General features: G+C 36.7%; 124 protein-coding genes, 1 tRNA gene, 2 pseudogenes and 1 other annotated feature. Of the genes and pseudogenes, 45 read left to right on the top strand and 82 right to left on the bottom strand.

Annotation, left to right across the window (positions count from 1 at the left end; genetic code table 11):
* Positions 1-39: 39 nt before the first annotated feature.
* The gene (locus BANA01_RS02480) at positions 40-822 is read left to right on the top strand and encodes a carbon-nitrogen family hydrolase (RefSeq protein ID WP_063251510.1); all 783 of its coding nucleotides are present in this window, start codon (positions 40-42) and stop codon (positions 820-822) included.
* 35 nt (positions 823-857) lie between these two features.
* Here BANA01_RS02480 and BANA01_RS02475 read toward each other — a convergent pair whose 3' ends face one another.
* From BANA01_RS02475 to BANA01_RS02465, 3 genes are all read right to left on the bottom strand, one after another.
* Positions 858-1910, bottom strand: coding sequence for an ATP-binding protein (locus tag BANA01_RS02475; RefSeq protein WP_063251509.1), 1053 nt, complete (start codon positions 1908-1910; stop codon positions 858-860).
* Positions 1911-2084: 174 nt separating this feature from the next.
* A complete protein-coding gene (locus tag BANA01_RS02470) occupies positions 2085-4379 on the bottom strand; it encodes a thiamine pyrophosphate-dependent enzyme (protein WP_063251508.1) in 2295 nt (764 codons plus the stop codon).
* On the bottom strand, positions 4379-5392 hold the full coding sequence (locus tag BANA01_RS02465) for a 2-oxoacid:acceptor oxidoreductase family protein (RefSeq protein WP_063251507.1): 1014 nt from the start codon (positions 5390-5392) through the stop codon (positions 4379-4381). The genes BANA01_RS02470 and BANA01_RS02465 overlap by 1 nt, the downstream gene beginning before the upstream one ends.
* A gap of 303 nt (positions 5393-5695) precedes the next feature.
* Here BANA01_RS02465 and BANA01_RS02460 point away from each other — a divergent pair, with 303 nt between their 5' ends.
* On the top strand, positions 5696-7438 hold the full coding sequence (locus BANA01_RS02460; RefSeq protein ID WP_063251506.1) for a B12-binding domain-containing radical SAM protein: 1743 nt from the start codon (positions 5696-5698) through the stop codon (positions 7436-7438).
* A gap of 24 nt (positions 7439-7462) precedes the next feature.
* Here BANA01_RS02460 and BANA01_RS30515 read toward each other — a convergent pair whose 3' ends face one another.
* Complete coding sequence (locus BANA01_RS30515; protein ID WP_268875047.1) at positions 7463-7597, bottom strand: hypothetical protein; 135 nt, start codon at positions 7595-7597, stop codon at positions 7463-7465.
* On the bottom strand, positions 7597-7758 hold the full coding sequence (locus BANA01_RS29805; protein ID WP_169803640.1) for a hypothetical protein: 162 nt from the start codon (positions 7756-7758) through the stop codon (positions 7597-7599). Before BANA01_RS29805 ends, BANA01_RS30515 begins: the two co-directional genes overlap by 1 nt.
* Positions 7759-7885: 127 nt before the next feature.
* Here BANA01_RS29805 and BANA01_RS02455 point away from each other — a divergent pair, with 127 nt between their 5' ends.
* Together BANA01_RS02455 and BANA01_RS02450 are read left to right on the top strand one after the other, a co-directional pair.
* Positions 7886-8236, top strand: coding sequence for a DUF3905 domain-containing protein (locus BANA01_RS02455; protein ID WP_063251505.1), 351 nt, complete (start codon positions 7886-7888; stop codon positions 8234-8236).
* Between the two features lie 116 nt (positions 8237-8352).
* Positions 8353-8550, top strand: coding sequence for an alpha/beta-type small acid-soluble spore protein (locus BANA01_RS02450; RefSeq protein ID WP_063251504.1), 198 nt, complete (start codon positions 8353-8355; stop codon positions 8548-8550).
* A 46-nt stretch (positions 8551-8596) separates the two neighbouring features.
* Here BANA01_RS02450 and BANA01_RS02445 read toward each other — a convergent pair whose 3' ends face one another.
* The 6 genes from BANA01_RS02445 to BANA01_RS02420 all read right to left on the bottom strand — a co-directional run bounded on the left by BANA01_RS02445 (position 8597) and on the right by BANA01_RS02420 (position 14929).
* Complete coding sequence (locus BANA01_RS02445; RefSeq protein ID WP_169803639.1) at positions 8597-9625, bottom strand: anti-sigma factor domain-containing protein; 1029 nt, start codon at positions 9623-9625, stop codon at positions 8597-8599.
* A gap of 14 nt (positions 9626-9639) precedes the next feature.
* Complete coding sequence (gene sigI, locus BANA01_RS02440) at positions 9640-10386, bottom strand: RNA polymerase sigma factor SigI (protein WP_063251502.1); 747 nt, start codon at positions 10384-10386, stop codon at positions 9640-9642.
* A gap of 128 nt (positions 10387-10514) precedes the next feature.
* Entirely contained in the window at positions 10515-11297 is a 783-nt protein-coding gene (locus tag BANA01_RS02435; RefSeq protein WP_268875048.1) for a DUF5667 domain-containing protein, read from the bottom strand.
* A gap of 237 nt (positions 11298-11534) precedes the next feature.
* Positions 11535-12008: a hypothetical protein gene (locus BANA01_RS02430; RefSeq protein ID WP_063251500.1), complete on the bottom strand. Its 474-nt coding sequence runs from the start codon at positions 12006-12008 to the stop codon at positions 11535-11537.
* 110 nt (positions 12009-12118) lie between these two features.
* Positions 12119-13216: an SDR family oxidoreductase gene (locus BANA01_RS02425; RefSeq protein WP_063251499.1), complete on the bottom strand. Its 1098-nt coding sequence runs from the start codon at positions 13214-13216 to the stop codon at positions 12119-12121.
* Between the two features lie 132 nt (positions 13217-13348).
* Positions 13349-14929, bottom strand: coding sequence for a peptide chain release factor 3 (locus BANA01_RS02420; protein ID WP_063251498.1), 1581 nt, complete (start codon positions 14927-14929; stop codon positions 13349-13351).
* A 184-nt stretch (positions 14930-15113) separates the two neighbouring features.
* Between BANA01_RS02420 and BANA01_RS02415 the strand changes: the two genes are divergently transcribed.
* Both BANA01_RS02415 and BANA01_RS02410 read left to right on the top strand, forming a co-directional pair.
* Positions 15114-16850, top strand: a complete 1737-nt coding sequence (locus BANA01_RS02415) for an AAA family ATPase (protein ID WP_235847043.1) — start codon at positions 15114-15116, stop codon at positions 16848-16850.
* A 62-nt stretch (positions 16851-16912) separates the two neighbouring features.
* Positions 16913-17335, top strand: coding sequence for a YkvA family protein (locus BANA01_RS02410; RefSeq protein WP_169803638.1), 423 nt, complete (start codon positions 16913-16915; stop codon positions 17333-17335).
* A gap of 27 nt (positions 17336-17362) precedes the next feature.
* Here the strand turns inward: BANA01_RS02410 and BANA01_RS28985 are convergent, their stop codons facing one another.
* The 8 genes from BANA01_RS28985 to phaQ form a co-directional block, all read right to left on the bottom strand.
* Positions 17363-17500: a YjcZ family sporulation protein gene (locus BANA01_RS28985; RefSeq protein ID WP_082799365.1), complete on the bottom strand. Its 138-nt coding sequence runs from the start codon at positions 17498-17500 to the stop codon at positions 17363-17365.
* Positions 17501-17520: 20 nt separating this feature from the next.
* A complete protein-coding gene (locus tag BANA01_RS28980) occupies positions 17521-17628 on the bottom strand; it encodes a YjcZ family sporulation protein (protein ID WP_082799364.1) in 108 nt (35 codons plus the stop codon).
* A gap of 126 nt (positions 17629-17754) precedes the next feature.
* On the bottom strand, positions 17755-18177 hold the full coding sequence (locus tag BANA01_RS02405; protein WP_063251495.1) for a CotY/CotZ family spore coat protein: 423 nt from the start codon (positions 18175-18177) through the stop codon (positions 17755-17757).
* Between the two features lie 23 nt (positions 18178-18200).
* Positions 18201-19421 carry an ATP-grasp domain-containing protein gene (locus BANA01_RS02400; RefSeq protein ID WP_063251494.1) on the bottom strand — a complete coding sequence of 407 codons (1221 nt, stop codon included), beginning with the start codon at positions 19419-19421 and terminating at the stop codon, positions 18201-18203.
* A gap of 310 nt (positions 19422-19731) precedes the next feature.
* Positions 19732-20565 (bottom strand): undecaprenyl-diphosphate phosphatase, encoded by an 834-nt coding sequence (locus BANA01_RS02395; protein ID WP_063251493.1) that lies wholly within the window; start codon positions 20563-20565, stop codon positions 19732-19734.
* A gap of 143 nt (positions 20566-20708) precedes the next feature.
* Positions 20709-21875 carry a C40 family peptidase gene (locus BANA01_RS02390; protein ID WP_063251492.1) on the bottom strand — a complete coding sequence of 389 codons (1167 nt, stop codon included), beginning with the start codon at positions 21873-21875 and terminating at the stop codon, positions 20709-20711.
* 273 nt (positions 21876-22148) lie between these two features.
* A complete protein-coding gene (locus BANA01_RS02385) occupies positions 22149-22763 on the bottom strand; it encodes a hypothetical protein (protein ID WP_063251491.1) in 615 nt (204 codons plus the stop codon).
* Positions 22744-23181, bottom strand: coding sequence for a poly-beta-hydroxybutyrate-responsive repressor (gene phaQ / locus BANA01_RS02380; RefSeq protein ID WP_063251490.1), 438 nt, complete (start codon positions 23179-23181; stop codon positions 22744-22746). The genes BANA01_RS02385 and phaQ overlap by 20 nt, the downstream gene beginning before the upstream one ends.
* Before the next feature lie 140 nt (positions 23182-23321).
* Between phaQ and BANA01_RS02375 the strand changes: the two genes are divergently transcribed.
* Positions 23322-24113, top strand: a complete 792-nt coding sequence (locus tag BANA01_RS02375) for an alpha/beta fold hydrolase (RefSeq protein WP_420884246.1) — start codon at positions 23322-23324, stop codon at positions 24111-24113.
* 51 nt (positions 24114-24164) lie between these two features.
* Here BANA01_RS02375 and BANA01_RS02370 read toward each other — a convergent pair whose 3' ends face one another.
* From BANA01_RS02370 to BANA01_RS02340, 8 genes and pseudogenes are all read right to left on the bottom strand, one after another.
* Entirely contained in the window at positions 24165-24740 is a 576-nt protein-coding gene (locus tag BANA01_RS02370; RefSeq protein ID WP_063251488.1) for a hypothetical protein, read from the bottom strand.
* A 19-nt stretch (positions 24741-24759) separates the two neighbouring features.
* Positions 24760-25443, bottom strand: coding sequence for a hypothetical protein (locus BANA01_RS02365; RefSeq protein WP_063251487.1), 684 nt, complete (start codon positions 25441-25443; stop codon positions 24760-24762).
* A gap of 99 nt (positions 25444-25542) precedes the next feature.
* On the bottom strand, positions 25543-25857 hold the full coding sequence (locus tag BANA01_RS30250; RefSeq protein ID WP_235847047.1) for an AMP-binding enzyme: 315 nt from the start codon (positions 25855-25857) through the stop codon (positions 25543-25545).
* Between the two features lie 171 nt (positions 25858-26028).
* Positions 26029-27166 (bottom strand): annotated as a pseudogene (locus BANA01_RS02360) (AMP-binding protein); the annotation flags it as partial.
* Positions 27167-27388: 222 nt separating this feature from the next.
* Entirely contained in the window at positions 27389-29989 is a 2601-nt protein-coding gene (gene adhE, locus BANA01_RS02355; protein ID WP_063251486.1) for a bifunctional acetaldehyde-CoA/alcohol dehydrogenase, read from the bottom strand.
* A 242-nt stretch (positions 29990-30231) separates the two neighbouring features.
* Positions 30232-32994, bottom strand: a complete 2763-nt coding sequence (gene ppc / locus BANA01_RS02350; protein WP_063251485.1) for a phosphoenolpyruvate carboxylase — start codon at positions 32992-32994, stop codon at positions 30232-30234.
* Positions 32995-33132: 138 nt separating this feature from the next.
* A complete protein-coding gene (locus BANA01_RS02345) occupies positions 33133-33582 on the bottom strand; it encodes an SRPBCC family protein (RefSeq protein ID WP_063251484.1) in 450 nt (149 codons plus the stop codon).
* Between the two features lie 106 nt (positions 33583-33688).
* On the bottom strand, positions 33689-34864 hold the full coding sequence (locus BANA01_RS02340) for an LL-diaminopimelate aminotransferase (RefSeq protein ID WP_063251483.1): 1176 nt from the start codon (positions 34862-34864) through the stop codon (positions 33689-33691).
* Between the two features lie 177 nt (positions 34865-35041).
* Here BANA01_RS02340 and BANA01_RS02335 point away from each other — a divergent pair, with 177 nt between their 5' ends.
* On the top strand, positions 35042-35686 hold the full coding sequence (locus tag BANA01_RS02335; protein ID WP_063251482.1) for a YczE/YyaS/YitT family protein: 645 nt from the start codon (positions 35042-35044) through the stop codon (positions 35684-35686).
* Between the two features lie 23 nt (positions 35687-35709).
* On the opposite strand, the gene BANA01_RS02330 is transcribed toward BANA01_RS02335, so the two are convergent.
* Positions 35710-36312: a hypothetical protein gene (locus BANA01_RS02330; protein ID WP_063251481.1), complete on the bottom strand. Its 603-nt coding sequence runs from the start codon at positions 36310-36312 to the stop codon at positions 35710-35712.
* Positions 36313-36601: 289 nt separating this feature from the next.
* On the opposite strand from BANA01_RS02330, the gene BANA01_RS02325 reads away from it, so the two are divergent.
* Positions 36602-37183 carry a hypothetical protein gene (locus BANA01_RS02325; protein ID WP_063251480.1) on the top strand — a complete coding sequence of 194 codons (582 nt, stop codon included), beginning with the start codon at positions 36602-36604 and terminating at the stop codon, positions 37181-37183.
* 31 nt (positions 37184-37214) lie between these two features.
* On the opposite strand, the gene pabA is transcribed toward BANA01_RS02325, so the two are convergent.
* Together pabA and BANA01_RS02315 are read right to left on the bottom strand one after the other, a co-directional pair.
* Positions 37215-37823, bottom strand: coding sequence for an aminodeoxychorismate/anthranilate synthase component II (gene pabA / locus BANA01_RS02320; RefSeq protein ID WP_063251479.1), 609 nt, complete (start codon positions 37821-37823; stop codon positions 37215-37217).
* A 134-nt stretch (positions 37824-37957) separates the two neighbouring features.
* Positions 37958-38152 carry an IDEAL domain-containing protein gene (locus BANA01_RS02315; protein WP_063251478.1) on the bottom strand — a complete coding sequence of 65 codons (195 nt, stop codon included), beginning with the start codon at positions 38150-38152 and terminating at the stop codon, positions 37958-37960.
* A gap of 204 nt (positions 38153-38356) precedes the next feature.
* Between BANA01_RS02315 and BANA01_RS02310 the strand changes: the two genes are divergently transcribed.
* Genes BANA01_RS02310 through BANA01_RS02290 form a run of 5 tightly spaced genes read left to right on the top strand, consistent with a single transcriptional unit; the run spans position 38357 to position 42850 of the window.
* Complete coding sequence (locus BANA01_RS02310) at positions 38357-39202, top strand: hypothetical protein (RefSeq protein WP_063251477.1); 846 nt, start codon at positions 38357-38359, stop codon at positions 39200-39202.
* 36 nt (positions 39203-39238) lie between these two features.
* Positions 39239-39943, top strand: coding sequence for an ABC transporter ATP-binding protein (locus tag BANA01_RS02305; protein WP_063251476.1), 705 nt, complete (start codon positions 39239-39241; stop codon positions 39941-39943).
* Entirely contained in the window at positions 39940-40677 is a 738-nt protein-coding gene (locus BANA01_RS02300; protein ID WP_063251475.1) for an ABC transporter permease subunit, read from the top strand. The genes BANA01_RS02305 and BANA01_RS02300 overlap by 4 nt, the downstream gene beginning before the upstream one ends.
* Before the next feature lie 17 nt (positions 40678-40694).
* Positions 40695-42167 carry a sensor histidine kinase gene (locus tag BANA01_RS02295; RefSeq protein ID WP_063251474.1) on the top strand — a complete coding sequence of 491 codons (1473 nt, stop codon included), beginning with the start codon at positions 40695-40697 and terminating at the stop codon, positions 42165-42167.
* Positions 42164-42850, top strand: a complete 687-nt coding sequence (locus BANA01_RS02290; protein WP_063251473.1) for a response regulator transcription factor — start codon at positions 42164-42166, stop codon at positions 42848-42850. Before BANA01_RS02295 ends, BANA01_RS02290 begins: the two co-directional genes overlap by 4 nt.
* Before the next feature lie 74 nt (positions 42851-42924).
* On the opposite strand, the gene BANA01_RS02285 is transcribed toward BANA01_RS02290, so the two are convergent.
* Both BANA01_RS02285 and BANA01_RS02280 read right to left on the bottom strand, forming a co-directional pair.
* Entirely contained in the window at positions 42925-43767 is an 843-nt protein-coding gene (locus BANA01_RS02285; protein WP_063251472.1) for an ABC transporter permease subunit, read from the bottom strand.
* Positions 43760-44674: an ABC transporter ATP-binding protein gene (locus BANA01_RS02280; protein ID WP_063251471.1), complete on the bottom strand. Its 915-nt coding sequence runs from the start codon at positions 44672-44674 to the stop codon at positions 43760-43762. Before BANA01_RS02280 ends, BANA01_RS02285 begins: the two co-directional genes overlap by 8 nt.
* 179 nt (positions 44675-44853) lie before the next feature.
* On the opposite strand from BANA01_RS02280, the gene BANA01_RS02275 reads away from it, so the two are divergent.
* From BANA01_RS02275 to BANA01_RS02255, 5 genes are all read left to right on the top strand, one after another.
* On the top strand, positions 44854-45567 hold the full coding sequence (locus BANA01_RS02275) for a response regulator transcription factor (RefSeq protein WP_063251470.1): 714 nt from the start codon (positions 44854-44856) through the stop codon (positions 45565-45567).
* A complete protein-coding gene (locus BANA01_RS02270; protein WP_063251469.1) occupies positions 45564-46925 on the top strand; it encodes a sensor histidine kinase in 1362 nt (453 codons plus the stop codon). Before BANA01_RS02275 ends, BANA01_RS02270 begins: the two co-directional genes overlap by 4 nt.
* 68 nt (positions 46926-46993) lie before the next feature.
* Positions 46994-47740: a PepSY domain-containing protein gene (locus tag BANA01_RS02265; RefSeq protein WP_063251468.1), complete on the top strand. Its 747-nt coding sequence runs from the start codon at positions 46994-46996 to the stop codon at positions 47738-47740.
* Positions 47741-47866: 126 nt separating this feature from the next.
* Positions 47867-48391, top strand: coding sequence for a PepSY domain-containing protein (locus tag BANA01_RS02260; RefSeq protein ID WP_063251467.1), 525 nt, complete (start codon positions 47867-47869; stop codon positions 48389-48391).
* Between the two features lie 182 nt (positions 48392-48573).
* Positions 48574-49368, top strand: coding sequence for an alpha/beta fold hydrolase (locus BANA01_RS02255; protein WP_235847042.1), 795 nt, complete (start codon positions 48574-48576; stop codon positions 49366-49368).
* A gap of 69 nt (positions 49369-49437) precedes the next feature.
* Here BANA01_RS02255 and BANA01_RS02250 read toward each other — a convergent pair whose 3' ends face one another.
* The 7 genes from BANA01_RS02250 to trpB all read right to left on the bottom strand — a co-directional run bounded on the left by BANA01_RS02250 (position 49438) and on the right by trpB (position 56232).
* On the bottom strand, positions 49438-50511 hold the full coding sequence (locus tag BANA01_RS02250) for an alpha/beta fold hydrolase (RefSeq protein ID WP_063251466.1): 1074 nt from the start codon (positions 50509-50511) through the stop codon (positions 49438-49440).
* 21 nt (positions 50512-50532) lie between these two features.
* Positions 50533-51099, bottom strand: a complete 567-nt coding sequence (locus BANA01_RS02245) for a hypothetical protein (RefSeq protein WP_063251465.1) — start codon at positions 51097-51099, stop codon at positions 50533-50535.
* A gap of 20 nt (positions 51100-51119) precedes the next feature.
* Positions 51120-51722, bottom strand: coding sequence for a hypothetical protein (locus tag BANA01_RS02240; protein WP_063251464.1), 603 nt, complete (start codon positions 51720-51722; stop codon positions 51120-51122).
* An 18-nt stretch (positions 51723-51740) separates the two neighbouring features.
* Positions 51741-52181, bottom strand: a complete 441-nt coding sequence (locus BANA01_RS02235; protein WP_063251463.1) for a hypothetical protein — start codon at positions 52179-52181, stop codon at positions 51741-51743.
* Between the two features lie 300 nt (positions 52182-52481).
* A complete protein-coding gene (locus BANA01_RS02230) occupies positions 52482-53099 on the bottom strand; it encodes a YitT family protein (protein WP_063251462.1) in 618 nt (205 codons plus the stop codon).
* 136 nt (positions 53100-53235) lie between these two features.
* Complete coding sequence (locus tag BANA01_RS02225; protein WP_063251461.1) at positions 53236-54918, bottom strand: ABC1 kinase family protein; 1683 nt, start codon at positions 54916-54918, stop codon at positions 53236-53238.
* Positions 54919-55062: 144 nt separating this feature from the next.
* Positions 55063-56232, bottom strand: coding sequence for a tryptophan synthase subunit beta (trpB, locus tag BANA01_RS02220; protein WP_063251460.1), 1170 nt, complete (start codon positions 56230-56232; stop codon positions 55063-55065).
* A gap of 207 nt (positions 56233-56439) precedes the next feature.
* Here trpB and BANA01_RS02215 point away from each other — a divergent pair, with 207 nt between their 5' ends.
* The gene (locus tag BANA01_RS02215) at positions 56440-56985 is read left to right on the top strand and encodes an NADPH-dependent FMN reductase (RefSeq protein ID WP_063251459.1); all 546 of its coding nucleotides are present in this window, start codon (positions 56440-56442) and stop codon (positions 56983-56985) included.
* A 50-nt stretch (positions 56986-57035) separates the two neighbouring features.
* Here BANA01_RS02215 and BANA01_RS02210 read toward each other — a convergent pair whose 3' ends face one another.
* Together BANA01_RS02210 and BANA01_RS02205 are read right to left on the bottom strand one after the other, a co-directional pair.
* Entirely contained in the window at positions 57036-57668 is a 633-nt protein-coding gene (locus BANA01_RS02210; protein ID WP_063251458.1) for a PspA/IM30 family protein, read from the bottom strand.
* A gap of 19 nt (positions 57669-57687) precedes the next feature.
* Positions 57688-58035: a lmo0954 family membrane protein gene (locus tag BANA01_RS02205; protein WP_063251457.1), complete on the bottom strand. Its 348-nt coding sequence runs from the start codon at positions 58033-58035 to the stop codon at positions 57688-57690.
* A 311-nt stretch (positions 58036-58346) separates the two neighbouring features.
* Here BANA01_RS02205 and BANA01_RS02200 point away from each other — a divergent pair, with 311 nt between their 5' ends.
* Positions 58347-58721, top strand: a complete 375-nt coding sequence (locus BANA01_RS02200) for a rhodanese-like domain-containing protein (protein ID WP_063251456.1) — start codon at positions 58347-58349, stop codon at positions 58719-58721.
* Positions 58722-59294: 573 nt separating this feature from the next.
* On the opposite strand, the pseudogene BANA01_RS02195 reads toward BANA01_RS02200, so the two are convergent.
* Both BANA01_RS02195 and BANA01_RS02190 read right to left on the bottom strand, forming a co-directional pair.
* A pseudogene (locus tag BANA01_RS02195) lies at positions 59295-61248 on the bottom strand (CoA-disulfide reductase).
* 221 nt (positions 61249-61469) lie between these two features.
* Positions 61470-61856 (bottom strand): YidH family protein, encoded by a 387-nt coding sequence (locus tag BANA01_RS02190; protein ID WP_063251455.1) that lies wholly within the window; start codon positions 61854-61856, stop codon positions 61470-61472.
* Between the two features lie 315 nt (positions 61857-62171).
* Between BANA01_RS02190 and BANA01_RS02185 the strand changes: the two genes are divergently transcribed.
* Together BANA01_RS02185 and BANA01_RS02180 are read left to right on the top strand one after the other, a co-directional pair.
* Complete coding sequence (locus BANA01_RS02185; protein ID WP_063251454.1) at positions 62172-63089, top strand: c-type cytochrome; 918 nt, start codon at positions 62172-62174, stop codon at positions 63087-63089.
* Between the two features lie 112 nt (positions 63090-63201).
* The gene (locus tag BANA01_RS02180; protein WP_063251453.1) at positions 63202-63903 is read left to right on the top strand and encodes a response regulator; all 702 of its coding nucleotides are present in this window, start codon (positions 63202-63204) and stop codon (positions 63901-63903) included.
* A gap of 240 nt (positions 63904-64143) precedes the next feature.
* Here the strand turns inward: BANA01_RS02180 and BANA01_RS02175 are convergent.
* Positions 64144-64216 (bottom strand) — tRNA-Val (locus BANA01_RS02175).
* Between the two features lie 147 nt (positions 64217-64363).
* Between BANA01_RS02175 and BANA01_RS02170 the strand changes: the two genes are divergently transcribed.
* From BANA01_RS02170 to BANA01_RS02150, 5 genes are all read left to right on the top strand, one after another.
* Positions 64364-64588, top strand: coding sequence for a hypothetical protein (locus BANA01_RS02170; protein WP_063251452.1), 225 nt, complete (start codon positions 64364-64366; stop codon positions 64586-64588).
* Between the two features lie 91 nt (positions 64589-64679).
* On the top strand, positions 64680-65402 hold the full coding sequence (locus BANA01_RS02165) for an alpha/beta hydrolase (protein ID WP_063251451.1): 723 nt from the start codon (positions 64680-64682) through the stop codon (positions 65400-65402).
* A gap of 101 nt (positions 65403-65503) precedes the next feature.
* Positions 65504-66016 (top strand): YjcG family protein, encoded by a 513-nt coding sequence (locus tag BANA01_RS02160; protein WP_063251450.1) that lies wholly within the window; start codon positions 65504-65506, stop codon positions 66014-66016.
* A gap of 6 nt (positions 66017-66022) precedes the next feature.
* On the top strand, positions 66023-66448 hold the full coding sequence (locus BANA01_RS02155; RefSeq protein WP_063251449.1) for a GNAT family N-acetyltransferase: 426 nt from the start codon (positions 66023-66025) through the stop codon (positions 66446-66448).
* Positions 66449-66572: 124 nt separating this feature from the next.
* The gene (locus BANA01_RS02150; protein WP_063251448.1) at positions 66573-68861 is read left to right on the top strand and encodes a UvrD-helicase domain-containing protein; all 2289 of its coding nucleotides are present in this window, start codon (positions 66573-66575) and stop codon (positions 68859-68861) included.
* Between the two features lie 96 nt (positions 68862-68957).
* Here BANA01_RS02150 and spoVIF read toward each other — a convergent pair whose 3' ends face one another.
* The 7 genes from spoVIF to BANA01_RS02120 form a co-directional block, all read right to left on the bottom strand.
* Positions 68958-69212 (bottom strand): sporulation-specific transcription regulator SpoVIF, encoded by a 255-nt coding sequence (spoVIF, locus tag BANA01_RS02145; RefSeq protein ID WP_063251447.1) that lies wholly within the window; start codon positions 69210-69212, stop codon positions 68958-68960.
* Between the two features lie 135 nt (positions 69213-69347).
* Complete coding sequence (locus BANA01_RS28975; protein ID WP_082799360.1) at positions 69348-69464, bottom strand: YjcZ family sporulation protein; 117 nt, start codon at positions 69462-69464, stop codon at positions 69348-69350.
* A 95-nt stretch (positions 69465-69559) separates the two neighbouring features.
* The gene (spoVAE, locus tag BANA01_RS02140; RefSeq protein ID WP_063251446.1) at positions 69560-69916 is read right to left on the bottom strand and encodes a stage V sporulation protein AE; all 357 of its coding nucleotides are present in this window, start codon (positions 69914-69916) and stop codon (positions 69560-69562) included.
* A gap of 3 nt (positions 69917-69919) precedes the next feature.
* The gene (gene spoVAD / locus BANA01_RS02135) at positions 69920-70945 is read right to left on the bottom strand and encodes a stage V sporulation protein AD (RefSeq protein ID WP_063251445.1); all 1026 of its coding nucleotides are present in this window, start codon (positions 70943-70945) and stop codon (positions 69920-69922) included.
* Entirely contained in the window at positions 70946-71422 is a 477-nt protein-coding gene (gene spoVAC, locus BANA01_RS02130; RefSeq protein WP_063251444.1) for a stage V sporulation protein AC, read from the bottom strand.
* A gap of 18 nt (positions 71423-71440) precedes the next feature.
* Positions 71441-71908, bottom strand: a complete 468-nt coding sequence (locus tag BANA01_RS02125; protein ID WP_063251443.1) for a YhcN/YlaJ family sporulation lipoprotein — start codon at positions 71906-71908, stop codon at positions 71441-71443.
* Positions 71909-72249: 341 nt separating this feature from the next.
* On the bottom strand, positions 72250-72600 hold the full coding sequence (locus BANA01_RS02120) for a DUF1360 domain-containing protein (protein ID WP_063251442.1): 351 nt from the start codon (positions 72598-72600) through the stop codon (positions 72250-72252).
* A 126-nt stretch (positions 72601-72726) separates the two neighbouring features.
* Between BANA01_RS02120 and BANA01_RS02115 the strand changes: the two genes are divergently transcribed.
* A complete protein-coding gene (locus BANA01_RS02115) occupies positions 72727-73236 on the top strand; it encodes a CotY/CotZ family spore coat protein (protein ID WP_063251441.1) in 510 nt (169 codons plus the stop codon).
* A 50-nt stretch (positions 73237-73286) separates the two neighbouring features.
* Here the strand turns inward: BANA01_RS02115 and BANA01_RS02110 are convergent, their stop codons facing one another.
* The 3 genes from BANA01_RS02110 to BANA01_RS02100 form a co-directional block, all read right to left on the bottom strand.
* Complete coding sequence (locus tag BANA01_RS02110; RefSeq protein WP_063251440.1) at positions 73287-73784, bottom strand: CotO family spore coat protein; 498 nt, start codon at positions 73782-73784, stop codon at positions 73287-73289.
* A 112-nt stretch (positions 73785-73896) separates the two neighbouring features.
* Complete coding sequence (gene fabI / locus BANA01_RS02105; protein WP_063251439.1) at positions 73897-74667, bottom strand: enoyl-ACP reductase FabI; 771 nt, start codon at positions 74665-74667, stop codon at positions 73897-73899.
* Positions 74668-74770: 103 nt separating this feature from the next.
* The gene (locus tag BANA01_RS02100; RefSeq protein ID WP_063251438.1) at positions 74771-76618 is read right to left on the bottom strand and encodes a monovalent cation:proton antiporter family protein; all 1848 of its coding nucleotides are present in this window, start codon (positions 76616-76618) and stop codon (positions 74771-74773) included.
* A 76-nt stretch (positions 76619-76694) separates the two neighbouring features.
* Here BANA01_RS02100 and prpE point away from each other — a divergent pair, with 76 nt between their 5' ends.
* Positions 76695-77435 (top strand): bis(5'-nucleosyl)-tetraphosphatase PrpE, encoded by a 741-nt coding sequence (gene prpE, locus BANA01_RS02095; protein ID WP_063251437.1) that lies wholly within the window; start codon positions 76695-76697, stop codon positions 77433-77435.
* 74 nt (positions 77436-77509) lie between these two features.
* On the opposite strand, the gene BANA01_RS02090 is transcribed toward prpE, so the two are convergent.
* From BANA01_RS02090 to BANA01_RS02075, 4 genes are read right to left on the bottom strand one after another with little or no spacing between them, the layout of a single operon-like run.
* Entirely contained in the window at positions 77510-78409 is a 900-nt protein-coding gene (locus BANA01_RS02090; protein WP_235847040.1) for an RluA family pseudouridine synthase, read from the bottom strand.
* Positions 78410-78432: 23 nt separating this feature from the next.
* On the bottom strand, positions 78433-79233 hold the full coding sequence (locus tag BANA01_RS02085; RefSeq protein ID WP_063251436.1) for an NAD kinase: 801 nt from the start codon (positions 79231-79233) through the stop codon (positions 78433-78435).
* 40 nt (positions 79234-79273) lie between these two features.
* A complete protein-coding gene (yjbM, locus tag BANA01_RS02080; protein WP_034673971.1) occupies positions 79274-79912 on the bottom strand; it encodes a GTP diphosphokinase in 639 nt (212 codons plus the stop codon).
* 31 nt (positions 79913-79943) lie between these two features.
* Positions 79944-80303: a UPF0738 family protein gene (locus tag BANA01_RS02075; RefSeq protein WP_034673968.1), complete on the bottom strand. Its 360-nt coding sequence runs from the start codon at positions 80301-80303 to the stop codon at positions 79944-79946.
* A 122-nt stretch (positions 80304-80425) separates the two neighbouring features.
* Here BANA01_RS02075 and BANA01_RS02070 point away from each other — a divergent pair, with 122 nt between their 5' ends.
* The 3 genes from BANA01_RS02070 (at position 80426) to BANA01_RS02060 (ending at position 82343) form a co-directional block, all read left to right on the top strand.
* Positions 80426-80998 carry a CYTH domain-containing protein gene (locus tag BANA01_RS02070; RefSeq protein ID WP_034673967.1) on the top strand — a complete coding sequence of 191 codons (573 nt, stop codon included), beginning with the start codon at positions 80426-80428 and terminating at the stop codon, positions 80996-80998.
* Positions 80999-81069: 71 nt separating this feature from the next.
* A complete protein-coding gene (locus BANA01_RS02065) occupies positions 81070-81477 on the top strand; it encodes a globin domain-containing protein (RefSeq protein WP_034673964.1) in 408 nt (135 codons plus the stop codon).
* On the top strand, positions 81474-82343 hold the full coding sequence (locus BANA01_RS02060) for a ClpXP adapter SpxH family protein (RefSeq protein WP_034673962.1): 870 nt from the start codon (positions 81474-81476) through the stop codon (positions 82341-82343). The genes BANA01_RS02065 and BANA01_RS02060 overlap by 4 nt, the downstream gene beginning before the upstream one ends.
* Before the next feature lie 478 nt (positions 82344-82821).
* On the opposite strand, the gene pepF is transcribed toward BANA01_RS02060, so the two are convergent.
* From pepF to spxA, 5 genes are all read right to left on the bottom strand, one after another.
* Entirely contained in the window at positions 82822-84639 is a 1818-nt protein-coding gene (pepF, locus tag BANA01_RS02055; RefSeq protein ID WP_034673957.1) for an oligoendopeptidase F, read from the bottom strand.
* Between the two features lie 121 nt (positions 84640-84760).
* Positions 84761-85963 carry a competence protein CoiA gene (locus BANA01_RS02050; protein ID WP_063251435.1) on the bottom strand — a complete coding sequence of 401 codons (1203 nt, stop codon included), beginning with the start codon at positions 85961-85963 and terminating at the stop codon, positions 84761-84763.
* Between the two features lie 99 nt (positions 85964-86062).
* A complete protein-coding gene (cls, locus tag BANA01_RS02045; protein ID WP_034674007.1) occupies positions 86063-87574 on the bottom strand; it encodes a cardiolipin synthase in 1512 nt (503 codons plus the stop codon).
* A 70-nt stretch (positions 87575-87644) separates the two neighbouring features.
* The gene (gene mecA, locus BANA01_RS02040; protein ID WP_034673973.1) at positions 87645-88319 is read right to left on the bottom strand and encodes an adaptor protein MecA; all 675 of its coding nucleotides are present in this window, start codon (positions 88317-88319) and stop codon (positions 87645-87647) included.
* A 302-nt stretch (positions 88320-88621) separates the two neighbouring features.
* Positions 88622-89017 (bottom strand): transcriptional regulator SpxA, encoded by a 396-nt coding sequence (gene spxA, locus BANA01_RS02035; protein WP_045519743.1) that lies wholly within the window; start codon positions 89015-89017, stop codon positions 88622-88624.
* Between the two features lie 416 nt (positions 89018-89433).
* Here spxA and BANA01_RS02030 point away from each other — a divergent pair, with 416 nt between their 5' ends.
* Together BANA01_RS02030 and trpS are read left to right on the top strand one after the other, a co-directional pair.
* Entirely contained in the window at positions 89434-89619 is a 186-nt protein-coding gene (locus tag BANA01_RS02030) for a hypothetical protein (RefSeq protein WP_063251434.1), read from the top strand.
* A gap of 60 nt (positions 89620-89679) precedes the next feature.
* Positions 89680-89924, top strand: a binding site (T-box leader).
* 57 nt (positions 89925-89981) lie between these two features.
* The gene (trpS, locus tag BANA01_RS02025) at positions 89982-90971 is read left to right on the top strand and encodes a tryptophan--tRNA ligase (protein ID WP_034673979.1); all 990 of its coding nucleotides are present in this window, start codon (positions 89982-89984) and stop codon (positions 90969-90971) included.
* Positions 90972-91013: 42 nt separating this feature from the next.
* Here the strand turns inward: trpS and BANA01_RS02020 are convergent, their stop codons facing one another.
* From BANA01_RS02020 to BANA01_RS02005, 4 genes are all read right to left on the bottom strand, one after another.
* Positions 91014-91760, bottom strand: a complete 747-nt coding sequence (locus BANA01_RS02020; RefSeq protein WP_063251433.1) for a YjbA family protein — start codon at positions 91758-91760, stop codon at positions 91014-91016.
* Between the two features lie 108 nt (positions 91761-91868).
* Positions 91869-92678, bottom strand: coding sequence for a DUF2268 domain-containing putative Zn-dependent protease (locus tag BANA01_RS02015; protein ID WP_063251648.1), 810 nt, complete (start codon positions 92676-92678; stop codon positions 91869-91871).
* A gap of 115 nt (positions 92679-92793) precedes the next feature.
* Positions 92794-94035 (bottom strand): beta-ketoacyl-ACP synthase II, encoded by a 1242-nt coding sequence (fabF, locus tag BANA01_RS02010; protein WP_034673991.1) that lies wholly within the window; start codon positions 94033-94035, stop codon positions 92794-92796.
* 48 nt (positions 94036-94083) lie between these two features.
* Complete coding sequence (locus BANA01_RS02005) at positions 94084-95016, bottom strand: beta-ketoacyl-ACP synthase III (RefSeq protein WP_034673989.1); 933 nt, start codon at positions 95014-95016, stop codon at positions 94084-94086.
* A gap of 181 nt (positions 95017-95197) precedes the next feature.
* Here BANA01_RS02005 and BANA01_RS02000 point away from each other — a divergent pair, with 181 nt between their 5' ends.
* Entirely contained in the window at positions 95198-95422 is a 225-nt protein-coding gene (locus BANA01_RS02000; protein WP_034673987.1) for a hypothetical protein, read from the top strand.
* A 25-nt stretch (positions 95423-95447) separates the two neighbouring features.
* Here BANA01_RS02000 and BANA01_RS01995 read toward each other — a convergent pair whose 3' ends face one another.
* Both BANA01_RS01995 and BANA01_RS01990 read right to left on the bottom strand, forming a co-directional pair.
* On the bottom strand, positions 95448-96266 hold the full coding sequence (locus BANA01_RS01995; RefSeq protein WP_157411705.1) for a hypothetical protein: 819 nt from the start codon (positions 96264-96266) through the stop codon (positions 95448-95450).
* A gap of 83 nt (positions 96267-96349) precedes the next feature.
* Positions 96350-97072, bottom strand: a complete 723-nt coding sequence (locus BANA01_RS01990) for a lipase family protein (RefSeq protein WP_063251432.1) — start codon at positions 97070-97072, stop codon at positions 96350-96352.
* A 231-nt stretch (positions 97073-97303) separates the two neighbouring features.
* On the opposite strand from BANA01_RS01990, the gene BANA01_RS01985 reads away from it, so the two are divergent.
* Positions 97304-97489 carry a YjzD family protein gene (locus BANA01_RS01985; protein ID WP_034673995.1) on the top strand — a complete coding sequence of 62 codons (186 nt, stop codon included), beginning with the start codon at positions 97304-97306 and terminating at the stop codon, positions 97487-97489.
* Positions 97490-97539: 50 nt separating this feature from the next.
* Here BANA01_RS01985 and clpB read toward each other — a convergent pair whose 3' ends face one another.
* Positions 97540-100134, bottom strand: coding sequence for an ATP-dependent chaperone ClpB (gene clpB, locus BANA01_RS01980; protein WP_063251431.1), 2595 nt, complete (start codon positions 100132-100134; stop codon positions 97540-97542).
* A 107-nt stretch (positions 100135-100241) separates the two neighbouring features.
* Entirely contained in the window at positions 100242-100421 is a 180-nt protein-coding gene (locus BANA01_RS01975; RefSeq protein WP_063251430.1) for a YjzC family protein, read from the bottom strand.
* Positions 100422-100677: 256 nt separating this feature from the next.
* On the opposite strand from BANA01_RS01975, the gene BANA01_RS01970 reads away from it, so the two are divergent.
* Positions 100678-101370, top strand: a complete 693-nt coding sequence (locus BANA01_RS01970; RefSeq protein WP_157411704.1) for a Crp/Fnr family transcriptional regulator — start codon at positions 100678-100680, stop codon at positions 101368-101370.
* A gap of 29 nt (positions 101371-101399) precedes the next feature.
* On the opposite strand, the gene BANA01_RS01965 is transcribed toward BANA01_RS01970, so the two are convergent.
* The 3 genes from BANA01_RS01965 to BANA01_RS01955 form a co-directional block, all read right to left on the bottom strand.
* The gene (locus BANA01_RS01965; protein ID WP_063251429.1) at positions 101400-102125 is read right to left on the bottom strand and encodes a YwiC-like family protein; all 726 of its coding nucleotides are present in this window, start codon (positions 102123-102125) and stop codon (positions 101400-101402) included.
* A 293-nt stretch (positions 102126-102418) separates the two neighbouring features.
* The gene (gene mobB, locus BANA01_RS01960; protein WP_034674003.1) at positions 102419-102970 is read right to left on the bottom strand and encodes a molybdopterin-guanine dinucleotide biosynthesis protein B; all 552 of its coding nucleotides are present in this window, start codon (positions 102968-102970) and stop codon (positions 102419-102421) included.
* Complete coding sequence (locus BANA01_RS01955) at positions 102958-104223, bottom strand: molybdopterin molybdotransferase MoeA (protein WP_034674001.1); 1266 nt, start codon at positions 104221-104223, stop codon at positions 102958-102960. The genes mobB and BANA01_RS01955 overlap by 13 nt, the downstream gene beginning before the upstream one ends.
* Positions 104224-104434: 211 nt before the next feature.
* Here BANA01_RS01955 and ric point away from each other — a divergent pair, with 211 nt between their 5' ends.
* Positions 104435-105133 carry an iron-sulfur cluster repair di-iron protein gene (ric, locus tag BANA01_RS01950; protein WP_326160954.1) on the top strand — a complete coding sequence of 233 codons (699 nt, stop codon included), beginning with the start codon at positions 104435-104437 and terminating at the stop codon, positions 105131-105133.
* 73 nt (positions 105134-105206) lie between these two features.
* Here the strand turns inward: ric and moaA are convergent, their stop codons facing one another.
* Positions 105207-106223, bottom strand: a complete 1017-nt coding sequence (gene moaA, locus BANA01_RS01945; RefSeq protein ID WP_063251428.1) for a GTP 3',8-cyclase MoaA — start codon at positions 106221-106223, stop codon at positions 105207-105209.
* Positions 106224-106475: 252 nt separating this feature from the next.
* On the opposite strand from moaA, the gene BANA01_RS01940 reads away from it, so the two are divergent.
* The gene (locus BANA01_RS01940) at positions 106476-107174 is read left to right on the top strand and encodes a Crp/Fnr family transcriptional regulator (RefSeq protein ID WP_063251427.1); all 699 of its coding nucleotides are present in this window, start codon (positions 106476-106478) and stop codon (positions 107172-107174) included.
* A 37-nt stretch (positions 107175-107211) separates the two neighbouring features.
* On the opposite strand, the gene BANA01_RS01935 is transcribed toward BANA01_RS01940, so the two are convergent.
* From BANA01_RS01935 to BANA01_RS01925, 3 genes are all read right to left on the bottom strand, one after another.
* Complete coding sequence (locus BANA01_RS01935; RefSeq protein WP_063251426.1) at positions 107212-108336, bottom strand: TIGR04053 family radical SAM/SPASM domain-containing protein; 1125 nt, start codon at positions 108334-108336, stop codon at positions 107212-107214.
* A 215-nt stretch (positions 108337-108551) separates the two neighbouring features.
* Positions 108552-108860, bottom strand: a complete 309-nt coding sequence (locus BANA01_RS01930) for a metal-sulfur cluster assembly factor (RefSeq protein ID WP_063251425.1) — start codon at positions 108858-108860, stop codon at positions 108552-108554.
* Positions 108861-108878: 18 nt separating this feature from the next.
* Positions 108879-109652, bottom strand: coding sequence for an alpha/beta fold hydrolase (locus tag BANA01_RS01925; protein ID WP_063251424.1), 774 nt, complete (start codon positions 109650-109652; stop codon positions 108879-108881).
* 215 nt (positions 109653-109867) lie between these two features.
* Here BANA01_RS01925 and BANA01_RS01920 point away from each other — a divergent pair, with 215 nt between their 5' ends.
* From BANA01_RS01920 to BANA01_RS01915, 3 genes are all read left to right on the top strand, one after another.
* Positions 109868-110680, top strand: a complete 813-nt coding sequence (locus BANA01_RS01920) for a Cof-type HAD-IIB family hydrolase (RefSeq protein WP_063251423.1) — start codon at positions 109868-109870, stop codon at positions 110678-110680.
* Between the two features lie 110 nt (positions 110681-110790).
* Complete coding sequence (locus BANA01_RS29800) at positions 110791-110943, top strand: hypothetical protein (protein ID WP_169803637.1); 153 nt, start codon at positions 110791-110793, stop codon at positions 110941-110943.
* 2 nt (positions 110944-110945) lie between these two features.
* Entirely contained in the window at positions 110946-111131 is a 186-nt protein-coding gene (locus BANA01_RS01915; protein WP_063251422.1) for a DUF3813 domain-containing protein, read from the top strand.
* Positions 111132-111173: 42 nt separating this feature from the next.
* On the opposite strand, the gene BANA01_RS01910 is transcribed toward BANA01_RS01915, so the two are convergent.
* Both BANA01_RS01910 and BANA01_RS01905 read right to left on the bottom strand, forming a co-directional pair.
* Positions 111174-111635, bottom strand: a complete 462-nt coding sequence (locus BANA01_RS01910) for a BsuPI-related putative proteinase inhibitor (protein ID WP_063251421.1) — start codon at positions 111633-111635, stop codon at positions 111174-111176.
* 12 nt (positions 111636-111647) lie between these two features.
* On the bottom strand, positions 111648-112499 hold the full coding sequence (locus tag BANA01_RS01905; protein ID WP_411834551.1) for a YitT family protein: 852 nt from the start codon (positions 112497-112499) through the stop codon (positions 111648-111650).
* Positions 112500-112603: 104 nt separating this feature from the next.
* Here BANA01_RS01905 and BANA01_RS01900 point away from each other — a divergent pair, with 104 nt between their 5' ends.
* Positions 112604-113461 (top strand): DegV family protein, encoded by an 858-nt coding sequence (locus tag BANA01_RS01900; RefSeq protein WP_063251419.1) that lies wholly within the window; start codon positions 112604-112606, stop codon positions 113459-113461.
* 26 nt (positions 113462-113487) lie between these two features.
* Here the strand turns inward: BANA01_RS01900 and BANA01_RS28970 are convergent, their stop codons facing one another.
* Together BANA01_RS28970 and BANA01_RS01895 are read right to left on the bottom strand one after the other, a co-directional pair.
* Positions 113488-113619, bottom strand: coding sequence for a DUF3941 domain-containing protein (locus BANA01_RS28970; RefSeq protein WP_081810752.1), 132 nt, complete (start codon positions 113617-113619; stop codon positions 113488-113490).
* A 67-nt stretch (positions 113620-113686) separates the two neighbouring features.
* Positions 113687-114550, bottom strand: coding sequence for a CvfB family protein (locus tag BANA01_RS01895; protein WP_063251418.1), 864 nt, complete (start codon positions 114548-114550; stop codon positions 113687-113689).
* 146 nt (positions 114551-114696) lie between these two features.
* On the opposite strand from BANA01_RS01895, the gene BANA01_RS01890 reads away from it, so the two are divergent.
* Complete coding sequence (locus tag BANA01_RS01890) at positions 114697-115188, top strand: YajQ family cyclic di-GMP-binding protein (RefSeq protein ID WP_063251417.1); 492 nt, start codon at positions 114697-114699, stop codon at positions 115186-115188.
* Positions 115189-115343: the final 155 nt, after the last annotated feature.

Genomic DNA, 115343 nt, shown 5'->3' with positions numbered 1-115343 from the left:
AAAGAAAAAATTCCGAAATTTCAAATGAGGTGAAGTTAAGTGAAATTTAAAATAACATGTTTGCAAATGGACATTGCCTTTGGAGACCCAAATAAAAACTACCAACACGCAGAAAAACTTATCGAAACAGCAATGAAGAAAAATCCAGATATTATTGTTTTACCGGAGTTATGGACAACAGGGTATGATTTGACACGACTTGATACAATTGCAGACAAAAATGGTGAAGAAACCATTGATTTTTTACAGAAAGCAGCGAGGAAATATCAAGTTCACTTTGTTGGAGGTTCAGTGGCAAATCGAAGTGATCTAGGAGTTCAAAATACCCTCCTTATTATTGATAATGAAGGTAGGCTTGTACATTCATATAGTAAATTACATCTTTTTAAATTGATGAATGAACATCTTTATCTAGAATCAGGTAAGGAGAAAGGGTTATTTGAATTGGATAGCCGTACTTTTGGCGGAGTAATTTGCTATGATATTCGTTTTCCTGAATGGATACGTGCACATACCGCAAACGGAGCGGAAGCTTTATTCGTTGTTGCAGAATGGCCTGCTCCACGTTTATCGCACTGGAGATCACTGCTTATAGCAAGAGCAATTGAAAATCAGTGTTTTGTCATTGCTTGCAACCGATCCGGTTCCGATCCAAATAATGAATTTGCAGGTCACTCGATAATTATTGATCCTTGGGGAGATGTTATTGCTGAAGCAGGAGCAAGTGAGGAGATATTGTCTGCAGTAATTGAGTTAGACCTCGTAAAAGATATTCGAAGGCAAATCCCTATTTTTGAAGATAGAAGGCCAGATCTATACTAACAAAAAAACCACTTCCTTTATTGGTAGTGGTTTTCCTATACCTTAGCTAAATGATTCAATGGTATCCTAATCTTAAATAAGGTTCCTATCCCTTCTTTACTCTCTACTTCAATACTTCCATTATGTTCTTCGATAATTCGATAACTTACCATCAATCCAAGCCCCGTACCTTTTTCTTTGGTCGTGTAAAACGGCTCCCCAAGCTTTTTTATTTGATCAGAGGGTATTCCCTTTCCTTGGTCACAAATCGATATCTGTATAAATTGGTCATTGATGGTACTTATCGAAATCTTAATTACTCCGCCGTTTGGCATGACCTCAATTGCATTTTTAATAAGATTTATAAAAACCTTTTTTAATTGGTTTGGTTCACAATTAACGTACTCTAATTTATCTTCATAATGAGTATGAAATTGAACATTATATAGTACCGCTTGTGCACTTAATAAATCCACTGTTTCCCTCATTATTTGACAAATATCCTTCTCTTCATACTTGGTTTCTTGAGGCTTTGCCAAAATTAGGAATTCATTAATAATAGAGTCAATTCTCGCTAACTCTGAGGTAATGACATCATAATACATAGAGTGCTCGGCTTTAATACTAGGCTCAAGTAATTGAATAAACCCTTTCAAAGCAGTCATTGGATTTCTAATTTCATGGGCAATTCCCGCAGCAAGCTCACCAATAAGGTTTAGTCGGTCAGATTTCCTCAACTGCTCTTGCATTTGGGCCTTTTCAGTTACATCTGTAATAACAGTGAGATTCAATCCATCGATAATTCCGCGCTTTGTAGAGTAATCAAAATGTCTTACTACCCCGTCAGTCCCTTCAATCACCATGGATGAACATTGTTTACCATTATTTGTTACCTGCTTAAAATGATTAATTATTTCCTCACTTAAGTGACAAAATAAATCTAGTACAGAGCGTCCTGCCATTTTATCTTTTGAAAGTCCAAATATCCTCATGGCAGAACAATTGGTATCGACAATTTTATACATGTCATCCCATAAAATAAGTCCGTCCATGGAATCTTCAAAGATCCTTCGGAATTTTTGTTCGCTTTTAAGCAATTCCTTTTCCATTAAAACACCAGCCTCATGAAACCAAAATAAGGTAATTATATTTATCCTATATTCTACATTATAATAGAAAATCCTTTTTACTTGACAGAAAAATAATGACATTGTTAGGTATTCTGATTGGGAAAATCCAAAAAAGGTAAAGCGAAATAATGATTTGCTTTACCTTTTTATCAATTAAAGGAATGGATTTTCGTGCTTTGCTTTTAGACGCTGCCATCTTTTTTCTACTTCTGCCTCAAATTCTTCTAAGATAGAGTTGTTTTCTTCTTTTAGCAGATGTTTTGTTTTACCCATATATTTTAGCCATTCAGAAATAGCTACTCGTTTATTTTTATCTTCCGGGTTGTAAGTAATGCTTGTAACCCCCTGTTCGACCTCATACAGCGGGAAGAAGCAAGAATTTACGGCCCGTTCTAATATCGTTGCCCCATAGCGGTCTTCCGATTTCCAATTAAGCGGACAGGTAATAAGAATTTTCCCATAAACTGTTCCTACATTCTGTGCATACCATTGTGCTTTCGCACCCTTTTTTATTAAGTCTTGCGGGAACGCTTCAGCGCCTGTAAATACGTAAGGAATATTAGTTGCCGCCATAATTTGCGCGGTATCTTTATGATGGAATCCTTTTCCCTTTTGTGCCTTACCAACACCAGACGTACTTGTCATATGACCAATTGGTGTAGAATAAGACATTTGAGAGCCTGTATTCATATAACCCTCATTATCATATTCAAGCATAATTAGCTTATGCCCACGTAGTGCTGTACCTATAGCAGAACCCATACCGATGTCCATACCGCCATCACCGGTAATCATAACAAACGTCGCATCATCAGAAACCTCAATTTCACCGCGGCGTTTTAATTCAAGGAATGCTTCTAATGTTCCCGATAACGTAGCAGCACCATTTTGGAATAGATTATGAATCATCGTTTGTTTATGGGAACTGTGCGGATAAGAGGTCGTCGTTACATATGCACAGCCTGTTTGGAATAATGTAACGATATCTCCTTCTATTCCTTTAAAGAATAGTTCCAGCCCAGCAAAAATACCACAGCCTGGACATGCTCCGTGCCCTGAGGCAATTCGCTTCGGTTTAGTTGTCAGTGCACGAAGCGGAGGTATTTTCACTTTAAGTTTATTGGTTTCTTCATCCATTTTTACTTCTATTAAACCAGAATTATACACATCACCGTGCTGCGGTGTGATTACAGGCTTAAGGATTTTCTCCGGATTGCCCGGTACATGACCGTAATAATCAAATGGCTTTTCAGCAAATCCTTTTTCCATCGCTTCAATGGTCATATCGAAGAAATTTTCAGCATCACTTGCGTAGAAATCTTTACCTCCTAGACCAAAAACACGGCTAAGAACAATCGTTTGATTATTTCTGTCTTCTTGGAGTGCTGATTTTACTTCATGAGTTAAGTTAGGACCATTAGCACCATATGAATCTGCTCGCTCACCTACTAATAATGCTTTTACATTTTTAAGCGCTTGACGGATTTCTTTAGCTGGAAATGGACGAATGATATTTGGGCTGATAACACCAGCTTTAATACCTTTTGCACGTAATTGGTCCACAACATCTTTTGCTGATTCAGCAGCAGAGTTTAATAAGAATAATGCAACTTCTGCATCTTCCATTTTATATAAATCTAATACCGGATATTCACGGCCGGAAATACGGGCATATTCAGCCGCGACCTCTCTAAAAACCTCACCAGCCGCATATATAGCTTCAGATTGTTGGAAATGGTTATTGATTAGATCATCACCATTCATATGTGCACCAATCGTGACAGGTTTTTTTGGATCTCTAGCAAAATGATAATCTGTTGGACACACACCCACAAATTGTTGGACCACTTTTCTATCTTTAAAGTATTCTACCCGGCGTTTTTGATGTGATGTAAAAAATCCATCATAGGCTACGATTACTGGCAGACGCACCTTTGAGTGCTCTGCAATTTTAAGTGCCATAATATTCATATCATAAACGGCCTGTGGTGTTCTGGCGGTTAAGATGACCCAGCCAGTATTTAGAGCAAAGTAGAGGTCAGAATGATCGCCTCTTATATCTAGTGGTCCACTGACTGCACGCGTTACAAGATTCATTACCATTGGAAAACGGGTACCGGCCTGTACAGGAAGCTGTTCGATCATATAAAGAAGCCCATTTGCACTAGTAGCATTAAAGACCCTGGCACCTGTAGCTGCAGCACCATAGCAGATACCTGCTGAACCATGCTCACCATCCGCAGGGATTAACTTAATATCATGTTCGCCGCGGGCTTTCATTTGGTCTAAAAATTGAGCTACTTCCGTTGATGGTGTAATTGGGAAATACCCCATAATATGATAATTGATTTGTGCTGCAGCCATTGCAGCCATTTCATTTCCTGATTCAAAAGTTGAAAGCTGTTCAGCAACTGCTGGTTTCGTTAGTTGTTCTTCTACCATTGCCATTATGAAATCCCCCCTGCTAGATAAGGAAAGTTCTGTTTCACGCGGTTAGCTTCTGCATATCCAATCATTTCACGAAGATCTCCTAGTGCATCAGTTGGACAAGCTTCTACGCATTTTAGACAGCCCTTACAATATTGATAATCAATCCCTTTAAGGAACATTTGCTTTCTGCCCTTTTTATCTTCACCGGCTTCCCAAACGAAGCAATAGTCTGGACAGACATTATCACAAGCAGCACAATGGATGCATTTATCCTTTTTAAATTCTGGAAGGAATCCTTGCCGCGACCCGCTTAAATCTTTTAAAATACTATTTGCTTGCGCTGTCATAACTCCGCCAATTTCCTGTGTCAAGTATCCCAGTTGTGGAAGTGGTCGTGTAAAACTTTTTCCTTCTGCACCCTCAGGGACTTCATACGTTTTAAATTGTACTTCATGATAACCCCGATCGAACGTACGTATATTAGGTTCAACGAGATGAGGGTACTTCTTTTCAAATGTTTTTCGGATGACATTCCGCATTGATTCTGGGTCTAGGAAATCACAAATACGATACAACGCACCGAGCATTGCCGTGTTAACTTTCGTTTTTTCCTCAACAGCAATGGTTAATGCGTCCACTATCGCAAGTGTTCCATATTCTAATTTTAAATCCCTTCTCACTTCATCGAACTCTCTTGAGGTATTTACAAGGGCGATGCCATCAGCATTCAAACCGCTGACTACATCCACCGTTTTATAAAGTGCTTCATGAAAAACTGCCACAATATGCGGCTGCTCAATGGGGCTGTGATCTCTTATTTCAACTCCTGGGTCACAATAACGGATAAAACTTTTAACCGGTGATCCTTTCTTTTCAGAGCCATAAGATGAAAAATTAGATCCATTCAGACCAAGTCCTAGCACTCCTGCTTCTGCCAGCATTTTTCCGGCCAAGTTTGCTCCAAGACCACCAATTGATTCAAGGCGGATTTCAAAGAAACCAAGATTATTTTTCTTCGGTAATATAGACATAGTGTCCCTCCCCTTCTTGTTCAAAAAGACTGAAAATACATATAATATAAATTCCCCTCATTCATTGTAGGACATTTATTTTTTTCACGCTGTGACAAAAATCAAACATCTTCAAAAAAATTCTATAACACTTTTCAACAACTTAAAAAAAACGTTAATTTATATGGATTTTGGTGGAAAAATGATTATATAACAGAAGTTATACTGTAGTATAACAGTAATATCATACTTCTTGAGTTATCCTTTTTTTCAAAAATGGGGTATAATATACTATTGTTTTTATTTTGTTGAAGGAGTTTTACGATGAACGTTATTTGTAGTACCTTAAATGCTAAATATATTCATACAAATTTAGCAATCCGTTATTTAAAGGCTTACGCAGCTCCGGAATTCAATATCCAGCTGAAGGAATATACAATAAAAGATCCCGCTATGAATATTGTCTCTGACCTCTATCAGCAAAAACCAACTGTCATTGGGTTTAGCTGTTACATTTGGAACATTGAAGAAACAATTAAAGTAGTCACTATGCTGAAAAAAATCGATCCTTCTATCCAAATTGTTTTAGGCGGTCCTGAAGTGACTTACGATACGGTAGAATGGATGGAAAAACTTCCAGGTGTTGACTTTATTATTATCGGAGAAGGAGAACATTCATTTAAACAGTTGTTAACTGAAATGACTGGAGAAGGACAGTACAGAAATGTTCCCGGAATCGCCTACCGTGAAAATGGACAGGTAAGGGTCACCCCTCAGATGAATAAACTAGACCTAAAAGAACTTCCTTCTCCATACCGATTTCCTGAAGATACAGCTCATTTAGGAAAGCGTGTCACGTATATCGAGACAAGCAGAGGATGTCCATTTAGCTGTCAATTTTGTCTATCTTCCATTGAAGTCGGAGTACGCTATTTTGACAGAGAGAAAATTAAGAATGATATACGATATTTAATGGACAACGGGGCAAAGACGATTAAATTTGTGGATCGTACTTTTAATATTAGCAGAAGCTATGCGATGGAAATGTTCCGTTTCCTAATAGATGAGCATCTGCCAGGAACAGTTTTTCAATTTGAGATTACTGCAGACATCATGAGACCTGAAGTTATCGAATTCTTAAATAAAGAAGCACCTACTGGGCTGTTTCGTTTTGAAATCGGGGTACAATCAACTAATGATTATACGAATGAGCTTGTCATGCGTAAACAAAATTTTGAGAAACTAACGCGAACGGTCACCTTGGTGAAAGATGGCGGAAAAATTGACCAGCATCTTGATTTAATTGCTGGTCTTCCAGAGGAAGATTATGCCTCCTTTCGGAAAACATTTAATGATGTCTTTGAACTCCGGCCAGAAGAACTGCAGTTAGGATTTTTAAAAATGTTAAGAGGGACTGGACTTAGACTTCGTGCTGAAGACCATGATTATATTTATATGGATCAATCGCCTTATGAAATTTTGGGGAATAATGTTCTGCCATTTCATGATATTCTCAGAATTAAACAGGTGGAGGATGTTCTAGAAAAATATTGGAATGACCATCGAATGAATCATACGATTGAATATTTAGTTACAAATGTGTTTCCTTCCCCTTTTGACTTTTTCCAAGAGTTCGGGACTTATTGGGATGAGCAAGGATGGTCCAGAATTGGTCATCAATTAGAAGATTTATTTCGAAGATTATTTTCGTTTCTAGAATCAAAACCGGCAAGCGACATTGACATTATCGCCGGGCTGATGAAATATGATTATTTAATTAATCATAAGTATAAACCGCGCAAACCTTGGTGGGAACAAAGTTCAAATAAACAGACCAGAACAGAACTATTTAAGCAAATAATTGAAAATCCATCGCTTCTAGGACATTCTTATTTGGAACTGACTCTTGATGAGAAAGATTTATACAAGCATACGATGATTGAAGAAATGTCTTTTAACCTGTCCACTTACTTAACATCAGGTCAGATTGTAAAAGAGCCTTCTTATTTATTAGCTTATTTTGACCCGTCCAATAAAGGAACGATTATATTTCCTTTTAGAGTTTAAAAAATAGCCGGCAATTCTGCCGGCTTATTTTTCTTTTTTGGAAGACTTTTTATTGGTGTCCCTTGTTTGGAGTACTTCATAAAGCTTTATACCATTAACGTCGCCAAATTCAATGCTGAATTCCTCTCGTGTGTTTTGGAGACTTTTTTTATCTTTCATTAACTTCTTCCTTTTTTTCCAAGCTTGGAATTACGGTTTTGAACCTTAATGGCATCTTCTGTCCCTGCATATTCTGCGGAAAATTCACTTTCCTGCACATTCTTATGAGGAGTTTTGGAATATTTATTTACAGCATCATGTTCTGCTTTTCGTTTAGCCATATTATCAGCCTCCCTTTTTATGTTACATGATTAGTTTTTACAAAAGCAGAAAATCAATCACTTCCTTATTTTTCATAAATAAATTTGCCCTTCCAGCTAAAAATAAAGAAAAATAGGAGTGAGGAAAATGACCAAAGAACATAAAAAAACCGATGAAAAAGTAACAATCAATGAGACAATGCCGCATCAAATTAATGCCCCAAGTTTTGAGGGTACAGGAATTAAAATGAAGCCCCCATTTGTGAATGAACATGGGGTGGTAATTGGTGACAGTAACTATTCTTCCCCAAACTCACCGTTGGAAAATTGGACCGAAGACACTGACCCTGAAATTATGGCAGGGGAGGAGTGGGTACACCCGACAAACGATATCGGCTGGAATACTGCGGAAAATCGGGAATTGCTTGAAAATAAAAAGAAACCCAAAGCCTATCCCTTTATGCACCCCACTATTGATGTTAGCAAGGGTACCGATTGATTAATTTATAACGTTCCATATTCGCAAAACATTTCCACTTATGAAAATAAATATTTGAATCATAATACAATTACAGAGAAAAAATCTCTGTAGAGATATTTAAGGAGTTGACAAAAATGACTAACAGCAGCAATAAATTATTAGTTCCAGGAATAGAGCAATACCTTGATCAGGTAAAATATGAAATTGCCCAAGAGTTTGGAGTAAATTTAGGGTCTGATACAGTGTCCCGTGCAAATGGTTCTGTTGGCGGCGAAATTACGAAAAGATTAGTAAAACAAGCTCAGGCTCAAATGGCAGGACAGCAACAATAATACAACTGAATAAACATGGAAAAAGTCCGGCATTTTGCCGGACTTTTTATTTGCTATTCTTCCCATGATTGTTTGTTTGAGGCTGCTTATTGTGCTGCTGTTTATCTTGTTTGTTGGTCTGTCTATGATTCCATTGATTTTGTTCGTGTTTGTCATTTCCATCTTTGTTTAATCCAGGTGCAGCCTGATTTCCATTACCTTGCTCTGCTGGCAGAGGTTGACTATTTGGGATAGTTTCACTTTGGTTTTGGTTTACCTGTTGATTGTTATTTAAAAGATTGTTATCTTGTTCTTGTTTCTTTTGCTGGCCAGGAGGCAGTGCTGTAGTAGATGAAGACTCAGATGGAGTCGTATCTGTTTGGTTCACTTTTTCCACCTTTGTCCGCTTAACTTTTTCCTCTGATTCCTTATCTTTTGCGGAATTATTTTTATTTTTATTTTTATGATAGAGCCCGACTGGAACACCTGAGTCTTGAGCTTTTTCTACTTCTTCTTGAGTACTTGTATACATATTTACTTCTATAATATTTTTATCAACCGTTTCTTTAATCTGCTTGATATTTTCCTCAAGTTTCACTAATCCATTCTCTTTTAACTTATCCGTTTTAACAGTTGAAATTAAGACTGGCTCAGCTTGTGTGATATAACCATCTTCTTTTAATTCTGTCAATATCATGGTAGTTAACTCAGAAACATCCATCTTTTTCCAATCTATTTTGGAAATAATTTTTTCTGCTTCTTTATTAAATCCCTTTAATTCAACTACCTGCATATCTTTATTTAATCCCATTTCAATACTAGTGCTAGTATCAATCGACATATAAGCATATGCTTTGTTACTTTGATAAACTGGTATAAAAGAGCCTACACTTATTAACAGAACAGCCAACGCTATCCAACCTTTTTTTAAAGTAAAAAAGTTTTTAAAAGATGCTGTTGGTGTGCTTTGTAAATAATCTGTAACAGGGAAAAAATCTATTTCCTCGCCTATAGAATAGACCCTATCCAATTTACGGGCACGCAAGAACTCTCCTTCAGAAGTTAAAAATGTTACATAAGGATCATTAACTTCCATTACAACTCCCCTTCTCATGTCTCTAGCACCCCCTTTAAATAATCATTTAAATAAACATAGTCACTCGATAATATAAGTGAAATTGCAATAATATATTTCCGGTTCCGTTCAATCGTCTTTCTACTGACATTCACCATTTTTTCTAGCTGCTTTATAGGAAGACGCTTTTTCTCAAATAAAGCGTCCCTTAATTCCCTATTTTCAACTAATAGCTTTGCGACTTTAATGGCGTTCTCTCTTGCATCAGCATGCTTTGGTGAATTCTCAACTAAATCGCTGAAGCTTAAATCAAATGATGTTAATAATGTCTGAAATTGGATTATTTCTTCTTTCCTAATTTCTTCGTCCGACTTTTTCTTATATTCCTCAAGTGACAGCTCGTTTACAATAACCATGCCTGCTGATTCTTCCTCAATGGAAGAATAAGTTAAATCAATACTAACATGCTGGTCTTTTGTTTGCTTCCGAATATAATCAATTACCCTTCGTTTTATAATCACTTCAGCAAAACTAAGCAGGGAACTGCCCTTCTCGGCTGAATATTTTTCAATTGCTTCATTAAATGCAATTAGACCAATACTAAATTCATCGTCGGTATCATAAATATATCGTTTACATACGGAAGATACGTTTTTTGCAATAAATGGCTTATAAGCCTCTATAATTTCATTAAGTAAAAAGTGGTCGCCTTGTTGAATTAATCGGACCGACTCTTCTAAAGTACGCTTTTTATTTTTGGTTAAAAACAATAAACCTAGCATTGCCTCACCTCTCTAAGAACCAATTATACCATAAGGCTGACAAATTGGATTTTTTGGAGGTAATAGCAAACTGAAAAAAATGCACCAAGATGGGCTGTGTTTTCCTGTTTATTGTTGCTATGTTTCTATTAATTTCCTTTATCGTTATTTCTTTTACTGTGTTGCTTCCATTCTTTTGCTGCTTGCTTCATTTCTTCCTTTTTTTCTTTAACTGCTTCTCTTGCTTCAATCCTTTGTTGTTGAAGTTCTTGTTTGGCTGATTTTTTCTCTTGTACTGCTGTTTGTTGAATCTCCTTCATTGCTGGTTGTGTGGTTACTTGCGAGGAAACCTCAGGTGTTATTTCTTCATCTCTTTTAGGAGAAGTGGTTTCCATGCTAGGGTCAAGTTCAGAAGGAGCTGCTGATTCTTCATTCTGAAATTCAGAGTTCTTTTGTTGTTGTTTCTTTTCCCGCTTTTCCATTTTCTTGGCAAGCTTTGCATAGCTTTTTTCAATATTCCTTTGCAATGCAGCTTTGGCAACTGATTTTTCACCTTTTCCATTGCAGCAGTAAGAGCGATAATATTTTGTGAAACTGCATCCTTTGTTTTCATTTAATTCATCTACTACTATTTCCTCCGAAGCCTCTTCCTCAACATTGGTGACATGTTCTTCTGCTTTGTCTATATGATCTATTGCTTTTTTCATCGTTTCTACTGCCTCTTCTTCATTACCCTCAGTAAACAAGGCTTCAGCCTCTGCAAGTCGTTCCCCTGCATATTCAGCCATTAATTTTGTTTCTTTTATATCATCAAAAGTAAGAGCAAGATGAATTTTTTCTAATAATAACTTCGAAAAATAAAAGAAATCCCCTGGTAATAGTAAAGGTGTTTGTTCTTTATCACTAGAGCGAGAATCTGCTTCGAGATCTATTATTGGTGGCTCGCTGGTCGTTTCATCAGCAAAAACATTTGTAGCAGGAAATACAACTGCACTTGTAACAATTATTGCGAGAGCACCTTTGAAAATTTTTTTAATGGATTGGTATGCTTTTTCAACTTGTTCACCTCATTATTATTGAACGACCGCTAACACTAAAGATTTACGTTATATTAAAAGCGGTTTATGGGGGCACATCAAAAATTTCCATAAAAAAGCTTCAAAACTGTGTCAGCTTTGAAGCTTCTTTTCTCGAATTTGTAAAATCCATTTTATCAAGAAACCAGTGAGTACCCCCGGAATGACAAATGACATAGGTAAAAAAACAGGTCCTGGATGAATATTAAAAATCGTGAACTTTGGTGAAATCATTAATCCTACCGTGACAAAATAAGCGGAAAATACAAAAGGTAAATAAGAGTACTTTTCCTCATTCGGCATTGCTGAACGATAACCATCCCACATTGCAAACATATAAACACATGGATAAAACATTAGCCACTGGTAATTAAGTACGGATTCAGCTTTATTAATTTCACCTAAGAAGCTGTACATAATCGCACTATTAAAATGACTATTCACATTTATCATAAATTCTAAAATTACAAAGAAAATACCTTTAATGTACTGACCACTTAATAGCTGGCTGAATCCCGGAAAGGCTATACTCCATAAAACAGCTTCTAATTTACTCATTTTTTTCATTTCTCTATCTCGTTTCTACTGTAAGTTACTTCCAAATTAGTTTTACCAGTAAACGTCTGAATAAACGAGGTATATAAGAAATATTTTTGAATAGTATCTTTATGTTAAATTCATAAAATGGGTATTTGATAGTTTGGATTATCCTTTTGTTTTAAGTAAAAAGCAGTCATTGACTTTATACCATCCTTAAAATCAGGGCACTTAATTCCTGACCCCTCTAAGTCATGGACTGCTTGTGTACAATCAAAATGACCCATCCACGTAAAATAATCCAGTGCTTCTTTTTCAACACCCAGATACTTTCTCATTGGCTTTATAGAAAGAAACCATTTGCCAACTGATATTGGGAGTGTGCCTATTGGTTTCTTGTTAAGTAATTCCTCCATCAAAAAGGTGTATATTTCTGATGCACGGTAGGGACGAGGATCAGTCAAATGATATGTCTTACCGACACCATTTTCTAAAAAGCTGAGATATACTGTGGCTGCTATGATATAGTCAATTGGGACCAAATTAACATAAGCTTCGCCCTTTCCCAATTTTGGGAGGAGTGGGAGGTATTTTAATCTCTCCAAAAAATTCATCATAAAGTATGGACCATCAAATTTTATTGTTTCTCCTGTTTGTGAATGACCTTTAACAATCCCAGGACGAATAATTGTAATTGGGACTTCTTCTTTTAAATTTTCAACCAAGACTTCCGCCTCATATTTTGTTTCTTCATAATGATTTTTGAAACTTGCAGGACGAATAAGTTCAGTCTCTAAAAGATTTCCCTCTCGTTTTCCCACAACATATGCCGTACTAAAATAGACATAACGTTTTAAGCGAGTAAGCCCTCGCACCCACTCATTCACATTATTAGTCCCATTCACATTAATTCTTAAAGCAATATCTCTTGGTACTGCCAAATCATAAATAGCCGCAAGATGAAAAACGTGGGTTACCCTTTTGTTTAGAATAACAAGGTTATCTTCAAAAATCATGAGTGAGGGCTGGGTGATATCCCCTTCTATAAGGATAAAAGAATCATCCTTTAGACCTAATTCTGTAATAATAGCATGTCGTTCTTTCCTTGCTTTATCCATCATGCCTTGAAGAACTAATACGTAAATAATTCCTTTCCTTTCATTCCTTTTTAAAACTTCCCGAATTAATTGATTGCAGATAAAACCCGGAAATCCTGTAAAAAAATAGTTATAATCCATTTCTATTACCTCCCAGAATATGTTAAGTTGACATTTGTACTCATTGTAAGTTGTTTTGAAAATAATAGTCAAGAAATTTATCTGAATTTTCTGCATTTTTTATATAAAAAAAGACGGGTAATATCCCGTCTTTTACTCGTCCTGATCCATAGGGTTATAAAGCTTAACTTCTGGATTCTTTTCTTGGAACCAACGAAGTGCAAAATCATTTTCAAATAAGAAGACATAATGATCAAAGCGGTCCTTTACAAGCAAACTTCTAGAACTCGAGAGATTTTCATCCACGACTTCCCCTTCTATCCATCTGCCAATTTTAGAACCTATACGTTCCATCAATACCTCAGCATTGTATTCATTTCTCATCCGATGTTCAAAAACCTCAAATTGTAATTGTCCAACCGCACCTAATAAGTAATCATCTGTTTTTACTGTTTTATAGAGCTGGATAGCACCCTCTTGAACAAGTTGCTGAATTCCTTTATAAAATGATTTTTGTTTCATTACATTCTTTGCAGAAACCCTAACAAAAAGCTCAGGTGTGAATTGCGGCAGTCTTTCAAATTGAAAATTGTCTTTACCGGAAGTAATCGTATCCCCAATTTGGTAAGTACCTGTATCATAAAGACCAATAATGTCCCCGCTAACCGCCTCATCCACTGTATTTCTTTCCTCAGCCATAAAAGAGGTGGACTGGGAGAGTTTTATTTGTTTACCTAAGCGAGGAATATTTACAGTCATTCCTCGTTCAAATTTACCAGAACAAATACGAACAAAGGCAATCCGGTCACGATGGGCAGGGTTCATGTTTGCTTGAATTTTGAAAACAAATCCCGAAAATTGCTCACCAAGCGGATTGATTTCACCTATCGATGAATTACGAGCCATTGGTGCTGGAGCAAATTGCAGATAAGTCTCTAGGAAGGTTTGGACACCGAAAGTCGTTAGTGCACTGCCAAAGAATACCGGGGTAATTTTACCATCCGCTACTTTTTCAGCAGTGAAATCATTCCCAGCTTCGTTTAACAGCATAATCTCTTCAAGCGTTTGGTCATACAAACCAGAAGCCTTTAAAGGATGGTCACCTTCTATTTCTCCATCGCTATTTAATGAAATAAAACGCTCTTCTTCATTTACTCTAAATTGTTCGATTCGATTGTAATAACGGTCGTAAATCCCGAGGAACTCTTTACCCATCCCAATTGGCCAGTTCATTGGATAAGACTCAATTCCAAGTACCTCTTCTAATTCAGCCAGAAGCTCTAATGGCGCTTTTCCTTGTCGATCTAGCTTATTAATAAAAGTAAAGATTGGAATTCCACGCATGCGGCAGACTTTAAATAGTTTTAATGTTTGTTCCTCAATCCCTTTTGCAGAATCGATGATCATAACAGCACTATCAACGGCCATTAAAGTACGATACGTATCTTCACTAAAATCCTGGTGTCCGGGAGTGTCCAAAATATTAACACGAAAGTCATTATAATCAAATTGCATAACGCTTGACGTAACAGAAATCCCCCGTTGTTTTTCAATTTCCATCCAGTCACTCGTTGCAAACTTACCTGTTTTTTTTGCTTTGACCGTACCAGCGTCGCGAATCGCTCCGCCAAATAATAATAATTTTTCCGTAAGTGTTGTTTTCCCGGCATCCGGGTGAGAAATAATCGCAAATGTTCTACGCGATAATACTTCTTCTTTAAAATTGTTACCCATTTCTAATTCCTCTCTTTTGACAATCCAAAAATTTTTCTCGTACCCTTAATCTTATATGTACGAGGTGAAATTTGCAATCCTTTAATACATCCCAACTGGAAATCTATTTCCACCCATTCCCACATCGTCTTTTATCATTTTTCTTTTATAATAGAATTAGACTCTGATTAAGGAGATGACTGAATTGAATCAAAGTAAAAAACTAGTTTCAAAGATTATTCCGCTCATCGCAGCGTTACTAATAATACTTGGTGGAGTAACTTGGTTTTTCCAAACAACCAATAAAGAAATTGAAATTCCTTTCTCCTCAGTTGAAGAAACCATTCAAAAACAAAATGGGAAACCAGTAGCACTGACTGAACACTCTGACGGCAGCATTAAACTTACAGTGGACGGTTTTAAATATGAATCACACGTTCCGCCGAATAGTCAAATGATTGACAAACTCGTCGAGAAATATAATATTAATTATTCTTTTTCTAATAACAGTCGTTTTGGAAAGTGGATTATGGCCGGAATAATACTGGCACTTGTTGGAACTGCTATTGTACTTCAAAAAACAAAAGGTGGGCTTGGGCTATCAAATTCTATGAAGAATAGTGTTTCACAAGCACGACCGCTTCCGTCCATTAGTTTAGAGGATGTTGGCGGGATTGGTGATGAAATGAAGGAAGAAATTATCCAGACACTTTCAACACTGAAAGAGCCGGAAAGGGCTCTTAAAATGGGGATTAAACCACCTAAAGGAATTTTATTGTATGGACCTCCAGGCACTGGAAAAACTTTATTAGCTCAGGCGATTGCCCGTGAATTAGATGCGGCTTTCTATTCAGCCAGCGGATCGGCTTTCAATGAGTTATTTGTAGGAGTTGGGGCCAGCAGGGTTCGCTCTTTATTTCAGACTGCAAGAAAACAAGGTCCAGCAGTAATCTTTATTGATGAAGTAGATGCCTTGGCCGGCAGAAGAAAAGCCCATGGCGGTGAAGAAGCAGAAAAAACATTAACCGAACTTCTAGTTCAGCTCGATGGAGGGCATTCCAATGATGGAATATTATTTATCGCCGCCACGAACAGAAAAGATATGCTTGACGAAGCATTCCTAAGGCCGGGTAGAATTGACTTTACGTTTCACATTCCCCTTCCTGATACAAAAGGAAGAAGAGAAATTATCGAAATTCATACAAAAGGGAAGGCACTTAGTAATGACGTTACAGACTCTTTAGATGATTTAGCCGAAAGTACGTCCGGTTTTTCAGGAGCAGAGCTGCAATCATTATTTGAAACAGCCAGCAGAAGGGCAGTACGAAATCGGCAGGATGTACTTACTAAAGGCGATCTTGATTATGCTCTTGACCGGACGATATTAGGAAGTACTTCACGGTCTTTACAGGATCTTGATACGAAGCGCCGTGTGGCCATTCATGAAGCAGGGCATGCCATAGTAGCTTCATTAACGAAGCCAGGATCTGTTAGAAAAGCGACCATTATCCCACGTGGTGAGGCACTCGGTTATGTGGCACCTATTCCCAAAGAGGTTCATTTATCAACAACAAGTGATTTACTAGACCGGGTCGCAATGGTGCTAGCCGGTGGTGTTGCCGAGAGAATGCTGCTTGGTGAACATAGCATAGGTGTCAGTGGAGATGTACAGCAGGCAAAGCAAATTATCGAACAAATGGTAGATACGGGTATGCTGCAGGAAGGGTTTACCCTTACTTTTAACAAACAGGACAAAGAAGAAAAAATGCAAGAACTGTTTAAAAAAGGTTTAGAAAAAGCAGAGAATCTAATAAAAAGTCATCAGATTCAATACCAGCAATTAGTTGATTGCTTATTAAAGAAAGAAACACTTGAAGGCTTTGAGGTTGAAGAAATTGTTTGGGGAAAAACTACAGTAAATAGTAATGATGTTTCTGCATAAATGAAATGGATATTTTGAGGTACACTAACTTTATGTATTTCTATGTAGGGATGTGTATGCAAATGTTGGACACAAAAATTGATGATGAGGCAAAAAGACATCGGCAAAATGCAAAGGGGTACATTGACAATCCCAAAAAGACTGAAGGCTTACTGAAAAAGGCAATACTCAAAGCGAAAAATAATAAAGGCACTTTAGGTGATGCTTGGGAAAAGCTGCAATTATTTTTTGATTTAGTCCAGGCATATTCTAAAGGCGAATATAAAAATGTTGCCCCTGCTACAATCTTAACCATTATTGGGGCAATCCTATATTTCGTTTCTCCTTTAGATGTGGTCCCTGACTTTCTTGTTGGCTTAGGAATCCTTGATGATGCCGCTGTTATCAGCTTTACATTAAAAAAATTATCTGCCGAAATCATTGAATTTAAAAAGTGGAGACAGAATGATTCATTTTCATCACTAGTAAAAAGCCCTCTTGACTAGTCAAGAGGGCCTTTTATCCAAATATTTTTATCTAAAGCAAGCTGCACCTACGATAATTAATAGGATAAATAAAACGACGATTAACGCAAAGCCGCCGCCAAATCCACAGCCTCCGTAACCATAACCTCCATAGCCACATCCACCGTATCCATATCCAAATGGCATATTATAACCCCCTTTTTAAATTAATAGTAGTATCCTCGGCCCCAAGAAGCCCCAATAATAATTAACAAAATGAACAATACAACTAGAAGAGCAAAGCCTGCGCCGTACCCGCCATGTGAACCAGACATTTACATTACCTCCTTTTTTGAATTCCATATATCCTATTCAAATCTATAAAAATGTGCGATAGACACATATCCAAATAAACCACTTTTCGAAAAAAAGAATAAGCCCAATCTAATTGGGCTTCTGAATCATTTTGGTTCCACTATAGGTAGGAGCCTATTCACTAATCTAGGTGAGAGCGGCTGTATTGATTTAAAACAGGTTAGGTCTATAACTAAACAATTCGAGGTTGTTCTTAATGAAAATACATGGTCACATAAATCCACTGGATAACCGTCTATATCTACAGGCTCAAGTAGTGATACTGTTGCGCAGCATTTCCTAACATCTATTGCTTCTAATCGAAATACATTTGTTGTAAAAAAGTTACCATTATTATTCCATCCAAAAGCCTCAAATTGGCACTTCCCTGTTGAAAGGATAAACGGAATCGTGTCATATCCAAAATCGTCACATATAAAACGAAAATCTTCAAAGGATAAATTTTTTTGTTCTTCTAATAGTTGCTGCAGATCCTTACATATACATACAACCTTATGTTCTTCCCCCATAACCAAACCTCCTTTCAAATATTCTAAACAGGCTGTAAATAAAATTGAATTTGCTTTGCACCATTCAGAGCACATTCTCTAGCTCGATCCTTTGAATCAGCTGAAGCAATTACATATCCATATCGTTGTCCCATGGAGCGAGGCGGTATAACAAGTTGACCATATTCAGCTTTCATGCTCACCTCTAATACACCGGTTTGTTCTTTGGCAGAATCACAACCTGATACTTTAAGTAACTTTCCAACTGTTCCAACAATCAAATAATGTGTATAAATGGCCTTATTGTGTTTTTTCCTTAAATCTGGTTCTAATCCTGAGAACAATCTTATTGTCTGTTCAGCTAGGTTATAACCAAACGCTTCTTCAATCATCCGATTCATAGCTCCCCCAGCCATCCTCGGATTAATCTCAATTAGCTTCCAGCCTTTATTTGTTAATTTCATTTCTAAATGGCAAGTACCATTTCTTATCTGAAAATCCTCTATAATTGAAAGGACCGTCTCCTTTAGCCCTGGCAGTTGTTCTAAGTGCAACTCAGGACAAATAGAATAACCTGTGATAATAAAACGTTCACCCTTTGTTACTTCCTGCTCTACAATCGCTGCAACCATGATGGTGGATTGATAGACAACAATTTCAATCAAATATTGTGGTCCCTCCAAATACTCCTCCACTAATATTTTTGATTTAGAGTTTTTACGGTGAAGTTGTTTCACACCCTTCATACATTCCCAAACATTTTCGACCAGTATGACATCCTTTGAACCATTGGATTGAGGGGATTTAATAATTAGCGGAAATTGGTCTTTTAACTCCTCCATCACATTGTCGGCATTTTCGATTGAACTGAGAACCTGATAAAACGGGTTATAATCTTTCCCTGCTAAATACCTTCTTGTTAAAATTTTGTCAGTCATAAGTTCTAACGGTTCTAATGTTAGAAGTGTATGGCAAAGAGAATTAGTAAGCAGTGCTGCTAAATAAATATATTCATCTAAAAAACTAATAAAACAAACAATCTTTTTCCCCTCTTCAATGATGTCAGTGATTGCAGAAAGTATTTCATCTGTATCTGACATATTTAATATGCGTACATCATCAATCTCCTGATAATCCTCCCTTTCTTCAACAAATATGGTTCGATTTGTTAACAGAATTGTTTCGTAGCCTAGTCTTTTTGCTGCTTTAATTCCTTCATAGCTCGATCCTGTTTTATTTGTACCTAAGAAAACAATTGAATTCATCTTTTGCACCTACTTAAAAATGGCCTCACCTTTTGTGCTAGTTTTCCTGTTACAATAAAATATTCTTTTTCCAATTGTTGGTGTAGGCATGTTCATTATGTACAGACAGTTATTTGACCAATTAATTTAAAGTGTGACAGATGCCTGCTAAAATAATTATGGACAAGTGTTTACATAAATGGCCATCCCCACAAGGTATGGCCTTAACATTCAATAAGCATATCCTGTTTAATCCAACAAAAAACCAACAACTTTTCGTTGTTGGTTTTTTGTGACAGAATGCGCTAATTGACTCCTGCCTTAAAGGAAATTAAATGTAAACAAGAAAAATAATTAAAGCTAACAGAATTCGATATATTGCAAAGGGAACAAGCTTAATTTTATCGATTAGTTTTAAGAAAAAGCGGATGGAGATTAAAGCAAAAACAAAGGCACTAAAAAATCCAGCAATAAAAAATGGAAGTGCATCGATTGTGATATACTGCCAATTTTTAAGTAAAGAAAGAAAACTGGCACCTGCCATAATAGGTACTGCCATAATAAACGTAAAATCGGCAGCCGCCCGATGACTCAATCCGATTAAAACACCGCCAGAAATAGTTGAGCCGGAACGAGAGAACCCTGGCCACAATGAAAAACATTGAATGAGACCAATCGTAATTGCTTGTTTATATGTTATTTGGTCAACTGTTTCAACCTTAGGTATTTTGGGACCAAAGCGATCTGCAATAATCATGAATACTGCACCAATCACTAAACCAATTAAAACTGTTTCAGTTGAAAATAAATGCTCATCAATATAATCTTCAAAAAGAACGCCAAAGATTCCAGCCGGAATTAATCCAACGATTACTTGAGTTAATTTTAAACGACCACCACTTTGTCCAGACAGTTTGTTTTTTATCCGTCCCATTCCTAAGAGGTCAATAAACCTATCTTTGAAGGTCACGACAACAGCTAAAATAGAACCTAGTTGAATTACTACTTTAAAAGTATTTGCTCCATATTTCCCCAAGAATTCTTCTGATCGAAGCCACATATCATCTACGATGATCATATGACCGGTCGATGATACCGGAGCAAATTCAGTTAGACCCTCTACGAAACCTAAAATAATAGCTTTGATAATTAATAATAAATCCATGGTTAATGTAACTACTCCTAACTATTTCTTTTAATTTAACTTTTAAGGATATGGAATAACCTATTAATTGTACTCAATAACCATTGCCATAAGCAAATACTTTTTTTCATAGTAAGGAAGCGAGGCTCTTCCGCCTCGCTCCCTTATTGTGAAATTATGCGATTCACACGCCCATTGAATGTCTCAAACCAATAACCTTCTGTCATATCAGCTATTGCAACACCAGTTGAACTTTGTGAACCCAAAAATTTTCCAGCACCGAGATAAATACCGACATGGCCATCTTTTTTATATGTATCAAAAAATACAAGGTCTCCAGGAATCATTTCTTCTACACTAACAGGTGTTCCAGAATTTTTTAAAACCTCAGTACTTGCTCCTATTTTGATGTCAACCTGGGTAAACGCCCAACTTACAAATGCTGAGCAATCAAATCTTCCATTTTCAATATCATATTCGTTCCGGCCCCCGCCAAATACATAAACTGAATTTCCTACATACTTTAATCCAAGGGTAATTAGGTTTTTTACCTTTTCGTTTGTTAACAATAAAGATTCATTCCAGATTTGAACTGGCTGTATGTCGGTTACATCATACATAGATACAAGTGCAGAATCCTGTTGCATTAAACCAGCCTGTTCGACTAGTGTGATTTGCTCTTTTTTCTTTGCTACTGCTCTTAACCATTCATTTTGTTGCTGCTGCTCTAAAATTTGCGTTTGCATACCTTCTAATTCAACTATCATATGCTGAAGCTCTAATAATTTATTTTCTACTTGGGTTTGCTTCTTTTTCATTTCCTCTTTATCAGCTTCATGTTGAGTTATAATATTTTGGTCTGCCTCAACAAATGAAGCTAGCGCACCAACTCGATCTACAAAATCCTTAAAACTTGAGGACCCAAGTAAAACATCAAGATAATTTACCTTTCCACCCGTTTCTTGAAAAGCCAATGCGCGTTTTTTTAATATCTCATTACGCTTGTTTACTTTTTCGTTCAGTCCTGCGACCTCAGCCTCCAGTTTCTGTATCTCTAATTGTGAATCACTTATTTTGTTCTCTGTTTCAAGAATGATTTGATTATTATCATTAATCGCTTGCTCTACTCGCTTGATTTGATCATTAATTCTTTTAATTTCAGCTTTTACTTGGTTAAGTTCAACATTACCTTTTAAGATTTCTAATTGAATTTTTGTCCGTTGCTCGTCAATTATTTGCTGGTTATGATTTTCTTCTGCTTCTACTTGAAGTAATACAGTTGGGCTTCCAAACGTGATTATTGTACATAATGCCATAATCTTCTTTTTCAAATTTATTCCCCTGCTTCCCTCATCGCAAATAGCAATAATTTTTGGTTTTCTATGTACAATTAAGCAGTCTACCAAAACACCAAAAATAATTCTTTATACCCACTTATTTCCTATTTTAAATGCAAATAGAAGTATAGCATGAAATGTTGTCAATTTTATAATAGTAATATTAAATTTATGTTGCAAGATATTTCCACATACAATGTTCAAAGAATAACAAGAAAAAACAGACCAATTACAGGGATGGTCTGTTAATGTTTTTCAATGTATTTTTTACTTTGCTTTTAGAAGCTCTTTGACGCTATTTTTTCCACGATCGACGATTTCTTTATGAGTATTTCTAGCCATTTTAACATACTCATTAGTGACCTGCTGCCAAGCATTTCGACGTTCGCGGCCATAAGCAATGTTCGCCTCTGTGCTCTTTTCAAAATTATCCTCTAACTGATCAATAATGTGGAAGACAGATTTGATGGGAGTAAGAGCAAGGTTTTCTAATTGATGAGATACCTCTTTAAGCTGCTCTTTAAGTTCTACCCGTTCATTCATCATTTCTGCTTCGATTCGTTCTTCGTCCTTGATAAGTTGTTCCCTGCGTGCATTCATTTGCTCCATGAAACCAGAGACTACTTCTTTATTTGTTTTTTTAGTCTGTTCGAAAAGATTAGCTATTGTTTTTCTATATTGTTTGTTAAACTTGATGACTTCTCTTAGTGCATTCACATATGCATCTTCGCGGTTTTCCCGCAGTTGTCTTGCCCGTTCAAGTGATTGTTCATACTGATTCCAGAGTGTATCTACAAATAAACCTTCATTTTTAGGTTCTTCTGCTGCAAGAATCATCTTTTCTTCAACTGCTTGGATATTTTCATTCTTTTTCTGTGCCATCGTCCTTCCTCCTCTTTTTACTGTTTACTTTCTCTATCGGATCCCTCTTTTGAAATGAAGGAATATAGAGCTCAAGGAAACTTGAATACATTTTGAAGAATTGGTCTAGCATCGATTGGTACGATTCTAGTTGATTGGCATAGCCTTTTAAGTATGTAATACCAGCTTTAGTAATGGAATATCTTCTTTTAGCAGGTCCACTGCCATTTGTATCCCACTCAGATGACACTAGCTCTTCCTTTTCGAGCTGTCGTAACAGTCTGTAGAGATTACCTTGGTCAATCGTTTTAAAACCAAATCCTTGTAATTTCTGGCTTAGCTCATATCCGTGAAGAGACATTCTGCTAAGAAGCAATAGAATAAATGGCAGAACAAAATTTTTTGAAGGATTGACAGACTGACTGTCTTGATTTACCATTTCTATATCACCTCACCTATATGTATTTTACACCTATGAGTAATATTTTGTCAACTTCAATAATACATGTTATTATATGGTGTAACATCACGTTTACTAGGTTCGTAACTTGGTAATAAAGTAATTATCAAATGAGGGTGGTGTTCAAATTGAAACAATCAAAAGTTAGTATGTTGGGGATGCCTTATTTACATTTTGGAAATGGTGAACCTCTAGTTCTAATCCATGGCTTAGGTGAAGTAAAGGAAGGATGGCAGTCACAATTTGAATTGGCTGATCAGTACGAACTAATTATTCCTGATTTACGCGGGCATGGTGAATGTACCAAAGCGGAAGGGATAACTATTCCAAATTTCGCTTCAGATGTTATTACTTTATTAGAGGAGTTAAAAATTGAAAACGCTCACATTTTAGGTTTATCAATGGGCGGAGCCGTAGCCCAAGAAATTTATCGTCAAGCCCCCCACCTTGTTTGCTCTCTTATGTTGATTAGTACTTTCCACTATTTCCCTAAAAAACTCAGAAAACCGTTATTCAAATTTAAGAAAGTGAGGCTGGGTGTCGCAGCAACAGAGGACGCTGTAAAAGAAACAGCTGCTCATATGAGCCTATATTCTTGGTCAAAGGAAAATATGGATTATTTCAAACGTTATTTCCAGCCGAAGCGCCACATTTTTTTAAAATCGTTAAATGCATGTTTCCAAGTTAATAATATTTCCTTATTACCAAGAATTAAGGTCCCAACTCTTATTATTGGATGTCAATATGACTCCGTTTTACCAGTTTGGATTCAATACTGTATGCACAAGCTGATACCACATTCAGAATTTATCATTATTAGAAACTCTGGGCATTTAGCAAAATTAGAAGCAACAAACCGGTTTAATCTTCTGCTAAGAAAGTTCTTAAACCGGCATAAGGCTGCTGCCTAATTTAAGTAAGTGGGAAGGATGGGGTCCTTCCCGCTTATAACATGGTTTCACTTAAACGGTTGTAACGAATTCCTTTTCTTTTGTCTTTCCTTTTGGGCTATCTTTAACCGCAAGCCCCTTTAAGGAAGCTATTTCACTTTTAATTTCTGCAAATTGACCTAATCCATGTTTAATTTCCTGTAAATTGGAAAGAATGGTTTTCTGCTCATCAATAATATTCATTTTCTTCTGTGAATCTTTTATTTCCTCAAGTTCCTCCCTTACATCACGTAGGTGGACTTGAATAATTTTAATGTCGACAAGATCTTTACGTAATTCCTGGAAATCATCCTTTATTTGGTTCAGTTCAGTTACTTCTTGGATAGTTTTTTGAAACTCAACCTGCATTTGTTTAACTAGCCAAATCATTTCTTGAAATAATTCAAAGTTTTCTTTATTTAATGCACCAAGACTGTCCTGTAATTTCAGCATTTTTCCCTCTAAAATATCGAACCTTCCCTCTGCTTGAATTGATAGATTAGCAACATTCGCAACATCCTTTTTGGTTGGTATATTCATAATACCAGCCCACATTTCACTAATTTGTTTAATGCCTCCGTATGGGTCATACATTTTTTCTTTTGACATTCTTCATCATCCTCAAAAGTTATGATTTTGTGACTTCTTCCGCTTTTTCTATATATTTATATAAAGGGAACATAAATGATTTTAATTGACCGCTAAGAAGTCCAACAAACCCTTTTTGACTCTCATAGATTAGGCTTCCTGCTTGCTTTAATGTTTTAATATATTGCTTCCGTCCATTCTTTCTGACCGCAATATATTGTTCAATCATTTCAAAATATTGATCCATCATTTTATTACTATCGACCATTTGTAATGGAGACCTTAAAATGGCGGCCGTCCTTTTTTGAATTTGGTCAATTTGCTGATTAATATCTTCATACGATCTTTTTGGAAATACATGCTGAAGAACTGTTGTTGACATTAAGAATTCCTCTCTTGCTATACGCTCCCAATTTGCGAATTCTTTATTGAACTGCTCCCTGGCAGATTTAATATTCGCTTGATTTCGTCTAATACTTTCAGCGAAACACCTTGCTTCTTTCAAAAACACCTCATCACAAAAATCCCCGTGCTTTGCCCATTGATCTAACTCATTAAAAGCATTCTCCCAAAGAATGTCCAAGCTTGAAAACTGTTCTTGTTCCTTTGATTCTGCAGGTTCAGAAAGTTCCACTTCTTTGATATTATTATCAACAGTGGTATTTTCCTCTGCATTTCGTCTTCTTTTATGCGTTTTTGGTGATTCTTCTTTTCTTTCAGTCATTTCACTCTTACTCCTTTTAATCTTGTATAGGTAGGGAAAATACGTGATGTATTCTTAGAAGGATTCTTGATGTTTTCTGCGAAGTTATAAGCGGCTTATTTATGAATGAACCTTTGCATTCTCTTCTTGTCGCAGCATTCTTCTTAACAGCTTTCCGACAGATGATTTAGGAAGTTCGGATAGAACCTCAATTTCTTTCGGCACCTTATAAGCAGCAAGAAATTGCCTTGAATAATCTATTAATTGCTCAGGGGTAATAGTAACACCAATTTTTAATTTTACGAAAGCCTTCACTGTTTCTCCTCGATAAGAATCAGGTATTCCAACGACTACGGCCTCTTCTACTGCTTCATGCTGATAGATAATTTCCTCAATTTCACGCGGGTAAACATTGTATCCGCTTGCAATAATCATATCTTTTTTCCGATCTAAGATATAGAAATAGCCATCCTCATCCATTTTGGCGATATCCCCTGTAAAGAGCCAGCCGTCTCTTATGACCATTTGCGTTTCACTAGGACGTTTCCAGTAGCCCTTCATAACCTGAGGCCCGCGAAGAATTAATTCACCAGCTTCGCCAACCGGCACATTTACATATCCATCTTCTGTCTCCTTTACAATTCTTGCTTCTGTACCCGGTAAAGGAATGCCCACACTGCCTAGTTTACGTGGAAGAAATGGAGGGGTAGAAATAGCAGACGGTGCTGTTTCTGAAAGTCCGTACCCGTCTGCAAGTCTAATGCCTACTCGTTTTTCAAAAATTTTCAGGCAGTGGAGCTCCACCGCTGCTTAAATAGTAAATATCTTTAATTGAGCTATTTTCCAATAGCGGGTGACTATTTAATGCAAATATCATAGTGGGCACTGCAGTCAGCTGGAATGGCTTTTCCCGATTGATTAGCTCTAGTAATTCATTCACATCAAAACGAGGAAGAATTAATTGATTACACCCAATTCGGATAGCTGAAAGTGCATTGCATGACAGTCCATAGACATGAAACATTGGCAGTACACTGATAATCTTAAAATTTTCTGGTTTCTCATCAACTGCATTATAAGTAAAATCACAGACTTGAATAATATTAGCCAGAAGGTTATGGTGGGTGAGCATGACGCCTTTGGAGATACCTGTGGTACCACCTGTATATTGCAAAATAGCTACATCTTGTTCTATATTAATCGGAATTTCAGGAATCACGTTATCATGTGTTAGAAAATCATCAAAATAAATATCACCATCTGCAAGATTAATTCTTCTTCCCCCAAATCCCACGACGATAATTTTTTTCAATGAAGTTCTCGTTTGAACTTCCTTTACCGTTTGATAAAATGCTTCGAAAACTACCATATAGTCAGCTTCAGAGTCATTTAAGGCATATTCAATTTCCCTTTCTACGTACATTGGATTCACTTGAACCGCAATCCCCCCCAACCGGAAGACTGCAAATAAGCTAAAAATATAATGCGGACAGTTAGGAAGCATGATTCCCAGTCTATCGCCCTTTTGAAACCCGATACGGTACAGTGAAGCAGCTAGAAATTCTGAAATTGCTCTCGTTTCTTTGTAGCTCCAAGATCTTTCATAAAAAGTAAGAGCGGGTTTGTCACCGTGGATTATAGCTGCCTGGTTCAAAAGATCGTATAAAGAATCGTAGTTTACTGAAACATCCTTACTAATTCTTGGATCATAAAATTTTAACCATGGCTTCTGTGAATAAACCATACAATCTCCTCCCATTTCCTATCAAGTTTTCAACCACTTAAATTATTGTTTTAAAAAAGCAATTTGTAAACGCAGTCAAATCGACAATTTTCCACAAATTCACAATTTAAACTATAAAATATAGTATCAAATGCTTGATAGAGGTAAGGCATAGGAAGAGGATTGATGGTTTTTGTCGATATTTTCATTTTTGTTCACAGAATTTTCGAATCTGCAGCTCAACTAACCTTTAAATGCCTGCCGATAGATATTGACCAGTTCTGTTACAAGTGGCTGCTTGGGATTGGCAATCGTATCTTGGTCATCAAAGGCATGTTCAGCAAGGATATTTAATTTTTTATCAAATTCATTCTGACTTATCCCTGTATCTTCAATGCTCATTGGCAATTCTAATTGTTTCATTAGGTTGATAACCGCTTGTATTAAACTCTCTACGCCTGCTTCGGATGTTTCAGCAGACAAACCTAGCATTCTTGCAATCTCAGCATAGCGCTGATCAGCAATAAAGTGTTCATATTTAGGGTATGTCATTAATTTATTCGGTTTTGCTGCATTGTAACGAATAACGTGAGGTAACAAAATGGCAATCGCACGACCATGTGCAATATTAAATTCTGCACCTAGTGCATGGGCCAAGCTATGATTAATTCCTAAAAATGAGTTAGCAAAAGCCATTCCTGCAATCGTAGAGGCGTTGTGCATTTTTTCCCTTGCAAGTTCATCATTACCGTCTCGATAAGCCCGAGGTAAATATTCAAATACTAACTGTATTGCTTTCAATGCTAACCCATCTGTAAAATCATTGGCTAATACTGAAACATATGATTCTATTGCATGTGTTAAAACATCCATCCCAGTATCTGCGGTAACATGCTTAGGGACGGTCACGACAAGCTGCGGATCAACAATTGCTAAATCTGGTGTTAATTGAAAGTCAGCCAACGGATACTTTATATTTGACTTTTTATCTGAAATCACTGAAAAGGAAGTTACTTCAGAACCTGTGCCAGAAGTGGTCGGAATAGCAACAAAGATTGCTTTGCTACGAAGCGCAGGAAATTTAACCACCCGTTTACTAGGGTCAAAGAATTTTTGCTTTAAGCTGTTAAAATCAGCGTCTGGATGTTCATAGAACAGCCACATTGCTTTGGCAGCATCCATTACCGAGCCGCCCCCAAGTGCAATGAGACAGTCAGGCTGGAATTTTTGCATCCTTTCTGCTCCATTCTTGACACTTTCAATGTCTGGCTCAGGTTCAATATCATATAAAACTTCATATTGGATAGGACTGGGATTTTTGTCTAATTGATAAAGCACTTTTTCAATAGAGCCATTTTTCATTTGACTAGCACTCGTTACGACAAACACTTTGGAGATTCCTGGAATGCCAGCAAGCACCTGAATCGAATTCCTTTCAAAAAATACTTGTGATGGAACTTTAAACCATTGAGTCATGTTTCTCCTTTTTGCCACCTTCTTAATGTTTAGTAAATTTTCTGCTCCTACATTCTGAGACACAGAGTTCCCACCATAGGTTCCGCAACCAATCGTTAAAGACGGCAAAGATGTGTTATAGATATCACCAATCGCACCGTGTGTCGATGGTGTATTAACCATAATTCTTCCAGCTTTCATTCGAAGGGCAAAGGTATCAATCACATTCTGGTCAGCTGTATGAATAGCAGCTGAGTGTCCAAGTCCCCCATATTCAAGTGTTTCTTCAGCAATAAGCAGCCCTTCAGCTAAACTATTCACTTTATAACAGGCGAGTATAGGGCTTAACTTTTCACAGGATAATGGGAATTTTGGACCAACTCCTTTTAACTCAGCCACTAGTATTTTCGTATCTACAGGAACATTGACACCTGCCATCTTTGCAATCATATGGGCAGGCAATCCGACAATCATAGGATTTAAAGAAGCACTTTTTTCGTCTATAACTGCTTTTTCAATCAATTGTTTTTCTTCATTATTTAAGAAATAACACTGATTTTCGATCATTTCCCTTTTTACCTCTTCAAATACCTCATGATCGATTATAAGTGCCTGTTCGGAGGCACATATCATACCGTTATCGAACGTTTTAGAAAGAATGATGTCATTTACGGCACGTTTGATTTTTGCAGTCTTTTCAATATAACAGGGAACATTGCCCGCACCAACACCAAGAGCGGGTTTACCTGAGCTATAAGCTGCTTTTACTAAATTTGGTCCCCCCGTAGCTAAAATAAGTGAAATCTTCGGATGCTTCATTAGGAGTTGAAACGCGTCATGAGATGGAACATCAATCCATTGTATACAATTCTCTGGTGCCCCAGCCTTTACGGCTGCTTCTCTGAGAAGTTGTGCTGTTTCGACACAACACCTTTGAGCATATTTCGGAAAAGCAAAGATAATTGGATTTCTTGTCTTAAGCGATATTAATGATTTAAAAATAACCGTGGATGTTGGATTCGTTATAGGAATAACCCCAGCTATTACTCCCACTGGCTCAGCCATCTCTACCATGCCTTCGTGCTCGTTTTCACGAATGACTCCGACTGTTTTTAGATCTCTTATATTGTTGTAGATATACTCTGTTGCAAACATATTTTTGAAAACTTTATCTTCATAGACCCCTCTTCTTGTTTCTTCCACCGCTAGCTTTGCTAAGTCTTTGTGATGATTGAGTGCTGTATAGGCCATTTGCTTAACGATCTCATCCACCATTTTCTGATTGTAACAACGAAACTCAGCTAAGGCTTTAGCGGAATTGTTAGCCAGAATCTCAATCATTGCCACTACATTTTGTTTTTCTTGTACAACTAATTCTTTAACTGCCATAGAACTATCCCTCCAAATCTAGCTTTTCAAGCAGGCACTTTTTTAAAATTAACCCTTCTATTCCTTTAATCTTTTCTGGCTAAAATATATCATGTTCAATAATGCAGAATTTGTCGGATTATGATCAAAAACGAATGAATATTCATTCATTTTTTAATATTTCACAGAATGTTCAAAACTAATTTCATTTACAAAATGAAAAAACGCTCCTCACCTTAACGGGTGAGAAGCGTTTATACAAATCAACCTGTATTACGTAAACCTGCTGAGATTCCACTAATGGTTAATAGTACCTCAATTAATAACTCTTCCGATGGTTCGTTTTGACTTCTTAATTCCTTAATTAATTCTACCTGTAAAAAGTTTAATGGATCAACATAAGGATTTCGACGATAGACTGAGTCTTTAATGTTTGGTGTATGATCTAGTAATTCTTTATCCCCTGTGATTTTGAGAAGAATTGCTTTTGTCTTTTCATATTCTTCAAGGATATTCGAGAAAATTCTCTCAGCTATTTTCTGATCTTCCACTAGTGTTAAATATTCTTTCGCAGTTGTGATATCTGCCTTCATCAATGCCATTTGCAGATTATCAATCGTGGATCGGAAAAATGGCCAATTTACATACATTTGTTGTAATTGTTGTAAATTTTGTTCACTTTTTAAAGCATAACTTTCTAAACCTGTTCCTGCGGCATACCAAGCTGGAAGGAGCTGCCTGCTTTGTGTCCAAGCAAAAACCCATGGAATAGCTCTTAAATCCTCGAAGCGACCGCGGTTTTTTCTGCTCATTGGTCTTGAACCGATGTTTAAGTCTCCAAGTTCCCTTAATGGGGTTGCTTCATTAAAATAGGTTAAGAAGTCTGCATCTCCAAAAACGAGTGATTGATATTTTTTTAGTGCTGCGTCAGAAATCTCCTCAATAGCAGTCTCCCAACATTCATCCCTTAAATCCCCAGGCTCTGCCTCTTTTGATACGTGTGCCGTTGCGAGCATTAGAGTAGAAGTTGCTTGTTCTAAGCTTCGATAGGCAATGTCTTCAAGCAAATAGCGGGAAGATAGGACTTCACCCTGCTCCGTAATTTTTACTCCATCACCAATTGTTTCGGCAGGTTGTGAAAGCAGGCTTTTATTTAACGGACCGCCTCCTCGCCCAAGCGAACCGCCTCGGCCATGGAAAAACTTTAATCCTATGTGGTACTTGCTTGCCATTTCATGAATTTCAAGCTGAGCCTTATAGAGCTTCCAGTTTGCCGTTAATGTACCGCCGTCTTTACTGCCGTCGGAATATCCAAGCATAATCTCCTGCTGGTCATTCATTACTTTTAAGTGATTACGATATACAGGCATTTGGAACAATGTTTCCATAATCTTAGGGCCTGCTGTTAAATCATCAATCGTTTCTAGCAGTGGGGCTACATTTAATTGGCTTTCAACTGTCCCATCTGCATGAAGTCTATAAATTCCAGCCTCTTTCGCTAGAACCAGCACCTCAAGTAAATCACTCACTGATCTTGTCATACTTACAAGATAAACAGAAATGGAACGTTTTCCAAATTCTTTATGGGCATTCTTAATCATCTGAAACACCTGAATCATTTGCTGTGTTTCCGGTGTATAATCTTCGTTTAATAATAGAAGCGGCCGTGGGTCCATTAGGATATTTTCCAGGATTTTTACCTTTTCATCCTCAGAAAGCTGAGGATAATTATTCGTAATTTGTACTTTTCGTAAAATCTCCGAAATTGCAGCCTCATGCTCACCACTATGATTGCGAATGTCAAGTGTTGCTAGATGGAAACCAAAGAGTTGTACCTGACGGATTAGCTTTTGAATTGTTTTTAACTCATGCGCTGCAGGATGATGGTTATTTAAACTTCTTTTCACTACATATAAATCTTCTAATAATTCTTCAGCAGAATGGTAACCTAAATCTGATTTCCCCACTTGTTTCAATCGTTCGATAATAATAGCAAATTTTCGGCGGTATACCTCCCCTTTAACTGGCCATTTCTTATCTTCTGTCAGAAACTTGTCCTCTTCCATCTCAAGGGATTGGACTAATTCATCACTGACCTCTACCCGGGTAGTAGAATGACTATAACGTTTCATAAGATCAACTAATACATTTTTATATTTCTTTAAGACAAGCTTTCGCTGCTTATGTAACGTCTCCCACGTAACCTCCGGTGTTACGTTTGGGTTGCCGTCCCGGTCTCCGCCAATCCATGAGCCAAATCTGAGGAAATTAGGAACATCCCATTGTTTTGCGGAATAGTTCTTTTCTAAGCATATCTCAACTTCACGATGGATTTCTGGCAGGACTTCAAATAAGGTCTGATCAAAATAATACAGACCGTTCCGGACTTCATCCAGTACAGTTGGCTTATTATGGCGAAGTTCATCTGTCTGCCAGAGAATCGTTACTTCGTTAAATAAACTCTCTTCAAGTTTGCTGCGCTCTCTTTTTGTTATTAAAGGGTAGTCGAGTTTCTTCAAGATTACAGCAATACGTTGTTGTATTTCTAAGATTGATCGCTTTGCTGCCTCTGTTGGATGTGCAGTAATAACCAGCTCAAGAGATAACTTCTTTAATACCTCTTGAATCATATCTTCATTAAGATTATTCTCCTTTAAAGAAAGAATTGCACTTTCGATAGAATCTGGCTGAACAATTGAATCATCCTCAAGTTGATATTGTCGTCTTCTTCTAATACGGTGATTTTGTTCGGCGATATTTATCAAATGAAAATACATTGAGAATGCACGAATAACCTGCTTTCTCATTGGGCTATTAAGGTTTGCAATTTCTTCCTTTAATTCGGAATAGATTTCGGTATCAAAATGAGTTCTGAGTGTTTTACACATCAGTCGAATTTTTTCCACTTTATCAAAAAGTTCATTCCCACCATGGCTGACTAGGATCTCACCAAGAATTTGACCTAGTAATTTTACATCGCGGCGAAGTGGAAGACTGCTGTCATTCACTTTTAATTCTGTACTCATGCTTTCACCCTCCCTGTACTAGTAAATTTACTAAATTTTTTATTTATTAATATAACATAACTTTTAGTCTCATGTTAAAAAATTTTTTAATTATTTAAAAAAAACAATCCGAATTTCCCATCGGATTGCCAAATTTTATTACCTTTCGTTAAATTCTTCAAGTTTAGAGGCAATGGCAGATGCCACTTCTACTGATGATTTTGGAATCGCATTTTTAAAAAGTGAATTTGCCAATGAACCTAATGCCCCACTAGCATTTATTTCAAGAAACCCAGTAAGCAATGTTTTTTTCTGATTTACTGCATGTGCTTCAACATAACCTTCACCAATATATTTTTCATTGGAACGCCTTAACTCAAAGCTTATCCTTGTTGGTTCATTCCACTCTTTAATATCAATAATTAAACTTACCTTTTTTTTCATTATACCAAGGTCACTTTTAAATTCCCATGTTATAATATTTTTATTAATTTGCTCATGTTGTATATAACCAGGCACAAGCGGTGCCCAATTATTTGCATCCCTGATGAAATCCCAAATTACATTTATCGGGATAGCTAATTCTATTTGTTGTTTTTCGCTAGGCATTGGTATCCCTCTTTCATATTAAATCTAAAAGACCTTCAAAACTGAAGGTCTTTTTACAATTTATATGATTAATAGTGTCTTTATAGAAGAATGAAATTGCCAATGTCTAGTGAGCATATTCAACTAGAAATTCATGTATTCGAGCTGCTGCTTCTGACAGTCTCTCTGGGGGCTGTACTAATGCAATTCGAACATAGCCCTCGCCTTGTTTTCCGAACGCGTCACCAGGGATTACGGCTACGCCAGCGTGACTGATTAATTCAAAGGCGAATTGTCTCGATTTCCATCCAGCAGGGATTTTGGCCCAAAGAAACATCGTTGCTGGGGATTTAGCCAACTGCCAGCCGCTTTTTTCCAGTCCAGCCATAAGGGTATCTCTGCGAAACTCGTATTCTTTCACCTGCTCTTGAAGTATGGTGAAATTCGAAGTAAGTGCAGCAACAGCTGCCTTTTGAATAGGATAAAATACCCCATAATCAATTTGTGATTTAAAGGTTCCTAGAATATTTAAAGCTTGTCCATTGCCGACAGCGTAGCCAATCCGGCAGCCTGCTAAATTAAAGGTTTTTGATAGAGAATTAAATTCAATCCCAACCTCCTTAGCACCCGGAACAGACATGAAGCTTATTTGTGGATGGTTATCATAGATTAATTCAGAGTATGCGAAATCATGGACAATAAGAATATTATTACGTTTCGCAAAATTGATTACCTTTTCGAAAAAGCTTCTGTCAGCTAGTGCAGTTACCGGATTACCTGGATAACTAAGGATCATCATTTTGGTCTTTTCCAAGATTTGTTGAGGAATATCCTCAAGAACAGGTAAAAAGTTATTTTCTGCTAATAATGGCATAGAGTACAGGACACCGCCAGCAATAGTGACACTCGCTTCGTAAATAGGATAACCCGGGTCTGGTACTAAGACATAATCCCCTGGGTTAATTATCGCTGTTGCTAAATGAGCAAGTCCGTCCTGTGATCCCATTAATTGAAGTACTTCTTTTTCTGGATCGATATCTGCTCCATACCGCCGCTGATAAAAGAAAGATACAGCCTCATGAAATTCTGGAATACCCTTTAAGGTGTATCCGTAATTAACAGGGTTACTCGCATATTTTACAAGTTCTTCAACAACAAATGCAGGAGGTGGTAAATCAGGGCTCCCTACACTTAAATCGATAACATCAAGACCCCTGTTCAGTGCTTGCTGCTTAAGATCAGCTACCTCTTGAAAAATACTGGCTGTTAATTTTTGAACTTTAGTTGAAGCAACAAGATTCATAGATATAACCTCTCAATCATTTATATAACCCAAATATGTTTATTTTATTGATACATTTTAACAAAATTTCATCTATTAATAAAATTCTTTTAACTCCAATATTCTAAAAATGGTTGATTATCAATTCGACATCTTTTAAGATTTAGGATAATTGACAGTTTTATAATCGGGGGTAACGTGTGGGTGAAAACAATTCAGTATGTAATATTTATATTGGGATTAACCTTCTTTGGGTTAGGTAACGCAATAGCCGTTAAGGTGAAACATGTTGGTTTACATCCTTGGGAGGTCTTAAATGTGGCATTATATCAACATTTTGGGCTTACTATAGGGACTTGGGGTGTAATTTGCGGGTTAGTACTGGTTAGCATCTCTTATTTTACAGCAAGAAAATATATTAAAATTGGGACCTTTCTAAATGCCCTTTTAATTGGACCGATTATGGACTTTTTTCTATGGTTGGATTTTTTACCTGAGCCAACTAATTCTTGGGTCGATTATCTTATATTGTTATGTGCCATTGTCATTTCAGGAATAGGCGGCGGGATGTATGTCGCGGCAGGTCTTGGTGCCGGACCAAGAGATGGTTTTATGCTTTCCATTTCAAATAAAACGAAATTATCGGTAAGTCAAGCACGTATCCTAGTTGAAAGTTTGGTCTTAATCATCGGTTTACTTTTAGGAGGGCCAGTATTTATTGCCACCTTCCTATATACCTTTATCCAAAGTCCAGTATTCCAAAGGTCTTTGAGTCTTTTTAATAGCTTAATTGAAGCATTTAAAAATCGGAATAAACAAATTAGAGAAGACGTGTATTTATAAGTACACGCCTTCTCTAATTTTAACTAGATAACCTCTACTCTATCAGTACTGAAATCCTGATAGTATGTTTGATGAGATAAATTGTTTATATCATGTTCACTTGCCTCTTCAAAATAAGATGACAATTTTCCTTCATAGACTAATTCTAAAGAATTGGATTCTTTTATGTCATCTGGAGTAACTAATGATAGCGGCTTTTGTTTATTGATTTTAACCCCTGATTCCTGAAGAAGAGCGGCAACAAAGTGGGAACAAAAAAAAGCATTTTTTCGATCCAACTCCAAATTGAACATGACCGCGAATAGCCCCAAAAGATTATAGCGATAATCCCCTTTATTTTTCTCAATTTCTTCAATTTTCCGACAAATTACCTCATACTGTTTTTCAGATATCGTACAACAATATATAGCACAATCAGCATTGCGAAATATTCCACCACGGATATTTTCTCTGACAAATCCAGCTAGGAAAGGATTGCGAGGTCTTTTTCTTCCAAAACTATAAACATCCCATAATTGGTCATCTAATGCTATGGAAGCATGATTATGCGGCTTCTTCGTATAGAGTTTAATAATTTTTGTTAAAACCGTCCCAGTATCAGTAAGAAGTACGTAAATCTTCCTCATCCTATATTCCCCCTTCATTTTTCTATAGGAAGGGATTTCTCTCCTTATATCCCTTAATGAGTTTAATCTTAATTTATTTTAACGTGTAGTTCTTCAGGATTACACAATCTTGGGAATTATTTAAAGCTAAGACTTAAGCCGTAGGAAATTCTCTTTATGCTCATATATTATAATTTACTAAGATAAATTCCCTATAGACACACATTTTTCCTGTTTTTTTATAAAATTTTCCCATTTTAACATATTGAGCATAAAATAATACATTCATTGATGATAAGGGGTGTAATAAATGGGATTGTATATTAACAACGGTAAACATCCTACAGTTTATAAGAATAAGGAGAAGCTATCTGAACCAAATCAAAAGTTGGTGAGGAGAGATTTTCTTTCAGAAGTAATAGACGAGCAGCATCAGGCAAATGTTTCATTGATTAATGCCATAAATGAAATGAAACACCGGTTTCTTAACCAAGAGGTGGTACAAGCAAACAATTGGGATAAAATAGAAAATCAGTTAAATGAGATTAGCACTCGTAACCAAAAGCATGGTGAATATGAAGAATTAATTATCCATCTGTTGAAAACACAAGAGGAACTGCAAAAACAACTATCCGAAAAAATCAGTAAACAAGAAGATTTTCAAAAAGGGGTATTAACTCGGTTAGACCAACAAGAAGCATTGACGGAAAAAATCTCTCGGCAATTAAATCATATTCGCTCCATTTTATTTGAACGCACTAACTATCTTGCAGAAAAGATTGACGAAGGTTATAAAATTACATCTTCATATGTTTATAACTTAATGACTGGTTCAGACCAGCCCATAACATTTTATTTAATGAACAATAAAAAAGGGGAAAAACAGAAATAATCTCGGTGCCATAAACAATGGCACCATTTTTTTATAATCTATATTGTCTTTCTGCTTTAATCGCTCCAACTCTTCCATAAAAATGGACAAAGTTTTTCAAAATCTGTTTTCCGCATGAGGTTAATATCGATTCAGGGTGAAACTGAACACCTTCGAGTGGAAGTTCTTTGTGACGTATTGCCATGATTTCTCCATTCTCCGTCCATGCGGAGACCTCAAAACAGGCAGGCAGCGTCTCTCTCTTCACGATTAAGGAGTGATACCTCGTAGCCTGAAATGGATATGTCAGTCCTCTAAATATTGTTTTTCCATCATGGTATATATCAGAGGTTTTTCCATGCATTAATTTTGCAGCAGGGACAACATCCCCTTCATAAGCTTGAGCAATTGATTGATGCCCAAGACAAACTCCCAAAATGGGAATCATTCCTGAAAATTCCCTTATAACCTCTAGGCTTATTCCAGCTTCACTAGGATTACCTGGCCCCGGAGAAATCATTAAAAAATCAGGATCCAGCTTCCTAATATCATCTAAGGTGGTTTGGTCGTTCCGCTGTACGACTAAGTCCTCCCCCAGCTCCTTTAAGTATTGAACTAAGTTAAAGGTAAAAGAATCATAATTATCAACCATGAAAATCATTTGCTGCTCACCTATATCCCATTTTCTTCTTAGCTTCCGCTTTTTTCATCATACATGAATATCAAAAACAAAAGAAGCCCTTTCTAGTATGAAAAGGGCTTCCAATATAAATGAAGTCTGTTAGGTAACATATGCTATGAAATTTTCTTTAACTCCTCAGATAACTTGAGGAAAGCTTCTTTATTTCTTTCTTGTAGCGAGAGGTCGATTTCCTTACGGAGCACTTCTCTTCTAAATTCAATCAAGGCGTGGTTTAAAAACATCTCAGCAATTACAGAATCGTTGTTCTCATCAGTTTGTTGTGGTGAATTTAATAATCTCTTTTCCATGGAAATCAACTCCTTGAGCTTTTTTTAATTATACTGTTAATTATCTAAAAATTCAAACATTTTATTTGTTATTATCCAAAGAAATTTTTTCCTGCTTGGTAAACAGCATTTAATTTAAGAAAAATTTAATAGTTTATTTAGATTGCTTTTATATCTCCCGATTACACTGGGCTTGTAACAAACTAATGATTGGAGGAAATGTATATGAATAAGAAACTTTTAGCTGTTATCGGGATTAGTGGAACACTTATGTTAGGCAGTGTTTATTCGATTTCAGCGAATACATCGGGTTACGACCTTTACAAGGACGCCCTAAAGAAAACTCATACAGCTGAGAGCGCAACGTTGAATTTTAACCTAAATATCGAGGACAACAACAAATCCTTACTATCATCCCAATCCATTTTCAAATCAGACTCAGTGAATCAAGTAAACTCTATCTCAACTCGATTAGCCAATGAAACGGATGTTAGCAGCATGAACATGTACAAACAAGATGGAAATTGGTATTTGATGAAGGACGGACTTGATACAGTTTACAAAATGGATACCTCCAAGAATCCACATCACAGTAATACAGCTGAATTAAAGGATGATGTAGAGAATCTCATCGATGTTATGACAAAAAATCTTCAACAGCAAATTACAGTCGCTGAAAAGAAAAACGGCAATCACCTGATTGATCTAGATTTAACTGGAAAAGAAATTCCTCTTTCTGCAAATGCTTTGAGTACGTTAATGATTAAACATGCTGTCATGCTTCAAGACAAGAGCGATTCTAAAGGCTCAGACTTTCATATTAAGGCGAAGCTCCCTGAGTTAGATCACGATATTACAGTTAAGCAAGTTAAACTTACTGCGGAAGTGAACAAGGACAATTACATTAAACAGCAGACTGTCAAAGTAATCGTAACAGGAAAAGAAAAACAGGATACCAGCCATGAATTAGAACTTACAATTAATTTGGATGCATCTGACTACAATCAGACTATCGTAACCCCCGTTGGAATATCTGCCGATAAGGTAGTCGAATTCAATCACGGTAAATAGGATTCTCAATTTAGTAATTGATAGAGGGTGACAATTTTGGAAAAAGCAGTGGTTATTACAGGATTGGCAAAGCAATACTCAAATGGCAGAGGAATACAAAATATCAATTTAACGATAGAGCAAGGAGAAATAATCGGAATCCTTGGACCAAATGGAGCCGGTAAAACAACCTTATTAAAATGCCTGACCGGTCTATCTTCTCCAGATAGAGGAAAAGTCGAGATATTTGGCGTCGACCTTCTAAATAATTACAAGGAAGCAATAGGTCCTGTTGGTGCCTTAATTGGACCTGCTGCTGCTTATGAAAAAATGTCACCCTATAAAAATCTAAAAATGATTTCTCGCTTGTACTCTAGCATAACCGATTCAGACATTGAAATGGTATTACAACAGACTGGTTTAACTCCTTATAAAGACGAGAAAATTACCTCCTTTTCTATGGGCATGAAGCAGCGTTTTGGGATTGCCTCAGCACTTATTTCTAAGCCTCGCTTGATTGTTTTGGATGAACCAACGAATGGCTTAGATATTGATGGATTGCTATTGTTAAGAAAAACAATACAGCAAATATCAAGCCAATCCGGTGTAACCTTTGTTATTTCAAGTCATCATTTATCAGAGCTAGAAAAATTATGTAATCGTTTTTGTTTTCTCATCAATGGAGCCGTTTCATTATTTGAAGCAGGTAACGAGCCATTAGAGGATGTTTATGTCAGGAAAATTGAGGTGGCAGGGAAATGAACACGATCAAAGCAAATACTTTGAATGAAATGCAAAAGCTGCTGACAAAAAAGGGTACGAAGCTTTTTCTTCTCGCTTCGGTGCTTATTCCTGTACTGACTAAGATTCTTGTTAACAATCTATTTTTGACAGATTGGATGGCATTACCGGCTGAAAATATTAATATGACCTTGTTGGATTTATTTGTAACCATTTTAATACCTTTATTTATCTTTATCGCGGCGACAGATTTATTTACGAGGGAAGGTGAACGTGGAACTTTACTTCAAGTGAGACCAATTAGTCGAATGGAGCTTTTCGGATCAAAGGTAATCGCTATTAGTATTTTAAGCTTATTTATTCTTTTATTGGAATGGACAGCTGTGGTGGTTAGCAGCACTGTTTTTGATAAGGCTTTTGAGATAACTGCCATTCCTTCCAGCATAGGTGCCTTTGTTGTGTCCTGGTTTCCCATTCTCGTTCTAACAGCATTTGCTGTTATGCTGGCACTATTTGTCCATTCCAGTGTTCTTGCTGTTTCAGGAATGATTGTCCTATACTTAATCATGCTATTTATTCCATATGTGCTGCCTGGTTCACTATTTTTTCTGCCAACAGCCTATTTGGATTGGTATATGCAGTGGTTTGGCAATGTGTCAATTCGGTGGATGATACAAACTGTCACGTATTTGTGCTCTTCTTTCGCATTGTTTTTTACAGTTGGCTATTATATGTTTAATAGAAAAGAAGCCTAACTAGAGGGTGTTTTTCAATGTCTATTAAACTTCGTCTAATACTTTCAAATATTGCAATGATAACGGTTCCCATTATTTTGTTTTTAATAACTTCCTTTCTTTTGATGATTGTTTTTCTCGGTGATATCCGTGAGATGGCTACCTTCTTACCGGAGAGCCACAATTACCATAAAACCAAGCAAGAGGATACAATATTTTTCCTCGAGCTAAAAGAAAAATCCGCTGTAAATCCCGTCGAATTGATGAGTAAGGAGTATTTGAAATCACTAAATAACGTGCTAAGTGAGATTGAATCAGGATTAATTATCCGTAAAAACGATGAGGTTTATTATCTTACACGTGAGCTTGAAAATATTCGTACTGATGAACTGCCGGAATTTGGAACAGAAAAAAGCTTCCGCAGCCTTGAAGAAATCGGTGAGCAGACTTTTGCTATAAAGCAGCATGATTTCTTCTTAAAAGATGGCAGTAAAGTCTCCTTATTTTTAATGAGGGACGCAAGCCCATGGAATCAGTTTGTCCGAACCTTCTTCCCTATCCTCTTCGGTTTATGTTTATTGATTTTAATTGCCACTAATGGGTTATTAACCTATTTTGTATCAAAGAGTATTATCAAACCCATTAATCAATTGAAGAAGGCTGCTCACTTTATAAAAAACGGTAACCTCGAGCATTCCATTTCAGCAGCGAGGAATGATGAGATTGGCCAATTAACACAAGCATTTGAAGAAATGAGAATTCAATTAAAGGAATCACACGAGATTCAAAAACAATATGAGGATAACCGAAAGGAATTAATTGCCCATATCTCTCATGATTTAAAAACACCAATAACCTCGATTAAAGGTTATGTTGAAGGCATCCGTGATGGCGTAGCAGACACACCTGAAAAGAAAGCCCGATATATCCAAACCATCTATACAAAGGCTGTGGATATGGATCATTTAATTGATGAATTATTCTTATTTTCCAAGCTGGATTTAGGCAAAGTCCCCTTTGAATTCGAACGAATTGATATCAAAGATTATTTAACCGATTATTTCGAGGAATTGAGCTTCGATCTTAGAAAACAGCATGTGGAACTACATTTTCAATTTGCCCCTCTGGGCCATTATCAGGTTGTAGCAGACCGTGAAAAGTTCAAACGAGTGCTAGCAAATATTATTAATAATAGCTTGAAGTACATGGATAAAGATAAAAAGGAATTAATCATATCCATAGATTCTACTGACGAAGACGTTGAGATTTCCATTGCTGATAATGGACCAGGTATCCCGGAAGATTCAATCCCCTTTATCTTTAATCAGTTTTATCGTGCCGAGCAATCCAGAAATAAATTAACCGGTGGCAGCGGTTTGGGACTTTCCATAGCAAAAATGATTATCGAGGAACATAACGGAATGATAAGATTAGAAAGCACACTAACTGTGGGAACAAAAATAACCATTATTTTGCCGCACCATTCCTGTTCTGAGGAGGCAACATCATGAAAAAAGTATTAATCATAGAAGATGAAAAAAGCATTGCGGAATTAGAACAGGATTATTTAGAAATCAACGGCTTTCAGACAGAAATGGTTCATACAGGAGATATCGGTCTTCAAAAGGCTCTAACACAGGATTTTGATTTAATTTTGCTCGATGTCATGCTTCCAAACATTGATGGTTTTGAAATCTGCAAGAAAATACGAAGTATCAAGGATATCCCAATCATTTTGGTGACAGCAAAAAAAGAAGAAATCGATAAGATTAGAGGTCTTGGGCTAGGTGCTGATGATTATTTAGTTAAGCCGTTCAGTCCGAATGAAATGGTAGCTAGAGTGAAGGCACATTTATCCCGATATGAGCGATTATCAATGAAACAAACTACAGAATCCCAAGAAATTTACATCCGTGGTTTATTCATAGACCGCTCCTCACGACGTGTTTTTGTTAATAACAAAGAAATTACCTTAACCACAAAGGAATTCGATGTTCTAACCTTTCTTGCATTAAACCCAGATCAGGTCTTCAGTAAAGACCATTTATTTGAAAGAATCTGGGGCTATGACAGCAATGGGGACGTTTCAACCGTCACCGTCCACATCCGTAAAATAAGAGAAAAAGTCGAACTTGACCCCTCTAACCCTGAATACATAGAAACCGTATGGGGTTCGGGCTATCGTTTTCATTAACCTTTTATTCACCCTGGTGACAGGCACCACAAAAAGACAGTGTCCACCCCAGGTGGACACTATCTTTTTGTGGTTTAGTGTATTTGACTTTGGAATAGTGTGTTACGATTGTTGAATTTAGTGACCAATTTTAGTAGGAATAGGTTGCCTATTAGTAATACAGCTCCTATTAGAAATAATGTTAATGGGCTTAGGAAGAACATTCCACTCGCTTGACTTATGATGATTCCAACGATTGGCAGCACAAGTATTCCGCCAAATTGCTGGGCTTCTTGGAACGTTTTAACCTTTGCCGAAATTAAGACATTTAAGATAATATTGAATAGTACTAATATCGGAATTACCCAAAACATTAAAATCATCCAGATAGAGTTAAAATATAAGATTACTTTAAAATGTGGATACGTAATTACATTGACAATTATTGAACTAATGATAAATGCAGCAAACGAAATAGCTAATGTTGGAATTAAGGAGGCTAACACTTTACCAAGAAACAAGTTTTTAATTGAAATAGGTGCAAACAATAATGTTTCTAATGTATTTCTCTCCTTCTCTCCTACAAAACTATTTGAAGAAGTAACCATTGAGTTAATAATCGCTACCATTAAGAAAAAGGGAATCATCATAAAAGATAAGAAAAAATATACAAATTTATATCCAAGTGTCGGCAATGCAATAAGAGTATTTCTCATATCCTCATTAGGAAAATTCTCAATAAATGAATTAAGTGGTTTTTCAATATCTTTTGAAGAAGTTCCGACTAAATCAAAATGAATTCCGAAGTAGGCGATACCAGATGGAACTACAATACATAGGATTAATGCGATGATTATCATGGGAACCCAGACCTTTTTGGATGAAAAAGCAGCTTTCATATCTTTCCGTGCAATGGTTAAAATCGTCTGTTTATTCAACCCCTCTTCCCCCCCTAATAGTAAAATAAATCGCCTCTAGGCTTCTGTTGGTTATCTCACAAGTATGAATCCATGTTTCATTAAGAATGTTAGATAATAAAGGAGTAATCTCCTCTTTTGTGGACAGCAAAAACTCCAATTGGTTTGCCCCTCTTCTTTTATATGGGTGCCCCTTGTAGGTTTGGCTATTAAGAGGCTTAAGACCCGTTTCTACTAATAAGTTGATTTTCTTTAAGTATTTATCCTCCAATTCCGCCAACGTTCCGTTTTCTACGATTCTTCCATCTACTAAAAACAAGTACGAATCACAGATGGTTTCAAGCTGATGTAGAACATGAGAACAAATTAAGATTGTAACCCCTTCTTCTTGGTTCACTTTACGGAGATAATGGATTACCTCATTAATTCCTTCAGGGTCTAACCCATTCGTTGGTTCATCTAAAAATAGTAGGTCTGGATTATGCAATAACGCTTTTGCTAGTGCAATTCTTTTCTTCATGCCTGTAGAAAAGCTGCCAACCATTTGATCCTTAAAGCCCAGCATATCGAATTGCTCAAGTAAATGTGTAATTCGCTCCGTATTTGAATATCCATAGATTTTAGAAAAGAAGATAAGATTATCCCAGGCCGACATATCATGATAAAGACTTGCACTTTCTGTAACAATTCCAACCCTTTTTCTGATTTCATCACCCTGTAATTTTGGATTGAACCCCATTACGTTCATCATTCCAGTAGGCGCTTCAATTACTCCGTTTAACAAACGAATAATCGTTGTTTTCCCTGCCCCGTTTGGACCCAACAGTCCATTAATACTTCCTTTCTTTATTGTAAAAGAGACATCTTTTAATATTTCACGTTGATTAAACTGTTTGCTGACTTTTTTGACCTCAATAATATTTGTCAAATTTCTCCCCCCATAACCTTCATCCTTCTTTATAACGATTAACAATGGGTAATCGTTCATAATAATTAAATATTTATTTGATAATCTCTCTTTATTACATAAGAATGACCATATGTTCGAAAGGTTTTTGTATTTATGTTGCCGAATAGATGCAGGAATAAGAAGTGAGGAGAATTAGTATGTCAATAAAAAAAGGGAGTATTCTGGTAGTTGAGGATGAGGAAAAGATTGCACGAGTATTGGAACTTGAACTTGAATATGAGGGGTATGAAGTAACCAAAGCATTCGATGGTCTAGAAGCTCTTGAAGCCTATCGTACTGGAAATTGGGATTTAATTTTATTGGATGTTATGCTTCCAGGGTTAAGCGGGATTGAACTTCTTCGGCGCATTCGAAAAAATGATCTCCTTACACCTGTCATTCTATTAACAGCAAAAAGCTCTGTTGAAGACAAAGTATCTGGACTTGACCAGGGGGCCAATGATTATATTACAAAGCCCTTTCAAATTGAAGAACTGTTGGCAAGAATCCGTGCAGCCTTAAGAATCAAACATGCTGAAGAAAAACATGCTCAAAATGAAATCGAAGACCTGCTGCGATTTGCAGACTTATCCATCAATCAAAAATCTAGAGAAGTTACTAGAGGCAATAGTGAGTCCATTGATTTGACTCCCAGGGAATATGACTTACTCGTATACCTAATGGTCAATAAACGACAGGTGTTAAGCAGAGACCAAATACTCGGGGCCGTATGGGGGTATGACTTTTTCGGGGATACAAATGTTGTGGACGTCTATATCCGTTATGTTAGAAAAAAGATTGACCTCCCACATCTGTCCCCGTTGATTCATACGGTTCGCGGTGTTGGGTATGTGTTAAAGGATTCCAAATGAAACTGAAAAATAAAATAAATCTTTATACCGCTTTTTTATTTGCGATCCTGCTGCTCATCATAAATATTACCGTTTATTACTCCTTCAGCAAATTAACACTCGACAGCGAACTTAGCACGGCGAATGATGAAATGAAAAAAATATCTGAGAATATCGGAAAATCGCTTGGAACTATATCCGAAGATCTCCTTTTAAGATCTTATGTCCCTGTAAACGGGATGATTCAAATTGTTACCAAAGATAAGAATGACTCCTCTCCGTATACTAGCCCTGGAGCACATGACTTAAGTAAGCGGCAATCAGTTTTTTATAGTAATGAAGTCAGTAAAACGATCGAATACGAGGACCGACTATTTAGCTTTCAATCTATGCCAATCATATTGGAAGACGGAAGCATTGCCAATCTGCAGATAACAAAAAGCATGGAAACGGCAACCAATAATTTATCCATTCTGCGACTTGTGTTAATCATGGTAACTCTTCTTGCGCTGATTCCTGTATTAATATCAAGCCGGATTCTAAGCAACCTGATTACCATGCCCGTAACATCTATGATAAGAACCATGAGAGATATAAGGCAAAGCGGAGCTTTTAAGCGCCTTAAGCTTGAGGGCAGTTCGAAAGACGAACTTTTTCAAATGGGGCAAACCTTTAACCATATGATTGATTTATTAGAAGTCAACTTTGATAAACAGAAACAATTTGTGTCTAATGCGTCGCATGAACTTAAAACCCCATTAACCATAATAGAAAGTTACGCAAGTCTATTAAAAAGAAGAGGTCTAACAGAACCGAAGCTTTTTCTTGAATCAATCGAAGCGATTCACTCCGAGGCAATCCGTATGAAGGAAATGACAGATCAACTTTTAATGTTAGCAAGACACCATGAACAATGGAATATTGATCTCAACCAGTTAAACATCAGCCATTTAATCACCCAAACCCTCAAAGCTTTTAAAAATGCATATAATCGTGATATTGAATTTGTTCAGGAGAATGATTCCCCCCTATTCATCGAAACCGATGAAAAAAAACTAAAGCAGCTACTGTTTATTTTTTTAGACAATGCAAGGAAATATAGTGATAAAACCATAACAGTAGAACTAGGGGATGACCACGATGAAGTTTTTATAAAAATTATTGATCGTGGAATTGGTATTCATAAAAGCGACCTTCCTAAAGTGTTTGACAGGTTTTATCGGGTTGATAAGGCAAGGAGCAGAAAACAGGGCGGTTCTGGTTTAGGATTGTCGCTCGCGAAGGAAATAGCTGATGCGATCGGTGTTATCATTCATCTAGATAGTGTACTTGGTGCAGGAACTACCGTCACAATTCAGAGTAAAAAAATTGAAAAATGATAGCAATTTCTCATCACTATCTCATTTTCATATAAGAAAATAATTGGTAATAAGGTGGTGAAAGAAAAGTGAAGAGATTATCTTGGTTTTGGGTAACCATTTGCTCAATCATAATTGTAATTGTTTTTGTCAGCTGGCAGCAATTTGGAAACCTCTCTCCATCTGGAGGCATGTTAACAGAAAAGGAAGCTGCAGAACTTGTACAAGAGCGTTATCAAGGAGAAGTGACCTTATTGAAACTAGCCGATCAGCAATATCAAATAGAACTCGAAAAACAGACAAAACTTTACGTCATCAAGCTGGATGCGAAAAACGGAAAAATATTATCGTTTAATGAAAGTACCAAATCAACTGCACCATCACCAGATTCTCCTGCAAGAGTAGAGCTTCCTGAAGAAGAACTAAAAGAAATCGTACTCAACACAATAAATGGATCACTTGTATCTTTCGAGAAAGTTGATACTAATCAAAAACCGACTTATAAAGCAATTGTGAATGAAGCCGACAAACAAACAACGATTATTGTTGACGCCGCTTCAGGTTCCATCCTCTCCACCACGTCATCTGAAATCAATCCCCCTCCGAAAACTTTAACAGAAGATGAGGTTATAACTATTGCGAGTTCTCAGGTTCAGGGAGATGTTGATGATATTTGGCTGGATACAGAAGGGGGTCAAACCTTTTACCTTGTTAAAATCGAAACAAATGATGACCGTGAAGCAACTGTCCAGATCCATGCCATTACAGGGAACGTACTGTCAGTATCTTGGGATGATCATAGAAGTAACCAAAACGGAAGAGACGATGATGATTAGTTTATAAGAAACGATTTTTATGAACAAGTATTTCTCATGGATTTCTAATGTTTCTATCCTTTTGCTCTCATATTCGGTGTATATACTGAAATTGTAGAAAGGTAATAGGAAAAGGAGGAAATCATAATGAAAAATAAAGTTCTAATAGGTGTAGTGTCATCATTACTCGTTTTGGGTGGAGCTATTGCAGTCGGCGCTTCAAAGAATGATACTCGTCCAGATGATTTGATTCATCTTAATGACAAATCATTTGTCATCAATCTTGATACTAAAAGCTTTCCTGAAATAAAAGAAGGTCAAGAAATTGAACTAGAAACAGAGCACGGTCAAACATTCTACAAAATTGAAAATGCCGATGACAGCAGTAAATCAACTGCTTCCCAATTTACCACTTCGGCTTTATCCATTGAAGAAGCAGCAAAAATTGCCACAAATGAGGTAAACGGTACGATTACCGAAGTTGAAAAGGAAATGGAACATGGCAGACTAGAATACAAAATTGAAATTCAGTCAGATCAAGGCGAAGCTGACGTACGAGTTGATGCTGAAACAGGAAAAATCACACGAGTAAAGTTCGATGATGACAGCAAAGATAATCATGACGATGATGACAAAGGCAGAGGCACTGATGACAGCAATATTGATGGATAAGTAGGAGGGAGAACAATCGTTAACTCGATTGTTCTTTTTCGTCCTATATATGTAATTTACACCTATTGGTTATATTAAATAAAAAATACATATATAATATGTTAATTACATCGTTATCCTGTTTACACTATCCGAATTATGGCTAAAAAGATTATATTAATCAACCATAGGAGGTAGTTTAATTGGGTAAGTTATTATCTGAAAAATTTTCGAAAAATCCTTTCAGAATCCCATATTTACGAATGGGAGCTGGAGAACCTCTGGTTTTTATTCATGGGCTTGGTGAAATCAAGGAAGGCTGGTCAAATCAGTTTGAATTCGCACAACATTATGACTTGATTATCCCAGATTTACGTGGACATGGGGAGTATATTACTGATGAGGAAATTTCGATCAAAAACTTTGCCTTGGATGTTATAAGTTTGTTGAAAGGTCTTGGGATCGATAGCGCCCACATTTGCGGACTATCAATGGGTGGAATGGTTACACAAGAGATCTACCGTCAAGCACCAGAAATGTGCCGGTCCCTTACGCTCGTAAGTACGTTTCATTATGCACCAAAACATTTCGGACAGCTCTTTTTAAAATATCGTAAGTTAAGAGCAGACTCAATTTCTCTTGAGAAGCAAAAAAATATAGCTGCACGTGTTTGCCTTTATTCTTGGACTGAGGAAAACTTTGAGAATTTTTATAAATTCTATCAGCCTAATCATGACTACTATCTTCCTTCCATGCATGCCTGCCTTGAAGTTAATAATCTATGTCTACTGCCAAAGATAAAAGTTCCAACTTTAATTATTGGCGGTCAGTACGATTCGATAACCCCCGCTTGGATACAATTACTCATGCATAAACAAATTAGACATTCAGAATTTGTTATTTTTAGAAATACAGGACATATTGCAAAGCTAGAGGCAAAAGAGGCATTCAATGAGGTACTGCGAAACTTTTTAAATAAACATAAAAAGGCAAGTTAAGGGAAGGAATCTCTTCCCTTCCTTCCCTTAACCATTATATAATCTTGTACTCATCTTTATTACAAACAATTAAAGTGGATTAGAACGAATGGAAGCCCATTCATCTACAACTATCGCGAACAATCCGGTTATTGCTAAGGAAACATGACCGGCTTCTACAAGCTTGTACGTTTTATCTTCACTAGAAACTAAATCCATAATCGGCAAGCTTTGTGGTTCTAACACTAAATTATCATTAGTTGAGGAGATAACAAACAAATTCGATTTAATATTTTTTAAATCTGCATGTTTATTGCCAATCATTAATTTGCCTTTAACAAGCTTATTCTCCTTAAAAAGATCATTCGCTAATTGTCTAAATGCCTCACCTGCAAATGGGACCTGATCAGTTGTCCATTTATTCATTCGACGCCATTTATCCACATATCTAGCATCATGGGCTCGATTTAAAAGCGTCGTATAGTTACTAAAATAAATCGGAGCCGATACTGCGCGAAACATTGCTTCCACATAGGTTGACGGAACATTTCCATAAACATCAATTAAGCGATCAACATTTATATCACCATTCCTAAAACCCTCTGCCCATTTATCTGGACCAACATATTCAGTAAAATCTATAGGTACCGTTGCAACAATCAAGTTTTTAATGGGTTCTTCCGCAATGGAAGCATAAATAGAGGCAATTGTACCGCCTAAACAATAGCCTACTATTGTAATTTCATCGGTCTCTGAATGGCGAATGGCGCGCTTAACTGCCGTTCTTAAATATTTTTCAATGTATGTATCCAAGCCGATGTTTTTGTCTTCATAACCGGGAGTACCCCAATCTAATAAATACACATCATATCCACGGTTTGTAAGTCCCTCAATTACGCTTGCCTTCGGAGCAATATCAAGAATATAAGGTTTATTAAATAAGGAATAGACGAAAAATAATGGAATATCATATTTTTTTTGTTTTGCCGGGTAATGCCATAATATGGATTTATTCTTTCTCCAAACCTCAGTCCTAGGTGTATGGCCAATTTTGGGTTCTGGCTCATTTAGCACTTGGAAAAGATGTTTCCAGCGATTCATTTCTTTTTCATAATCTAACTCTAAAGGAGGAAATAAATCCTTAAAGAGCGTATCTGCTGCCACTTCTTAAGCCCCCTTTGCTACTTATATTGTTGACCCAGCACCTGTACGGACCGGTTCTTTTTGATGGTCATTTTTCACGTGACTCTTAAGTATTTCAATATCTTCTTTAAGAATAGTTAATTTATTCAATTCAAACTTAATCTCTTGTAGTTCGCTTTGTAAGGTCTTTGTATCTGCAAGTTCCTTTTTTGTTTTTACTAACTCTGTTTTTAGTTGTTTCGTTAGTTTAATAATTTCTTTAGATACCTCTACAACACTTTCGATTTCCTTGCTTTGTGAATTAACTGAATCTTGTAAACCCCAAATCTGTTCTTCAAGAGAATCAATTTTTTCTTCCGTTTGAATGGTTAAAGAAGTAACATTCGCCAAGTCATTTTTAGTTGGAATATTAAGCACGCCTGCAAGTGCCTCTTGATTCTTTTTGATTTTTTCAACGTAACGAGAGTGCGAATCAGTCCCCACTTTTGACATTTTGACAAATTCATTGTTATTGGACAAAAGAAAAATAAAATCATTTATTTGTTTTTCCCAAATTTCACTATACTTTTTGAAAGAATCATATGGATCAAACGGACTTTTAGTTGACATCTGGTTCACCTCAGGTAGTGTTATGATTTTGACTCCGAAGTATTCTTCATATATTGCTGAAATGGTAAAAGTGCAGACTTTACTTGTTTTTCAAAAAGATTCACGAACATTTTCTGATTTTCATATAATATATTTGTTGTACTCTTTACACCTTCAATATACTTCTCTCTGCTTCTCTTTCTAAAAGAAAGATATTGCTCGACACTTTCTAAATACTTGTCTAGTGCTTGTCCAGTGGTTAATGCACGAATAGGTGTAGTAAATAAAGAGGTGGTTTTATTTTGAATGTCATCAACTACTTGGTTAATCTCTTCATAAGATTTGACAGGGAAAAAATGTTGTATCGTAGTCGTAGTCATAAGTAATTCTTCACGAGCATATTTCTCCCACTCAAGAAGCTCTCTCTTAAATTGCTCGGTAATAGCTTGGCTATTATCCTGATTTCTTTTAATACTATCCACAAATTTTTTAGTAGCATTCAAGAAAATTTCATCATGATGGTTTAATCGCCCTGCCCATTCATCCACTTCCTCGTGAGCAGCCCTCCATATTAATTCAAAACTTGAAAGCTGATTATCCTTGTTCTCTTGATTTTCAAATGTAGATTCATTTTTATTAACCATTGTTTTTCCTCCATTTAGTTAGTCTTCGAATAACCTCTTCAATTCTTCGAGTTCATTCTTCAACGATTTTATTTTATGTACCTTTAAATCCTTCACTTCATTTTCCATACCGCAAAGCATTTCAGATAAAGATTTATTAAGTTTCTTTAACTCAGAATAGTTGTTTTTTAAAACTACATTTACCGTATAAAGTTTTTCTTCAAGATCATCCAGCTTATCCTCACCATCTACTTTTCTATTAGCAAGTTCAGCAAAATCATCTTTCTTAGAAAGATTAAATTGAGTTAACCAGTTGTTTATTACCTTTTGTTGAATCTCTACCTGGTCTAAATGATTTTCAAATGATTTTCCAAAAGCACGTGTAAAGGTTGGGCAATTGGTAGATGAATGGATCCTTTTGTTCCAATATTTTTCTAAGTTTTTGTAAAATTCTACAGGATCTAGTTGTTTTGATTCCATAAATGTCCTCTTTATCTAACTGGTTAGTAGGTTTTTACAAGAATATTACTATAATTCAAATTATTATAATAAATAATCCATTTGTAAACCTTCGTTCTTCGACAAATTTCATCATTTCTCTTAAAAGTGCTCTATAACTTAACTTTTTCTTTATGGCCTTTCCATTTATCCCCTAATAAAATCTTAATACATTTCATTTTATTAAAATATGAATTTTTATCAACATTCACAAAAATGTAAAGAATCAAAATTCATTTTATAAAAAGTACCCTCTCTAACATGGGTTCTTGTGTGTATCGTTTATTGTTTTATTGAATAATCAATTGTTTTATAGACAACAAAAAATGTAGCTAATGAAAACAAAGCCTCTTTCAAACCAAATATAAAAATCGAGCTTAAGAAAATAAAGAAATTCAAAAACATTACAATTTGGCCTATTGAAAAAGATGTCCGTTGACTAAATAAAATCCCCAATACCTCTGTACCGTCTAATGACCCTCCAAAGCGAATAACCATCCCGACACCTAAACCTAATAATCCTCCTCCCAAAAAAATTACTATCAACGGATCTTGTGTTAAGGATGGATAAGGTTCAAGAAGATGCGTACAGAAAGATAGAATTAGAATCGCAAATAGACTAAACAAAATAAACCTTTTACCAAGATAAGAATAGCCTAAACAGAAAAAAGGAGTATTTAAAACTAAGAGAAAGAAGCCAACTTCAATGCTAGTCATATGTGAGAGAATAATACTGACTCCAACAATCCCGCCATCAATTACATTATTCTTCATCAAAAATAACTGTAATGCTAAAGCAGCCATAAAGGCGCCACAAAATATGAATAGTAATCTTTTGGGTATAGATATATATTCTGATCTCCTATCCGTTAGATAATATTTAATTCTCTCCTTATACATGTAAAGCTCCTTTGAGTTATTTTTTTTGGGATGATATAGCTCATTATATTCCCCCATAAAATGGAACATGCCCGACCATGGGTCAGGCAGAGGTAAACTTTTCAATATGATTTTTGGTCTATCTGTATAATCTAAATCAAAATCTTCCTGATTTAAAAATAGAGTAAAAAAGTAAGAGGAACATTGCCGCGGCAATCCCAAAGCCGATTTCTATGATTGGCAAACTGTGAAACAAAATAGAAGTTTGTCCCGATAACGAAGCACCGACAATGATTCCTACCAATATTATGCTAAAGGAAAGCAGCACAATGCTAAAGGAGAGCCTGTTGCTTATCTTATTAAGTTTTTTAAGAACTGGTTCTATTTCTGGTGTTGTGATTTCAATCTGCATTTTGCCTTTTTTCATTACAGATGTAAAATCTTTTATCGTTTTCGGGAATTCTTGAAAGATGTCTCCGTATTCGCTAAAATTTGACCATGCAAACTCAGCCACGTTTTTCGGCTTAAAGCGATCCAGGAGCAGTTGTTTTCCAAATGGTTCAGCTACTGCTAAGATACTAATTTCTTGGTTTAGCTTTTCAACTGTTCCTTCTAATGTTAGCAGGGTTTTTCCTAATATCGTTAAATCGGTTGGTATCGTAATGTTATGTCTGTAGGCAACTGAAAAAAGTTCATTCACAGCTGTTCCAACACTCATCTGGCTAAATGGAACATCTAGGTATTTTTCCCGAAGCTGATCTACATCTGAATGTAACTGCTTTACATCTACATCATCAGGTACAAGTCCCATGCTCGTAATGGCCCTCACAACATCTGCTGTATTTTTACGCATTAACGCAATCACAAAAGAGGCTATGTGGGATCTCATTTCAGGAGTGATTCGGCCCACCATACCAAAATCCATAAATGCAATTACCTGACCTGGCAGGGCAACGATATTCCCTGGATGGGGATCTCCATGAAAGAAACCATCAATTAAGATTTGATGAAAAAGTGCATTTACTACTTTTTCACCTAATACTTTTGTATCGTACCCCGCTTGATGAAGCTTCTCAATTTCATTTAATTTAATTCCATCAATATATTCCATTGTTAATATCTTTTTCGTCGTGTAAACCCAATGAACCTTAGGTATGTGAACTTTATTATCGTTATTAAATTGTTTAGCAATTTTTTCAGCGTTTCTACCCTCATTTTCATAATCTAATTCTTCCCGGAGCGACCTTGATAATTCCTCTACAATTGTCCGAATCTGGTACCTTTCTACCCAATCAATTCTACTTTCCGCTAATCTTGCTAGATCTATGAGAATTTCTAAATCCGTTTCAATCACACTCATAATATTGGGACGTTGCACTTTAACAGCAACACGCTCTCCTGTGAGCAAGACCGCATGATGGACTTGCCCAATCGATGCGGCAGCTAGTGGTATCTCACTAAACTCCGCAAATGAATCTTCGATAGAATCAGCCAATTCCTCTTCTATTATTCTTTTTACATCTTCAAACGAGAATAGAGCAACATTATCCTGAAGTTTCACTAACTCTTGCAGGATTTCAGCTGGAATGATATCGGGTCTAGTGCTGGCAATCTGTCCTATTTTCACAAAGGTTGGTCCTAGTTCCTCGAGAAACATCCTAATTCTTTCACCAGTTGTTCTACTATTTCGTGATTTATTTCCTTCAACAAATACTCTTTTCGGTACCGATAACAAATCTAGGAGACCTAACTCTTTCATAACAAAACCAAATCCATACTTGGTAAAAGTATATACAATGTCACGATAGCGTTGAATATGGCGAATTTTTTTCTTAATCATTTATGTCACTCCTGCTGGGAGTCTTTTATTATTTACTTCCCGAATCAAGATTCTCACTTTTCCCTGCCATTTACAAGTTGATTCTCAGATTGTTCAAGTAAATAACAAAAAGACGCATCTTTGTCCGACACGTCTCGTGTTTACCTACTGGTTTTTCACCATATTAAATACCTGCTCCACATCTTTATCCCCGCGGCCTGATAAATTAACGACCAGGACATCTTCTTTCGCTAAATCCTTTGCTAGTTTTATCGCATATGCAACCGCATGGGAACTCTCTAAAGCTGGAATGATTCCTTCTGTTTTACTGAGAAGCAAAAATGCTTCTAACGCTTCTTGTCCAGTAACTGTAACATATTCCGCTCTGCCGCTGGTTTTTAAATGGCTATGCTCTGGTCCAACACCAGGATAGTCCAAACCGGCAGCAATCGAATAGGTAGGCTGAGGATTTCCATTTTCATCTAGAAGCGTCAAACATTTGAAGCCGTGAATGATGGCTGGAGTGCCTTTTGTTAGGGTCGGCGCTTCCTCTGGTTCCACGCCAATTAATCGTACATATTTTTCGTCGATATAGTGTGCAAAAGCACCAATTGCATTACTTCCTCCGCCAGCACAGGCAATCACTGCCGTTGGCAGCTTGCCCTCTTTTTCGATAATTTGGCGCTTTGATTCTTCACTTATAATCGCTTGGAAATGTTTAACCATGGACGGATATGGATGAGGACCTACTGCGGATCCTAATAAATAAAACGTATTTTGATAGTTTTGAACCAAATCTGCTAAGGCTTCATCGACAGCGTCCTTTAATCTGCCCTGCCCTTTCTCAACCGGAATTACCTTTGCTCCTAATAATTCCATCCTAAAAACGTTTAGCGCCTGACGCTCCGTATCGAGCTTGCCCATGTAAATGACACATTCCATCCCAAACATGGCACATGCAGTAGCCGTTGCTACACCATGCTGACCTGCACCCGTTTCCGCAATAATTCGTTTCGCACCCATTCGTTTTGCTAATAAAATTTGACCGATCGCGTTATTTATTTTATGAGCACCAGTATGGTTTAAATCTTCCCGTTTTAAATAGATTTTTGCTCCGCCGATCTTTTTCGTTAAATTCTCCGCAAAGGTCAGCGGGTTTTCACGTCCGACATATTCCTTAAGATAGTAGTTAAATTCCTCGATAAAATCTGGGTCATCTTTATACTTTAAAAACTGTGCTTCCATTTCATTGAGCACTAATTGAAGGTCCTCAGGAACGAAACTTCCCCCAAATTCACCAAAATAACCTCTGCTTTCCACAACTACTTTTTCCATCCTCAGCTCGTCTCCTTTTTAAACTACTATTTAATTAATAATTTTTATTTAACTATTATATATCCATATAACAGAATATTCAAATAATAATCTTTAAAACTCTAATAGGTAAAAACTCTTACTAGATTTCCAAAATTAATAGAACCTCTTTCATATGATTTACTTTTAACACAGTGGTAAAATATAGAAATGAAAGGAGAGATATATATGAAAATTGCAGTACTTGTGGGCAGTAATCGTAAGGAATCGTTTAATAAAAAATTAGCGTTATTTATGCAAAAACGCTATCAAGCGACAGCAGAATTTGAGATTCTACCGATTGAACAACTTCCAATGTATAATCAAGATGATGAACTAACACCACCGGAAATCGTAACAGATATAAAGCAAAAGGTCGCTCAAAGTGATGGTGTTCTTTTCGTCACACCTGAGTACAATCACTCTATTCCTGCTTTTTTAAAAAATGCCATTGATTGGTTTTCTCGTGTCGATAAAGTCATGGTGAACAAACCAGTCATGATAATCGGCAGTTCCCCTGGAGTATTAGGAACCGTCCGTGCGCAAATGCACCTACGACAGATTTTAAATTCGCCAGGCATTTCTGCACTAACACTGCCGGGAAATGAAGTATTTATTGGTGCCGTTCATGAAAAGCTGGACGAATCAGGAAATCTCGTTCATGTGCCAACCATTCAGTTCATTGATACTGTAATGGATAACTACATAAATTGGATAAAAAAACAAAGCCTATAAATGCAAACACGCATGGATTCTTTATCCATGCGTGTTGCATTGTGCTCATATTACTTTGAATGGTTCATTTCTTTTTCTAACTTTTCAATCCTTGTGTCAATCGTGGTCTGATTATATGAACGATTGACTTGATTCTCGAGATTGTTAATGTAATTTTCAATTTCTTCAAAGCGTGAAATCGATTTAGCAGTATAAGTGTTGGATTCTAATACCTGGTCAATTCGATGGTTTGCTCTCGTTACGTTTTCACGTGCCATTAGTTCCATCCTGCGAAGCTGCATATCTTTTAATTTATTCTTCATATCTCCATGTTTTCTTTCCAGTTCAGCCAGCTGGCCTTTTACTTGCTCGAGTGCTGATTTAACTCTCTCTGCGCGATTAGAATATACTTGCTGCTCCTCAGAGGCAAATTGATAAAGCTCGGTTTCTCCCCCTTTTAAAGCTACTTCAGCCTGATATTTCCTTTTTTCAGCTAACTGCTCGGCAGTGTACAACTCTTTTGTGAATTCCTCCTTAAGTGCAGTTTGACGCTCCAAAAGATTTGCCACTTTTTCTGTTTCCTTTTCGCATTGGAAAAGGTATTGATTCAGTATAGAAATAGGATTTTGTTTCTCTTTTTTATCTAGTGCCTCGTTTAAATCTGCTGTAATTGTATTTTTAATTCTTGTGAAAAGATTTGTCATGTTATATTCGCTCCTTTAATTAGTAGTTTTTAATTTCATTCCATTGCTTTTCAAAATTTACAAATGGATCTGATTCTTCTTTGATTACTGAATGTTTGCTTGAATTCCAGTTCTTATAAACTAGATAAAGAATGTATGCAGCCACAAGGCCGATAATAGCTGGTGCATTAGAGATAGAGGCCATTAGGAACATAACCCCGACGATACCAAGTGCAATTTTCCATCCTGTTGATTCTGCTTTTAAGAATTGTTTGTAGGTGAAATATAAAATCGCGAGACTTATTAATAACCCAATCATCGGACCAAGTGTAGAAAGTAAGATGAGGGCTGCAATTCCTCCCGCTAAGACTAAACCGAATTTTTTCATTTTGTTTTCCTCCTTTTGTTTTCTTGATATCATCTTACCTTTTTTAATGGTTTCAGATAATTGCGCCTGAGCTTGATTTTCATATAGGACTGAAGTCGTAGTTAGGGTCATCCTACCGGAGGGAGACCCTTCACACAAAAATAAAAACATTTATTACATTGAGGCAGTTTACCTAAAAAAGTTTGTTTTTTATTCAAATATGGTTTGATAATCTACTTACCCCATGAGGTATAATTAGCACAATGACTCATGGAAGTAGGAGAAAAATTAGATTTATGATTGTATTCCATTTTTACAAGGTGGTAATAAAAATGAAACGATTGTCGAACTTTTTAACATTATTTCTTGTGGTACTCCTTTCTGCATGCGGAGTGAGTACAGAAGGATATAGAAATGTTACTTCAGAGGAAGCCAAGCAATTAATTGACGACAACGAAGTAGTTGTATTGGATGTTCGCACCCCTGAAGAGTATGAAGAAGGTCATATCCCTAATTCAATATTGGTTCCAGTACAAGAATTGGAGTTTAGATTGAATGAATTAGGAAAGGAAGAACACTATCTAGTGGTTTGCCGTAGTGGAAATCGTTCTACTCAAGCTAGTGAAATATTAATAAATAATAAATTTACTAATATTTATAACATGATCGGCGGGATGAATAACTGGTCTTACGAAATTGAAAATTAAATATAATAAGGACAAGAGAAAAGAACCCAGTATTTTTAATGGGTTCTTCCTTTTATAAAACGAGATTTAAGTCTCGGCATTTATTTTTATATGATTCAAATTTAAACCTTTAATACAACAAATTGTCCGCCACCGAATAAGGACTTGGTATAGTCAATCTTTGCATTATTGAAATAAACCTGGTCTCTTTCGTTTACTAAAAACCTAATACCACTTTCTTCTGTGATTTCATCACTTTCTAAAGCTGACTCTTCCAGAGTCAGACGTAACTGGGGACCGCCTCAGCCAATGCCCATTGATAAACGAATAAGTGGCTTATTACCTTTATTAATTAGATCTTGTATTTCTTTCGTTATCGCAGCTATTGCCGCATGTGTAATTTTAACCATTGTATTACCTCCATAACAATGACAAATAAACCGCCTTTTATATTATTTTTATCCACTGAAAGTTATTAAATTATAGTATATCTTTCCCAAAAATAGAGTGTCACCCCTTTTTTATCGATTAGATCAACAGACCGCTGTTTATAGCGGTCAGTTATATCTAAAGGAGATAGGCATACCGACTAGCTTATTTCTTTTTAATCCAGAATTTAATGAGTTTATCATCTTGTTCCGTTTTCAAAATCGTATGTCCTGCATTTTTTGACCAAGCTGGAAGATCATTCAATGCACCTCTATCTGTCACATGAAGCTCTAATACTTGATTACTTTCCAATAAGTCTATGCCTTTTTTAAGCTTAACAATTGGCATTGGACATGTTAAACCACTAACATCTACCACAGAATCTACATTTATTTCATTGGCTTTTTCTTCAACTACGATCTCTGTCTCGCCAAGGTCGTTTGTTTTAGTCTCAACATTATTATTTATATTGCTTCCATATACAGAGGAATAAGTTTTCCAACCACCATCCACATTTTTAACATGGTAACCATTATTTTTAAGAATCCGGCTTGCTAAATATCCTCTTAAACCTACCTGGCAGCTTACATAAACTGTCTTATCTTTTGGGATATCAACTAATTTATCCCTTAAGCCGTTTAGGGAGATATTTATAGAACCCTCAATAAAACCAAATTCACGTTCCATTGGTTCGCGAACATCGATTAATAACCCACCTTCTGATACGATTTTGTCAACCTCATGCCATTGAATATGTTCTAATTCCCCTTCCATGATATTGGTTGCCACATAACCTGCCATATTTACAGGATCTTTTGCTGATGAAAATGGCGGTGCATAAGATAACTCTAAATTCGTTAAATCCTCTACCGTTAATCCGCCCTTAATAGCCGTCGCAATTACGTCCATTCGCTTGTCTGCGCCATCGGCCCCTAATGCCTGAGCACCGAAGATTTTTCCCGTTTCTTTATCAAAGATTAATTTTAAGGCAATTGGTGCCGCGCCAGGATAATATCCCGCGTGTGAACTTGGATGAATATGAACAACCTCGTAGTTAACACCTAAGCGCTTTAATGTTTTCTCATTGTTTCCTGTAGCTGCAACGGTTAAATCAAATACCTTTGCGATGGACGTACCTAATGTTCCCTCGTACTTCTCTTTTTTACCCATCATGTTATTCGCAGCGATACGTCCTTGTCGGTTGGCAGGACCTGCAAGGGGAATCATTGCCTTAGTACCATTAATGTAATCGACAACTTCCACAGCATCCCCAACCGCATAAATATCTTCATTAGAGGTTTGAAGGTATTCATTTATAACAATTCCGCCACGCTCTCCTAATTCCAGTCCTGCTGTTTTTGCTAATTCATTTTCGGGTCTAACACCGATTGAAAGAATCGTCATATCTGTTTGAATTACTGTTCCATCTGATAGGATTACTTTCTTTCCCTTTTCAGCGAATGATTGGACACCATTTTCTAATATAAGGTGTACACCTTTTTCTTTTAAATGAGTGTGTAAAATACTCGCCATTTCAAAATCAATCGGTGCCATAATTTGATTGGCCATTTCAATAAGTGTTACCCTCGATTCCTCTATCAACGAGGTTTTCGACCATTTCTATCCCAATAAATCCACCACCGATAACAACAGCTTTTTTAGGTTTATTGTTATCAACATGGTTTTTGATTTTATCTGTATCAGGAATATTTCTTAATGTAAACAAAGTTGTATTTTCACTTAGTCCGGGAATAGGTGGAACGATTGGTCTTGCTCCAGGAGATAATAATAACTTGTCATATGATTCTTCATAAACTTCGCCGTTTTGTAGATTCTTTATCGTAACGTATTTGTTTTCTATATTAATGCTCAATACTTCACTTAGGTTGCGAATATCAAGATTAAATCTTTCCGACATTCCTCTTACAGTTTGAACTAATAATTTACTTCTATCTTTAATAGTCTCACCAATGTAATATGGTAATCCGCAATTTGCAAAGGATATATGTTCTCCACGTTCTACAAGAACAATCTCTACATCTTCACAGATTCTTCTTAATCTTGCTGCAGCTGTCGCCCCACCCGCAACTCCACCAACAATGATAATTTTCTTAGTCATAAATTCTCCTCCAAATTGAGTATCTATTTATAAAACACATATATTTATATAAATCTCAATATATACCCTACAGGGTTTATACCTATATGGGTATTATAGACCGCAAAAAAATAATGTAAAGACTCTATTTAATTTGTTCACAATTCCTTCATAATTACTGTGAACCATTAATTAACCTATCATTCTATAGTTCAGTTCCCTATAGAATATGAAAATTTATATTATATTAGTAAGAAATATGAACCAAATAATAAGGCAATAACAATTATAAATACACTAAGAGTAATAATATATTTTTTTGATGCTGTATATGTTTGGTTATTAATCGTATTGATTTTTATTAGATAAACAACGGTTGCCATAATGATTGTTATGATTCCGATACCAACTGAAGCAATTCCAATCATATTTGCAAGTAAATCCCCAACAGGTGAAAGACTTTCTTTCATATTAAAATGTAAATTTGTAACTAAGAAGCCCACTCCAATGATTGCAATAGCAGTTCTAATCCAAGCTAAAAACGTTCTTTCATTTGCTAAATGCTGCTGAATATACCTCGAATCGAGTGTTGGTACATTGCCATTTTCTTTTTCTTTCCCAATACTCATTGCTGTCTCCTCCTTAATTTAGGCTTTCCTTTCTTCTATACCCTTATATCCATCCTCTTTATACCTCAATATAGACGATAGCCTGATATCCTTGGAGCTCTAGTGGCTTTTTTGTGGATATATGGCTCCTAGAGAATCCGACAAACCTTTCCTTACTCTCCCAATTCACAGCATTATAACTTGAAAGCATATGTTCACGAAACGCTCAATATTAATTAACCGAATCTTAACATTCATTTTTGATAATGGGTGTATAAAATATTTCGGTTAGTCTTCTTTTAGGAGAAGCTTCCCCGATATGGAGAGGTGCTTAAAATGAACAGGCTTTTTATTTCTTCTGTTCTAGCAATTATATTGACAATTGTATTCGGATTTAGTGTATTCTTTTTGTTTATTCTCGATCCAAACAAGCAACCTGCAGTGAAATCTTCAACAGACAAGACTGCTTCGGCACATGTTGAAAAATCGGATCATCCCTATCTACCTCCAAGCATGGATGAAGTTCCCACAGGTGACGAAGGGGAGTTAATCAAACTTGGAGAAAATCTCCATAATCAAACAAGTACCCTTCTTGATGGATATGTAGGTAATACACTAAGCTGTGCAAGCTGTCATGCAAATGGTGGTGTGGATTCTTCGTTAGACCTTGTAGGAATTTCAAAGACATATCCACAATATAATCCTAGGGCTGGAAGAGAAGTAACTCTACAAGAACGAATTAATGGCTGTTTTAAAAGAAGTATGAATGGAACCCCCCTTCCACCAGACAGTAAAGAAATGAAAGCAATGGTTGCCTATTATACTTATATTTCAACCAATGTTCCAGATGGGACAATCGAACGGCCATGGGCTAAATTATCAAAGGCTGAAGGAGATTTATCAGCCATTAATATTGATGAAGGAAGAGAACTTTATAATAAGGCATGTATTACATGTCATGGGGAAGATGGATCTGGAGATGGAACAGGGCTTGCTCTTTGGGGTGATAAATCCTACAACATTGGTGCAGGTATGGCGCGAATCAGAACAGCGGGAGGATTTATTAAAGAATATATGCCAAAAGTAGCTACCGGTGGTTATGAACCAGGTTCTTTTACAGACCAGGAAGCAATGAACATTGCGGCATATATTAACTCAATGGCAAGACCAGATTTCCCTGATAAAATTTATGACTGGCCAAAAGGAGATGCACCAGATGACGCAGCCTACGAAACATTGGCCGAAAAAAAATAGATAACTGTAATGTGGCCCGTGTTAAAGCGGGCTTTTTTATTCGTTAAATTTACATATCCTATTGTGAAAACCTCACTTGTTAATCGGTATAATGAGGAAGGGGGTTATCTAGATGGAAGATAGAAAATTAAGAGGTAAAACCATTTTAATCGTAGATAATAATAATGAAAGTAGAGCAGTCATTCGGTTTCACCTGACCCGGCAAGGTTTTGAAATACTGGAAGCAAAAGATGGGAAGGAAGCTCGTGAATCGTACTTGAAATATGATCCTTGTTTTGTTTTGTTGGAGACGGAGCTCCCTGATACGTTTGGTCTAGATATTTGTTGGTGGATGCGCTATGAATTGGACAGCAATGTTCCAATTATACTATTATCAACAAAAAATACAGAACAGGACCGAATTGAGGGATTAAGAAAAGGAGCAGATGACTATATAGGTAAACCCTTTAATATAGAAGAACTATCTATTAGAATTGAAACAGTATTACGAAGAACTGCCAACCGTTGTAGTAAGCTTAGTTATAAGGGATTAACTATTAAACCATTAAAGGGCATAGTGAGGTTCCATGATGAAATATTAGATTTAACCCACTTCGAGTATAGGCTGCTCTATTTATTTTTTACACACCCCGACCAAATTTTTTCAAGAGAACAAATTATCAACACCATATATAAAAATAGTGAAAAGGTCATTAATGAAAGAACAATAGATGTCCACATCAAACATCTACGAGAAAAAATCGCCGAATATACAGACTATCCTTTTATTGTGACACTAAGAGGGATTGGATATAAATTTAGTACGGAGAATTGAGGCGGATTCTTCGTATTTATAATGCAATATAACCTAGGAGAAATTCAATTTGCGTGTTAGTCTTCTTCATCCACTTAGACAGTACCATACCCGTCCAATATAACAATAACCAGAAAATGTCAATTCTTTAATTTCTCGTTCGACTCTAATATCACCAGGTTTGTCTCCTAATTTTCTATTAGACACACATCGAACAGTACAAAAAACCTAACATTTCTATAAATGTTAGGTTTTTAAATATGACCTGTGAGGGGTTCGAACCCCCGACCTCAACCCTGTCAAGGTTGCGCTCTCCCAGCTGAGCTAACAGATCTCTTATTAAGCTACAAATATAATTATAGTAAAAACTCATAAAAAGTCAATAGTTTTAAAAAAGAACAATATTTCTGATTCCCTCCGAATAAAAGAACTAACGTTCGTATATAATAAAAGTATAAGATAGCAGAAAGGCGGTATAGACATGGATGGGCTTTTATTACGTTCTATAGAGGATAATATTCCCTTAGAGATGATTTATCTTTCCCAAGACCAAAAAATCTCACAGCGTAGACTACTTGTAAAAGAAGTCAATGATGACTACATTCGTGCTTATTGCCTGCTTCGTAAACAAATGCGAACCTTTCGCCGGGAAAACATTTTATCCTTAATGCCAAATTCTCGCTCCAATGATCCCTTCCTACACTAATCCAACACTCCTATTTCCTTCCTCTTGAGCATTCCCAACATAGTTATGATAAAATGCATGTGTATCTATCGAACATTGGGGGAATTGTCGCATGGAGATACCAAAAGGCACGATAAAAGAATATACAATTAAAAGTAATGAGCTGGGAGAGGATGTCCTTCTTCTCATCTATTTGCCAGCCAATTTCTCACCATTATATAAGTACTCACTTTTAATCGCCCAGGATGGCAGAGATTATTTTCAACTTGGTAAACTAGGTCGATTAGCAGATGAGTACCTTTTTAAACGAGAAATTGAAAATTTAATCATTGTTGGGATACCCTATAAAGATGTAGGTGATCGCCGCAGAAAATACCACCCTGATGGTGATCAAAATCAGCAGTATATTCGTTTTCTAGCACATGAATTAGTTCCATTCCTGGATCAGGAGTTTCCAACCTACCATATGGGGTCTACAAGAGCGTTAATCGGTGACTCACTGGGAGCAACTGTTTCTTTAATGACCGCCCTCCATTACCCGCACAGTTTTGGAAAAGTTCTTTTGCAATCACCATTTGTAAATGAAAAGGTCCTGGATATGGTTAACAGCTTTAAAGAAACTGAACTTATAGAAATCTATCACATTGTTGGCAATCAGGAAACAGATGTTCAAACCTCTAATGGTAAGATGAGTGACTTCCTTAGTCCAAATCGCAAGCTTTCATCTATTTTTTATGACAAAGCATTTACATACTTTTACGATGAATTTGATGGCAGCCATACATGGACATATTGGCAGCCGGATTTGAAGAGAGCCATAAAGAGGATGTTTTAAAGGTGATTTCATATTTTTTGAATATTTGCTATAATATCAGGAAGGTCCATGACTGCACCGATTAATTACAGAAAAATTCTTGTAATCTGGAGGTTAAACATATGAAATTTGGGGTTGTTATATTCCCATCAAAAAAACTACAAGATTTAGCGAATTCCTATCGTAAGCGTTATGACCCGCATTATTCACTCATTACTCCGCATTTAACATTAAAAAATGCTTTTGAAGCAACAGAACAAGAAGTCATTCATTTTGCGGAAAAGTTAAGAAAAATTGCAAGTAATACCAGTGCTTTTACCTTAAAAACCAGAAAAATCAGCTCTTTTCAGCCGGTAAATAATGTAATCTACTTTAAAGTAGAACCAACTGAAGAATTAAAAAAATTACACCATGAAATCAATCAAGAATTTAGTGAGCAAAATTTAGAATACGCATTCGTGCCGCATATTACCATTGGACAAAAACTATCGAATGATGAACATTCAGATGTTTATGGCTCACTAAGGATGAAGGGATATGACCACGAAGAGACTATTGACCGATTCCATTTACTATACCAACTAGAAAATGGTTCTTGGACGGTATATGAAACATTTCGCCTAGGAAAGGAATAATCAACTGTGAATGTAAAAGTTTGTGAAAATGAAAAAGAAATACAAGATGCCTTCTCTGTCAGAAGAATCGTTTTTATCGACGAACAAAATGTCCCTGAAGAAGAGGAAATCGATCAATTTGAGGAAGAGGCAGTCCATTTCGTTTCTTACCATCAGCAAGGTGCACCGGTTGCAGCTGGCCGCTATCGTGTCGTGGATGGTTACGGAAAGGTTGAACGAATTTGCGTATTAAAGGAAGCTAGAAATACTGGATCTGGAAAAGCAATAATGAGAGAAATTGAAGCTTATGCTCTAAAAGAAGGACAACATAAGTTAAAGTTAAACGCTCAAACGCATGCTATCCCTTTCTACGCTAACCTTGGATATGAGGTAGTTTCAGAGGAATTTTTAGACGCAGGAATTCCACATAAGACCATGATAAAAAAAATTTAATTCCAAGCATTTGCCCTTAGCGGCAAGTGCTTTTTTTCATTTCTCAAATACAAGGGCACTTTTCGATATTAGCAGGTTTTGTTATCATAGAGTTTGTCGTATTTTTAAAAAAAGAGGCTAAAAAATGAAATCTGCTATGCACAAAAACCAAAAGATTATTCTTGACAAATTAGCGAGGGAAAAATATCAACTTCTATATTTACATGGAAAAAACGGCGAGTTATCTTGTCCTGTTTGTAATGAAAAAGTCCGGTTATTTCTCGGCATCCAGAAAGAACCCTATTTTTATCATATAAAATCTCCGGAACATATATGCCCGGAACCAGTAATCGAAGATGAATTCGAACCTGATATTGTCGAACGGAATGGATTCCGTATTCCCCAAGGAAGAACGATTATTGAAACTGCAAAAAACACAAGCCTATTCCGTCCAGCCAAAACAATCGAATGCTCCATTCCATTAAAAAAAACTACAACTGCAACCAAATTGGAACATGATTCCTATTTAAAAGAACTGGCAGCAAATGAAGTCATACTTGATATAAGCCAAGCAGCGGCAGTCGTGGAAACAGAAGGATCATTACTCGTTCTTGCTGGTGCTGGCAGCGGTAAAACGCGAGTACTTACAGCACGTACTGCTTATATGCTGGATGTTAAAAAAATTGATCCGGGCACGATTATGCTCGTTACCTTTACCTCAAAAGCTGCTGGAGAAATGAAAACTCGTTTACTAACATACCCTAAGATTAAGAAGGAACAAATAAACAAGTTGGTGACAGGCACCTTCCACAGTATTTTTTATCGTATCCTCATGTTCCACGAAGGAAGCAATTGGTCCGCAGAGCGTCTGTTAAAGAAGGAATGGCAGCGCGATAAGATTTTGAAAGAAGCAGGCAGGGAAATCGATTTATCTGAAAAGGAATTTGCTTATGATCTAGCACTTCAACAGATTGGTTTCTGGAAGAATTCGCTTCTTTTCCCTCATGAAGTGAAGCCGCAAAGTGATTGGGAAGAAAAAACCGCATTCCTATACAAAAAATATGAGGAATATAAAAAGCAAAAAGGTTTATTTGATTTTGACGACATGCTGATTGGCTGTTATCAACTGCTAAGCAGTTCCCTGTCCCTGCTTGAACTTTATCAAAATCGCTTTAAGTATTTTATGATTGATGAATTTCAAGATATTAATAAGGTTCAATATGAACTAATAAAGCTACTATCAGGCAAACATAAAAATGTTTGTGCTGTTGGGGATGATGACCAATCAATCTATTCATTCAGAGGAAGTGACCCAAGTTATCTGTTAGCATTTGAAAAAGACTTTCCCTTTGCACAATTGGTTTCACTGGACCAGAATTACCGCTCCTCTCATGAAATCGTCTCTGCAGCCAATGAGATGATTTCAAAGAATAAAGTTAGAAGAATTAAGAAAATGAAAGCACAATTTGAATCTGGGACGTCTCCAATACTCTTTTTCCCCTATGATGAAGAAGAAGAGGCTACGATGATTGTAACCGACATCCAAGAGAAAATTGTACAGGGAGCAAAACCATCCGATTTTGCGATTTTATATCGGACGAATGCTGGTTCTCGGGCTGTGTTTGAACGTTTGGCAAGTTCGAACTTACCTTTTAAAATAGATTTAGATTCTGAGGCTTTTTATGAGCGAAGAATTGTAAAATCCGTACTCTCTTTCCTAAAGATAAGCTTGGATGAAGATGACAATCAGGCATTAGCTGATATTTTACCTATATTATTTTTAAGTCAAACCGTACTTAAGGATTTAAAAGCTGAGAGTATACTGAATGATTGTACCTATCTTGAGGCACTGTCACATTTAAAAACAAAACATGCTTTTCAAGAAAAGAAAATAAAAAAGGCAGTACAGCTGATCCGCTCACTGAAATTTGCCTCCCCTTTAAACTCAATTGAGACCATTGAAAAGGATTTGGGTTTTCTTGATTTTTTGAAAAAACGAGGTACTGAATCGAATCAGCAAGATAGAGGTTCTGATGATTTAAAGGATTTAAAAGTTGCTGCCAAAAGCTTTTCAAGTATTCAAGCTTTCTTGTCTCATACTGACCATATGTCTGCCATGAACAAGGAAATTAAAAATTTAAGCAAGCATTTTCCCAATGCGATTAGTTTAAGTACGATTCATCGGGCAAAGGGATTAGAATATAACAATGTATATATTATTGGAGCAGTTGATGGCAGCCTGCCGCATGATTACGCTCTAGACAGCGCTAGAAATGGCGAATTTGGAGCACTCGAAGAAGAAAGAAGACTTTTTTATGTGGCTATGACACGCGCTAAAAACGAGCTTTTAATGTCCGTTCCTCAGAATCGCAGAGGCAAAAAGGCTAACCCTTCACGATTTTTATCACCTTTAATGAAACGCAATAAAAAATAACAAAAAGACCTGTTCCTTTTAAAGAAACAGGTCTTTTGTTTGCTCAGTTATTTCTGTAGCTTTTTTCATATATTGCCTGGAAAAGTTTAGAATCACTTATTTCTTATTAATCATTTTTGAAATCGTATTAAAGTCAAGTTGTTTTCCATCGTTAACAATGGACTGCACAATTTTATCTTCTGTTGCTTTATCTACCGGTTTGTTGGCAATTTGTGAAACACGGCGAATTACATTACGGACCGTTTTTTCATCTTTGAAATTTGCATTTTGTAAGGAATTTGCTAAGTCAAAAATATCTTTCATATTCACGCCAGTTTTCTTTTCGATATTTTTAAAAAAACCATTATCCATGGTAAATATCACGCTCCTTCATAGGCTACTGATAGTGTATGAAGAAAGAGTAAAAACGTGAAAAAAATTGATAAAAGAAAAGGCTGGCCGCTAAAAGGGCCAACCTCATCTCTCCTGCACGATTATGCAGTTTTTTTAATAAAAGCTTGCACCGACGATAATTAAAAGAATGAATAATACGACGATTAAAACAAATGTTGAACCGCCGCCATATCCACCGCCGTAGCCATAGCCGCCATATCCACAGAACATAGAGTGTCACCTCACTTCGTAGTCTCATTAATAACATATGAGATATAGCTGCAAAGTGTACTAGGCGCCTCTCTACAGACAACCTGTGAATTTTTTTAACCTTTTGGTTTAAAAATTAATGCACCGATAAATCCAAAAACAATGGCCGCTGAGATACCAGAACTAGTAACTTGGAACATGCCAGTCAATACACCAATCAGACCATGCTTCTCTGCATCCTGCATAGCACCGTGCACTAAAGAATTGCCAAAGCTAGTAATTGGAATCGTAGCACCTGCACCTGCAAAGTCAACGAGCGGCTCATATAGACCAAAACCATCTAAGACGGCCCCTATTACAACTAGTAAGCTCAGGGTATGTCCAGGTGTAAGCTTTGCGACATCAAATAACAGCTGCCCGATAACACAAATGATTCCGCCAACCACAAATGCCCAAAAATACATAGCTAACATAAATTACCCTCCCACTCCATTCATTTCAATACTCACCGCATGCGCAATACAAGGAATTGATTCCTTTTGCTGAAAACTAAGCGGCGATAACAATGCACCAGTTGCAACCACTAATATCCGTTCATATACTCCCTTTTTCATCTGATTTAGCAAATGTCCATATAAAACCGTTGCCGAACATCCCGCACCGCTCGCCCCAGACTGCACGGGCTGATCATCCTTATAAATTAATAATCCACAATCTTGAAATTGTTCTCGTTCTAATTTTAGCCCACTTTTATTAATTAACTCAAAGGCGGTGTCATGTCCGATTCTTCCTAAGTCACCAGTAATGATCAAATCGTAGTAGGAAGGATCGACTTCTAAATCTCGAAAATGGGCCATAATGGTATCGGCAGCTGCAGGTGCCATAGCTCCACCCATATTAAAAGGGTCAGATAATCCCATGTCAATGACTTTCCCAATTGTTGCGGATGTGGTAACCGGGTGCTGTTGTCCAGGGACATTCTGAGTTACCAGTCCGACCCCTGCACCTGTAACTGTCCATTGTGCTGTAGGTGGCTTTTGTCCTCCGTATTCGGTTGGGTAACGGAATTGTTTCTCCGTTGCAGCATTATGGCTTGAGGCTCCTGTTAACACATTGTGTGCTCCTTTGTAATTAACCACAAAAGATGCTAATGCTAACCCCTCCATGGAAGTGGAGCATGCGCCAAACAGTCCGAAATAAGGGATTTGCATAGTCCTAGCTGCAAAGCTAGATGGAGTAATTTGGTTAATCAAATCCCCAGCAAATAAAAATTCAATTTGCTCTTTTTCCATGCTTGCTTTTTCTAATGTAGTGGTAATCGCCTCTTCAAGTAAAACTCTTTGCGCTTTCTCGTAAGAATCCATTCCCATCCATAAATCTTCATGTAAAATATCAAAATCATCTGCTAAGTTGCCATTCGCCTCAAAAGGTCCTCCGGAGACACCCGTTGCCACTATCATTGGTCTGTTTTGAAAAATCCATGATTGTTGCCCTTTTAACAATTACAAAACCCCCCACATTCCAAGTAGCGTTTTTATTAACGCAACAACAAAAGCAGAGAACACCCCGAAAAGAATAACCGAGCCTGCAAGTTTAAACATATTTCCTCCAACACCTAACACGAATCCTTCAGTTCTGTGCTCAATAGCGGCGGATATCACAGCATTTCCAAATCCGGTTACAGGCACAGCACTTCCCGCACCAGCAAATTGTCCTAGTCGGTCATATACACCGAACCCGGTTAGCAGCATGGATAAAAACACCATTGTCGCAACGGTTGGATTTCCGACATTTTGTTCAGTGAAGTCAAAGTAGTAAATATAAAAATAACTAATTGCTTGACCAACTGTACATATCAGTCCGCCAACCCAAAACGCCTTAATACAATTCTTTAAAACAGGTCTTTTTAACTCATGCTTCTGTTGAAGCTGCTGATATTTTTGCTGCTGGGGCGTCATTTTTTTCTGTTTACTCGCCATTTGCTGTCCATCCCTTTCTTACTTTATATCTGATGTCATTTTTAAAATTTCATTTAACCGGTTCTCAGCTTGCTTGTCCGAAAGGTTTCCATGTTCTTTTCTTTCAATTAGCCTTACTGCCTCTAGAAATATTTTATAGTCACTTGAAACGGTAAATTGTTCCTTCGGGTGTTTCTCTTCCAATATTTTGTTAAGGTCCTTTTCAATTTGCTTCATTCTAAAACGCTGCATATGCTTTACTTTATAAACAACAAGTGTTTCTTTTTTCCCCTTCACTACTGCCACATCATATATCTCGTCGAAACTTTCAACTTCACGCTCAATACTTTCCACTTTTTCCTGGCCGTTATTTTTTTCCGTAACAGTCGGGTTAGGATTGGTCGTTTTCATGAGAGCCAATTGGCTGTCCTTTTCTGTTTGCACCTGACTACAGGAAATCAATAATGTTACACATACACTTATGATTATTCGGATTATGTAGACCATTTCTTTCCCTTCCCTTTCTCAAATTATAGAAATCACTACATAGTAGTTTTTTCGAGAATGAAGGAAATTATGACAAGGAAAAGACGACTTTTGTATAGTTACTATTGTGCATAAAAAAACTGCCGTTAAAAAACTGGCAGTTTACCGATTATCTTTGAGTTTTTTTGCCGCATCCGCAGCCTTTTTTCTTGGTAAGTTTTTTTGTTTGAGATTTTTTTGTTGATTGCGTTTTTTTATTTTCTCGATTCACTTTCCACCACTCCCATACTTATCACTACTGTTAGGATATGAAAGAAATCAAGAACTTGTCTCGGGCAGACATCTAATTTAGCATTTTTATCTTAAATCCAAAGCTGAACAATGGTTTCTACTAATGCAGCTAAACCTGCCACAGCAAACACAAGGATGATAGGCATAAAAACAGCGGGCAAAAACAGGTACCCACAGACCACTACTCCCGAAACCCAAACACCTGTACACCAATAACAGCTAAGCAGCTCCCCAATAAATTTTTTAATTGGCGTTCCCTTTGGAAGGTAATATACCTCAATTGTCCCCTCTTCATTTTCTTCTTCAATCTCATCAAAAAATGGAGCACGAAGAAACTCTGTGATTTTGTCAAATACAATAAGCCTAGTTAGCCGGAACGAGGCTAATGCTAATATGGTGAAATTTAAAAAGTCAATATTCATTATTTCCGTCCTTCTCTATTTAATCAGCCTAATTTTATCTAAAAAGGCGTTTGTCCGTTACCCAATTGGTCCTATTTAAATATGTTATTAATGTAAGATATACATCACGAATAGGAGGAGTAATTAATGGGTTGTGGCAGAAATAGTGACTCTCACAGCAATACTAGTTGCGTCTGCGATGTAGTACGTGCAATTAAAGACATCCAGGATAATGCTGTAAATGATGAATGTATGGATTGCCCAAGTTGTTTCTTAGAACCGCTTGGTACATTAGTGTCACCAGCAAGAAGAGATCGTGCTGATACTCGTGTATTTGTATTAAAAAACGCTGATGGTTCGCCATTCCATGCATTCTTTAGCGGTGAAAACAATGCTTGCGTATCAATCTTTTTCCGCGTGGAAGATGTATTTGATAACTGCTGTGCAACACTTCGTGTCCTCATTCCAGGACGCAGCGACAATGGGGGATTTGTTCCGGTTAACCTCGTTGCAGGCGGAGACAGATGCTGTATTAACCTTGAAAGAGTCTGTCAGGTTAACCGCTTCAGAGCAAGCAATGATTGTATAACAGTTGATTTAAATTGTTTCTGTGCAATACAGTGTATTGCCGATGTAGACCTTGGTCTTTGTGACTAAGACTTACTAATAAAATGAGCCAGTCGATTAACCCGGCTGGCTTTTTTTGTTTATCGCTTTATTCCAATCATCATAACATCTTGTAAACTCTTGAAAGGAATGGTTTCAGTTGTTTGATCTGGAAATCGAATGGTTACATCACTTTCATTGTATTCGACTAAATAGCCTTGGTAGTTCTTTTCATCAGTATAAAAGACGCATGGAACAGGCGGTAATGCTTTAGGAAAATTGTCCAGGTATTCTAACCTCTCCATAAGATTCATTTCCTTAAAGCCTTTTACACGATTAAATGTGCGCTTTTTCTCCTGATTGCTCTGAGATTTTTCTTCCTGTTTTACTTCTAATACTTTTGACTGTCTTGGTAAGTCAGTCTTAGCCAGTGAGACCTCAAGAACTTTCTTGCTGCTTTGCTCTTCAACATGTGGTTCCTCTAGTGGCAGTTGGACCTCCTGCCTATTTGTGAATATTTCCTGCATGTTTTTTACAGGTGTATCTAAAAAGGTCTGTGAGACGTAAAGTAACGGTCCACGTTTTGTCTTTTTCTCCATCCAATTCACCTCCATTTACTAGCCCTACACTCTATATGTATGCAAATTGCCTATACTCGTTCATGAAATTAGGGTACAAAAAAGCCCGCTATTTAAATAGCGGGCTTTATCATTATAAAATGTGAAATCCTGAGTCAACATGTATATTTTCACCAGTGATACCACGAGAAAGATCACTGAACAGGAATAGTGCTGTATCACCAACTTCTTCTGGCGTTGTTGCTCTACGTAATGGCGCTTTCTCTTCAATCACCTTGGTAATAAGATTGAAATCGCTAATACCTTTTGCTGATAGAGTTCTTATTGGACCAGCTGAGATTGAATTGACACGAATACCTTCCCTGCCTAAATCTTCAGCCAAATACCGTACGCTTGCGTCAAGAGAAGCCTTTGCCACACCCATTACATTATAATTCTGAATAACTCTTTCTCCGCCTAAATAGGTTAGAGTGACGATACTTCCGCCTTCTGTCATTAATCCTCTAGCCTCTTTTGCTACAGCTGTTAAAGAATAGGAACTAATATTATGTGCCAACAAAAAGCCTTCTCTTGTTGTATTCAAATATTCTCCATTTAATTCTTCTTTATTTGCAAATGCAATACAGTGTGCAATACCGTGGATAGTACCAACAGCTCCTTTGATTTCAGCAAAGCACTTAGCCACTTCTTCATCATTTGTTACATCACATGGCAGCACAAGTGTACCTTCTGCTTCTAATGATTCCGCCAATTCTCTAACACTGCTTTCAAGTCTTTCACCTGCATAAGTGAAAATTAATCGAGCTCCTGCCTTGTTCAGTGAACGAGCAATTCCCCATGCGATACTACGTTTATTTGCAACACCCATTACTACATATGTTTTACCTGCTAAAGAAAGATTCATTTAGAAATAGTCCCCCTACTCGAACATTTATATTAGTTATTAGTACTTGGTACTAATATTACACTATTTACTAAAAAATGAAAAGTAGCAGCATTTATAACCTCTAGAACTCGAGCTCCCTTTTCAATTCATCCACATATTCCTTCGATCCAGTAACAATCAAACGGTCATGTAAGAGTAATTCTGTGTCTCCGTGAGGAACAATGGAATCCTTGCCCCGGAAAATTCGCACAAAGATCACGTCTCCTGTAAACGGAAATCTCCTTAATGTCATACCATCAAAATGTTCATTTTGCATTCTTATTTCATGTAGTGATGTATCTTGGTTTGTTAAAATGTTAATAACACTTGGTGCTTCAATTAAGGCCCGAAGTAATGTTTTGGTTGACATGAAAGATGAGAAAACCTCAATATCCTTTTCTCTCAGGCTTTGCTCTAGCTCGGGTCCTTCAATACGCGCGATTACTCTCGATACACCCATTTCCTTCGCTTTAATTGCTAAATCAGCGTTTGTCTTTTCATGTCCGGTAGAAATAACAATGATGTCATTTTGAAAAATATTATTTTTTTCCATTGTTTCTAACGAGTAATCAAATATCTCAACTATATCAAATAATGAATTTGAGATCATTTTATCGGATTTTTCCATTTTCGTATGATATAATACCGGTTCATATAGACCCGATTTTAGTTCCCGTGATACAGGCAGTGTTACTTGGTTTGCCCCTAAAAAGGCAATTCTTACTTTTGGGTGTGCTGCCACTTCAATTGGGAATAATTTTTTAAAGGCTATCGGTGTAAAAATAGAAGTTATGACAGCAACTAGAATCAGTGTTCCACTCATTTCAGGTGTGATTACCTTCATACGCTCCCCAATCGTAGCTGCGGCAATAACTAAAGATAGAGTAGAAGTAAGTAAAAAACCTGAAGCCAGTACCGTCTTTGTATCGTACCAGAATTTCAGTAAATAAACCGGTACAAGCTTTGAAAGTAATAGGCCTACTAATAATAATGGAATTAATAATAATAGCTTTTTATCTGCAAAAAGTGACCAAATATCTAGTTCTACACCAATCATTACGAAAAAGATTGGGATTAGGAACCCATAACCAAAGGAGTCTAGTTTATGGACCAGTTCTTGATTTGGTGATAGAAGTGATACGAGAACACCGGCTAAAAAGGCTCCTAGAATATTTTCTGCCCCTACCGATTCAGAAAGACCTACTAACACAATAATAAGCATAAAAACAGCACGAGTACCAATTTGTACGGTCCCTTTTGACAGGGATTCTAGTAAAGGGCGATTTTTAAACCGTTTACCCACAAAATACAAGACCACTCCGGCTGCAAACAAAATCAGTAACAACCATGTATTCCCCTGTCCTGGGTCATAGATAGATACAAAGATGGCCAAAAGAATCATGGTCACTAAATCTGCCACAACGGCAACTAATAAGATAATTTGACCAATATTTGTCTTCATAAGATGTGCTTCTTTTAAAGTTGGCACAACGACTCCTAGAGAAATCGTTGATATAATAAGTGTCATTAAAAAGGCATTTTCAATAAACCCAGCATAGACGAACAAATAGGATAAACCTAATGAAAAAATAAAGATACCTGCAAAAATTATAGATGACACCATGAAGGTATTCGGTTCTTTTTTACCACTAGGCAACGTGGCAGGTTTCTTGCTACCTGTGAAAGCAGTGAAATCAATTTCTAATCCGCTGAGAAACATCAAGAAAATAAATCCCAGGGTAGAAAGAGTTGATAACCACATATCCTCATGAACCACATTAAAACCACTTTTACCAATCACAAGCCCCATAATGATTTCGGCAACCACAACAGGGATAAAGTTTAACCTTAACCTGTGAAGTAGAATTGGGGTTACAAATGCCACTGTCACGACCACTAATAAAGAGATTACGGAAGCATGCTGTTCCATATATCGTCCTCCTTGATTTCTATTTATAAAAATTACTACATTAACAAAAAATAAAGATAAAGGGGGAATCATTTCTATGAAAATTGATATCATCGGTGATATACATGGCTGTTTACCAGAATTTGAAGCCTTAACAAAAAAATGCGGTTACCAATGGAAGGATGGAATCCCAATCCATCCACAAAACAGACGTTTAGCCTTTGTTGGAGATTTAACGGACCGCGGTCCATCTTCATTAAAAGTTGCTGAAATAGTCTGGCGGCTTGTAATTGAACAGCAACAGGCATTTTATACACCAGGGAACCATTGCAATAAGCTTTATCGTTATTTCATTGGGAATAAAGTCCAGGAAACACATGGACTAGAAACGACCGTAGCAGAATATAAGTCATTACAAAAAAAAGATCAGCAATCGATTCGAAATAAATTTGTCGACCTTTATGAAAAATCCCCGCTCCACCTAGTATTAGATAAAAGTAAGTTAGTTATCGCTCACGCTGGAATAAAAGAAGAATTTATCGGCAAAACAAATTCTAAGGTTAAGACGTTTGTCCTTTATGGAGATATAACTGGTGAAAAACATCCTGATGGTTCCCCAATTAGAAGGGATTGGGCGAAACAATACACAGGCAATGCAATTATCGTATATGGGCATACCCCAGTGAAAGAACCTAGAGTAATCAATAATACATATAACATTGATACTGGAGCTGTTTTTGGCGGTAAGTTAACGGCGCTTCGATATCCAGAGTTGGAAATCGTTTCTGTAGATTCTACTATGCCATATATTAAGGAGAAGTTTAAAGACTTTGATTAAAAATAGGGAAAATACTCCTAAGTACATCGACAAATTTCCTAGGAAATCATCAAAAAATGCAAAAGGCTGGCCATTTAAAGGGCAGCCTTTATTATTTCATCCATATCTAATGGAAATGGTGCAGTGAAATCCATTTCCATGAAGTTAAAAGGGTGTATGAAGTGAATTTTTTTACAATGCAGGGCCTGGCGCTCAATAAGAAAAAGATTTCCCCCATACAAATCATCTCCCAGTAAAGGGTGACCAATAAAAGACATATGTACCCGAATTTGATGTGTTCTGCCAGTCTCTAGAATTAGCTCAACATGGCTGAACTCCTTATACCTTTTTAGCACTTTGTAGTGGGTACATGCATATTGTCCATCATTACGGACTTCTCTTTGTATTATACTGTCAGATCTCCTGCCAATTGGTTCTTCAATCGAGCCGGTATCGCTTTTTAAACTACCCTCAGCAAATGCCTCATACGTTCTTTTTACATGACCATTTTGTTGCTGCTTGCTTAATAAATGATGTACATGCCGATGTTTTGCAATTAAAACAATCCCTGAGGTATCCCGGTCTAAACGGGTAACAATATGGGAAGTGGCTCTAATTCCTATATCTTCGTAGTACCCAACCAAGGCATTTGCTAAACTTCCATTGGGATGTTCCCTAGATGGTATCGTACTCATCCCCGCTGGTTTATTTACAACCAGTATAAATGGGTCTTCGAAAAGAATCTCTAATTTGATTTTTTCGCCTGAAACACCTTCACTTGGATTTTCAGGAGGGAAAATAACGGTGACAATATCGTCTGCTTTTAACACATAGCGGACATTCACTTCCGTGTTATTAACTAGAATTTTACCACCTTTGAATTTAATATCTGTTAGCGCAATCCGAGAGATTTCCTTTTCCTTCAAGAACTCCCTAATCATTCTACCCTCATGATTTTTATTAATGGTCCACTGCAATTCAAAATTTGGTTTCACCTGGCGTCCTCCCAGCATGGTGATTAGTCCGAATCTGATATAAAGGAGTCATGAACCCTCTTCCAAAAAGGAAATGGACGGAACCGAGCAAAGCGAATTTTTTCATCTGGCACTCTAAATTGAATGGACTTTACATCCTTATGAAGTAATGTAAGATGATCAACGGTGACTTGAAAATCCGGACGATTAACAGGTTTTAGCATACAAGTATGATGGGACGGCAGGATTAGCGGTGAACCAACAGTCCGAAAGACACGGTTATTGATTGAAGCCATTTCAGCTACCTGCAATGCCGGAATCGAAGGATGGATAATCGCTCCGCCAAGTGCTTTATTGTATGCTGTACTTCCAGATGGCGTGGAAACGCATAGACCATCACCCCGAAAGCGTTCAAAGTGCTGTCCGCGGATTTCTACATCCATAACCAATGTCCCCTCGACACTTTTGACAGTTGATTCGTTTAGGGCAAGATACCGAGATTCTTTTCCAGCATGCTGATAACGAATGATTACTTCAATTAATGGATATTCAACAACCTGATATGGAGTTTTGGCAATTGCAATCACAAGTTTTTCGATTTCATCAGCTGTCCAGTCGGCATAAAAACCTAGATGGCCTGTATGTATTCCGACAAAGGCAGTTTTATCCAAACGGCTGCTATATCGGTGAAATGCATATAGTAGTGTCCCATCCCCGCCAATTGAAACGACAATATCCGGTTGATCCTCATCGTAAATTAGATCAAAGTCGAGTAAATAGGTACGCATTTTATGCATTAAGATATTCGATTTTTGATCTCCTTTGGATGTAATCGCAAATTTCATAATGTTTTCTCCTTGTAATATAATACTTACAATGCCTATATTAACTTTTCTCCTCTTGCTTAAACTCCTTATTTCTTGTGAAGAATGCTTGTGCTTCTTGGATCTCACCACGAATTAAGGACATTTCCTCATCTAAACGAAACGCTGCCTCTGCAGCACTTTGCAGCCTCATTTTAATATCTGCGGGAAAAATTCCTTTGTATTTATAATTTAACGTATGTTCAATTGTCGCCCAGAAGTTCATTGCCAATGTTCTAATTTGAATTTCAGCTAGTATTTTCTTTTCCCCGTGAATCGTTTGAACTGGATAACGTATGACAACATGGTAAGAACGATATCCACTCGTTTTTTTATGTGAAATATAATCTCTTTCCTCGACGATTTCTAGGTCATTTCGATTCCTTAACAAGTCGACAACATGATGGATATCATCTACGAATTGACACATGATACGCATACCGGCAATGTCTTGCATCTCTTCTTCCAATTTATCAAGTGGAATACCTTTTTGATTTGCCTTATCAAGGATACTCGCAATTGGCTTGACTCGACCAGTTACAAATTCAATAGGTGAATGGCTGGAGTCTAACTCAAATTGTCCTCTCATACCCTTTAATTTTATTTTCAGCTCTGATACGGCTTGTTTATATGGAGCTAAGAATTGGTCCCAATGCTTCATGATTCCACCTCAATAAGAAACTATAATATGTTTAAAAAATTCCTTCTACTTTTGCGACCATCTCTTCACCATAATTACTATTTCCTCTAATGTTGTTAATAATATCAACTAATTCCTCATTAAAATTAGTTAACTCCAATTCTTCTTCATCAAAGTGAATCCATACTGCAATTTGTCTTGTTAATGTCTCTTTTAATAATGGCCAAATGGGTTCAGGAATGTCAATATATGTATATCCCTCTTGATTCTCCATTAGATAGACAAAAGAAAATTGCTTAGAATCAACAAGAATTTGTTCTGTTGGGATTAATCCCGAAATAGGCTCATTTACTTGTAATAGTAGCTTATTATCTGATATGTTCGCCTTGCTAATTAGTATTCTTTTATTCATTTTATTTACCTCCAACATTTACCCTACTATTTTAGCATAATCTATCCATTTCTCCCAAGAATTGCGGTTCGGCCAAATGCTAAGATAAAATAAGAGGACGCATTAGAAAGGATGGACTAACGATGTCAGAGACAATTGAAATAGAATTTAAAAATCTACTTACAAAAGCTGAGTATAAAAAACTGCTTAAAGCATTTAGAGTAAAGGAAGACCAAATCATCAGCCAAACAAATCATTATTTTGATACACCTGATTTCACATTAAAGGAATTAGGTTCTGCTTTAAGGATAAGGGAAAAAAAAGATTACTATGAAATGACACTTAAGCAGCCAGCTGCTGTTGGTCTGTTAGAAACCACACAAATTCTATCTCTAGATGAATTCTTGGGTGCGATTAAAAATGGAATAATCCCTAAGGGAATCGTTCACGAACGATTGGAACTATTAAATAAACCGATAATGGTTTTAGAATATTTCGGATCTCTCACAACGAAAAGAGCTGAATTCACTTATAGAGAAGGACTTTTAGTATTAGATCATAGTTTATATCTAAATACGGAAGACTACGAGGTTGAATACGAAGTGGAAGATTTTCAAGTTGGTCAACGTGTATTCGAAGAGCTTCTTGAACAATATAATATTCCCTTACGGGCCACCCAAAATAAGATTGCTCGGTTTTATAAGCAAAAATTATAAGCGGTTTATTTGAGATATGAAAAATCCATTGATAAAATAATAATACAAACATTTTTAAAGGAGTTGTCAACATGAATGAGAAAAAGCCTACTCCATATGAAGCCATCGGCGAAGATACCTTACACCGCCTAGTGGATACTTTTTATGGTTTAGTTGCACAACATCCTGATCTTGCACCAATCTTTCCAAATAAATTTTCCGAAATTGCTAGGAAACAAAAGCAATTTTTGACACAATATTTGGGGGGACCAGCGTTGTATACCGAGGAGCATGGTCATCCGATGATGCGTGCACGACATTTGCCTTTTCCCATTACTCCTAACCGTGCAAAAGCATGGCTATCTTGCATGAAACAAGCGATGGACAAGACTGGATTAGAGGGTCCGATAAGGGATGATTTTTATTCAAGGCTCTATCTTACTGCCCAACACATGATCAATAAGCCAGATACCAGTGAGATACCAGGTGAAAGTTCGTGAGTAACCCTAGGTTCACTTCAAAGCAGCAGGTCTACAATTTTGACAAGAAGCCACTCGAAATATATATGTTCATCGATCCTTTATGCCCAGAGTGCTGGGCACTCGAACCAATTCTAAAAAAACTGCACATTGAATATGGCCGCTATTTTTCCATTAAACACGTTTTAAGTGGGACTATCGCAAATTTAAATGTTAGCAAAAAGAAAAATTATGAAGTGATTGCCGAACTATGGGAAAAGACAGCAAGCAGATCAGGGATGTCCTGTGATGGGAGCCTATGGTTAGAAGATCCAGTAGCTTCCCCGTATATTGCTTCGGTTGCCATAAAGGCCGCAGAACTGCAAGGCAGACGAGCTGGTATACGGTTTCTTCGCAAAGTACAAGAAAAACTATTTATTGCTAAACAAAACATCTCCCATTTTGAGGTATTAAAATCTTGTGCAAAGAGCGCAGGATTAGATGTCGGGGAATTTATTTCTGATTTCCATTCCGAAAGTGCAGCAAAAGCTTTTCAGTGTGACTTGAAAATTACCACTGAGATGGAAGTACAAGAAATTCCTACCCTTGTTTTTTTTAATGAAAATGCAGAAGATGAAGGAATTAAAATTACGGGTTCTTACCCGTATGAAGTTTATGTTCAAATTCTTGAAGAAATGCTTTCTGAACAGCCAGTTAAAAATCAGCCGCCGCCGTTAGAAACATTTTTGAAATATTTTAAACTAGTTGCTTCGAAGGAAATTGCTGTCGTTTATAACATGTCCATTTCTCAGGTGGAACGGGAAATGAAAAAATTGCTATTACTTCAAAAGGTTGAACAGCTTCCTGCTAAATATGGAACCTTTTGGCGCTATGTAGAAGAGAATTGATTTTCAACATGAAAAGACCTTGCAGTTATAACTGCAAGGTCTTTTTCTATTAATACGAACAAAGGGGATGGGAGAAATTTTTCACGGTCAAACAAAGGGGTATATGTTTGTTGTGATTAACTTCACGTATAGAATATACCATGTAAATGAACCTGATGACAATGAGCTTGTGCGTTATTTCACATAATTGTCAAAATATCATATTATTCTATTTTGGACAATATAGTATAACTAGGTTTATTCCGTTACTTAAAAATAAGGTGGCATGTCGGATGAAGAATTTACCTGTTATTTTGATGATTCTCTTTATACTTTTCGGATTTTCACTCCATATCCTTGCGTTAATGAAGATCTTTCCGCTGATTATTAGTATTCCACTTTTTTTTATTGGAATTTTCGTGTTTCTCTTTTATCTGAATGATCGAAAAAGATTTAAAGGATTTTAAAGGAGAGTACCCATGGCACTCTCCTTTACTCGTTAAGATAATAACTGCTCTAGTTCATTTAACTTTTCTTCAAATACTTTACATGCATCCCTGATTGGGTCGGCGCTTGTCATATCTACTCCAGCTTTCTTTAGTACTTCAATTGGATAATCGGAGCTTCCAGAGCTTAAGAAATCAATATAACGCTTTACTGCTGGCTCGCCTTCCTCTAGGATTTGCTTGCTTAATGCGGTTGCTGCACTGAAGCCGGTTGCATATTGATATACATAATAATTGTAATAGAAATGTGGTATTCTTGCCCACTCTAAGCCGATTTCTTCATCAATAACGATATCCTCTTCACCAAAATATTTCTTATTTAAGGCATAATATTCACTGGTTAAGGAATCCGCTGTTAAAGCCTCATTATTTTGGGCCTTTTGGTGAATTAAATGCTCATATTCTGCAAACATCGTTTGACGGAATACAGTGCCTCTGAAGCCTTCTAAATAATGATTTAATAAATAGATTCTTTTTTGCTCGTCATCAATTGTTTTTAATAAATAGTCATTTAATAGCGCTTCGTTACAAGTTGAAGCTACTTCCGCAACAAAAATTGAATAGTTCCCATAAGGATATGGCTGATTTTTCCTTGTATAGTAGCTATGGACAGAATGGCCAAATTCATGAGCTAACGTAAATAAGTTATTCACATTATCTTGCCAATTCATAAGAATATATGGATTTGTACCATATGCTCCTGAAGAATAAGCGCCGCTTCGCTTTCCTTTATTTTCGTGTACATCTACCCAGCGGTTTTCAAACCCCTCTTGTAGGATCTTTGAATACTCCTCGCCCAATGGAGCAAGCCCTTTGATTACAAGCTCTTCTGCTTGTTTATAAGGAATCTCCATTTTTACATCTTTTACAAGGGGAGTGTAGAGATCGTACATATGCAGTTCGTCTACCCCTAAAACCTTTTTCCTGAGCTTAACGTAGCGGTGCAATAAGTGTAAATGATCGTTTACTGTGTTTACTAAATTATCATACACGCTTTCAGGAATATTATTAGCAGATAGTGCTGCATGCCTAGCAGAGTCATATTTTCTAATTCTTGCATTGAAATTATCCTTTTTCACATTCCCGCTGATTGTGCTAGCGAAGGTATTGCGGAAATTCCCATAAGTGTCGTAAACAGCTTTAAAGGCGTCACGTCGAACTCTTTGGTCAGCACTTTCTAGAAAACGGATATAACGACCATGGGTAATCTCAACCTCTTCACCATTTTCATCTTTTACGGAAGGGAACTTTAAATCTGCATTATTTAACATTCCGAAAGTATTACTGGAAGCATCCATTACTTCACCAGCTTCTGCTAACAATGCTTCCATTTCAGCTGACAAAACGTGTGGTCTCTGAAGGTTAATCTCCTCAATCGCATGCTCATAAAGCTTAAGTTCAGTTTTTTCTTTTATAAATCCATTAACCTTGCTTTCCTCTAATGAAAGTATTTCAGGAACAATAAAGGCTAATTGACTGCCAGCTTGTGAATAGAGGTTTTTCATTCTATCATCTAATCCCTGATAAAAAGAATTTGTTGTATCCTGGTCATAACGCATATGAGCGTATGTATATAACTTTCCTATTCTTTCAAGGAGCTTATCCTGAAACTGGAGAGCATTATAAAGAGCATCTGCACTCTCCCCAAGTTTCCCTTCAAACTCTTTAATCCCAGAAATCTTACTCTTTACATCTTGAAATTCATTTTCCCACTCTTTATCGTTAGCAAAGATATCCTCTAATCTCCATGTATCTTCAACCGGAATTTCACTTCTTGAAGGCAACGCCTTTATTGTAGCTTCGTTTGCCATATTTCTTCCTCCATTCAAAATTTATTCGGATCACGAAAAAAATTTACCCCTGTTAATATTCTCCTTTTTTATTGTTTTTCCTTTATTTTTTTAGTTTTACCCATTATATTATGCCCTAAAGTTATATTTCATTTATAGTTTCTAGGATGGTCTTATATTTTTGGTGAAATTCATTCCTTCGTTCCTCCTTTTCCCGATTAGATTTTGGAACGGAGATTTTAGTTTGAAGTTGAAAGACCGTTTCAGTTTTTTTTATAAGAATTCCGAGTTTTTCTAGTTGAAATAAATACTCTTTCACAGCTTGAAAAGACTTTTCATTCGTTATTTGTGGAATATTCCTGATGATAATCTCATTATTCATGATTCTCTTACTGTAATTTCTTTCAACTTCCTTTAAATTAACAAGCTCATAAAGTGTTTTATTTAGCAATACATCTAAAAATAAATAGGTTTGCCAAATAATTGCAGGTGTTTGAATGAATAAAGAATGGCGAACAGGTAAACCAATTTCTGGGGGAAGCAAATATAAGTTGAGGTTATGAATATAGATTTCACGAAGAAATCGATGGAGCTCGGGACTCGGATGGAGTGACCAATTTAATGTGAATCTCTCCATCTCCTTTGACCATTTCGCGAAGCTGAAATAATTATTTATTTGCGGTGCTAAAACTTCTTCCAATTTAGTATTTTCGAGGGAATGATAGGTGATGTTGGCGACTGCATTTTTTATAGAAAAAGGATAGACCGAACTGAGGATTTTAAATTGTTTTTCTTCGGGGCAATAAGAAGGCAATATCAATTGGCTCTCTGTTTTTCTAAAAAAGAAATAATCAAAGTTTGATAAAGAGAAGACACTATTCCTTTTTGTTTTCAGATGCTTACTGCCTTGGATCCAAAGAGGAATGTAATTTTGTTGGCGATAGGCCTCTGTTCGCTTCTTAAATATTTCTTCTGTAATTGGTGAACATTGATATTCTAATGCGTATTTCTTACCATCGTAAAGGAATAAAATATCAGGGCGCTGTTTAATTATAGAATCATAATATTCTAATTCTACAGGAATTCTTTGTCTTTCCAGCCACTGATAAAGCTGCAGTTTTCCTTTCATATGATAAATCGTTTCTCCTTCATAGAATTCCCTGCAAACCGTTCCGCTTCGGTGTGCAAAGTGGTAAATTCTTTGGGTCCCCAGCTTAAGTGAAACTCGCTCCCCACAAGCTGGACAAAAAAATTTTTCATTTTTTCGTATAAACATGAGTGTCTCCTTGTTATACTCCTTACCTAAGCTAAAAATGGTACCTGAATGTGTTTGTGCCGTCAGCAATGGTTATCAACCTCCTTTTCTTTCTTACATTCGTGTTATCTAATTGGAAATCCTTTTTTATAAAAAAAGAAAACCCGCCAATTTGACGAGTTTGTGAACTTATAGCAGCGGTGATAGTAACCTAGCAGTAGATTCAATCAACCGTAATCCGATATGTCTTTTTCTAAAAGATGTTAATTCAAGCTGTTTCGCATATTCTAGATCATTAATATACTCCGCCACAAGTTTCTGAGTGCTTTTGGTTCGAAATAAGAAAGCATTTACCTCAAAATTTAAATGAAAACTGCGCATATCCATATTAGAGGTTCCAATAGAAGCGAGCTCATGGTCAACAATAACGATTTTACTATGCATAAACCCGCGTTCATATTCATAGACCTTTACACCAGCTTCTAAAAGCTCAGGAAAGTAAGATCTAGAAGCATGAAAGACGATTCGTTTATCAGGGCGATTAGGAACAAGTAATCTTACATCAATGCCAGAAAGCGCAGCTACTTTTATCGCTGAAAATATATCTTCATCCGGAATAAAGTATGGTGAGGCAATCCAAACAGATTCCTTTGCCGAAGTAATCATCGAGAAAAAGATATTCTTAATTACACTCCATTCATTGTCCGGACCGCCAGCAATTAATTGAACGCCGCCATGATTTTTTTCATCTATTTGCGGAGACAAATATTCGGCAGTTAAGAAGCTGTGGTTCGTCATGTAATACCAATCTTGTAAAAAGATTAACTGCAGCGATCTTACAGCTTCTCCTCGCAACATTAAGTGGGTGTCCCGCCAAAAGCCATAAGTGTCATTTCTTCCTAAATATTCATCACCAATATTTAGCCCGCCTACAAACCCGATCATTCCATCAATGACAATAATTTTACGGTGATTTCTGAAATTAAATTTATTATTTAAAAACGGCAGCTTAACAGGACCAAAACAAACTGTTTCAATCCCTGCATTTTTTAAATCATTAATAAATCTTTTGGATAATCTCCAAGAACCCACTGCGTCATACAAGAATCTTACCTTTACCCCTTGTGCAGCCTTTTCAATTAAAATTTTCTTTATTTCTCGTCCAATTTCATCATCTCTCACAATATAATATTCCATATGTATATGATGTCTGGCTCTATTCAATTGCTCAAGGATGTGATGAAAGGTTTCCTTCCCGTTCGTTAGTACCTTCGTTGCGGTGTCAAAGGAAATTGGACTATTCCCCAATTTTTGCGCCAAAGTAAATAGCCTAGCTTGGTGCTCGGCCATTAATCCAAGTTTTTCTTCACTTCTCGGGTCATCTTCACCCTCCACAGTCAAGAAAGCTTGTTTGTCGAGAAAATACTTCTTCCGATACATTTTCTCCTTTCGGTAATTTCTTCCGAAAAGTAAATAGAAAAAGAAACCCACTAGTGGAAAGCTACCCAATACCACCAGCCAGGTAATGGTTTGTGTCGGGTGTCGATTTTCTAAAAATATGACGAATGCAATAAAAATAACAGAAAGCGTTATCAATAGGCTCAAAAAACCAAATATTCCAACCTGTAAATACTCCTTAAAGAAAAACATAAGTATGGATAGAACCAGTACAAACAATACAACCCTTACTGTGTTTTTCAGTCTCATCACCCTCAAAAAGTTTTTATACCTATGTAAAAAATACCGATTTCAAAAATCGAAATCGGCACGTTTATTTAAAATGTTTTCTTATTTCAGCAAAAACATTCTCAGAAATTATCTTTTTCCCATACTCATGGATTCGATGAATAGTGAGTTGTGTTTCATAACCATATTCAAGCAGAATACTTAGAATATCATCAATTTCATCTTCTTCAAATAAATCTTCTGGAAACTCAGTATATAAATAATATTTATTTTCAAAGTTGTACAACACAGTAACCAAATCATCAAGTCCGCCACGATTTGATAACATAATGACATCTTCAAAATCTTTGAAAGCAATTAAAAACTCTAACGATTCTTCTTCAAGTAAAAGATCATCAGCATCATCACGATTTCCAGGATTAAAATGGTGATCCAGGATCTCTTCTATGTTGCCATCAACAGGCAGATCCTTTAATTTTTCATTTGGGATTGGCAGCTCAAACTTTTGTCCATCCTTTGACACCTGTGCTTTTGTCACAAGAATTTCTAGCCCTTTCTCTAATGCCTGCACTTGAATCCACAGCGGGCCTTCAACAACAAACTCTTCTTCTTGATGTACTTCATCCATCATTTCCCAGAAAAGCTCCTCACTTCGCTCCCGATTGTACCAAATTTCTTCACGATCGAAGCCTCGTTCTTCTATATCACCATAAGAAATGTAAAACTTTACTGTATTCTCATTAATTCGTTCGATTTCCATCGTTACCTCTCCCTTCCGTTTCCTTATTGAAGGGACAAAATACCCCCAGCAGACAATGCTTTTTGGCAATTACCCAAGTAGAAAGGATTAATTATTGTAATGTAAAAAAAGATTATAATCCCTGTACTTTCATTTTATGACAAAAGTATCAAATTGGGAAATAAATTTACTCCTAATTGCAAAAACCATTCATTTGCCTATTAATTAGATATTCCTTATATTGTAACAAAATGACAGAGAAATCTCAAACCAAAAGAGGTGCAAAAAAAGCCTTCAGATTTGAAGGCTTAGTCTCATTCGTTTTAATTTACCATACGCTGAGCTTCTCTTAATTGGAAGGTACGTACTCTTCTAGGTAAAAAACGTCGAATTTCGTCCTCATTATATCCAACCTGAAGACGCTTTTCGTCAATAATAATTGGACGGCGTAATAAACCAGGATTAGCTTTAATTAATTCAAATAAATCCTGAAGCGGCATGGTATCTAAATTAACATCTAACTTTTGAAAAGTCTTTGATCTTGTAGAGATAATCTCGTCTGTACCATCCTCAGTCATACGAAGGATTTCTTTAATCTCTTCAATCGATAATGGCTCAGAAAAAATATTTCTTTCGGTATATGGAATTTCATGTTCTTCTAACCATGATTTTGCTTTCCGGCATGATGTACAACTTGGTGAAGTGTATAATGTTACCATTCGTCTCCACACTCCTCTTTTAATTACTATTCAAATCTATAGTAAATCTATCCATATTAATGTTTCTTGATTAAAATGATTATAAATAAGTAATATATATCATTAATTATACACCACTGTTTCTAAAAAAGGTATCCCTTTTTCAAATTTAATTAAATGTCAAACTTTTAGCCTATTTAAATTTATTCATTATATTAGACGTCTAAATATTGAAAAGGTTTCATTCTTTCTATACCCGGAAATATTCTCAATTAAACCTCACATAGTGAAAACGCCTTCATTTTTGTATAACTTTTAATGTTTTTATAACTTTACCTCTTTTAATAACATCCAAGTTCTTTTAAAATATACATGAGGAGATTTAAACATTATAAACAGTTGATTATAACTTAGAATGGGAATATGGAGGTATATTCATGGCCGGCTACATAGCTGATTTATCGATGGTTGCGATTTTAATTATTGGAATTACTGCATTTATGGGTGTAATCACGAATGGTTTTGGTGAAAAGGCTTTCGGAGGAAAAAAACGCTCTGAATTTGTTGACCAAAGTGCGAGATTCCAAACGGGATGGAAAGGTGTTGGCGGGAAGAAGAAGTAATCCTTCATTTACTTGATTCCAAATTTACATTTATTTATAATAGGTATAAATAAATTATTTACTTTAGCGATGACAAAGAGTAGTACGTATTTTTAACCGTTTCAGAGAGTTTGTGGCTGGTGAAAACAAACACGGAAAAATACCGAATGGACTTTTGAGCTTCTTTCTGAACTTCCAAAATGATTAGTAGGAAAAGACGTTAACCTTGCGTTAAAAGGATTCCTAGTCTATCCATTCTAGATAGATCTGGATTGAGTGACTCTTTTGAGTAATTAGGGTGGTACCGCGAACCATTCGTCCCTATCGTTTTTAGGGATGAATGGTTTTTTTTATTTATATAAATAATTAGGAGGATTTCGGTCATGAAAACGATTTTTTCAGGTATTCAGCCAAGTGGAACCATTACACTTGGAAACTATATTGGGGCAATGATGCAATTTGTTGAATTGCAGAATGATTATAACTGCTACTTTTGCATCGTTGACCAGCACGCGATAACAGTCCCTCAGGATCGTTTAGAGCTTCGAAAGAATATTCGCAGCTTGGCGGCACTTTATCTAGCCGTTGGGATTGATCCAAAGAAAGCAACCTTGTTTATCCAATCGGAAGTTCCCGCTCATGCCCAAGCAGGATGGATGATGCAATGTATTGCTTATATAGGTGAATTGGAAAGAATGACTCAATTTAAGGATAAGTCAGCTGGTAAGGAGGCTGTTTCTGCAAGTTTATTAACCTACCCGCCACTAATGGCCGCAGACATTCTTTTATACAATACCCATCTAGTTCCGGTTGGTGAAGATCAGAAGCAGCACATGGAATTAACACGTGATTTAGCAGAAAGATTCAATAAAAAATATGGGGAGATTTTAACCATCCCAGATATTCGAATTCCTGAAGTCGGAGCAAGGATTATGTCGTTACAGGAACCAACAAAAAAAATGAGCAAATCTGATCCAAATAATAAAGCTTTTATCACACCTTTAGATGAGCCAAAACAAATTATTAAAAAGATAAAAAGTGCAGTTACAGATTCAGAAGGAATTGTTAAATTTGATAAAATTAACAAGCCAGGAATTTCCAACTTACTGTCTATTTACTCCATTCTCGGCAAAAAGACCATTGCTGAGCTTGAAGTAATGTATGAAGGAAAAGGCTATGGTGATTTCAAAGGTGATTTAGCACAAGTAGTCGTAGATGTATTTGAACCAATACAAGAAAAATATAAGAACTTAATGGAATCAACTGAACTAGACAGAATTTTGGACGAAGGCGCTGAGAAAGCAAACCAAGTCGCAAGCAAAACCGTAAAGAAAATGGAAAATGCCATGGGATTAGGCAGAAAAAGAAGATAAAGAAAACAGGTCACGAAAGTGTTTACTATCGTGACCTGTTTTTTAATTTACTTTCGGACCATGCTCCATTTCCCATAGCTTTTCAAAAAATGGCTGACCTTTTATTAAATTCTCACAAAAAGTTTCATGCTTTTTAGACCAACCGTATTTCGTTTCCTCAAACAATTGCTCCCATGCTTTCTCAAAATTCAATTCCTGAATCGCCGAGTATTGCTCTGGACACCATTCAGTAAACCAATAACGGACTTCTGCTTCGTTCTTAGATGTATGTAATTGATCAAGTGCCATAAATAACAACTGTTTTAGCTGACGCTCTTTTCGCGTTAATCCCGTCATTAATTCCGGTTCAGGTGATAAAATATGAAAATCTTTATCCACTGAATTCTGTTGAAAATGATATTTTTTTGCATCATGATTGGCAATCATTTCATAGACAAGCTGTTCCTGTCTTGGTATGAGTCTGCTCTTTCTAATTGGTATTGAATACCCAATCGTATCAACTGCTAATATTCCAACCCCATCTGTAACCACGAAGCAGTACTCAAGTTGAACCCTTTCATGGTTTTTCCTTAAATATGCCTTTTGAAAAATATCATCTAGAAGCTGTTGAGGCAATTCTGAGAGATCGTTCTCAATATAGTGAAAGAGAATCGGTTCTACTTTTAACAAAGGAGCTTGATCTAACAGCTCTACACCATCATCTTTGCGCCATTCATGAAAGTGGCACACATTATACCCGTTTTCTTCACCTTCAAACCAATTTACCCAAACATCATGAAGATACAACATTGTACAACCCCTCACTTCAAGAAACTGTTTGTCAATCAGTATGGGCAGACAGAAGTTAATTTATTCCTTAAGAACCAAATACTCTTTGATGAGGATAAAAAAAAAAGCCTATTTTTTTCGGCCATTTTTTGTATAGTTTTGTTCAGTTATTAAATATTTCTTTGCAGGTTGAGTAAAGGATAGTTTTGTAGAATATTCATAATTACGATAATAATCTTCAACAATTTTAAAACCAACAGCGTATCCAAGTAATCTTGGTATTTTTCCTGAACCATACAATAAATCATCATGTTTTTTTTCACTCTTTTTTATGTCTAAGTTGCCTTGTAAAAATTTTTCCCAAAGATTATCTAATTCAGCTTCTGAATACATCTTACACCAATCGGCTAAATAATCTTTCCCGCAATGAATTAAAACAGAGTATTCTGCAAGTCCTTCAATAATGATTGAATCAAGCAATGTATAATCATCTAATCTTTTAGTTTGTTTATTTAACCTGCAAATGTGATGGTATTCATGGACAAATAGCGCTTCTAACTCTTTTGAAGGTACGCTGTCGGAAAGAAATAAAAACATTTTGTCCGGGTAGGAGACCCCACCCTTCACCTTATCTTCTTGTCTAAAAAAGAAGCTTCTACTTTGTCCAATGGGAAAAATGTAGATAGGTATATCTGGTCCGCCCCATTTCTTTTTATATTCCTGAAAAATCCCCTCCACTTCTTGCCAAACCATATTATCCTTCATAGCGTTGAATATTTCCTCAGTCCTCCGGGAGGCTCTGTACATCCCAAAATCTATCAATTGATTGTAGACCTTTGAAGCACTTTGCCCCTTAAAAACAGGGAGCAGCTTTTCGCATATTTTTAATGGACGATCAAACTCATCCTCCAGCCACTTATCAGTTCGAATGATGCCCATTTCCTCACTCCAAACCTTATCATTTTTTACATAGTATGAATGATATGAAAAGTGGTTCGCGTTGGTCGTCCTATAAAAGAAAAAAGCCGACCAGGTGTTTTCCTGGTCAGGCTGCTTATTTTTCATATTTTTTGAAGACTATTGTTGCATTATGGCCTCCAAAGCCTAGAGAATTACTCATTGCTGCTTTTATTTCCTTTTGACGTGCCTTATTTGGGACATAATCTAAATCACATTCTGGATCTGCAGTTTCATAATTGATCGTTGGAGGAAGAATACTGTCTTTCATCGCAAGGACAGTAAAAATTGCTTCAACACCACCAGCTGCTCCTAGAAGATGACCTGTCATTGATTTAGTTGAACTCATTGCCAAATTGTATGCATGGACTCCAAAAACTTCTTTAACTGCGAGTGTCTCAAATTTATCGTTATACTCCGTACTAGTTCCATGTGCATTGATATAATCGATTTCTTCAATATTTAATCCGGCATCGTTAATAGCCATTTTCATCGCGCGCGCGCCGCCTTCACCACCAGGGGCTGGTGCTGTTATATGATAGGCATCACCTGTTGCACCGTATCCAACGATCTCAGCATATATTTTTGCACCGCGTGCTAATGCGTGTTCTAATTCTTCAAGTACAACGATACCCGCTCCCTCACCGATAACAAATCCATCGCGGTTTTTATCAAATGGCCTGCTGGCATTTTTAGGATCTGGATTCGTAGAAAGAGCTGTATTCGCACAGAAACCAGCTACTGACATTTTCGTAATTGGTGCTTCTGCTCCACCTGTAACCATGGCATCCGCGTCTCCACGCTGAATGACTTTAAAGGCGTCACCAATTGAGTTCGTTCCTGTTGCACATGCAGTTACCGTACAAGAATTAAATCCTTTTGCACCAAGTCTGATCGAAACTTGACCAGTCGCCATATCAGGAATCAGCATCGGTACAAAGAATGGACTTACCCTGCGGTACCCTCTTTTCTGAAAGATTTCATATTGTTCTTCAAATGTTTCCATTCCGCCAATACCGGAACCAATCCACACCCCGATACGATCGGCATTTTCGTCAGTAATGGTTAGCTTTGCATCCTCAACAGCCATCAGCGCTGCTGCAACCGCATACTGGGTAAAACGGTCCATTTTTCTTGCTTCTTTTCTATCCATAAAGGTTTCTGGATTAAAGTCATTAATCTGTGCCGCAACTTTTGCAGGATACTCTTCTGCATTCACACGTGTTAAAGGGCCAATTCCAGACTTTCCTTCAATAATCCCTTTCCATGTCGTTTCAACATCGTTACCAAGCGGGGTAACCGCTCCTAGACCAGTAACCACAACCCTGCGCTTATCCATATAATACATCTCCTTTAATACACTTCAATATATAGTTAACTATTTCTCTTATTTACCCCATCTAATCGCAATGGCACCCCATGTTAAACCGCCGCCAAAACCGACCATAACAATTAGGTCATCGTCTTTAATTCTTCCAGCCTCTAATTCCTCAACAATAGAGATGGGAATAGATGCTGCCGAAGTATTCCCGTATTTATGCACAGTCTTTGACATTTTTTCCACTGGAAGTTCAAGCCTTTGTCTCGAAGCCTCCATAATACGAATATTAGCTTGGTGAGGGATAAGGAAATCAACATCCTCTTTTGTAAGCCCCGCTTTTTCAAGAACGTTAATACAGCTTTCACCCATCTGGCGAACAGCAAACTTAAATACTTCCCGTCCATTCATGATAATATACTCATCTTGGTATAAATGCTTTGCACCCGTGCCATCTGCACCCAATTCAAACGAAAGAATTCCTCTACCCTCAGACACCTCTCCAACGATAACGGCGCCAGCACCATCTCCGAATAAGACGGCAGTGTTTCGGTCATTCCAGTCGGTGATCTTTGAAAGTTTTTCAACCCCCACTACTAGAACATGCTTATAAGCTCCTGATTCAACAAACTGCTTTCCGGTAATAATACCGTACATAAAACCTGCACATGCTGCACTAACGTCCATTGCGGCAGCTTTTTTCGCACCTAATCGTTCTTGAAGCATGCACGCAACGGAAGGAAATGGCTGATCTGGCGTTACGGTTGCAACCAAGATTAAATCGATATCCTCTGCTGTGATACCTGCATCTTGGATTGCTTTTTGAGCAGCAGCAAATCCCATATCAGATGTATTAGTGTTATCATCTGCGATACGACGTTCTTCAATGCCTGTTCGTGTTCGAATCCATTCATCTGATGTATCCATAATTTTTTCTAAATCCGCATTTGTAACAACCTTCTCTGGCAAAAACCTTCCAATTCCAACAATTCCAGCGTTCAAGGAATCATCCCCTTATATGATTAATCAATTATTAGTAATTATTATGACTTGGTACTAATTTTATCAAATAAAAGTATAAATAAGCAACATTTAAATGAACCATCCCCGCTTATGTCCATACCATTTGTTCATAAACTTCATAATCTAAAGGGGAATCACACTATTAGGAGGAGGCAGTACGATGGGGAATGAAAGCAATCGGGATGATCGCTTTTCAAGAATGATGTTTGGTAAACAAAAAGAGAGTGTTCGGGGCAATCATGGTAGTCCTCAGTTCAATCCATCTACACTCGATATAGAATCAATAATAGATAACATAAGTAAATTAAGGGATTCCTCCCAAAATTTAAAACCACTATTTCAAAAGGTTTATCCTTTTGTACAAGGATTTTTGAAGAAAAAATAAGCTGCCTATGTCACGGCAGCTTTTCTTAATGATCAGCATTTAAGCGGTGAGTATGTTCAATTTGTTTAGTCAACGCAACTGATAATGGAACGGTGCTAGGTACAATTTTTTTTATAATATCTTTATCCTTTATTTCTAGTATTCGCTTGTTTAAATCTTGTTCGCTTAATTGAAGTAAGGCTGCACATGAGTCCCATTGATTGTCCTTTCCACTTTGGAGAAGGTATTTTCCAGGCTGATTGATTTCCATTATCTCTATAATTGCTTTCACCGCGTCATCAACAAATAGGGCGTCACTTGTTTCCTCACGCAGTCCTTTAAACGGCATACCTCTATTTAATTCCGTTAAAATAGAGGATTGGAATATAAAGGTTTCTGGCTGCCATGGCCCAAATACTGTTGGTAAATAAAGTAAATAGCTATGCTTATTCGGTAATATAGTCCTTTTTAAAAAATCCTCGATGACGATTTCAGCCTTCGAATCAATCACATTTTTTAAGATTTGACTTGGAACAAGAATTACGATATTTTCCCAATTGTTTTTATTAATTATACTGCTTATCAAATGATCGGTTAATAAGTAATCTTCCTTATATCGCATATATAGGTCATATACAGAGAGTACTATTGTTTCATTCGCGGAAGATTGATTTGCTATGTCCCCTAATGAAACTTCAGCAAAGTTAGCGTTTCTTCCAATTTCTAGTCTTTTTTCGCTTGCCATATCCTCCTTTTCTTTCGTATCAAGTTGTACTCCCCTTACTAAAATCCCTTTATCAAGTAATGATTTGCATACATGAAAATTCACAAAGTCAAATACTCCAATAATAACGACCTTGTCCATTACTATTCCTTCCTCCCCAAGCTTCATTAGTGAATCCTATGCGGCTACATGAAGAATTATATCTCTCTAGGGGAGGAAGCTATTTATAGCACCTTTTCAAACTGATTGAAAAACTTTTTCATCATATTTCCAAGCTGTTGTTTTTTTTCAGGAACAATATATGTTGGACTAATATCCGTATTAGCCAGTAATTTTTGCAGCTGTTTTGATTGGTTATAGGATTTACCACTGGACATAACATGGATTATCTTGATTGGAATGCCCATATTCAATTGAACTTCATCTTCCATATCTTGAAGTTCTTGCTCAAGTGTGTCTTGATCCGTTTTATAGGCAGCTGTTAATTCTCTCATAAGCTTTTTATAGAAAAACTTGTGTTCTTTTTCAAGTTCGATATGTTTTTTTAAAGAAAGAATGGGATTTAATAAAACGACTGACCTCAATTTCCCCTGCATTTTCTCCATTAATCTAACAGCCACCAGGGCCCCCATGCCCTCGGCTATTAGATGAACTTTATTATTAAGAATTTCACTTCTAATTACTTGCTGATAAAGCCTTTGAGCTAGCTCTACAGAATGGTCACTTCCCCAGTTTCGCCCATACAAATTTGAGGAAAAAATAGTATATCCTGATTCTTTCAATTGATTGATTATGGCCAGTCTACCTTCATTCTGAGTCCAAAAGCATTTGCTTTCATCAACAAAATGCCTTTCATCTCCAATTATTAAAATTCCAAAACCTGTGGGCTTTTCAGGGTAATGGATGATATTCCACTCGGTATCCATCTGAAAATTCCGGTTCTCCATCGCTAAATCTCCTTTTACATATTTCCTCAAAATATTGTATGTGATTTCACATGAGATGAAAGGGAATATAGCCTATTGGACAGTTATACAATGGTGTTTTTATTTTTAAACCTGGTGTTTTTTTTACATATCCGATTGTAGACGGCCCAGTGTTTTGAATTTTTGCTTTTATTATTTCAATAGCATATGGTAATATTATGAGAGATGATAATAGGGTAGAGGTGAAAGATAGTGCGATACTTTTGGACTTTTTTTTGGGTGTTTGTTTTAGTGCAAATGCTTTCATATGTAGTTAGTTCAATGACTGAAGGCGGAGTATTCAACTTCCAGTCAGGTGCAATTGTTTCTGTTGGAGTTTTCATTTTGATTGTTATTGCAACGGCAGTCATTCCTAATGATCCTGTTGAAAAACACTAAATACTGTGACAAAAGGTCATCCATTAAACTGGATGACCTTTTTTATTTTCTTACAAAATAGTGATGGTTAATTCCCCATTTTCAGTTGTAACGCTGACAATGGAGTGTTCGTGAACATTACCTGCAATAATGGCCCTGGCAAGTTTTGTCTCGATATTTCGTTGAATAAACCGCTTTAGTGGCCTTGCACCATATATAGGGTCAAAACCATTTATTGCAATAAACTCTTTCGCATTGTCAGTTATTGTTACTTCAATATCCTGTTCCTTCAGCCTGCTTTGAAGTTCCTTCATCATTTTTACGACAATATCCTTTAATTCGGTTAAAGATAAAGGCTTAAATAGGATTGTTTCATCTATTCTATTTAAAAATTCTGGTCGGAAATGACTTTTTAGTTGTCCTAGGACCTTGTTTTTGGTTGCCTCCGAAATTTCAATTTCATTTTCATGTCGTTCCAATAAGAATTGTGAACCGATATTGGAGGTCATGATAATGACTGTATTTTTAAAATCGACTATTCTTCCTTGGGAGTCCGTAATTCTGCCATCATCAAGTGCCTGTAGGAGAATATTAAATACCTCAGGATGTGCTTTTTCAATTTCATCCATCAGGATTACAGAATAGGGTCTTCTTCTGACAGCTTCTGTTAGCTGCCCGCCTTCTTCATAGCCCACATATCCAGGAGGGGCTCCAATTAACCTTGAAACAGCGTGTTTCTCCATATATTCAGACATATCAATTCGAATCATTTGCTCTTCACTATCAAACAAAGCTTCGGCGAGTGCTTTAGCCAGTTCAGTCTTTCCTACACCTGTTGGTCCTAAAAATAGGAATGACCCTATCGGTCTTTTTGGATCCTTGATTCCGGCACGTGCTCGTAATACCGCATCAGCAACTAGTTGAACTGCTTCATTTTGCCCGATTACTCGTTCTTGCAATAGAGATTCTAATCTTAGAAGTTTCTCCCTTTCCCCTTCAACTAGCTTAGATAGTGGAATACCGGTCCACCTTGACACTATATTTGAAATCTCTTCTCCGGTAACTTCCTCTCGAAGTAGACGTTCACTTTTGGCTGTTTGCGATTCAAGCTCTTTCAATTCTTTTTCAACTAATGGGATCTGACCATGACGAAGCTCTGCAGCACGGTTTAAGTCATATTTATCCTCGGCTTGCTGTAATTCTCTTCGCAGTTTCTCAAGTTGTTCCCTTTTCTCCTGCAATTTCTGTATCCCTTGTTTTTCATGAAGCCACTGGGCTTTCTTGCTGTTCGCTTGATCTTTTAATTCGGCGAGTTCTTTTAACAGGACCTCTAGCCTCTTTTTACTTGCCTCATCCTGTTCCTTTCTTAAGGCAGCTTCTTCAATTTCCAATTGCATAACTCTGCGTGTTACCTCGTCAAGTTCTGTTGGCATTGAATCAATTTCAGTTCGAATAAGTGCACAAGCTTCATCCACTAAATCAATTGCTTTGTCTGGAAGGAAGCGATCCGTGATATACCGGTCGGATAATGTTGCGGCCGCCACGAGAGCATGATCATGGATTTTTACTCCATGGTGAACTTCAAATCTCTCTTTTAACCCGCGTAGGATGGAAATTGTATCCTCGACATTCGGCTCTTGAACCAGTACCTGCTGAAATCTTCGCTCAAGTGCAGGGTCCTTTTCAATATATTTACGATGTTCATCGAGGGTTGTTGCCCCAATACAATGCAGCTCTCCACGAGCGAGCATAGGTTTCAGCATATTCCCTGCATCCATAGCCCCATCCGTTTTTCCTGCTCCTACAATGGTGTGTAGTTCATCAATGAATAATAATATTCGCCCTTCGCTTTTTTTCACTTCATTCAATACAGCCTTTAATCTTTCTTCAAATTCACCTCTGAACTTTGCCCCTGCAATCAATGCACTCATGTCCAATGAGAATATCGTTTTATCTTTTAACCCCTCTGGAACGTCCTTCCTAACAATCCGCTGTGCGAGCCCCTCGACAATCGCCGTTTTTCCTACACCAGGTTCCCCAATTAAGACAGGATTATTTTTAGTCTTTCTAGAAAGAATTCTAATAACATGACGAATTTCTGCATCCCTGCCAATAACAGGGTCCAGTTTACCAGCTTTAACTTCGGCTACAAGGTCTCTTCCATATTTTTTAAGCGCATCGTAAACTGCTTCTGGATTTTGTGATGTCACTCTCTGGTTCCCCCTTATCTCCTTAATTGCAGTTAATATATATTCCGGAGTTTTCCCATTAGATTTTAGTATTTTCCTCATTTCTGAATCATTTGCATAACAAGCCGCCAATAATATATGTTCAATTGAAATAAAATCATCAGTAAACTTAGAAGCAAAATCTTCAGCACTAACAAAAAATCGTTGAAGTTTAGATGTAATGTATAACTTCCCTTGCTCGGTACCACTTCCAGTAACTTGTGGTTTTTTATCAAGGACTTTCTGCAATGCACTATCAACACTCTCCGTTTGGATTTCTGCTTTCTCCAAAATAGCAGCTAATAAACTATCCTCTTGGCGAAGTAATGTTAAAAATAAATGGGGTTCATCTACCTCTTGATGATTGTTTTTTATCGCTAAAGACTGTGCATCTGCTATGCCTTTTTGCAACCGCTCTGTCATACGATTTAAATCCATCTTTATACACCTCTTGACCTTTTCTGACCTATTTAATTTTATTATATACGTATATGTATTGAAATATAAAATAAAAGCCATCCACGGGGATGACTTTTTTAAATGATTTAAGGTTTACGCTGGTAAGTCCAAACACGTTCGTCATTTGAGGTTTCAGGGAACCTGTCTCCTGCTTTTAGCTTTATCTTTTTTGGATTATTGACATTTGACTCTGTATCACCAATTTCTATATATATACCATTATTTGGTGCTTTTTGTCCAGATCGAAACTGACGGCTTTGGCCCATTTCTGTCCCTCCTTTTTCTGTACAATATTATTATTTCCATTTACTCTAGGGACATTAAAGGAATTATTATGAAATAAATTCCTTTCTCTGCTTGGAATATTTTTGACGATTATATGAACTTATGTCACAATTATTGATATATAAGCGTCGTTAACAATATAATTATAGTATTATCTAGTAAATGAAACCTTGACTGTCATTTATTTAGGAAAGCAAATTAGCGATTGATTTCGCCCCTTTAAAGGTGGTTATTCTTATGCAGTCAATAAAAGAAATACCTGTGAAGTTAACACAACTGTTTGATACAGTTCACCATATAAAGAAAATGGAAAAAGGCACTTTTCTTTTTCAAGAAGGTTCCACTGCAAATGAATTATTTATTATCCAAAGTGGAATCATTCAAATAAGCAAGATTATTCCAGATGGCCGGGAACTTACATTAAGAATGTGTTCAAGCGGGGACTTTATTGGAGAACTTGATTTATTTTCTCCTGCACCTAAGTATTTGTTAAGTGCCCGCGTTGCGGAAAGCGGCGAAGTAGCAGTTATTATGAAAGATGTGCTCGAGGAGAAGCTTGCTAAAAATCATGAACTGGCACTTGAGTTCATGAGATGGATAAGCCAGCAATATCGGAAAACTCAAACCAAATTTCGAGACTTAGTTCTACATGGTAAAAAAGGTGCGCTATATTCCACCCTTATTCGAATTACAAACAGTTACGGCATACAAACCAATCAAGGAATCCTGATTGAATTACCGTTAACAAATCAAGAATTGGCTAATTTTTGTGGAACATCACGTGAGGTAGTAAACCGATTGCTAAGTGACTTAAGAAAATTAGAAATAATTTCCATAGATAAAGGCTCTATTACAATTCATGACCTGGATTATCTAAAGAATGAAATTGATTGTGAGGACTGTTCTCCAGAAATCTGTAAAATAGACTAAAATAAAAAATCGGTCGTTTGACCGATTTTTTATTTTAGAAAAACGATTTGAATGATTATAACTACAAAGAATAGGGTTGAATTGATGATTTCATATATGCCAATTTTCATTGGTGATAATGTTTTCCCATAAAATATCATCGCTCTTATTAAGCTTGGCAGAAATGCTATCGCCACGATCCAATACCCAAATGTTAAGCTGATGATGAGCAATAGTGCATGATATCCCCATGAGATCCATTTAAATTGAATGTTCTTTTTCTCTCTAATCATGGTTTTGACATAAAAAGTACAACCAATAAAAAATAACACTGAAGCGATAAAAATGAGTATTGTTTCATATGAAATCAGTCCCTTTCCGAGGTAGCTACTAGCCAATCCAGCGATAGAAAAGGCAAAGATTGCACTAAAATCATTTATTAATGCACGGTCTTTATTTATTGAAGTATAGTAAGCATTAATAAGAAAAAATGGAACCATTAATAATCCAAACATGATAATAGAAGGCATTTTTAAAAGCGGAAATAGCAGAAATAATAAAGCAGGTATCATATAAATCATGGTCCACTTTTTATAAAATTCGATCTTTTTCTTTTTAAATAACAAGAGCATCGGATAGGTGGCTAGGTATAGGAATATCCAGCCAATAAAAAATGGAATATGCTCCCATAAAAATCCTCCATCGACTACTCCAAGCCAGAAAGGGATAATTGTCATTGCCCACGCACCATGTTGTTTCGGTAAGAATAACTTCATAAGTCCACTCCTTCATTCCTCTGCTTTCCTCCACTATATCGCAGTCGAAAGAATTAAAAAGTGAAACACATCACAAATTGTGGTATATAAAAGAAGACAACTCACCTTCTAACAAAATTGTCACTTTTATGGTTGTGAAAATAGAAAAGCCCCAGATATTCATGATAAAAATGAATAAACTGGAGCATTTCTAGATAAAAATATTCTTATAATTAACAAACATATAAACCCCAATTGTATTATAGCGCAAATATGTTTCTGCCATAGTGTTAAAAATAATATTTTTGACACTTTTACAAATTTTTTTCAACAATATGATGAGCAAGTTTTTTTAATTCTTTTGATATCGCCGTCATCGCTATTTCCTCTGTAATATGAAACACCGGAACCTCAAGTTTTTCCCTAACGGCATTAATCAACTCTTTATCCCATACAATGACGGCCTTAATGTTACTTACATCGGAAATGAGAGGAAGATCGTTTTTATCTCTAAGAATCAGTAATTTGGGATAAGATTTCATTTTATGACCCTCAATGAAGATAATATCTGGGCGAAAAAAATCCACAAATCTAATTTGATCTTCAAGTGTTAAAGCAGTTTCATCTGCTTGCAAACATAACCTGCCCCCTCCTTCAATCAATGAAGCAACTGCTCCTGCATTTATATGCTTGGCCGAGTCCTTTTGGGAGAGAATGTCTGGGCGGCCCCCATGCCCATGATGCTTGATGGTAACACTCTTGAGATCATTTTTTTTTAAGATTTCAATGAGCTTCATGATGATAGTAGTTTTACCGCTATTTTGGTAACCCACGATTTGAAAAATTACAGGCTTCACCATGGCCATTCACTGCCTGCTTGGTCTTCAAGCAGCAAAATATCAACCTCATCACCTGCTTTAAAGCTTCTTGTTCCTCCCGGAAGAATCATCAATGAATTAGCGCCAGAAAGACTCATAATAATATTAGATTTGTCTAATCCACTCGGTGTTGCACTTAATTTCCCTTCTTTTATGGAAAAAGCACTGCGGACAAACCTTGTAAAAGGGTTTGCTTTGGGAAAATCAACCTCAAGGACCGCTTTTTCTTTTCTCAAGTGCGGTGTCGTAGAAAAAAGCATTTTTCGAATAATTGGCCGTGCAAACAATTCAAAACCCACATAGCAGGCAGATGGATTACCCGATAATCCAAATAGCAGCTTTCCTTCAATTTGAGCTACTGTCGTAACACTTCCAGGCCTCATGGCAACTTTATTAAATAAAACTTCTGCGCCTAGCTTTTCATAAATGGCAGGCAAATAATCGAAATCACCAACCGAAACGCCACCCGTTGTAACAAGTATATCTACTTTTTCTAAAGCTGCTTTTACTGCAGTAAAACATGTTTCAAAAACATCAGGAAGTTTCCCATAATATTGAACAATTGCCCCAGTTCTCTGTATTTGCGCAGCAATCATATGTGAATTACTATTTCTGATTTTACCAGGTACTAATGCTTCATCCACTTCCAGCAATTCTGTTCCAGTCGCAAACAACCCGATAATCGGTTTTTTAGCAACAGGAACCAAGTTGTAACCAAAAGTAGCCAGCATTGCTTGAATTCCAGGGTTGATCAATGTTCCTTTTTTTACTAGGACTTCACCCTCCTTGGCATCTTCACCTCGATAGGAGACATTGTCCCCCTTATTAAAGCTTCGTTTTATTGACATAAAGGGTTCGCCATTTTTGTCATATGCTTTTGCCACTTCAAACATGACCACCGCGTCAGTTCCTTCAGGCATCATTGCTCCGGTCATAATACGTACTGCCTCGAATTGTTTAATGATTTTAGAAGACGTCAATCCGGCACCAATATGGTCGACCACTTTAAATTCTACTGGATGATTTAATGAAGCTTCCTTGGTATCAACAGACCGGACAGCGAAACCGTCATAAGGTGCTCGATCAAAATGAGGGACATCACTCGTAGCGATTAAGTCTTCTGATAAAAAACGGCCATAACTTTCATCGATTGATATATATTCGGTTTTGCCATTTAATTGATATTCCATAACTTTTATAACTGCGTCCCCAATCGGGATCGGTTTTCTTCTCTCTAACAATTTCATCATCTCCTGCAGGACCATATCAAATAAAAAAGATAGTTATTCATTTATTATTATAAGCGTATCGAATAGTCTCAAATATAGCAAACATCACATCATAGGACAAATATTATTAAATCATAGCAAATGTGTGATTCAGGTCACCCCTTTTTTTTGATGAATGCCTTATTCTTAAACTATAAATGAATAAAAACATTAGGAGGAAAATATGATTACTTTCCCTTTTTCTACAAATACATTGGTTAGAGATATCGTTAATGAACTGCCAAAAACAAGTGATGTGTTTAAGAAATTTAGAATTGACTTTTGTTGTGGAGGGAATATTCCTTTATCACAGGCCATTGCAGCGAATGGAATAAATGAAGAAGCGATAATGGAAGAACTGAGAGTAGTATTTGAGAAAAATAGTTCTGCTGAAACAGATTTAGAAGTTTGGACTAAATCAGATTCAACTACGATTATTGATCATGTTATTAACCATTATCACTGTACATCTGAAGAAGAATTGTCACTGCTTAGCCCTTATGTTACTAAGGTTTCCCGTGTACATGGTGACAGTCATCCTGAACTTTTAAAGGTTCATGAATTATTTTATGAATTCAAAAAAGAATTACTGGAGCATATGGCTAAAGAGGAAGCAGTTGTCTTTCCGTTAATTAAACAACTTGCGGACGGAACGGTAGAAAATCGTGAAGAAGCCATTAACATGATTGTTGAACTTGAAAAAGAACATGACCATGCAGGTGAAATCCTAAGACAGATCCGCGCCGTAACTTCTGATTTCACTCTGCCTTTAGACGCTTGTGGAACCTACAGATTAGTATATAAGCGGTTAGAGGACTTAGAAGGACTAACATTTATGCACGTGCATTTAGAGAATAATATCTTATTCCCTAGATATTTTTAATATGATTTGTCAAAGAGGCTGGATAAACAGCCTCTTTTCTATGAAAAAAAACCTCCCTTTAAAGCAGAGAGGTCTAGCCGCCTATATATGACATTTCGATTTTCTTGCGGTTTTTTGCTGTCTCTTCTGTTCTTTCATCTGAATATCTGTCATTTCGGCCATTCCAAATGTCTGTTATGCGATTTCGCAGCTCTTCATCTGTTGCCCCGTTTCGCATAAAGTTTCGGATATCATGACCATTTCCATTAAATAAGCAAGTAAAAATCTGTCCATTTGCAGAAAGTCGCGAGCGCGTACAGCTGCTGCAGAAAGACTCTGAGACTGAGGAGATAAAGCCAACATTAACGTCTGTGTTCGTATAATTATATAGTTTTGCTACTTCGCCAAAATAGGCTGGATCAAGAGATTCTAGCTGGTAGTGCTCTTTAAGCATGTTATAAATTTGTTTTTTTGTGATGACATCATCCATTTTCCAGCCATTAGATGAACCTACATCCATATACTCAATAAAGCGGAGCTCTAATCCATTTTTCAAGCAAAAATCTGCCATTGGAATTATTTCTGAATCATTGAGGCCTTTTTTGACAACCATATTAATTTTGACTCTGAGACCAGCTTTCTTTGCTGCTTCAATCCCATCTAAAACCGGCTGGGTACCGACACCTCGTCCGTTAATAATCCCAAATAGCTCATCATTTAAAGTATCGAGGCTTATGTTCACTCTTTTTAGTCCTGCCTCTTTTAATTTATCAGCGAGTTTAGGAAGAAGGACTCCGTTTGTTGTTAAAGCGATATCTTTTAAGCCATCAATTTCTGATAACTTTTTCACCAAAATGGGAAGGTCCCTGCGAAGCAGTGGTTCCCCGCCTGTTAGACGAATTTTCTCGACACCAAGACTAACAAAAGCTTTTGCTACTCTATCAATTTCCTCATATGACAGCAGTGCACTTTTCGGCAGAAATTCAAAATCATCACCAAATTGATCGGCAGGCATGCAATATTGACAACGGAAATTACAACGGTCAATTACCGAGATTCTTAAATCACGTAATGGGCGTTCTAATTTATCTTTAATAATGGTCTTCTCCATTCATATCAACTCCATTATTTTAAAAGCAAATAATATAATGCAAGTGTACCAACTATTAATAAAAAAAACTGTTACTTTATTCACTATCATAACATTTCTTATACAATTTTTTAACGTGTTTCATGTAATTAAATGAGTTTTCACTATATTGTCATTGTTTACTCCGTAATAACCAGAAAACCTAAGTTAAAATAAAGTTAACGAAAATAGCTGAAAAGTTTAATGACCAACAAAACCTTCGAGGTGGAATACATGTTGACTAAAATGAAACCAACCCATTCTATAGAAATTAAAGAATTACTCAGATTTGCCGATCGAAAAATTAAAAGTGAAAGGGGTACCTTCTTATTTCAAGAAGGTATGCTTGCTGAAGAACTTTATATCATTATCTCTGGTAAAGTACAAATTAGCAAAATTACTTCCGATGGACGTGAACTATCATTAAGAATATGTGGAGAAAATGATATTTGTGGAGAATTAACGCTTTTTACCGACAATCCGAGATATTTATTAAGTGCTAAAATATTGGAGGAAGGTGAAATCGTTGCAATTAAAAAAGATGTCATTGAAAGCGAAATTTTTCAAAATAGCAAGCTTGCTTTCGAGTTTATGAAATGGATGAGTGACCATTTCCGTAAAACACAGACAAAGTTCCGTGACCTCGTCTTAAACGGGAAACGAGGAGCACTTTTTTCCACTCTCATTCGCATGTCTAATAGCTATGGTATTCATAAGGAAAATGAAATATTAATTGATATACCATTAACCAACCAGGAACTTGCAAACTTTTGCGGCACTTCGCGTGAAAGCACAAACCGTATCCTAAGTGAATTAAAAAAAGATAAGATTATCAATATAAAAAAAGGTAAAATCACTATTCTTGATTTGCAATATTTAAAGGATGAAATTGGATGTGAAAATTGTCCTGCTATCTATTGCAGCATTGAATAGTCAAATGGAAGCAATCGATCTGATTGCTTCCATTTTTTTATTGCACTTGTTTTTCTCGCAACGCCTTTGGAATATAAACACAGAATGGTTCACTTTCCAAATAATCTCCTGTCATTGCATAAGCTCTAGACCTTGAGCCGCCGCATACATGACGGAATTCACAGACACCGCATTTGCCTTTATAGAGGTCAGGATTTCTCAGTGATTTAAATATTGGTGACTCGCGATAAATTTCCGCAAGTGGTGTCTCTCTAACATTACCAGCTTTGACAGGCAATAGGCCGCTTGGGTATACATCTCCTATATGTGAAATGAAGACAAAACCATTTCCATCGTTAACACCTTTAGGTGCTCGTCCAAGTCCGTCAATCGATCCTGTTAACCCCTGCTCTGTTAAAGCACTTAAATAGTTAATTTCATCTGATTGGTCTTTTGCTTCTCTCATTTTCTGTTGAATGACAACACGTCGATAATGCTGTGCAGCTGTTGTTTTAATATCGAAAGAAACGTGTTTACTTAGGTCATAAAGCCATCTAAATACCTTCTCGTGTTCAACTGGTGAAATCATATCAGACTCTTGTCCTCTTCCTGTTGGTACTAGGAAAAAGACACTCCAGAGTACGCATCCTAAGTCCTCAACCATTTTTGCCATTTCATCAAGGTATTCTATGTTGTATCTAGAAATAACTGTATTTATTTGAATTGGGATTTCAAGTTCATGTAAATATTTAATTCTCTCCATTGTCAGATCAAAAGAACCGGCAGTTCCACGGAAGTGATCGTGAACGGCAGCAGTTGGTCCATCAATACTAAAAGCCCAACGGGAAAGACCAACTTCCTTCGCCTTTTCAATCGCTTCTTTTGTAACATTTGGTGTCGCGCTTGGAGTCATTGAAACCCTGACGCCTTTTTCAACAGCATATTTTGCAATATCAAAAACGTCTTGTCTCATTAATGGGTCTCCGCCTGTAAAGACCAGCATGGGATTATTCATTTCGTATATTTGATCGATTAAGTTCTTGCCTTCTTCAAATGATAGTTCACGTGGGTCTCTTCTTAATTGAGCTTCTGCACGACAGTGTAAACAAGCTAATTGACACGCACGTGTTAGTTCCCAAATTACGATAAATGGATCTTTATTAAAATCTCGGCCAAAAGCCATATGAAACGCCTCCTAAAACGGCCATTTCAAAAACCAAACAGCCTTATTACCTGTAATTATATAGGGGATTCCACTATGGATAAGTGAACTACCTCACATTACTTGAAAATTATATGTCCACTTTGTGAAGTGCAAATGATGATCGCAGGGAATTAGTTGCTGATGGCAAGAAAAAACAGCAGAACATTTCTGCTGTTTTTATAATACGAATATTATTAACGAATTCCTAATGCAATTTTTGCATAACGTGACATCATGTCCTTATTCCATGGCGGGTTAAACACGATATTAACCTCTACCTCTTTTACTTCTGGGATATCTGCTAATGCTCTCTTCACTTGGTCAACAATGGTTCCAGCAAGAGGGCAGCCCATGGAAGTTAATGTCATCGTAATCGTTACATTGCCCTCCTCATCCATTTCCGTATCATAGACTAAACCTAAATTAACAATATCTACACCTAGCTCAGGGTCTATGACAAGCTCTAATGCACCTAAAATATTCTCTTTTAACTCTTCATTCATCTATAACACTCCCTATCCTTATTGTAATAAATATTTCTCAAACCATTCAACCGTTGCTTTTAATCCTTCTCTGCTTACCTTATGATCTGCATGTTCATCTGTAATGAAGTGAATATCTCCTGGCTTTGCAGTATAGTTGTTTTTTACAGATTGATAAAAACGATATGTTAACGCATAAGGTACAATTGGATCTTTTTTTCCATGCCAAAATAACAATGGTCTATTATCAAGCTTATTTGGTTGAAGACTCAAATCATATTGACGTAAGACTGATAATTGCCCTGCAATTTCCTCATCGGAAAAAGTAAGACTAACACCAAGGTTTTTCATTTGTTCTAGCTGCCAATGCAGATATTCTTCATATGACGGCATCCCCATTAAACTAACTGCCGCTTTGACCCATTTATATTTAGTCAAAGCACCCAAGGTCACCATTCCACCCATTGAGGTCCCTGCAAGTCCAATTTTATCCGGATCTGCTAATCCTTCTTCTACATAGTATTGCTTATAATTGTTTAATTCATGGATGGTCTTGATGACAATTTCCCAAAAATGACTGTATAAATCCCTTTCGGTTAAACCTTGTTCCCTTTCCCCATGGTAGATCGCCTCTGGCAGGATCACTCTAAATCCCTTTTCCGCTAATAAATAGGCATAATGTAGATTATTCTCCTTTGCACTAGTGAAACCATGGGTAAAGATAATCAGCGGAAGTTTCTTTTGTTGTATACTTTTCTTTACTATATGTAGGAAGGGATTATGATTCTGCAAACTTTTTTCAACGATAATCACGTAGGTAAATCCTCCTGGGTAAAATAATTATATCTGATAGCAAAATCTTATGAAGTGAATTTTTTTACAGGTACGGTATAAAATTGTTAACATAGTAGTTATAATGGTATGACTTTCCAACAAAAGAAAATCCATAGTTGTAGTGTATCATTTCATTCACCATTTATCTAAAGCTTAGACTTATTGTTTAGAAAACGATTCAAAAAGGAGTCAATATGGCAGAAAAACATTTAATTGCATTGGACTTAGATGGAACTTTATTAAAAGATGATAAAACGATTTCCGAACGAACAAAAAAAGTATTAAGTAAAGCTAAAGAACAAGGACATGTTGTTATGATTGCAACAGGAAGACCGTATCGTTCAAGTGAACCCTATTATCGGGAGCTTGGGTTAGACACACCTATTGTTAACTTTAATGGTGCTTTCATGCACCATCCACTTGACTCCAACTGGGGATTTTTCCATGCCCCTCTCGACGTAAAAGTGGCCAAGGAAATCGTTGAAGCGTGCCGGTCTTTTCAGTTTCACAATATTATTGCCGAAGTAATTGATGATGTGTATTTCCACTATCATGATGAAAAACTGTTAGATATTTTTAGTATGGGTAACCCGAACGTTACAACTGGGGATTTACGAAATTTCTTAAATGATTCTCCGACAAGTTTGTTGATACATACAGAGGAAGATGAATTAAAGCTTATTCGTAAGCATTTGTCTGATGTTCATGCGGAAGTAATTGATCACCGCAGCTGGGCGGCACCATGGCATGTTATTGAAATTATAAAAACCGGAATTAGCAAGGCCGTTGGTTTAAAGAAGGCCTCAGAATACTTCAACATTCCTCCAGAAAGAATTATTGCTTTCGGTGACGAAGATAATGATTTAGAAATGCTTGATTTTGCTGGCCATGGTATTGCAATGGGGAATGCGATTGATAAAGTCAAAACGATTGCAAATGAAGTGACTCTTACCAATGAAGAAGATGGTATTGGCGTATATTTGTCAGATTTGTTAAATTTGAAATAAAGATGGTTGACACCATTGTTTACCTAAATGAAAAACTCTGATTTGAGCATACTATTTTTGTGAGGCACTAACCTGCTTCATAACAAGCTCACCAAATTGGAGGGATTGCAATGGGTAAACGAAACAAATCAAAACGCTTTGTCCAGCAAGGAGTGGATACTGTCAGTAAGCATGCTGAACGTATTCCATACCACATGACCTACGCTGAAGCGGAAGCCCAGAAAATGTCCAATGTGCGTGAATCCTCGCTTGGAGGAATATAACGATGGGAAACCAACTATTCCAGGAAGCAAGAAGATTTGTTGAGATGGCGAAGTCTGCCGACCCTGCTGATCGTGATTCTGTGATTTCGAAGGCCAAGAATGCATTAAGTTCTGCTTATGCTAATTCAACCTTCGCAGAACAAAGTCAGCTCCAAGAAATGCAAAATGAGCTTGAACAATTAAAATAAGTGGAAAAGCTGGTACGTTACAAAACGTGCCAGCTTTTCTTTTTACTGAAGAGTAAATTTGGTTTTGCTTAATAATGTTTGGTTGTTACTTATAGGTTTGTCATTTATTTTTCTTGGTAAAAGAGTTGCAGAAACAATGTATTCCCCTGCCGGAACTCTTTTTCCATGTAATTGATAATCCCATAGTTCCACTTTTCGATAGGTTTTATGAGGTTCAATTTTAATCGTTTGCAGTGCCTGTAAAAAAAAGCGTCCTTTTGAATACCGATATACTTCATGCCCGGATTGGTCAGTAACAGTAATCTCATAATATTGTGAGGTAGGAAACTCAAAATTCAGCGGAGATTCTTCATTATTCTTGATAAAAAGTTCAAATTTCACTGTTTCACTTCCCACAATAGGAACCACTGAAAACTGAAATTGGTGATTGGACTCACCATAACTTGCTTCCCCTTCTAAACTAAATGGAAATAAAAATAAAATTATTAATAAAATAATTCTCACACTTCATACCCCCTATTCTCGTCTAAAAAACCCATAAATCCCGGTTGTCTGAACAATATTCGTGAATGCATTTGGGTCAACCTCAGAGATTATTCGTTCCAAATCATATAACTCATAACGGGTAATAACAATCATAAGCATGTCTCTTGCTTCATTAGAAAAGGCACCCTTTGCAGGAATCATTGTGATACCTCTAACCAACTTTGAATGAATCGCTTTCTTAAGCTCATCAGCTTTCTTAGTAACAATCATAGCAGTAAGCTTTGCATGCCTAGTATGGATTGCGTCCACTACTCTTGTAGAAGCATACAAAGATACAATCGTATAAAGTGCTTTTTCCCATCCATATAAAAAGCCGGCCGTAATGATAATTACGGCATTCATAATAAACATATAGCTGCCTATCGGTTTATCTTTCATTCTCGATAAAACCATAGCAATAATATCTACGCCGCCTGTTGAAGCACCCCATTTTAGAGTTAGTCCGACACCTACAGCTAATATAACGCCCCCAAATACCGAGTTAAGGAGAATATCTTTTGAAACCTGTGTAATTGGAATTAATTCTAAGAAAAGTGATGATAGTACCACACTTAAAAAACTATAAACGGTAAAGGACTTTCCTACCTTAAACCACCCTAGGATTGCCACTGGGATATTTAGCAGCAGCAATAAGAAGCCCATTGATATATTTAATGGTGTTTGTTCACTTAATACTTTTGATAATAATTGTGCTGCCCCAGTAAATCCGCTAGAATAAACATTTGCTGGAATTAAAAATAAATTAATCGCCAGGGCATTTAGGAATGCACCCACAGTAACAATGATTGTTTTCTTGATTTGCTGCCATAACAAAAGCACCATCTCCTTTAATTTTTAAGGTACTAATTCTATGCTGATAATTGTATTTTTGGGGTGAAACCGATAAACTGAAACTAACTATATTAGTTTGAAAGCAGGTGAGCTTCATGCCGGTAAAAATACTAGCTGACAGCGCATGCGATTTACCAAAAGATTTTTACGCTGAACATAACGTCACATTATTCCCACTAAAGGTGCACGTTAATGGGCAAGAATATGAGGATGTTAAAACGATTGATCCTAAAACTGTTTATGACGCCATACGTACGGGCGATGTTCCTAAAACATCTCAAGTTTCTCCTTTATTATTTGAAGAAGTCTTCACTAAAATGGCTGAAAATAATGAAGATGGAATATATATTGCTTTCTCTTCAGCATTATCTGGTACATATCAGACATCTGTTATGATTCTTGACCAAGTAAAAGAAAAATATCCAAACTTTAATTTAACGATTGTCGATACCCAATGTGCTTCGCTTGGTTTTGGTCTTGTCGTAAAGGAAGCAGCAAGACTTGCAGCCAAAAATGTTTCAAAGGAAGAAATTTTAAATGATGTTTTATTTCGCAGTCAGCATATGGAGCATTTGTTTACGGTAGAGGACTTAGATTATTTAGCTAAAGGCGGCCGTGTATCCAAAGCCTCAGCCTTTTTAGGCGGTCTACTTAACATAAAGCCTATTTTGAATGTAGAGGAAGGAAAGCTCGTTCCAATAGAAAAAATACGAGGGAAAAAGAAAGTTTATAGACGTATAGTTGAACTGATGAATGAACGCGGTGCCAGCTTTGGTGACCAAATAGTGGGTATTAGTCATGCCGATACCGAAGATACTGTATTAGAAGTAAAGGCACTGATTGAGGAAGAACTACATCCGAAAGAAGTATTTATTACCTCGATTGGTTCAGCAGTCGGCGCACATACTGGGCCGGGAACCATTGCTATTTTCTTTTTAAATAAATTACCATAAATAAAAAAGCGGGAAAGCCCGCTTTTTTATTTATGGTCTGTTTTCTTTGAGTATTGATTTTTCCCTGCTTGACGATTCTTCTCGCGCATCATATTTTTTTCATGTCTTAGCGCATTATTATCTTGAGCCTTTTTATCATTATCTGATGTATGCGGCATAATCCTACCCCTTTCCAAATGCTTTCAACATTAGTGTTGTCATTTTAAAAAAGAGTATGTAGAAAAGTTAATCTTTCTTTAGATAAGTCCAGCTTCCTTCTTGATAAACCCTGCCATCTTTCATAAGTTTTCCAAGCGCCCTCTTAAAGGCTCCTTTACTTAATTGAAAACGCTCTTGAATATCTTCCGGCATGCTTTTATCATTAAAAGGCATAGCACCATTTCGACTCATTAAATATTCAAAGATACGTTCAGCGTCAAGGTCCTGTAATTCCTGTTTTCTTGCAAGCAAAGAAACATTCACTGTCCCATCATCCTTAACGTCTATGATCCGTCCTTCCACCTTTTGTCCTAATCTTGGCTCTTCCTGTCTTTGTGATTCATGAATGAATCCTTTATACCCTTCAATGGTGTAGACCCAGCTACCTACCTTAGCAGTACGATAGATATGCCCTTGAATATTTTTGTTAAAATCTTTTCTAGCAGCCTTTGTTGAAATTGATTCAATGACAGGGTCTGTTGCAAGCCTTGCATATAGCAGATAATTGTTATTTACTCTTAAAGTTGCATAGACCATGTCGCCCGGCTTTGGCCAAACTGATTTATGGACTGGAAGATCATCAATCCCTAATAATAAATCCTTTTTAATCCCAATGTCTAAAAACACACCTATATTAGGGTTGGTATCGACGACTTTAAGCCAAGCATACTTGCCAATCCCAATTTCAGGTATATTGGTAGAAGCAGACGTCCTGCCTTCTGAATCAACATAAAGAAACACCTCTACCGAATCATCTACTTCATAATCACGGTCTGCCTCATTTATATGCAACAAAACATCTTCATTTCCATCTGTTAAAAAATAGCCGAATTCAGCTTTTCGTGCCACCGTTAAGGTAACTGCTTGACCAATTAGTTCTTGTAAAGACATATCGATTCACCTTTTCTTTATCCTATAGCTCTACCATAGGGTTGTTTGAACTGCTATATTTTACTATAATGTACCCATAAAGGGAAACATTAGCAAAAATTGATTACTACATTTCATAATTAAAATATACTGGAGGTATTATTACTATGGCCAAAGATGAATCTTTTGATATTGTATCCAAAGTGGAATTTACTGAAGTCACAAATGCAATTACCGCAACAATGAAAGAAATTAAAACCCGTTATGATTTTAAGGGCAGCAAAAGTGAAGTTACGCTGGATAAAGAAGAACTTGTTCTAGTCTCAGATGATGAATTTAAGATGGACCAACTAAAAGACGTCTTGCTTGGCAGGTTAATCAAGAGAGGTGTTCCTGTTAAGAATCTTGATTATGGAAAAATGGAAAAAGCCTCTGGCGGAACTGTTCGCCAACGAGCAAAGTTGGTTCAAGGGATCGATAAAGATAATGCAAAGAAAATAAACACGATTATTAAAAATAGCGGTCTTAAGGTGAAAAGCCAAATTCAGGACGATCAAATCAGAGTTAGCGGTAAAAACCGTGATGATTTACAAAAGATTATCTCGTTGGTACGTGAAGCAGACCTAACCGTCGATGTTCAATTTATTAACTATAGATAGGTTTCTAAAAGATGAAATTGGACTTTTTCCTTTTCATCTTTTTTTGTTCTTTCCGGACATTGATTAATATGGAGAGGTTATGTGATTGATTGGACCAATCTGCTCCCAAAAGGTGAGAATGGTGTCCGAATCATGGTCCCATTCGGACAGGCAAT

The sequence above is a fragment of the Neobacillus niacini NBRC 15566 genome (genome assembly GCF_001591505.1).
In the GTDB taxonomy this organism is placed as follows: domain Bacteria; phylum Bacillota; class Bacilli; order Bacillales; family Cytobacillaceae; genus Neobacillus; species Neobacillus niacini.
The sequence above is the reverse complement of the archived record's forward strand: the minus strand, read 5'-3'. Positions and strand labels throughout refer to the sequence as shown.

Excerpts from the sequence above, each read along its gene's own strand:
- spoVIF (WP_063251447.1), bottom strand. The coding sequence starts at position 69,212 with ATGGATAATGGTTTTTTTAAAAATATCGAAAAGAAAACTGGCGTGAAT.
- BANA01_RS02330 (WP_063251481.1), bottom strand. The coding sequence starts at position 36,312 with ATGAGGAAGATTTACGTACTTCTTACTGATACTGGGACGGTTTTAACA.
- BANA01_RS02405 (WP_063251495.1), bottom strand. The coding sequence starts at position 18,177 with ATGGGGGAAGAACATAAGGTTGTATGTATATGTAAGGATCTGCAGCAA.
- BANA01_RS28975 (WP_082799360.1), bottom strand. The coding sequence starts at position 69,464 with ATGTTCTGTGGATATGGCGGCTATGGCTACGGCGGTGGATATGGCGGC.
- BANA01_RS02270 (WP_063251469.1), top strand. The coding sequence starts at position 45,564 with ATGAAACTGAAAAATAAAATAAATCTTTATACCGCTTTTTTATTTGCG.
- BANA01_RS02150 (WP_063251448.1), top strand. The coding sequence starts at position 66,573 with ATGAAATCTGCTATGCACAAAAACCAAAAGATTATTCTTGACAAATTA.
- BANA01_RS01935 (WP_063251426.1), bottom strand. The coding sequence starts at position 108,336 with ATGGCTTTTGGCCGAGATTTTAATAAAGATCCATTTATCGTAATTTGG.
- BANA01_RS02290 (WP_063251473.1), top strand. The coding sequence starts at position 42,164 with ATGAAAAAAGTATTAATCATAGAAGATGAAAAAAGCATTGCGGAATTA.
- BANA01_RS01990 (WP_063251432.1), bottom strand. The coding sequence starts at position 97,072 with ATGGAGAACCGGAATTTTCAGATGGATACCGAGTGGAATATCATCCAT.
- pabA (WP_063251479.1), bottom strand. The coding sequence starts at position 37,823 with ATGATTTTCATGGTTGATAATTATGATTCTTTTACCTTTAACTTAGTT.
- BANA01_RS30515 (WP_268875047.1), bottom strand. The coding sequence starts at position 7,597 with ATGAAAGATAAAAAAAGTCTCCAAAACACACGAGAGGAATTCAGCATT.
- BANA01_RS01995 (WP_157411705.1), bottom strand. The coding sequence starts at position 96,266 with ATGGACAAGGTCGTTATTATTGGAGTATTTGACTTTGTGAATTTTCAT.
- BANA01_RS02310 (WP_063251477.1), top strand. The coding sequence starts at position 38,357 with ATGAATAAGAAACTTTTAGCTGTTATCGGGATTAGTGGAACACTTATG.
- mobB (WP_034674003.1), bottom strand. The coding sequence starts at position 102,970 with ATGGCCATGGTGAAGCCTGTAATTTTTCAAATCGTGGGTTACCAAAAT.
- BANA01_RS01975 (WP_063251430.1), bottom strand. The coding sequence starts at position 100,421 with ATGGGCCAAAGCCGTCAGTTTCGATCTGGACAAAAAGCACCAAATAAT.
- BANA01_RS02020 (WP_063251433.1), bottom strand. The coding sequence starts at position 91,760 with ATGTTGTATCTTCATGATGTTTGGGTAAATTGGTTTGAAGGTGAAGAA.
- BANA01_RS02230 (WP_063251462.1), bottom strand. The coding sequence starts at position 53,099 with ATGTATAAGGAGAGAATTAAATATTATCTAACGGATAGGAGATCAGAA.
- BANA01_RS02295 (WP_063251474.1), top strand. The coding sequence starts at position 40,695 with ATGTCTATTAAACTTCGTCTAATACTTTCAAATATTGCAATGATAACG.
- BANA01_RS01905 (WP_411834551.1), bottom strand. The coding sequence starts at position 112,499 with ATGGTGCTTTTGTTATGGCAGCAAATCAAGAAAACAATCATTGTTACT.
- BANA01_RS02420 (WP_063251498.1), bottom strand. The coding sequence starts at position 14,929 with ATGGGTAACAATTTTAAAGAAGAAGTATTATCGCGTAGAACATTTGCG.
- BANA01_RS02100 (WP_063251438.1), bottom strand. The coding sequence starts at position 76,618 with ATGGAACAGCATGCTTCCGTAATCTCTTTATTAGTGGTCGTGACAGTG.
- fabI (WP_063251439.1), bottom strand. The coding sequence starts at position 74,667 with ATGAATCTTTCTTTAGCAGGTAAAACATATGTAGTAATGGGTGTTGCA.
- BANA01_RS02065 (WP_034673964.1), top strand. The coding sequence starts at position 81,070 with ATGAATGAGAAAAAGCCTACTCCATATGAAGCCATCGGCGAAGATACC.
- BANA01_RS02240 (WP_063251464.1), bottom strand. The coding sequence starts at position 51,722 with ATGGTTAATAAAAATGAATCTACATTTGAAAATCAAGAGAACAAGGAT.
- ric (WP_326160954.1), top strand. The coding sequence starts at position 104,435 with ATGATTACTTTCCCTTTTTCTACAAATACATTGGTTAGAGATATCGTT.
- BANA01_RS02210 (WP_063251458.1), bottom strand. The coding sequence starts at position 57,668 with ATGACAAATCTTTTCACAAGAATTAAAAATACAATTACAGCAGATTTA.
- BANA01_RS02180 (WP_063251453.1), top strand. The coding sequence starts at position 63,202 with ATGGAAGATAGAAAATTAAGAGGTAAAACCATTTTAATCGTAGATAAT.
- BANA01_RS02125 (WP_063251443.1), bottom strand. The coding sequence starts at position 71,908 with ATGGTCTACATAATCCGAATAATCATAAGTGTATGTGTAACATTATTG.
- trpB (WP_063251460.1), bottom strand. The coding sequence starts at position 56,232 with ATGGAAAAAGTAGTTGTGGAAAGCAGAGGTTATTTTGGTGAATTTGGG.
- BANA01_RS02460 (WP_063251506.1), top strand. The coding sequence starts at position 5,696 with ATGAACGTTATTTGTAGTACCTTAAATGCTAAATATATTCATACAAAT.
- BANA01_RS02190 (WP_063251455.1), bottom strand. The coding sequence starts at position 61,856 with ATGAGTATTGGGAAAGAAAAAGAAAATGGCAATGTACCAACACTCGAT.
- BANA01_RS02200 (WP_063251456.1), top strand. The coding sequence starts at position 58,347 with ATGAAACGATTGTCGAACTTTTTAACATTATTTCTTGTGGTACTCCTT.
- BANA01_RS02015 (WP_063251648.1), bottom strand. The coding sequence starts at position 92,678 with ATGGGCATCATTCGAACTGATAAGTGGCTGGAGGATGAGTTTGATCGT.
- moaA (WP_063251428.1), bottom strand. The coding sequence starts at position 106,223 with ATGGAGAAGACCATTATTAAAGATAAATTAGAACGCCCATTACGTGAT.
- BANA01_RS01915 (WP_063251422.1), top strand. The coding sequence starts at position 110,946 with ATGGGAAACCAACTATTCCAGGAAGCAAGAAGATTTGTTGAGATGGCG.
- BANA01_RS02400 (WP_063251494.1), bottom strand. The coding sequence starts at position 19,421 with ATGAATTCAATTGTTTTCTTAGGTACAAATAAAACAGGATCGAGCTAT.
- BANA01_RS02030 (WP_063251434.1), top strand. The coding sequence starts at position 89,434 with ATGGCCGGCTACATAGCTGATTTATCGATGGTTGCGATTTTAATTATT.
- fabF (WP_034673991.1), bottom strand. The coding sequence starts at position 94,035 with ATGGATAAGCGCAGGGTTGTGGTTACTGGTCTAGGAGCGGTTACCCCG.
- BANA01_RS01920 (WP_063251423.1), top strand. The coding sequence starts at position 109,868 with ATGGCAGAAAAACATTTAATTGCATTGGACTTAGATGGAACTTTATTA.
- BANA01_RS02110 (WP_063251440.1), bottom strand. The coding sequence starts at position 73,784 with ATGGAGAAAAAGACAAAACGTGGACCGTTACTTTACGTCTCACAGACC.
- BANA01_RS02120 (WP_063251442.1), bottom strand. The coding sequence starts at position 72,600 with ATGAATATTGACTTTTTAAATTTCACCATATTAGCATTAGCCTCGTTC.
- BANA01_RS28985 (WP_082799365.1), bottom strand. The coding sequence starts at position 17,500 with ATGCCATTTGGATATGGATACGGTGGATGTGGCTATGGAGGTTATGGT.
- BANA01_RS02245 (WP_063251465.1), bottom strand. The coding sequence starts at position 51,099 with ATGTCAACTAAAAGTCCGTTTGATCCATATGATTCTTTCAAAAAGTAT.
- BANA01_RS02410 (WP_169803638.1), top strand. The coding sequence starts at position 16,913 with ATGTTGGACACAAAAATTGATGATGAGGCAAAAAGACATCGGCAAAAT.
- BANA01_RS02185 (WP_063251454.1), top strand. The coding sequence starts at position 62,172 with ATGAACAGGCTTTTTATTTCTTCTGTTCTAGCAATTATATTGACAATT.
- BANA01_RS02450 (WP_063251504.1), top strand. The coding sequence starts at position 8,353 with ATGACTAACAGCAGCAATAAATTATTAGTTCCAGGAATAGAGCAATAC.
- ppc (WP_063251485.1), bottom strand. The coding sequence starts at position 32,994 with ATGAGTACAGAATTAAAAGTGAATGACAGCAGTCTTCCACTTCGCCGC.
- BANA01_RS01895 (WP_063251418.1), bottom strand. The coding sequence starts at position 114,550 with ATGTCTTTACAAGAACTAATTGGTCAAGCAGTTACCTTAACGGTGGCA.
- BANA01_RS29805 (WP_169803640.1), bottom strand. The coding sequence starts at position 7,758 with ATGGCTAAACGAAAAGCAGAACATGATGCTGTAAATAAATATTCCAAA.
- BANA01_RS01890 (WP_063251417.1), top strand. The coding sequence starts at position 114,697 with ATGGCCAAAGATGAATCTTTTGATATTGTATCCAAAGTGGAATTTACT.
- phaQ (WP_063251490.1), bottom strand. The coding sequence starts at position 23,181 with ATGGTAAATCAAGACAGTCAGTCTGTCAATCCTTCAAAAAATTTTGTT.
- BANA01_RS02215 (WP_063251459.1), top strand. The coding sequence starts at position 56,440 with ATGAAAATTGCAGTACTTGTGGGCAGTAATCGTAAGGAATCGTTTAAT.
- BANA01_RS02345 (WP_063251484.1), bottom strand. The coding sequence starts at position 33,582 with ATGCCTAGCGAAAAACAACAAATAGAATTAGCTATCCCGATAAATGTA.
- BANA01_RS02300 (WP_063251475.1), top strand. The coding sequence starts at position 39,940 with ATGAACACGATCAAAGCAAATACTTTGAATGAAATGCAAAAGCTGCTG.
- BANA01_RS02235 (WP_063251463.1), bottom strand. The coding sequence starts at position 52,181 with ATGGAATCAAAACAACTAGATCCTGTAGAATTTTACAAAAACTTAGAA.
- BANA01_RS02465 (WP_063251507.1), bottom strand. The coding sequence starts at position 5,392 with ATGTCTATATTACCGAAGAAAAATAATCTTGGTTTCTTTGAAATCCGC.
- trpS (WP_034673979.1), top strand. The coding sequence starts at position 89,982 with ATGAAAACGATTTTTTCAGGTATTCAGCCAAGTGGAACCATTACACTT.
- BANA01_RS02365 (WP_063251487.1), bottom strand. The coding sequence starts at position 25,443 with ATGACTGAAAGAAAAGAAGAATCACCAAAAACGCATAAAAGAAGACGA.
- BANA01_RS02470 (WP_063251508.1), bottom strand. The coding sequence starts at position 4,379 with ATGGCAATGGTAGAAGAACAACTAACGAAACCAGCAGTTGCTGAACAG.
- BANA01_RS02425 (WP_063251499.1), bottom strand. The coding sequence starts at position 13,216 with ATGGATTATAACTATTTTTTTACAGGATTTCCGGGTTTTATCTGCAAT.
- BANA01_RS02395 (WP_063251493.1), bottom strand. The coding sequence starts at position 20,565 with ATGGATTTATTATTAATTATCAAAGCTATTATTTTAGGTTTCGTAGAG.
- BANA01_RS02475 (WP_063251509.1), bottom strand. The coding sequence starts at position 1,910 with ATGGAAAAGGAATTGCTTAAAAGCGAACAAAAATTCCGAAGGATCTTT.
- BANA01_RS02160 (WP_063251450.1), top strand. The coding sequence starts at position 65,504 with ATGAAATTTGGGGTTGTTATATTCCCATCAAAAAAACTACAAGATTTA.
- BANA01_RS02325 (WP_063251480.1), top strand. The coding sequence starts at position 36,602 with ATGGGATTGTATATTAACAACGGTAAACATCCTACAGTTTATAAGAAT.
- BANA01_RS01930 (WP_063251425.1), bottom strand. The coding sequence starts at position 108,860 with ATGAATGAAGAGTTAAAAGAGAATATTTTAGGTGCATTAGAGCTTGTC.
- adhE (WP_063251486.1), bottom strand. The coding sequence starts at position 29,989 with ATGGCAGTTAAAGAATTAGTTGTACAAGAAAAACAAAATGTAGTGGCA.
- BANA01_RS02315 (WP_063251478.1), bottom strand. The coding sequence starts at position 38,152 with ATGGAAAAGAGATTATTAAATTCACCACAACAAACTGATGAGAACAAC.
- BANA01_RS30250 (WP_235847047.1), bottom strand. The coding sequence starts at position 25,857 with ATGATTATTGCAAGCGGATACAATGTTTACCCGCGTGAAATTGAGGAA.
- prpE (WP_063251437.1), top strand. The coding sequence starts at position 76,695 with ATGAAAATTGATATCATCGGTGATATACATGGCTGTTTACCAGAATTT.
- yjbM (WP_034673971.1), bottom strand. The coding sequence starts at position 79,912 with ATGAAGCATTGGGACCAATTCTTAGCTCCATATAAACAAGCCGTATCA.
- BANA01_RS01970 (WP_157411704.1), top strand. The coding sequence starts at position 100,678 with ATGCAGTCAATAAAAGAAATACCTGTGAAGTTAACACAACTGTTTGAT.
- spxA (WP_045519743.1), bottom strand. The coding sequence starts at position 89,017 with ATGGTAACATTATACACTTCACCAAGTTGTACATCATGCCGGAAAGCA.
- BANA01_RS02445 (WP_169803639.1), bottom strand. The coding sequence starts at position 9,625 with ATGGAAGTTAATGATCCTTATGTAACATTTTTAACTTCTGAAGGAGAG.
- BANA01_RS02430 (WP_063251500.1), bottom strand. The coding sequence starts at position 12,008 with ATGAAAAAAATGAGTAAATTAGAAGCTGTTTTATGGAGTATAGCCTTT.
- clpB (WP_063251431.1), bottom strand. The coding sequence starts at position 100,134 with ATGGATTTAAATCGTATGACAGAGCGGTTGCAAAAAGGCATAGCAGAT.
- BANA01_RS02070 (WP_034673967.1), top strand. The coding sequence starts at position 80,426 with ATGTCAGAGACAATTGAAATAGAATTTAAAAATCTACTTACAAAAGCT.
- mecA (WP_034673973.1), bottom strand. The coding sequence starts at position 88,319 with ATGGAAATCGAACGAATTAATGAGAATACAGTAAAGTTTTACATTTCT.
- pepF (WP_034673957.1), bottom strand. The coding sequence starts at position 84,639 with ATGGCAAACGAAGCTACAATAAAGGCGTTGCCTTCAAGAAGTGAAATT.
- BANA01_RS29800 (WP_169803637.1), top strand. The coding sequence starts at position 110,791 with ATGGGTAAACGAAACAAATCAAAACGCTTTGTCCAGCAAGGAGTGGAT.
- BANA01_RS02165 (WP_063251451.1), top strand. The coding sequence starts at position 64,680 with ATGGAGATACCAAAAGGCACGATAAAAGAATATACAATTAAAAGTAAT.
- BANA01_RS02275 (WP_063251470.1), top strand. The coding sequence starts at position 44,854 with ATGTCAATAAAAAAAGGGAGTATTCTGGTAGTTGAGGATGAGGAAAAG.
- BANA01_RS01940 (WP_063251427.1), top strand. The coding sequence starts at position 106,476 with ATGTTGACTAAAATGAAACCAACCCATTCTATAGAAATTAAAGAATTA.
- BANA01_RS02260 (WP_063251467.1), top strand. The coding sequence starts at position 47,867 with ATGAAAAATAAAGTTCTAATAGGTGTAGTGTCATCATTACTCGTTTTG.
- BANA01_RS02340 (WP_063251483.1), bottom strand. The coding sequence starts at position 34,864 with ATGAATCTTGTTGCTTCAACTAAAGTTCAAAAATTAACAGCCAGTATT.
- BANA01_RS02075 (WP_034673968.1), bottom strand. The coding sequence starts at position 80,303 with ATGAATAAAAGAATACTAATTAGCAAGGCGAACATATCAGATAATAAG.
- sigI (WP_063251502.1), bottom strand. The coding sequence starts at position 10,386 with ATGCTAGGTTTATTGTTTTTAACCAAAAATAAAAAGCGTACTTTAGAA.
- spoVAE (WP_063251446.1), bottom strand. The coding sequence starts at position 69,916 with ATGTTAGCTATGTATTTTTGGGCATTTGTGGTTGGCGGAATCATTTGT.
- BANA01_RS01900 (WP_063251419.1), top strand. The coding sequence starts at position 112,604 with ATGCCGGTAAAAATACTAGCTGACAGCGCATGCGATTTACCAAAAGAT.
- BANA01_RS02170 (WP_063251452.1), top strand. The coding sequence starts at position 64,364 with ATGGATGGGCTTTTATTACGTTCTATAGAGGATAATATTCCCTTAGAG.
- BANA01_RS02115 (WP_063251441.1), top strand. The coding sequence starts at position 72,727 with ATGGGTTGTGGCAGAAATAGTGACTCTCACAGCAATACTAGTTGCGTC.
- BANA01_RS02205 (WP_063251457.1), bottom strand. The coding sequence starts at position 58,035 with ATGAAAAAATTCGGTTTAGTCTTAGCGGGAGGAATTGCAGCCCTCATC.
- BANA01_RS02385 (WP_063251491.1), bottom strand. The coding sequence starts at position 22,763 with ATGGCACAGAAAAAGAATGAAAATATCCAAGCAGTTGAAGAAAAGATG.
- BANA01_RS01965 (WP_063251429.1), bottom strand. The coding sequence starts at position 102,125 with ATGAAGTTATTCTTACCGAAACAACATGGTGCGTGGGCAATGACAATT.
- BANA01_RS02455 (WP_063251505.1), top strand. The coding sequence starts at position 7,886 with ATGACCAAAGAACATAAAAAAACCGATGAAAAAGTAACAATCAATGAG.
- BANA01_RS28970 (WP_081810752.1), bottom strand. The coding sequence starts at position 113,619 with ATGCCGCATACATCAGATAATGATAAAAAGGCTCAAGATAATAATGCG.
- BANA01_RS28980 (WP_082799364.1), bottom strand. The coding sequence starts at position 17,628 with ATGTCTGGTTCACATGGCGGGTACGGCGCAGGCTTTGCTCTTCTAGTT.
- BANA01_RS02370 (WP_063251488.1), bottom strand. The coding sequence starts at position 24,740 with ATGTCAAAAGAAAAAATGTATGACCCATACGGAGGCATTAAACAAATT.
- BANA01_RS02000 (WP_034673987.1), top strand. The coding sequence starts at position 95,198 with ATGGGGAATGAAAGCAATCGGGATGATCGCTTTTCAAGAATGATGTTT.
- BANA01_RS02225 (WP_063251461.1), bottom strand. The coding sequence starts at position 54,918 with ATGATTAAGAAAAAAATTCGCCATATTCAACGCTATCGTGACATTGTA.
- BANA01_RS02085 (WP_063251436.1), bottom strand. The coding sequence starts at position 79,233 with ATGAAATTTGCGATTACATCCAAAGGAGATCAAAAATCGAATATCTTA.
- spoVAC (WP_063251444.1), bottom strand. The coding sequence starts at position 71,422 with ATGGCGAGTAAACAGAAAAAAATGACGCCCCAGCAGCAAAAATATCAG.